The 115,343-nt window shown below is 59.4% G+C and carries 106 protein-coding genes (1 of these 106 running past the window's edge); 54 read left to right on the top strand and 52 right to left on the bottom strand.

Annotation, left to right across the window (positions count from 1 at the left end; translation table 11 throughout):
- From WD429_RS14285 to WD429_RS14275, 3 genes are all read right to left on the bottom strand, one after another.
- Positions 1–988, bottom strand: the 5' portion of a protein-coding gene (locus WD429_RS14285; protein ID WP_368422855.1) for an ABC transporter substrate-binding protein. The gene continues 296 nt to the left of window position 1, outside the view; 988 of the gene's 1,284 nt are visible here — the first part of the coding sequence; it begins with the start codon at positions 986–988; the stop codon falls past the left edge of the window.
- A gap of 301 nt (positions 989–1,289) precedes the next feature.
- Positions 1,290–2,645, bottom strand: coding sequence for a sigma-54-dependent transcriptional regulator (locus WD429_RS14280; protein ID WP_368422854.1), 1,356 nt, complete (start codon positions 2,643–2,645; stop codon positions 1,290–1,292).
- Between the two features lie 24 nt (positions 2,646–2,669).
- Positions 2,670–4,373, bottom strand: coding sequence for a PAS domain-containing sensor histidine kinase (locus WD429_RS14275; protein ID WP_368422853.1), 1,704 nt, complete (start codon positions 4,371–4,373; stop codon positions 2,670–2,672).
- 181 nt (positions 4,374–4,554) lie between these two features.
- Between WD429_RS14275 and WD429_RS14270 the strand changes: the two genes are divergently transcribed.
- The 5 genes from WD429_RS14270 to WD429_RS14250 all read left to right on the top strand — a co-directional run bounded on the left by WD429_RS14270 (position 4,555) and on the right by WD429_RS14250 (position 9,567).
- Positions 4,555–4,686 (top strand): hypothetical protein, encoded by a 132-nt coding sequence (locus WD429_RS14270; RefSeq protein ID WP_368422852.1) that lies wholly within the window; start codon positions 4,555–4,557, stop codon positions 4,684–4,686.
- Positions 4,687–4,789: 103 nt separating this feature from the next.
- The gene (locus WD429_RS14265) at positions 4,790–7,135 is read left to right on the top strand and encodes a TonB-dependent receptor (RefSeq protein WP_368422851.1); all 2,346 of its coding nucleotides are present in this window, start codon (positions 4,790–4,792) and stop codon (positions 7,133–7,135) included.
- A gap of 11 nt (positions 7,136–7,146) precedes the next feature.
- Positions 7,147–7,827, top strand: a complete 681-nt coding sequence (locus tag WD429_RS14260; protein ID WP_368422850.1) for a Fe2+-dependent dioxygenase — start codon at positions 7,147–7,149, stop codon at positions 7,825–7,827.
- 113 nt (positions 7,828–7,940) lie between these two features.
- Positions 7,941–8,894: an alpha/beta fold hydrolase gene (locus WD429_RS14255; RefSeq protein WP_368422849.1), complete on the top strand. Its 954-nt coding sequence runs from the start codon at positions 7,941–7,943 to the stop codon at positions 8,892–8,894.
- Positions 8,895–8,925: 31 nt separating this feature from the next.
- Positions 8,926–9,567: a methyltransferase domain-containing protein gene (locus tag WD429_RS14250; protein ID WP_368422848.1), complete on the top strand. Its 642-nt coding sequence runs from the start codon at positions 8,926–8,928 to the stop codon at positions 9,565–9,567.
- Positions 9,568–9,576: 9 nt separating this feature from the next.
- Here WD429_RS14250 and WD429_RS14245 read toward each other — a convergent pair whose 3' ends face one another.
- The gene (locus WD429_RS14245) at positions 9,577–10,320 is read right to left on the bottom strand and encodes a putative 4-mercaptohistidine N1-methyltransferase (protein ID WP_368422847.1); all 744 of its coding nucleotides are present in this window, start codon (positions 10,318–10,320) and stop codon (positions 9,577–9,579) included.
- Positions 10,317–11,675 carry a selenoneine synthase SenA gene (gene senA / locus WD429_RS14240; protein WP_368422846.1) on the bottom strand — a complete coding sequence of 453 codons (1,359 nt, stop codon included), beginning with the start codon at positions 11,673–11,675 and terminating at the stop codon, positions 10,317–10,319. The genes WD429_RS14245 and senA overlap by 4 nt, the downstream gene beginning before the upstream one ends.
- Before the next feature lie 169 nt (positions 11,676–11,844).
- Here senA and WD429_RS14235 point away from each other — a divergent pair, with 169 nt between their 5' ends.
- A complete protein-coding gene (locus WD429_RS14235) occupies positions 11,845–13,818 on the top strand; it encodes a hypothetical protein (RefSeq protein ID WP_368422845.1) in 1,974 nt (657 codons plus the stop codon).
- Positions 13,819–14,078: 260 nt separating this feature from the next.
- On the opposite strand, the gene WD429_RS14230 is transcribed toward WD429_RS14235, so the two are convergent.
- A complete protein-coding gene (locus WD429_RS14230) occupies positions 14,079–15,878 on the bottom strand; it encodes an SLC13 family permease (RefSeq protein WP_368422844.1) in 1,800 nt (599 codons plus the stop codon).
- A gap of 217 nt (positions 15,879–16,095) precedes the next feature.
- Here WD429_RS14230 and WD429_RS14225 point away from each other — a divergent pair, with 217 nt between their 5' ends.
- Together WD429_RS14225 and WD429_RS14220 are read left to right on the top strand one after the other, a co-directional pair.
- Entirely contained in the window at positions 16,096–17,478 is a 1,383-nt protein-coding gene (locus tag WD429_RS14225; protein WP_368422843.1) for a sigma 54-interacting transcriptional regulator, read from the top strand.
- A 15-nt stretch (positions 17,479–17,493) separates the two neighbouring features.
- Positions 17,494–18,555: a transporter gene (locus tag WD429_RS14220; protein WP_368422842.1), complete on the top strand. Its 1,062-nt coding sequence runs from the start codon at positions 17,494–17,496 to the stop codon at positions 18,553–18,555.
- A 12-nt stretch (positions 18,556–18,567) separates the two neighbouring features.
- Here the strand turns inward: WD429_RS14220 and WD429_RS14215 are convergent, their stop codons facing one another.
- The 5 genes from WD429_RS14215 to WD429_RS14195 all read right to left on the bottom strand — a co-directional run bounded on the left by WD429_RS14215 (position 18,568) and on the right by WD429_RS14195 (position 22,717).
- Positions 18,568–19,056, bottom strand: a complete 489-nt coding sequence (locus WD429_RS14215) for a hypothetical protein (protein WP_368422841.1) — start codon at positions 19,054–19,056, stop codon at positions 18,568–18,570.
- Between the two features lie 4 nt (positions 19,057–19,060).
- On the bottom strand, positions 19,061–19,765 hold the full coding sequence (locus tag WD429_RS14210; protein WP_368422840.1) for a C39 family peptidase: 705 nt from the start codon (positions 19,763–19,765) through the stop codon (positions 19,061–19,063).
- Between the two features lie 12 nt (positions 19,766–19,777).
- Entirely contained in the window at positions 19,778–20,128 is a 351-nt protein-coding gene (locus WD429_RS14205) for a hypothetical protein (protein WP_368422839.1), read from the bottom strand.
- A 55-nt stretch (positions 20,129–20,183) separates the two neighbouring features.
- Positions 20,184–20,750: a hypothetical protein gene (locus WD429_RS14200; RefSeq protein ID WP_368422838.1), complete on the bottom strand. Its 567-nt coding sequence runs from the start codon at positions 20,748–20,750 to the stop codon at positions 20,184–20,186.
- A gap of 374 nt (positions 20,751–21,124) precedes the next feature.
- Positions 21,125–22,717, bottom strand: a complete 1,593-nt coding sequence (locus WD429_RS14195) for an isocitrate lyase (protein ID WP_368422837.1) — start codon at positions 22,715–22,717, stop codon at positions 21,125–21,127.
- A 234-nt stretch (positions 22,718–22,951) separates the two neighbouring features.
- On the opposite strand from WD429_RS14195, the gene WD429_RS14190 reads away from it, so the two are divergent.
- The 3 genes from WD429_RS14190 to WD429_RS14180 are packed head-to-tail and all read left to right on the top strand — an operon-like array spanning position 22,952 to position 25,186.
- Positions 22,952–24,436, top strand: coding sequence for a DUF1538 domain-containing protein (locus tag WD429_RS14190; RefSeq protein WP_368422836.1), 1,485 nt, complete (start codon positions 22,952–22,954; stop codon positions 24,434–24,436).
- Complete coding sequence (locus WD429_RS14185; protein WP_368422835.1) at positions 24,433–24,783, top strand: transcriptional regulator; 351 nt, start codon at positions 24,433–24,435, stop codon at positions 24,781–24,783. Before WD429_RS14190 ends, WD429_RS14185 begins: the two co-directional genes overlap by 4 nt.
- Positions 24,784–24,796: 13 nt before the next feature.
- A complete protein-coding gene (locus tag WD429_RS14180; protein ID WP_368422834.1) occupies positions 24,797–25,186 on the top strand; it encodes a CBS domain-containing protein in 390 nt (129 codons plus the stop codon).
- Between the two features lie 15 nt (positions 25,187–25,201).
- Here WD429_RS14180 and WD429_RS14175 read toward each other — a convergent pair whose 3' ends face one another.
- Complete coding sequence (locus tag WD429_RS14175; RefSeq protein WP_368422833.1) at positions 25,202–27,148, bottom strand: ion channel DMI1; 1,947 nt, start codon at positions 27,146–27,148, stop codon at positions 25,202–25,204.
- A gap of 72 nt (positions 27,149–27,220) precedes the next feature.
- Here WD429_RS14175 and WD429_RS14170 point away from each other — a divergent pair, with 72 nt between their 5' ends.
- The gene (locus WD429_RS14170) at positions 27,221–28,465 is read left to right on the top strand and encodes a hypothetical protein (protein ID WP_368422832.1); all 1,245 of its coding nucleotides are present in this window, start codon (positions 27,221–27,223) and stop codon (positions 28,463–28,465) included.
- 35 nt (positions 28,466–28,500) lie between these two features.
- Here the strand turns inward: WD429_RS14170 and WD429_RS14165 are convergent, their stop codons facing one another.
- Entirely contained in the window at positions 28,501–29,568 is a 1,068-nt protein-coding gene (locus WD429_RS14165) for a beta-N-acetylglucosaminidase domain-containing protein (RefSeq protein ID WP_368422831.1), read from the bottom strand.
- A 125-nt stretch (positions 29,569–29,693) separates the two neighbouring features.
- Here WD429_RS14165 and WD429_RS14160 point away from each other — a divergent pair, with 125 nt between their 5' ends.
- The 6 genes from WD429_RS14160 (at position 29,694) to WD429_RS14135 (ending at position 36,478) form a co-directional block, all read left to right on the top strand.
- Positions 29,694–30,740 (top strand): acyltransferase family protein, encoded by a 1,047-nt coding sequence (locus tag WD429_RS14160; RefSeq protein ID WP_368422830.1) that lies wholly within the window; start codon positions 29,694–29,696, stop codon positions 30,738–30,740.
- A gap of 147 nt (positions 30,741–30,887) precedes the next feature.
- Entirely contained in the window at positions 30,888–31,964 is a 1,077-nt protein-coding gene (locus WD429_RS14155; protein ID WP_368422829.1) for a TRAP transporter substrate-binding protein, read from the top strand.
- A gap of 101 nt (positions 31,965–32,065) precedes the next feature.
- A complete protein-coding gene (locus tag WD429_RS14150; protein WP_368422828.1) occupies positions 32,066–32,611 on the top strand; it encodes a TRAP transporter small permease subunit in 546 nt (181 codons plus the stop codon).
- On the top strand, positions 32,608–33,903 hold the full coding sequence (locus tag WD429_RS14145) for a TRAP transporter large permease subunit (RefSeq protein ID WP_368422827.1): 1,296 nt from the start codon (positions 32,608–32,610) through the stop codon (positions 33,901–33,903). The genes WD429_RS14150 and WD429_RS14145 overlap by 4 nt, the downstream gene beginning before the upstream one ends.
- A 119-nt stretch (positions 33,904–34,022) precedes the next feature.
- Complete coding sequence (locus tag WD429_RS14140; protein WP_368422826.1) at positions 34,023–35,354, top strand: class I SAM-dependent methyltransferase; 1,332 nt, start codon at positions 34,023–34,025, stop codon at positions 35,352–35,354.
- The gene (locus WD429_RS14135) at positions 35,354–36,478 is read left to right on the top strand and encodes an NAD(P)/FAD-dependent oxidoreductase (protein ID WP_368422825.1); all 1,125 of its coding nucleotides are present in this window, start codon (positions 35,354–35,356) and stop codon (positions 36,476–36,478) included. The genes WD429_RS14140 and WD429_RS14135 overlap by 1 nt, the downstream gene beginning before the upstream one ends.
- Before the next feature lie 67 nt (positions 36,479–36,545).
- Here WD429_RS14135 and WD429_RS14130 read toward each other — a convergent pair whose 3' ends face one another.
- Entirely contained in the window at positions 36,546–37,019 is a 474-nt protein-coding gene (locus WD429_RS14130) for a Dps family protein (protein ID WP_368422824.1), read from the bottom strand.
- A 191-nt stretch (positions 37,020–37,210) separates the two neighbouring features.
- On the opposite strand from WD429_RS14130, the gene WD429_RS14125 reads away from it, so the two are divergent.
- Positions 37,211–37,492: a DUF2061 domain-containing protein gene (locus tag WD429_RS14125; RefSeq protein ID WP_368422823.1), complete on the top strand. Its 282-nt coding sequence runs from the start codon at positions 37,211–37,213 to the stop codon at positions 37,490–37,492.
- Here the strand turns inward: WD429_RS14125 and WD429_RS14120 are convergent.
- Positions 37,458–38,900, bottom strand: a complete 1,443-nt coding sequence (locus WD429_RS14120) for a dihydrolipoyl dehydrogenase (protein WP_368422822.1) — start codon at positions 38,898–38,900, stop codon at positions 37,458–37,460. The genes WD429_RS14125 and WD429_RS14120 overlap by 35 nt on opposite strands.
- A gap of 174 nt (positions 38,901–39,074) precedes the next feature.
- Between WD429_RS14120 and WD429_RS14115 the strand changes: the two genes are divergently transcribed.
- A complete protein-coding gene (locus tag WD429_RS14115; RefSeq protein WP_368422821.1) occupies positions 39,075–39,746 on the top strand; it encodes a LysE family translocator in 672 nt (223 codons plus the stop codon).
- Here WD429_RS14115 and WD429_RS14110 read toward each other — a convergent pair.
- The gene (locus WD429_RS14110) at positions 39,691–40,752 is read right to left on the bottom strand and encodes a 3-deoxy-7-phosphoheptulonate synthase (protein ID WP_368422820.1); all 1,062 of its coding nucleotides are present in this window, start codon (positions 40,750–40,752) and stop codon (positions 39,691–39,693) included. The two genes, WD429_RS14115 and WD429_RS14110, sit on opposite strands and share 56 nt — an antisense overlap.
- A 339-nt stretch (positions 40,753–41,091) precedes the next feature.
- Here WD429_RS14110 and WD429_RS14105 point away from each other — a divergent pair, with 339 nt between their 5' ends.
- Positions 41,092–41,946 carry a secretin N-terminal domain-containing protein gene (locus tag WD429_RS14105; RefSeq protein WP_368422819.1) on the top strand — a complete coding sequence of 285 codons (855 nt, stop codon included), beginning with the start codon at positions 41,092–41,094 and terminating at the stop codon, positions 41,944–41,946.
- A gap of 5 nt (positions 41,947–41,951) precedes the next feature.
- Here the strand turns inward: WD429_RS14105 and WD429_RS14100 are convergent, their stop codons facing one another.
- Positions 41,952–42,473, bottom strand: coding sequence for a molecular chaperone DnaJ (locus WD429_RS14100; protein ID WP_368422818.1), 522 nt, complete (start codon positions 42,471–42,473; stop codon positions 41,952–41,954).
- Positions 42,474–42,611: 138 nt separating this feature from the next.
- Between WD429_RS14100 and WD429_RS14095 the strand changes: the two genes are divergently transcribed.
- From WD429_RS14095 to WD429_RS14070, 6 genes are all read left to right on the top strand, one after another.
- Positions 42,612–43,715 carry an efflux RND transporter periplasmic adaptor subunit gene (locus WD429_RS14095; protein WP_368422817.1) on the top strand — a complete coding sequence of 368 codons (1,104 nt, stop codon included), beginning with the start codon at positions 42,612–42,614 and terminating at the stop codon, positions 43,713–43,715.
- The gene (locus WD429_RS14090) at positions 43,715–46,759 is read left to right on the top strand and encodes an efflux RND transporter permease subunit (protein WP_368422816.1); all 3,045 of its coding nucleotides are present in this window, start codon (positions 43,715–43,717) and stop codon (positions 46,757–46,759) included. Before WD429_RS14095 ends, WD429_RS14090 begins: the two co-directional genes overlap by 1 nt.
- On the top strand, positions 46,756–47,079 hold the full coding sequence (locus tag WD429_RS14085) for a DUF3301 domain-containing protein (RefSeq protein ID WP_368422815.1): 324 nt from the start codon (positions 46,756–46,758) through the stop codon (positions 47,077–47,079). Before WD429_RS14090 ends, WD429_RS14085 begins: the two co-directional genes overlap by 4 nt.
- 140 nt (positions 47,080–47,219) lie before the next feature.
- Positions 47,220–47,960, top strand: coding sequence for a substrate-binding periplasmic protein (locus WD429_RS14080; protein WP_368422814.1), 741 nt, complete (start codon positions 47,220–47,222; stop codon positions 47,958–47,960).
- A 102-nt stretch (positions 47,961–48,062) separates the two neighbouring features.
- Positions 48,063–49,358: a pyridoxal phosphate-dependent aminotransferase gene (locus WD429_RS14075; protein WP_368422813.1), complete on the top strand. Its 1,296-nt coding sequence runs from the start codon at positions 48,063–48,065 to the stop codon at positions 49,356–49,358.
- A gap of 57 nt (positions 49,359–49,415) precedes the next feature.
- The gene (locus tag WD429_RS14070) at positions 49,416–50,240 is read left to right on the top strand and encodes an inositol monophosphatase (RefSeq protein WP_368422812.1); all 825 of its coding nucleotides are present in this window, start codon (positions 49,416–49,418) and stop codon (positions 50,238–50,240) included.
- 453 nt (positions 50,241–50,693) lie between these two features.
- Here WD429_RS14070 and slmA read toward each other — a convergent pair whose 3' ends face one another.
- The 9 genes from slmA to WD429_RS14025 all read right to left on the bottom strand — a co-directional run bounded on the left by slmA (position 50,694) and on the right by WD429_RS14025 (position 59,235).
- On the bottom strand, positions 50,694–51,281 hold the full coding sequence (gene slmA / locus WD429_RS14065) for a nucleoid occlusion factor SlmA (RefSeq protein WP_368422811.1): 588 nt from the start codon (positions 51,279–51,281) through the stop codon (positions 50,694–50,696).
- Between the two features lie 98 nt (positions 51,282–51,379).
- Positions 51,380–52,189, bottom strand: coding sequence for a thiazole synthase (locus WD429_RS14060; RefSeq protein WP_368422810.1), 810 nt, complete (start codon positions 52,187–52,189; stop codon positions 51,380–51,382).
- Positions 52,190–52,240: 51 nt separating this feature from the next.
- Positions 52,241–52,441, bottom strand: a complete 201-nt coding sequence (gene thiS / locus WD429_RS14055; protein ID WP_368422809.1) for a sulfur carrier protein ThiS — start codon at positions 52,439–52,441, stop codon at positions 52,241–52,243.
- Between the two features lie 19 nt (positions 52,442–52,460).
- On the bottom strand, positions 52,461–52,781 hold the full coding sequence (locus tag WD429_RS14050) for a DUF423 domain-containing protein (RefSeq protein ID WP_368422957.1): 321 nt from the start codon (positions 52,779–52,781) through the stop codon (positions 52,461–52,463).
- A gap of 61 nt (positions 52,782–52,842) precedes the next feature.
- Positions 52,843–53,643: a symmetrical bis(5'-nucleosyl)-tetraphosphatase gene (locus WD429_RS14045; protein ID WP_368422808.1), complete on the bottom strand. Its 801-nt coding sequence runs from the start codon at positions 53,641–53,643 to the stop codon at positions 52,843–52,845.
- Positions 53,636–54,466: a 16S rRNA (adenine(1518)-N(6)/adenine(1519)-N(6))-dimethyltransferase RsmA gene (gene rsmA / locus WD429_RS14040; RefSeq protein ID WP_368422807.1), complete on the bottom strand. Its 831-nt coding sequence runs from the start codon at positions 54,464–54,466 to the stop codon at positions 53,636–53,638. Before rsmA ends, WD429_RS14045 begins: the two co-directional genes overlap by 8 nt.
- A gap of 41 nt (positions 54,467–54,507) precedes the next feature.
- Positions 54,508–55,509, bottom strand: coding sequence for a 4-hydroxythreonine-4-phosphate dehydrogenase PdxA (gene pdxA / locus WD429_RS14035; RefSeq protein ID WP_368422806.1), 1,002 nt, complete (start codon positions 55,507–55,509; stop codon positions 54,508–54,510).
- The gene (locus tag WD429_RS14030) at positions 55,506–56,840 is read right to left on the bottom strand and encodes a peptidylprolyl isomerase (protein ID WP_368422805.1); all 1,335 of its coding nucleotides are present in this window, start codon (positions 56,838–56,840) and stop codon (positions 55,506–55,508) included. Before WD429_RS14030 ends, pdxA begins: the two co-directional genes overlap by 4 nt.
- A 52-nt stretch (positions 56,841–56,892) precedes the next feature.
- Positions 56,893–59,235 carry an LPS-assembly protein LptD gene (locus WD429_RS14025; RefSeq protein WP_368422956.1) on the bottom strand — a complete coding sequence of 781 codons (2,343 nt, stop codon included), beginning with the start codon at positions 59,233–59,235 and terminating at the stop codon, positions 56,893–56,895.
- A 307-nt stretch (positions 59,236–59,542) separates the two neighbouring features.
- Between WD429_RS14025 and WD429_RS14020 the strand changes: the two genes are divergently transcribed.
- The 3 genes from WD429_RS14020 to WD429_RS14010 are packed head-to-tail and all read left to right on the top strand — an operon-like array spanning position 59,543 to position 62,044.
- A complete protein-coding gene (locus tag WD429_RS14020; RefSeq protein ID WP_368422804.1) occupies positions 59,543–60,583 on the top strand; it encodes an aminoglycoside phosphotransferase family protein in 1,041 nt (346 codons plus the stop codon).
- Positions 60,580–61,272, top strand: coding sequence for an N-acetylmuramate alpha-1-phosphate uridylyltransferase MurU (gene murU, locus WD429_RS14015; RefSeq protein ID WP_368422803.1), 693 nt, complete (start codon positions 60,580–60,582; stop codon positions 61,270–61,272). The genes WD429_RS14020 and murU overlap by 4 nt, the downstream gene beginning before the upstream one ends.
- 4 nt (positions 61,273–61,276) lie before the next feature.
- Entirely contained in the window at positions 61,277–62,044 is a 768-nt protein-coding gene (locus WD429_RS14010) for a DnaJ domain-containing protein (protein ID WP_368422802.1), read from the top strand.
- On the opposite strand, the gene WD429_RS14005 is transcribed toward WD429_RS14010, so the two are convergent.
- Positions 62,036–62,971: a DUF3530 family protein gene (locus WD429_RS14005; protein ID WP_368422801.1), complete on the bottom strand. Its 936-nt coding sequence runs from the start codon at positions 62,969–62,971 to the stop codon at positions 62,036–62,038. The two genes, WD429_RS14010 and WD429_RS14005, sit on opposite strands and share 9 nt — an antisense overlap.
- A 117-nt stretch (positions 62,972–63,088) precedes the next feature.
- On the opposite strand from WD429_RS14005, the gene rpe reads away from it, so the two are divergent.
- From rpe to trpC, 6 genes are all read left to right on the top strand, one after another.
- Positions 63,089–63,775, top strand: coding sequence for a ribulose-phosphate 3-epimerase (rpe, locus tag WD429_RS14000; RefSeq protein ID WP_368422800.1), 687 nt, complete (start codon positions 63,089–63,091; stop codon positions 63,773–63,775).
- The gene (locus WD429_RS13995) at positions 63,772–64,461 is read left to right on the top strand and encodes a phosphoglycolate phosphatase (RefSeq protein WP_368422799.1); all 690 of its coding nucleotides are present in this window, start codon (positions 63,772–63,774) and stop codon (positions 64,459–64,461) included. The genes rpe and WD429_RS13995 overlap by 4 nt, the downstream gene beginning before the upstream one ends.
- Positions 64,462–64,641: 180 nt before the next feature.
- Positions 64,642–66,129 (top strand): anthranilate synthase component I, encoded by a 1,488-nt coding sequence (trpE, locus tag WD429_RS13990; RefSeq protein ID WP_368422798.1) that lies wholly within the window; start codon positions 64,642–64,644, stop codon positions 66,127–66,129.
- Positions 66,130–66,145: 16 nt separating this feature from the next.
- The gene (locus WD429_RS13985; protein WP_368422797.1) at positions 66,146–66,724 is read left to right on the top strand and encodes an aminodeoxychorismate/anthranilate synthase component II; all 579 of its coding nucleotides are present in this window, start codon (positions 66,146–66,148) and stop codon (positions 66,722–66,724) included.
- Between the two features lie 14 nt (positions 66,725–66,738).
- The gene (gene trpD, locus WD429_RS13980) at positions 66,739–67,767 is read left to right on the top strand and encodes an anthranilate phosphoribosyltransferase (RefSeq protein ID WP_368422796.1); all 1,029 of its coding nucleotides are present in this window, start codon (positions 66,739–66,741) and stop codon (positions 67,765–67,767) included.
- Positions 67,768–67,937: 170 nt separating this feature from the next.
- Entirely contained in the window at positions 67,938–68,759 is an 822-nt protein-coding gene (trpC, locus tag WD429_RS13975; RefSeq protein WP_368422795.1) for an indole-3-glycerol phosphate synthase TrpC, read from the top strand.
- A 139-nt stretch (positions 68,760–68,898) separates the two neighbouring features.
- On the opposite strand, the gene WD429_RS13970 is transcribed toward trpC, so the two are convergent.
- The 5 genes from WD429_RS13970 to WD429_RS13950 all read right to left on the bottom strand — a co-directional run bounded on the left by WD429_RS13970 (position 68,899) and on the right by WD429_RS13950 (position 73,193).
- Entirely contained in the window at positions 68,899–69,513 is a 615-nt protein-coding gene (locus WD429_RS13970; protein WP_368422794.1) for a DUF4202 domain-containing protein, read from the bottom strand.
- Between the two features lie 14 nt (positions 69,514–69,527).
- On the bottom strand, positions 69,528–70,145 hold the full coding sequence (locus tag WD429_RS13965) for a glutathione S-transferase family protein (protein WP_368422793.1): 618 nt from the start codon (positions 70,143–70,145) through the stop codon (positions 69,528–69,530).
- An 86-nt stretch (positions 70,146–70,231) separates the two neighbouring features.
- Positions 70,232–70,966, bottom strand: coding sequence for an alpha/beta fold hydrolase (locus WD429_RS13960; protein WP_368422792.1), 735 nt, complete (start codon positions 70,964–70,966; stop codon positions 70,232–70,234).
- A 2-nt stretch (positions 70,967–70,968) separates the two neighbouring features.
- Positions 70,969–72,069 (bottom strand): M14 family zinc carboxypeptidase, encoded by a 1,101-nt coding sequence (locus WD429_RS13955; RefSeq protein WP_368422791.1) that lies wholly within the window; start codon positions 72,067–72,069, stop codon positions 70,969–70,971.
- 149 nt (positions 72,070–72,218) lie between these two features.
- Positions 72,219–73,193, bottom strand: a complete 975-nt coding sequence (locus WD429_RS13950; RefSeq protein WP_368422790.1) for an META domain-containing protein — start codon at positions 73,191–73,193, stop codon at positions 72,219–72,221.
- Between the two features lie 147 nt (positions 73,194–73,340).
- Between WD429_RS13950 and WD429_RS13945 the strand changes: the two genes are divergently transcribed.
- Positions 73,341–74,078: a glutathione S-transferase family protein gene (locus WD429_RS13945; protein WP_368422789.1), complete on the top strand. Its 738-nt coding sequence runs from the start codon at positions 73,341–73,343 to the stop codon at positions 74,076–74,078.
- Here the strand turns inward: WD429_RS13945 and WD429_RS13940 are convergent.
- On the bottom strand, positions 74,068–75,066 hold the full coding sequence (locus WD429_RS13940; protein WP_368422788.1) for a helix-turn-helix domain-containing protein: 999 nt from the start codon (positions 75,064–75,066) through the stop codon (positions 74,068–74,070). The genes WD429_RS13945 and WD429_RS13940 overlap by 11 nt on opposite strands.
- A 135-nt stretch (positions 75,067–75,201) precedes the next feature.
- Here WD429_RS13940 and WD429_RS13935 point away from each other — a divergent pair, with 135 nt between their 5' ends.
- The 3 genes from WD429_RS13935 to WD429_RS13925 all read left to right on the top strand — a co-directional run bounded on the left by WD429_RS13935 (position 75,202) and on the right by WD429_RS13925 (position 78,192).
- Positions 75,202–76,167, top strand: coding sequence for a sterol desaturase family protein (locus tag WD429_RS13935; RefSeq protein WP_368422787.1), 966 nt, complete (start codon positions 75,202–75,204; stop codon positions 76,165–76,167).
- A 10-nt stretch (positions 76,168–76,177) separates the two neighbouring features.
- Positions 76,178–77,113: a lysophospholipase gene (locus WD429_RS13930; RefSeq protein ID WP_368422786.1), complete on the top strand. Its 936-nt coding sequence runs from the start codon at positions 76,178–76,180 to the stop codon at positions 77,111–77,113.
- 194 nt (positions 77,114–77,307) lie between these two features.
- A complete protein-coding gene (locus WD429_RS13925; protein ID WP_368422785.1) occupies positions 77,308–78,192 on the top strand; it encodes an alpha/beta fold hydrolase in 885 nt (294 codons plus the stop codon).
- 34 nt (positions 78,193–78,226) lie between these two features.
- Here WD429_RS13925 and crp read toward each other — a convergent pair whose 3' ends face one another.
- Positions 78,227–78,868: a cAMP-activated global transcriptional regulator CRP gene (crp, locus tag WD429_RS13920; RefSeq protein ID WP_007153756.1), complete on the bottom strand. Its 642-nt coding sequence runs from the start codon at positions 78,866–78,868 to the stop codon at positions 78,227–78,229.
- 226 nt (positions 78,869–79,094) lie between these two features.
- On the opposite strand from crp, the gene WD429_RS13915 reads away from it, so the two are divergent.
- The 3 genes from WD429_RS13915 (at position 79,095) to WD429_RS13905 (ending at position 81,470) form a co-directional block, all read left to right on the top strand.
- Positions 79,095–79,517, top strand: a complete 423-nt coding sequence (locus WD429_RS13915) for an OsmC family protein (protein ID WP_368422784.1) — start codon at positions 79,095–79,097, stop codon at positions 79,515–79,517.
- Between the two features lie 169 nt (positions 79,518–79,686).
- Positions 79,687–80,478, top strand: coding sequence for an adenosylmethionine decarboxylase (gene speD, locus WD429_RS13910; RefSeq protein ID WP_368422783.1), 792 nt, complete (start codon positions 79,687–79,689; stop codon positions 80,476–80,478).
- A gap of 134 nt (positions 80,479–80,612) precedes the next feature.
- Positions 80,613–81,470, top strand: a complete 858-nt coding sequence (locus tag WD429_RS13905; RefSeq protein WP_368422782.1) for a pirin family protein — start codon at positions 80,613–80,615, stop codon at positions 81,468–81,470.
- Positions 81,471–81,486: 16 nt separating this feature from the next.
- On the opposite strand, the gene WD429_RS13900 is transcribed toward WD429_RS13905, so the two are convergent.
- Together WD429_RS13900 and WD429_RS13895 are read right to left on the bottom strand one after the other, a co-directional pair.
- Complete coding sequence (locus WD429_RS13900) at positions 81,487–82,353, bottom strand: phosphoribulokinase (RefSeq protein ID WP_368422781.1); 867 nt, start codon at positions 82,351–82,353, stop codon at positions 81,487–81,489.
- A 20-nt stretch (positions 82,354–82,373) separates the two neighbouring features.
- Complete coding sequence (locus WD429_RS13895) at positions 82,374–86,093, bottom strand: DUF1631 family protein (protein ID WP_368422780.1); 3,720 nt, start codon at positions 86,091–86,093, stop codon at positions 82,374–82,376.
- A 26-nt stretch (positions 86,094–86,119) separates the two neighbouring features.
- On the opposite strand from WD429_RS13895, the gene WD429_RS13890 reads away from it, so the two are divergent.
- On the top strand, positions 86,120–87,190 hold the full coding sequence (locus tag WD429_RS13890) for an aminopeptidase (RefSeq protein ID WP_368422779.1): 1,071 nt from the start codon (positions 86,120–86,122) through the stop codon (positions 87,188–87,190).
- Here the strand turns inward: WD429_RS13890 and argA are convergent.
- The 7 genes from argA to coaBC form a co-directional block, all read right to left on the bottom strand.
- Positions 87,164–88,471: an amino-acid N-acetyltransferase gene (argA, locus tag WD429_RS13885; protein WP_368422778.1), complete on the bottom strand. Its 1,308-nt coding sequence runs from the start codon at positions 88,469–88,471 to the stop codon at positions 87,164–87,166. The two genes, WD429_RS13890 and argA, sit on opposite strands and share 27 nt — an antisense overlap.
- 24 nt (positions 88,472–88,495) lie before the next feature.
- A complete protein-coding gene (argE, locus tag WD429_RS13880; protein WP_368422777.1) occupies positions 88,496–89,665 on the bottom strand; it encodes an acetylornithine deacetylase in 1,170 nt (389 codons plus the stop codon).
- Positions 89,666–89,692: 27 nt separating this feature from the next.
- Complete coding sequence (locus WD429_RS13875) at positions 89,693–90,934, bottom strand: acetylornithine deacetylase (RefSeq protein WP_368422776.1); 1,242 nt, start codon at positions 90,932–90,934, stop codon at positions 89,693–89,695.
- Between the two features lie 80 nt (positions 90,935–91,014).
- Complete coding sequence (gene argB / locus WD429_RS13870; RefSeq protein ID WP_368422775.1) at positions 91,015–91,911, bottom strand: acetylglutamate kinase; 897 nt, start codon at positions 91,909–91,911, stop codon at positions 91,015–91,017.
- A 74-nt stretch (positions 91,912–91,985) separates the two neighbouring features.
- Complete coding sequence (locus WD429_RS13865) at positions 91,986–94,616, bottom strand: phosphomannomutase/phosphoglucomutase (protein ID WP_368422774.1); 2,631 nt, start codon at positions 94,614–94,616, stop codon at positions 91,986–91,988.
- Between the two features lie 97 nt (positions 94,617–94,713).
- Positions 94,714–95,175: a dUTP diphosphatase gene (gene dut, locus WD429_RS13860; RefSeq protein WP_368422773.1), complete on the bottom strand. Its 462-nt coding sequence runs from the start codon at positions 95,173–95,175 to the stop codon at positions 94,714–94,716.
- 41 nt (positions 95,176–95,216) lie between these two features.
- Positions 95,217–96,404 carry a bifunctional phosphopantothenoylcysteine decarboxylase/phosphopantothenate--cysteine ligase CoaBC gene (gene coaBC / locus WD429_RS13855; protein WP_368422772.1) on the bottom strand — a complete coding sequence of 396 codons (1,188 nt, stop codon included), beginning with the start codon at positions 96,402–96,404 and terminating at the stop codon, positions 95,217–95,219.
- A 164-nt stretch (positions 96,405–96,568) separates the two neighbouring features.
- Here coaBC and radC point away from each other — a divergent pair, with 164 nt between their 5' ends.
- From radC to rpmG, 3 genes are all read left to right on the top strand, one after another.
- Positions 96,569–97,243: a DNA repair protein RadC gene (gene radC, locus WD429_RS13850; RefSeq protein ID WP_368422771.1), complete on the top strand. Its 675-nt coding sequence runs from the start codon at positions 96,569–96,571 to the stop codon at positions 97,241–97,243.
- A gap of 197 nt (positions 97,244–97,440) precedes the next feature.
- Positions 97,441–97,677 (top strand): 50S ribosomal protein L28, encoded by a 237-nt coding sequence (gene rpmB, locus WD429_RS13845; protein ID WP_368422770.1) that lies wholly within the window; start codon positions 97,441–97,443, stop codon positions 97,675–97,677.
- Between the two features lie 11 nt (positions 97,678–97,688).
- Positions 97,689–97,844, top strand: a complete 156-nt coding sequence (gene rpmG, locus WD429_RS13840; RefSeq protein WP_007153739.1) for a 50S ribosomal protein L33 — start codon at positions 97,689–97,691, stop codon at positions 97,842–97,844.
- A gap of 68 nt (positions 97,845–97,912) precedes the next feature.
- Here rpmG and WD429_RS13835 read toward each other — a convergent pair whose 3' ends face one another.
- From WD429_RS13835 to WD429_RS13825, 3 genes are all read right to left on the bottom strand, one after another.
- Complete coding sequence (locus WD429_RS13835; RefSeq protein WP_368422769.1) at positions 97,913–98,776, bottom strand: endonuclease/exonuclease/phosphatase family protein; 864 nt, start codon at positions 98,774–98,776, stop codon at positions 97,913–97,915.
- A gap of 54 nt (positions 98,777–98,830) precedes the next feature.
- Complete coding sequence (locus WD429_RS13830) at positions 98,831–99,466, bottom strand: thiol:disulfide interchange protein DsbA/DsbL (protein ID WP_368422768.1); 636 nt, start codon at positions 99,464–99,466, stop codon at positions 98,831–98,833.
- 147 nt (positions 99,467–99,613) lie between these two features.
- The gene (locus WD429_RS13825; protein WP_368422767.1) at positions 99,614–100,222 is read right to left on the bottom strand and encodes a cytochrome c; all 609 of its coding nucleotides are present in this window, start codon (positions 100,220–100,222) and stop codon (positions 99,614–99,616) included.
- 174 nt (positions 100,223–100,396) lie between these two features.
- Between WD429_RS13825 and yihA the strand changes: the two genes are divergently transcribed.
- Positions 100,397–101,041: a ribosome biogenesis GTP-binding protein YihA/YsxC gene (gene yihA, locus WD429_RS13820; protein ID WP_368422766.1), complete on the top strand. Its 645-nt coding sequence runs from the start codon at positions 100,397–100,399 to the stop codon at positions 101,039–101,041.
- 158 nt (positions 101,042–101,199) lie between these two features.
- Here yihA and WD429_RS13815 read toward each other — a convergent pair whose 3' ends face one another.
- Positions 101,200–101,901, bottom strand: coding sequence for a TetR/AcrR family transcriptional regulator (locus tag WD429_RS13815; protein ID WP_368422765.1), 702 nt, complete (start codon positions 101,899–101,901; stop codon positions 101,200–101,202).
- 210 nt (positions 101,902–102,111) lie between these two features.
- Here WD429_RS13815 and WD429_RS13810 point away from each other — a divergent pair, with 210 nt between their 5' ends.
- The 4 genes from WD429_RS13810 (at position 102,112) to coaD (ending at position 106,435) form a co-directional block, all read left to right on the top strand.
- Positions 102,112–103,557 (top strand): coniferyl aldehyde dehydrogenase, encoded by a 1,446-nt coding sequence (locus tag WD429_RS13810; protein WP_368422764.1) that lies wholly within the window; start codon positions 102,112–102,114, stop codon positions 103,555–103,557.
- Positions 103,558–103,643: 86 nt separating this feature from the next.
- Positions 103,644–104,276: a hypothetical protein gene (locus WD429_RS13805; RefSeq protein ID WP_368422763.1), complete on the top strand. Its 633-nt coding sequence runs from the start codon at positions 103,644–103,646 to the stop codon at positions 104,274–104,276.
- Positions 104,277–104,306: 30 nt separating this feature from the next.
- Positions 104,307–105,899 (top strand): GMC family oxidoreductase N-terminal domain-containing protein, encoded by a 1,593-nt coding sequence (locus WD429_RS13800; protein WP_368422762.1) that lies wholly within the window; start codon positions 104,307–104,309, stop codon positions 105,897–105,899.
- A gap of 53 nt (positions 105,900–105,952) precedes the next feature.
- Entirely contained in the window at positions 105,953–106,435 is a 483-nt protein-coding gene (gene coaD, locus WD429_RS13795) for a pantetheine-phosphate adenylyltransferase (protein ID WP_368422761.1), read from the top strand.
- Positions 106,436–106,474: 39 nt separating this feature from the next.
- Here coaD and WD429_RS13790 read toward each other — a convergent pair whose 3' ends face one another.
- From WD429_RS13790 to WD429_RS13770, 5 genes are all read right to left on the bottom strand, one after another.
- Entirely contained in the window at positions 106,475–107,761 is a 1,287-nt protein-coding gene (locus WD429_RS13790) for a DUF945 family protein (protein WP_368422760.1), read from the bottom strand.
- A 26-nt stretch (positions 107,762–107,787) separates the two neighbouring features.
- Complete coding sequence (gene ppk1 / locus WD429_RS13785) at positions 107,788–109,926, bottom strand: polyphosphate kinase 1 (RefSeq protein ID WP_368422759.1); 2,139 nt, start codon at positions 109,924–109,926, stop codon at positions 107,788–107,790.
- A 21-nt stretch (positions 109,927–109,947) separates the two neighbouring features.
- Positions 109,948–110,979: a porphobilinogen synthase gene (gene hemB / locus WD429_RS13780; RefSeq protein WP_368422758.1), complete on the bottom strand. Its 1,032-nt coding sequence runs from the start codon at positions 110,977–110,979 to the stop codon at positions 109,948–109,950.
- Between the two features lie 147 nt (positions 110,980–111,126).
- Positions 111,127–112,140: a lipase secretion chaperone gene (locus WD429_RS13775; RefSeq protein ID WP_368422757.1), complete on the bottom strand. Its 1,014-nt coding sequence runs from the start codon at positions 112,138–112,140 to the stop codon at positions 111,127–111,129.
- A gap of 145 nt (positions 112,141–112,285) precedes the next feature.
- Positions 112,286–112,507 (bottom strand): hypothetical protein, encoded by a 222-nt coding sequence (locus WD429_RS13770; protein WP_368422756.1) that lies wholly within the window; start codon positions 112,505–112,507, stop codon positions 112,286–112,288.
- 275 nt (positions 112,508–112,782) lie between these two features.
- Here WD429_RS13770 and WD429_RS13765 point away from each other — a divergent pair, with 275 nt between their 5' ends.
- Both WD429_RS13765 and WD429_RS13760 read left to right on the top strand, forming a co-directional pair.
- Positions 112,783–113,418: a TetR/AcrR family transcriptional regulator gene (locus tag WD429_RS13765; protein WP_368422755.1), complete on the top strand. Its 636-nt coding sequence runs from the start codon at positions 112,783–112,785 to the stop codon at positions 113,416–113,418.
- A gap of 1 nt (position 113,419) precedes the next feature.
- Entirely contained in the window at positions 113,420–115,132 is a 1,713-nt protein-coding gene (locus tag WD429_RS13760) for an acyl-CoA dehydrogenase family protein (protein ID WP_368422754.1), read from the top strand.
- The last annotated feature ends 211 nt before the right edge of the window (positions 115,133–115,343 follow it).

Raw genomic sequence — 115,343 nt, 5'->3', positions numbered from 1 at the left:
TGCCGGCGTAGGCACCTTGGGCGGAATAACTCGGGTAACGACCGGATAACCCGTGAAACCGAGTGACAAACCGGCGATTTCGCTCGGTAGCGGGCCAGTTAACGTGATGGCGAGCCGAAAGAATAAGTCCTTCTGGTGGATCACCCTTGAGACTTACCAGGGTTTCGTAATCACCACCAGCATCAAAGTTGGCCACTCGCATTCGACTGAACAACTGTGTGGTGCGGGCCTGTTCCAGAAAAGCAATGAAATCCCCGCCCCAGAGAGAGACCACCAGTACATCCGGCGGGGATTCCAGTATTGCCTGGATGTAAAGCGAGTAGTCAGGCTCATAAAGTTTGGGCCAGTAGGTGCCGGTTTCCTCGTAACGGGTGTCGTTTTGATCCAGGGCCTGCCTGAGATCACGCCAGGCAACCCGGCCATACTCATAATCCGGCCCAAGGAACGCCAACTTCTTCCAACCGGTTTTTTCCTGCAGCTCTTTCAGATAGCGGGCACCAGCGGCGTGGGAATACCAGGTATCACTCGATACCCGGAAATAGTAGCGATGCCCCTCCTCAAGAGAGGCCCGAGAAGACGCATGATCGGTCCCCACCAGAATGATCTGGCGCCGTTTTGCCAGGCGGCTCACGGCCATACCAACACCGGAACTCACCATGCCGCAGAGAATGTCGGCGTCGTCATGCTCAATAAAGTCTTCAGCCATGCGCACGGCGAAAGATGCTTTGGAGCGAGAGTCATCCACGATCACCCGGAGGCGGGGTGCGTCCGGATCGGAAGACAGTTCTTCGAGGGCAAGCTGAATCGCCACGATGCTGTCCCGACCATAACTGGCGGAACGTCCCGTCATCGGATACATGCAGGCGATGGTCGCATCGGCCTGGCCGTCTTCCACCCCGAGCTCTACCCGGCCCACCGGAAGAGTCGTTGACTGGGCCGGAAAATCAGCCGCAGGACTCTCACCACTGAACAGCAGCACAGTCGCCACGAAACAGAGTTGCCATGGCCGTATAGATGGCCAGAAGCGGGCTGGAATGGGTGATACTGTCTGATACAGACGGGCGGTTGGTCCCGGCAAATCAGCCTCCCGAGCCGGTTATGTCCGGCGTATGGTTTTAGATTATTGTTGTAAACCAGTCATCGGAATAGGTAGCAAAAGCGGGGCCAATGCACCGAAACGGGCCAGAAACTGTCCTGACAGGCCCCCGCCCCGATGGCGCACACCAAAACACGGTAAGCGGAGCGGAATCCGCTCATTTGTGGTGCCAGAAATGAGCGGATTTCGCTCATTAGCCCAGTCCCAATCGCTGTAAACGTCGCTTGAAGGCATGCCGGGACAGCCCCAACTGTTCGGCGGCTTTACCTTTGCGCCCGCCGGTTTTCTCAAGTGCCTCCAGTAACAGTTGGCGCTCGGTCTGCTGCAAATGCTGATCAAACGACGCACTGACGCCTCCCTGACCATTCGATGGCTCCGGGGTGGTGGTGAGAAATTCACCCGGCAATTGATGAGGACGGATCAACTGGCCCGGATAGAGAATAGTGAGCCGCTCCACCAGGTTGCGCAGTTCCCGTACGTTACCTGGCCAGCTATATGCGTTCAGGCGGGCCAGGGTTTCTGGCAACATGGTTATGGGCCGGCAGCCCTCCTCCCGGGCCTGGGAATCGATGAACATATCCAGCAATTCACCAACGTCCTCCCCCCGGTCCTGCAAGGGTGGGATGGTCAGTTCGATGACATTCAACCTGAAATACAGATCCTCACGGAAGTGCCCATTGCGGACCTCCGTTTCCAAAGACCTGTTGGTTGCAGCAATAACCCGGACATCGGCGGTCGCACTGGCACCACCCCCCACGGGACGGTAGTCACCGTTCTCAAGGAAATGCAGGAACTTGGCCTGCAGAGAAAGAGGTAACTCTCCAATTTCGTCCAGAAACAATGTGCCTCCGTGCGCCAGAGCCACCAGACCGGGGCGCTTCTGATGGGCACCGGTATAGGCCCCTTTCTCCGCTCCGAAAAGTTCCGCTTCAATCAGCTGTTCCGGCAGCGCCGCGCAGTTAATTTCGACAAAAGCTTCCTGGGACCGGTTGCTGTGCTCGTGGATAGCCCGGGCAACCAGAGCCTTACCGGTTCCCGACTCACCCAGCAGCAGAATCCGGCCAGCGCTGCTCGCCGATATCCGCTGCACCTTCTGCCAGAGGCGCTGCATGGCGTCGCTGTCGCCCATCAGTCCGGAGGACGAAGCCGCCCTGCTGCGATGATAGGCCAGCTCATCCCGCATCCGGGTTCGTTCAGTCACCGAATCAATCAGATGGAGCAGTTCATCCAGAGCAAAGGGCTTGGTCAGATAATCAGTGGCCCCGGCCTTCACCGACTGCACAGCCGCCCGCGTATCACCGTGGGCCGAAATCATCACCACCGGCAGCTCCGGATACAGACGGGCCACCTCATACAGGATATCCATACCACTCATGCCCGGCAGTCGCAGATCCAGCAACATCAGATCCGGTAACTCCTGCTCAAGGAGCGCCAGGGCATCCTCACCCGTGTGGGCACAGCTGGTGCTGTAATCGGCCTCCTGAAGCGCAAAGGTCAAAGACCGTACAAAACTTTTTTCATCATCAACAATCAGGACGTTCAGAGGCATAATAGGTTTCGGGAACTCTCTTTATTATTGGGTTGTTGTCAGGTTACCACTCTTACCGGCGGGCAAGGTGACAAACACGGTTGTCCCCTGTCCGGACAAGCTGCGAAGCTCCATTTTTCCCCCATTGAGCTCAACAAGCTGACGAGTAATACTCAGACCAAGTCCTGTGCCGTCAGAGCGAGTGGTAAAGAATGGTTCAGTCACTCGGCTGAGGGTTTCATCAGACATGCCACAACCATTATCAGTCACTTCCACCGTCAGGCTGTTACCGTTCCGGTAAGCCCGAAGATGCACCATTCCCCTTGGTGCGCAGGCCTGAACAGCGTTAGCCACAAGGTTGACGAGGCATTGGATAATCTGGTCCGGGCTGGCATGAATCGTCAAACCGGACTCACCAGTGGCACTGACTGTCACCTGGCGACTGTCAGCCAGCCCGGAGGTCAGCACTGAGGCATGGCGGAAAATTCTGCGGATTTCTACCTGCTGGGGCTCACCAGGTACCGGGCGGCCATAATCCAGAAGGTCACTAACCACCCGATTAAGGCGATCGATTTCATCCTCCACTGATATCAGCAGTTCTCTTCGCTGTTTGTCCGGCTCGCGCTTCTCCAGCGCCTGAACCGTCAATTTGATCGTAGCCAGCGGGTTACGCACCTCATGGGCCACGCCAGTCGCAAATTCGCCGAGCACGGCCATTTTTTCCGCCTGAACGGTACGCCCGATCATTTCCTGAAGACGGTCCGCCATCGCGTTGAAAGCATGCGCCAATACGTCAATCTCGTCCTTGTCGTTTCTGGGAGTCTGCAAGCGAAAATGCAGGTCCCCGGAAGCAAAGGCTTCCGCTCCCTCTGTCAGCCGGGCCACTCGCCGCCGTAAACTCCTGGCAAGAGCCCAAAACAATATGACCGTACCGAGGGCCAACACGCCGGCGAGGGCATAGAGTCCCAGTTGGGCATTACGCAGCGGGCTCAGGATCTCACCGGCGGAGACCACGTAATCGATACGCCACCCGGGCAAAACTTCAGGGCCCGTACGGAGGCCTTTCGGCGCAGCGGTCTGAAGGTTTCCCGTGGCATCCACAAGTTCGCCGGCAGGCGTGCGCAGGAATGGTCGCAACACCCCCGCCAGGTTTTCCGTTCGCATAAGTTCCGTCACCGATGCCAGCCGCACGTGCAAAGCAATTGCACCCTGTACAGCCTGTTCTGCCCCGGACCGCAGCGGCTGACGTATGAGCAGCCAGGCCGGACCACCATGATCCGGCAGCCACGGGCCAATAATTTCACTGGTGCCATAGTGAATGACCGGTAAACCGGCCATCGACCACCCTTCACGATCCCAGTAGGGGGCTCCAGAGGCTGCCTGACCAGGGATCACTTCCGTCAGGTTATTGTCGCTGTCAAAAAACAGGATGCCATAAAGATCCGGCGAGTCGGCCTCCACCCGCACGAGCTCCCTGACGCCCTCTGGCACTCCGTCATTGTATGCCAGATATAAAGGCATGGACGGGTGGGTAGACAGCGTCTCCAACTGATAGATCCGGTTTTCGATGAAATTGGTCAGTCGGTTGGCGTTACCGGCAACCTGGGCCTCAAGGCGCTCTCCGGCAAGCCGCTCATTCACTGAATCTGACACCGCAGTATAAAGCGCACTGAGCACCGCGACAGAGCCAATCATCAGGGCCAGGGAGATAAATGAATAACGGCCAACCAGACTGAATCTGGGCTTCATCACAACCTCATGATTATTGTTGTTGGCAAACCAATAACAGAGTAAATGTTTTGATATATTTCACAATCACTCACATCGCTTTCACCCTGGTGTTACGGCATCCACGGCGGGAAATCAGCCCGAATCAGGAACCCCATGAGTCCGATCCTTGACTGGGCTTTCTTTGAGGTGACTGTACCCCATGCCCGATATGGACCTGGACGGCCTGGCCGGCATTGTCGACCTGTGCGAAGAACGCGGCCTGCGGTTTTTTGGTCCCAGCGCCGCCTATAGTCACCCAAAACCTTTATTTTTAATGCCTTTTCTTCCATAGATTAGAATGTAAATATTTATCATTTGCATTGATAAATTAGTTGCAGATGTTTAATATTCGCATTCTCAAAAATATTCAATATGCAGCGCGAGGAATACCACAAGTGACAAACTCCATCCTTACAAATTCCCGTTACGACGCAAGCAAGCCAGGACTCCGACGCAACGCCCTGTTTGCCGCCATCGCCAGCGTAACGGCATCCATGCCAGTAGCGGCACAAGAAACCAACAACGAGCCGTACATGCTTGACCCACTGCTGGTCGAGTTCAAAGCGGAACAGATGAACAGTCCCAAATACACCAGGGATCTTCTGGACACACCTCGAATCATTACTGTCCTGCCCCAGGACCTGCTGGAAGAGCAGAATGTCACCTCTGTTCGTGATGCCATGAAAAACGTCAGCGGCATCAGCCTCCAGGCCGGCGAAGGCAACCCACCGAGCGGCGATCAGCTCAAAATTCGTGGTTTTAACGCCCGCGACGACATCAACATCAACGGCACCCGGGATCTGGGCAACTATTTCCGCGACCCGTTTTATGTTGACCAGATTGAAGTGGTAAAAGGCCCCAACTCATCCTTTGGCGGCCGCGGGTCAGCCGGTGGCTCGATCAACTTCGTCACCAAAAAACCGACTCAGGAAGACGCCAACCGGGTTGAAGTCAGCGTCGGCACCTCCAATCTCAAGCGCACCACCGCCGACCTCAACAAAACCGTGGACGCCAACAGCGCCTTTCGTCTCAACCTGATGAACCATTCATCGGATATTCCCGGTCGGGATATTGCAGAAGAAGACCGTCACGGCGCTTACATGGCCTACACCTGGGGCTTCCAGAAGGACACCCGGATTACCGCGGACTACCTCCACACCCGTCAGAATGACATTCCGGATGCCGGCCTGCCGTTTGACCGGGAAACCCGCAATGACCGCGGTGCCGCAACAGGCAAGCTGCCGTCCGGCATTGATTTCAGCAACTTCTACGGCTACCGCGACGACTACCGTAAAATAGACGTGGACCAGGGTGGCCTGACCATTGAACACAGCTTCAGCAATCAACTCGCTGTGCGAAACCAGACACGCTATAGCGTGGTCAAAAACAACTCCACTACCACGTCGCCGCGCATTCGCACCCAGCAGGACCGCGATTCCGCCAACCCCGGACAGGGCAGCCTGGAGGGTGCCTTCGGAATTGGCGATATCAAACCCCGCGATCAGGAAGATATTGGCTTCAACAACCAGACCGACGTACTGATGAACTTTGACACCGGCGGTGTCAGCCACGACATGGTCGCCGGCTTTGAAGTTGCCACACTGAGCCAGGAAAACGAGCGCCGTCCGGACGTTTCCGGTAACGATCTGAGAATAGATCTCTTTAACCCGAGCTACGCCAACCGCACCCAACCACGGGTCGAGTACGATGGCTCCGTGCACAAATTTGAATCTGAGGAATACGGCGTCTACCTGTTGGATACCCTGGCTTTCAATCCGCAATGGGAACTGAACGCTGGTGTTCGTTATGACAAAGTGCGCACCAAAGCCAGCGAACGAGGCCATGAGCTGGGTCTGGATGGCTCCCCAACCCGAGAGAACATCGACCCGCTGCGCAAAACCGACGAAGAGCTGAGCTACAACCTCGGACTGGTGTACAAGCCCATCCCATCCACCTCCGTTTATGCCGCGTTCGGCACGGCTTACGAGGTATCCGGCACTTTTGACCGCAACCAGGTACAGCTGGCCGGTGGCGGCAAGCGTGAAGGCGATGTGCCCGGGCAAGCACGGCCCAATGACCGCGCAGTCGCCTCACCGGACACCTTCAACATCGACCCGGAAGAAACCACTGCCTACGAACTGGGCGTGAAATGGGACGTCACACCTGCGATGAACCTCAGCGCGGCTGTCTTCCGTACCGACAAGACCAATGCCCGAACCCCGGCCATTGGTGGCGGTGACGCCACCACCGTTCTGGATGGTGAGCAGCGGGTAGATGGTTTTGAAATCCTCGCCGCCGGGCGCCTCACCGACGAGTGGCGGTTGTACTCCAGCTACACATTCCTGGACTCCGAAGTTCGCGAATCCAACAACCCATTTGAAGTTGGCCAGCGGCTTGGCGGCACACCGCGCCATACCTTTAACCTCTTCAGCACTTACGACGTCACCCGGAAGCTGACCCTGGGTGCCGGCATGCAAGCAGTCGCAGAGCAAACCAGCAACGTGCAGCCACAGTCCGACGCGGACGTCATTGCCGATGAAGGCCGCCTCGTGGTCTCCATTCCCGGCTATACTGTGTTTGACGCTTACGCAACTTACCGGCTGACGGACCAGGCTCAGATTCGTCTGAACGCCTTCAACGTCGGGGACAAGGAGTACATCTCCCAGATGGCTGAAGGTGGTGCTCAGGGTATTCCCGGACCGGGCCGTCAGGTAGTTGCAACACTTCGATACGACTTCTGATTGGCCTGTTCATGATAGTAACGATCGACAATGTACTCACTTCCGAGGAGCTGGTTGCGATACGCAGCCAGCTCCAGCAGGCACAGTGGGCGCAGAAGATCAGCGCCGGGCCACAGGCCCGGCTCGCCAAGAATAACCGACAGATTCCGGAAGATGATCCGCATCTCAACGATCTCCGGGTCATGGTCATGCGGGCTCTGAACCGCAGCCAGACCCTGATGACGGCGGCGCTTCCGCTCAAGGTTATGCCCCCGAACTTCAACTGTTACACCGGTGACACCAACGCGTACGGGCCACATACCGACAGTACGCTGAGACCGTTGCCGGATGGCAGCTATCTGCGCACCGACGTATCAGCAACGCTGTTTCTGTCGGAGCCCGGGGACTACGGCGGCGGCGAACTGAGCATCGAGGACACTTACGGCCATCAAACCGTCAAGTTACCGGCCGGCAGCCTGGTGCTGTATCCGTCAGGCTCGATTCATCAGGTCACCCCCGTCACCCATGGCGAGCGCTTTGCGTGCTACATGTTCATGCAAAGCCTGGTCAAGGATACGGAATGTCGGCGGCATCTGTACGAAATGGACCTTTCTCTGATCGCACTGCGACAGCAGCATGGCGAGGCTGACGCAGACCTCGTGCGGCTGACAGGGTTGTACAACAACTTGTTGCGGCGCTGGTCAGAATGCTAGCACCAATGAGTAACTCAGGAACCTTAACGCCCGGTCCTTGACCGGGCTTTTTTTTAAGTTACTGTAGCGGCTGCCCATTCACGGAAAGACCCCGCACACCGAGCCGCCTCCTAATGATTCTGATCCGCCAGTTACCTACCCTCGGCCTGCTTACGCTGGTTTTACTGCTGTCAGCCTGCACCAAACAGGGCATTTACGACACCGCCATCGGCTGGGAACGCTCGTCGGCCGGGCTGGAGGCCGACCGGGTCGACGTGGGTGAACTGGACATCGCCTACCTGCGCAACAAAGAGCCCGCCGACGGCGAAACCGTGGTGCTGATCCACGGCTTTGGTGCCAATAAGGATAACTGGACGCGGCTCGCCGGCGAGCTGACCGGCGAGTTCAATGTCTATGCTATCGATCTGCCCGGCCACGGCGACAGCAGCAAGGGCCTGGATCTTGGTTACCGCTTTGAAGATCAGGTACGCCATGTGCACCGCATACTGGAGGCGCTCGATATCGGCAAAACCCACATGATGGGCAATTCCATGGGCGGCGCAATCACCGCACTGTATGCCGCCACCTACCCCGACCAGATCCGTTCCGCGGTGCTGTTCGACCCGGCCGGTATTTTCAAATACGACAGCGAGCTGGTCGACCTGGTACTTGAGGGCGACAACCCATTGATTCCGAAGAAGGAAGGCGACCTCAAACGGCTGATCGATTTCGCGCTGGAGGAAAAGCCTTTCGTGCCCTGGCCCATTTACGATGTGATGGAGGAAAAAGCCATTGCCAACCAGGGCGTCAATGAGGTGATCTTCAGAGCCATTCAGGATACCGGTTACGACTCCGCGTTCCGCAACGACATTACCCGTATCCAGGCACCGGTGTTGGTCGTCTGGGGCAAGAAAGACCGGGTCATCAATTACCGCAACGCCGAGGTGTTTGTCGAACAGATTCCGAATGCCCGCAAGGTGCTTCTGGAGGGTGTGGGCCATGCCCCCATGATCGAAGTGCCGGTGCAGTCCGCGGAGCTGTTCAGGGAATTTCGTGTTGCACTACACGGCCGGAACGAAACACGGTAGCCTTGCCCTCATAAACTGCGGGGACAGCCTGATGTACAACACCAAACATTCTGATGACGGCATGATGACCCAGATGACCTCGTTGCACGAGGAACGTCTGGACTTTGTGTGCCGCACACTCAAATCGACCGGTGCGCAGCGGGTGCTGGATCTGGGTTGCGGCTCAGGTTCCCTGCTGTACCGATTGCTCGCAAACGAGCAGTTTGAGGAGGTTGTTGGCCTGGAGGACTCCGGCCTGTCGCTGCAACAGGCTCGCTCCATCCTGGCTCCGTACCTTGATGAAACCCCTCCCCGCGTGCGGCTTATCCGTGGTTCCTACGCCGAGAGCAATCCGGCGCTGGCCGGCTACCAGGCCGCCGCCATGGTGGAAACCATTGAACACGTCCGGCCGGAGCAACTGTCTCAGGTTGAACGTGCGGTGTTCGGGGAGTATCGACCCGGCTGCCTGTTCATGACCACGCCCAACCGGGAATACAACCCGCTGTTCGACCTGGCACCAGGGGAGTTCCGCGAGGAGGATCACAAGTTCGAGTGGGACCGTCTCAAGTTCCAGCGCTGGGCCCGGGGTGTGGCGGAACGCAATGGCTACGAAGTGCGGTTCGGCGGCATCGGTGAGTTTGTGCCCGATGTCGGGCACCCGACACAGACCGCCTTTTTTACCCGTACCGACTGACCTGCACCTTTAGCGAACTCTGCGCCAGGCACTGAGCTCGGCAATGGTGTGCTGGTATTTGCGGCGGGTTTCCCGGATCACGAACGGCACATCCTGTGGCGGCTGAATCTCCTCAAAGTGCTGTGACAGTCTCTCCTTCATGCCCTGATAAACGGTGCATGGGCTGCCGTTGCGCTGGTAGCCGCCAATCCAGTTGCCAATCGGGGTGAACTCATCCATTAATGTGTAGGGTGAGCTGATGACCAGAGTTCCGTGCGGAGCCAGATGCCGGTGAATGCCCTCAAGAAAGGCACCGGGGTCCCGCAGCCGGTCAATCAGATTGCCCGCGAAAATAAGATCGTAATTCACGTGCTCGGAGCCCAACTGGCTGGCATCACCGGTGGCAAACGAGATTTTTTCCGCCGCCCGGGCAAGGTCCAGTGCCTCGAGGCTGACCGTCACCCGCTCTCCCAGTTCTCCCTCATCGCGGCGGAAGTAATCAATTTCACCGGTCTTCTGAAGCGTGGTCGCCGCGTCGATGAAACGTCGGGACAGATCAACACCCACCACCTCACCGAAGACCCGCGCCAGTTCAAAACCGGTGCGACCCACCGCGCAACCAAGATCGAGGGCGCGTTTTTTATCCCGACCGGCCATCAATTCCTGACAAATGCCGGCGCACCGGGCGGGGTAGTTGCCCACGCCAAAGTGGCTGTCGCCGAAGTGGAAACCCAGGTACTGACCCAGCAATTCATCAGTTTCATATACGTTCATGGTGTGGTCCTTAGCGCGCAAGTGCGAAATCCGGTGTAGACGTCATTTCTCTGAGCCAGGTATGCCTGGCGATAGGTGCCACGGATCAGGTTCGGTGAGGTGGCACAACTGCCACCCCGGGTGACTTTGTGATCCCCGAACTGCAGCGTCGACATGAACGGGTACATATCGATCCGGAAACCGTCATAGGGGAAGAACTGGCTGCTGGTCCACTCCCACACGCTACCGATCATCTGGCGACAACCAAATCGGCTGTCACCGGCGGGGAAATCCCAGACTGGATTGCGGGCCATAGCCCGGCCGCCCATATCGGCATGCTCCGGTGCCACCGGCTCATTGCCCCACGGGAACCGCCGAAACGGCTCACCGGGCCGGTTACCCAGAGCCGCCACTTCCCATTCATACTCGGTAGGCAATCGTCGGCCCGCCCAGTGACACCAGGCTTCGGCTTCCCAGTAAGTCGCATGACAGACCGGGGCATCGGGCGTCAGTGGCTGCCAACTGTCGTAAACACGTTCCTGCCACTGACCATCGTGCCAGCGCCAGTACAGCGGGTGCTGCGGCTTATGCAGGACCGGCTCCGGGCTGCCGTGAACGAGAGCAACGTCACTCTCTACGTCACTCTCTGCCTGTAGCCATTTGCGCCCGCCAAACGACCAGAGTTCCGGGCGCTGATAGCCGCCATCTTCCACGAATGCCAGAAACTCCCGGTTGGAGACCGGCACGCGGGAGATGGCAAAGGACGCCAATTCCACTTCAAATCGCGGCTTTTCGTTGTCGAACGCGAAATCGCTGGTGGCATAGTGCTCGGACTCTCCGGGCATGCCGATCAGCCAACGCCCTGCTGGAATCTCCGCATCGCCGTCAACCCGATCACCGGGTGCCGCGCGCTCGTCGGTGACGTCAGGCGTTGGTGGGTAGCCTACGGTCTGACGACACCAGATCAGTGACTCAATGTGCATGTTCTGGTGAAAAATGGCGTAGCGGTAGAGATACAGGTCGTCGTCGGTAAGCGGTTGGCGGCGAATTCGGTCAGCCACCCGGTCGTAAATCGCATCAAAATAGGCCAGCGTTTCCTCACGACCGGGAAACAGCTCCCGGCACCAGCGATCCCGATGCGCCACGTGGAAAGAGTCCCACAGATCATCCATGGCCGGATTGTAACTGGGCGAGCGATCCAGCCAGTTCAGCACGAACACTTCGTAAAAGAACGTGGCGTGGCCCATCTCCCACAGCGGCGGGTTAACACCCGGGTGGTAGGGCACGTTGAGGGTCGCTTGCGGCAGCGACGTTATCAGCGCCCGGGTGCGCTGGCGGGCGGTTTCCAGATCGGCCAACAGGGTAGCCTTATCCACACATTTTCTCCCAACTTGATGATTCTTCAAATACGATATCAAACTACCCGCCGGATGAATGCATACGCGTTGTTTTTTGGTTATATACCCAACTTAGGGGATTCCGGCATTGCCTTCACTTGCCATAGTTTCCATGCGGAACAATATAAAAAGTGGAGGAGTTTTCCCAATGGTGTCTCTAAAAAAACTATCACTAGCCTCGGCAATTGCAGCCAGCGTAGCGCTGACAGGCTGCAGCAACTCATCTTCCAGCGGCTCAGGCGACGGCACGGAAGTCGGCGGTACCGTAAGCGCACCGGGCGGCCAGGTCGCAAGCTTCCGCGAACCCGGTTTGTTTGAAATCGCCTCGAATTTTCTGATATCGCCGGCAGCCGCCGCCATCAGTGGCCTGCAACCGGTTGAGGGTGCAGACGTAGAGCTGATTCGAGTGGACGACGATGGCAACCAGGTGGGTGACGTGCTGGCCACCGGCCGCACATCCGTTGATGGCACCTACACTCTGGCTCTGCCGGAAGGCGTCAACCTGGCGGGCAACCTGGTGGCGCGCATCACCGGTCCGAACGACGCCCAAATGCGCTCGCAAGTGGTGGAACAGGCAGTCGATATCGACCCTGCCTCGGAATTCATCTTGCAGAAATTTGTCGACAGCGATGCGTCACTGGAATCCCTCGAAGTCAACGATGTGGTGAAGATCAGAAACCGCGTGGACGAATTCGACCTGACTGCCTCACCAGACTTCCGGCTTGCCGAAATGCTGGCCGAGCTCGACAAAGTCGTCGGCGAAGACCTTGAGGCGCAGATTGCCCTGGCCACCGCCGAAGAAGGTGACGCCAGCACCATTGCCGGCAATTACCGTATCTCGTCCATGCTGTTTGGCCTACACGATTCCGACAATAACAGCAGCGGCACCTGGGACGTCGGCGTGTTTGGCGGAGACTTCGAGTTCACCGCCGGTGATGGCGGCAACGTGACCTTCAACCGCTCTTCAGAAGAAAGCTTCGACTCTCTGCTAACCGGCCCTGACCTGGCGAATAGCAGCCTGTGGGTAGAAAGAGAGATTGATAACGAGCAAGACCAGTTCCCGGGCACCTTCTCCAGCAACAATATACTCACGGTTGAAGGTGAATTCAGTGAAAGCCTGAACGACACCGAAGGCTTCCGTTCACCCGGAATCACCTACCGCCTCCAGAAAGCGCTGAACCACAAACTCTTCGTGTTGGCACCCAGCGAAACCGTGATTCGGTATGGTCTGACCGCCGAGGGTGACCTGGACCCGCAGAACAAGCTCGGTGACGAACTCCTCCAGTCGCTGGAAATATTTGCCGCTATGCCGGATCAGGATAGCGACATTCTTCTCGATGGAGACTTTGGCCGGGTGTACCTGGGCAGCCAGCAGACCCAGGGAGGCGATATTCGGTTGGAAGCCGAACAGAATGTGGTGACGTTCAGCGACGATGGAAGTACCGGAACCGCAGACGCCAGCGCGGGTGCGAAACAGGAACTGGTGCTTGATCCCGGCGGAGAAGCGACCTACAGCGAGTCCACAAGTACCGGCGATACCGACTTGGCCTACACCATCAGTGGCGATGGCGACATTGTCGAGATTGGCGACCCAGCCGACGGCTTTATCAACGATTCGCTGGACTTTATATCTATCATCTCAGGTGAGGAAGTCGATACCGATCCATTGACCTCGAGACTGGACAAAACCCTGATGGTGAGGCTGCCCAACAGCCAGCTCTCCATCGCGGACAAATCCTATCGCGTGTTGAGCGTTTATGCGCGCCTGGACGCGGGTGGCGATAATTCTGAAGCCATTCGCCTCGGCAGCCTGCGGTTCAACTCGTTCATCAACATGACTTCCGAAACCGAAGCCAACTTCGAGGGCAGTGTAATTCGGGTGGACCGTACCAGCTTCACCGGCCAGGTCAGCCGCGACTCCTTTGCCGACCCGTATGACGATATCACCGTCAGTGTGGGGCCCAATGGCGCAACCACCATCAGCTTCAACTACGATGAAGGTGTCTACCAACTGGACGGTTTCTTCAACGAAGACGCCAGCATCGGGGTTTTCAATAACCGGTACCTCGCCGGCGGAGATTCCGACCGCCTGGGCATGGCCATTCTGGTGGAAGTCGAGTAGTCATTAGTATCTGATAGCACCAACCGGCCCGACAACCCCGACCGGGTTTGTCGGGCCATCCACGTTAACCCGACCTGAAGCCCCCGCCCGGTTCAACTATACCCCTTAAACCTGACTTTTTGCCGCAAGGAGCGACATCTCCAACCAATGGACACCCTCGAAGGTGCTGTCAACAGGAATCACCGTCGGACTGGGGTTCAAGACCGCCGAAGCCGTGCAGGAAGCCATTCACCTGGGTCTGTACGACCCGCACAACTGACTTACCCCCAAACCAGCATAATCATCGGCACAGCCACCGCGGTCACCAGCATCGACATCGGCAAACCCAGCCGCCAATAGTCTCCGAACCGGTAACCCCCTGGCTCCATCACCAATGCGTTGGATTGATGGCCAATGGGCGTCAGAAAGGCACAGGACGCGCCCACCGCCACCGCCATCAACACCGCATCCGACGCCATACCCAGCTCCGAGGCCAGGCTCAGTGCAATCGGGGCGACCAGTATCGCGGCCGCAGCGTTGTTGACCACATTCGACAACAGCATGGTGCCAACCAAGACAATCGTCAGCACCAGGAACGGGGCCAGGCCATCGCTGATCGCCAGCATCTGCGCTGCGATCAGCTCCGCACCGCCTGTGGTTTCCAGGGCCTGCCCCACCGGTATCATTGCGGCCAGCAATACAATGACCGACCAGTCGATGGCCTTATAGGCCTCGGCAGTGTTGAGCAACCCGGTAAGCACCATGGCGACGGCACAGCCCACCAACGCCACCGGCGGTGCCAGCCAGCCGCCGATAATGGCGACAATAGCGCCGATGAACAGGCCGCCGGCCAGTACGGTTTTGCGCTCCCGACCCAGCCGCAAACCGCGCTCTGCCAGCGGCAGGCAGCCGAGATTCTGAAGCGCGCCACTCAACACCTCATCCTGCCCCTGGACCAGGAGAATATCCCCGGCCTGAAACCTCACATCGCCAATTCGTCGGTTCAGCCGATGGCCCTGCCGCGCAAGCGCCACAACGTTCAGACCTTGAGCCTCGCGCAGGTTCAGGCGATTGGCAGTTTGCCCGACCAGACTCGATTCCGGCGTAATGACAACCTCCGTCAGGCGGATATCGCCTTCATCGGAAGCGTCATCCGCCAACGCCTCTTCGCCGGCCACTTCCGCGTTGTCGTCAGGCGTGCTGTCCAGTTCGAGCCCAGTGTTATCGAGAAAGCTCTGAAGGCTGTCGGTATCGGCCTCCACCATCAGCACGTCGGCCTCCTTCAGAACCATGTAGGTGGAAGGCGCAAGCGATTTTTTATCGCCGCGAATCAATGCGAGCACCACTACGTCTTCTGTGCTGTCGGAACGGGTCAGCAGATTGTGAAGCGTGCCACCCGCGAAACCGGATTCCTGAGGTACCCGGAGTTCGGTAACATAGTCCCCGACGCTGAACAGCTTGCCGCCGTCATCGCTGTCCTGTCGTTGGGGCGTCAAGCGCCAACCCACCAAGGTAATGAACGCGATGCCAACCAGTGTGATCGCCCCGCCAACCGGGGCAAAGTCAAACAGGCCGAAACTGCCGCTTTCCCGATAACTGGCAATGATGATATTGGGCGGCGTGCCGATCAGCGTCATGGTGCCGCCCAGCAGCGATCCGAACGCCAGGGGCATCAACAGAAGCGATGGCGAACGGCCCGATTCCCGTGACATCCAAATCGCCACGGGCATCAACAGCGCCAGCGCACCCACGTTGTTGATAAAGCCCGAACACAACGCAACAACGGCGGTCAGCATCAACACCTGCAATGTCGGGCGGTGCCCTACCCGGCCCAGCAGCCGCGCAATATTGTCCACCACCCCGCCGTTGACCAGCCCCTGACTGATAACAAGCACTGCGGCCACGGTGACCACCGCCGGGTGGCCGAAGCCGGCAAACAGTTCATCCGACGGCACCAGGCCGGCGACGGCAATGGCCAGCAGCGCCAACATGGACACCACATCAAAGCGCAGTCGATTCCAGACAAAAAGCGCCAGTGTCGCGCCCAAAACCGCAAATACGATTCCCTGTTCCAGTGTCAACGCTACTCTCCCCGGCTCTGAGACTGGTCAGATTGCCTTCGATGCGAGACTTAGTAAAGATGCCAAGAGAAGCCTGGCCCAGTTGTCGGCAAAATTTACAGATTCGGCTCTCGTAGCTTCAACGCTCTTTTACAACTTGTTGAAAATGGCCACACCGCGCAAAATGGCACGCTACATGTATGGAAAAAACCGGACCGTTATCTCCGGGAGATCCGCCATGAAGGAACATCGACCGCTCGTTTGGCTGTCGGCGGCTAGCGTTAGCGAACAAAAGGACCCTCTGCTGTCTGACCAGTGGACTATCCATACGTTTGACATGACCGAAGCGCCGCCCTTTGCCCTCACGGGCGCAGGGAAAGCGAAGGTCGGCGTGTTGGATCTCAGCGTTTACCCCGACCAGGGCACGCCTTATCTCGATCAGTGGGTAGAGGCACTGCGGCTGTCACACTGGGTTGGCATACTGCCAGCCACGCCCCATGAAGACAGCCGGCTTGGCACGCTGATCTCCCGGCATTGCACGGACTACCACCACCTGCCTTTGGACCCCGAACGGCTGAACACCGTTCTTGGACATCTTTGGGGCATGGCGCAGCTGCATACACAAGCGGACTTTGAACCCCACGACAGTTATAAGGACGCAGCTCTGGAAGGCGGCTCCCAGGTCATTCGAGAGGCCCGGGCGATGTTGAGGCGGTTCGCCAGAACCAATGAGCCGGTTTTGATTTCCGGTGAGAGCGGCACCGGAAAAGACGCCGCCGCGATTTTCATTCACCGTCACTCCTCGCGCCGGACGCAGCCGTTCGTCACAGTCAACTGTGCCGCACTTCCACTGTCGCTGACCCAGAGTGAGCTGTTTGGTCACGAAAAAGGGGCCTTCACCCACGCGCTGAACAGCCGGCGCGGGCGACTGGAATCGGCAGACGGCGGCACACTCCTGCTCTCAGGCATTGATGAGCTGTATCCGGAACAACAATCCGCCATTCTTCGGTTTCTTCAGGAAGGACAGGTCGAACGGGTCGGTGGGAACCACCCACTTCAGGTCGATGTACGGGTGATTGCAACCAGCGCCAATCCTTTGAAAAATCTGGTCGAAAACGGCGAGTTCCGCAGTGATGTGTACTACCGCCTGGGCAGCCTGGAAGTGCACCTGCCCTCCTTGCGGGACCGGCCGGAAGACATTCCTGTTGTCGCCAACCATATTCTGGCGAGCACCCACACCGCTTTCGGGGCCCGCAAGCTGAGCACCCCGGCACTGCAGAGCCTGGCGCAATACAACTGGCCCGGTAACCTGCGGGAGCTACAGAACCGCCTGCGCCAGGCCATGCTGTTGAGTGAATCGGCGATGATTGAACCGGCAGACCTGGGGCTGGCCGAACTGGGTGCCACCATCCCGGGACAATCCGGCCTCAGCCTGGAGGCGTTTCGCGCCAGAGCCGATAAGCAGGCGCTCTCCTGCAGCCTGGCGCTCTCCCATCAGAATGTTTCCGCAGCCGCTCGAATCCTGAAGATTTCCCGGGTCTCCTTTTACCGGTTGATGGACAAATACGGCCCTCACCACCAACGATCATCAGGACACAGGTCACACAGGAACCACCCATAACAAGGAGCAGTATCCATGTATTATCGGCTAAAGCCCTTAATTCTCGCAGCCGTATTGCTGCCAACAACCACCAATGCTCAGGAACACTACGACGACTACGGAAAACCGGATAACGATACGTCGTCGGAGCAGGCAGACAAGGCCTCCGACATCGCGTCGATCACCTCAGACCGGGGCATCGTGACACGGCCCGGACGCTTCACCATCGAGCCCTCATTTTCTCACGCCCACAGTAATTCCACGGCGGTAGCCATCGAAGGCTATACCGTGATACCGGCGTTGCTGGTGGGGCTCATCAATATCTCGGAAATCCAGCGTGATGTCTTTGTTACCGCGCTGTCCCTGAAATACGGTTTTTCCAGCAAGCTGGAAGCGGCCATACGGATACCCTACCTCAACATCAATGAAGATCTTCGTGAGCGACAGGCCTTTCAGGGCACGCCCGTCGATACACAACGGGAATCCAGTGGCAGTGGCGTGGGCGACGTCGAACTCTCCGCACGATACCAGTTAAATGATGGCGTTGACGGTATGCCGTACGTCATCGGTGTCTTTCGGGTGAAGCCACCTACCGGCGATGGCCCCTACGATGTGGACCAACGGATAGTCGAGGATAACCAGGGCAATCCAATCGGTGTGGAGCTGAGAGACCGACCGACAGGCTCCGGCTTCTGGTCTTTCGAGCCGGGAGTCTCATTCATCTACCCCACGGATCCGGCTGTACTTTTCGGGAACCTGAGTTACGTCTACACCCTGAAAGAGGAACAAGGATTCGAAAACGGCGGCACAGTGAACCCCGGCGATGTGGTGCGGTTCGGTTTCGGGATGGGGTTCGCATTCAACGACAGAACATCATTCAGCCTGGGGTACGATCACTCGGTCATTCGCAAGACCAATTTTGAGCGGGACAATGATCTCTTCGGTGCCAATTTTGACCGCATCCAAGTCGGCTCCCTCTCCTTTGGTCTGTCCCAGCGTTTGGGGCCGAGCACCAGCCTGAGCCTGACCGTCAGTGTTGGGGTAACCGAAAATGCGCCGAGCAGTGAAATAACCATGAAGCTGCCCATCAGCCTCTGATGGGCAGGGAACCTAGCGACCCGGAAACTGTGTCAGGTGCTCGTTCAGACGGGCCGGAACCTGGTAGCCGCCGCCGATATTATTCAGTTCAATATTGAGCTTCTGGACATTCTGGATCACGGTGCCATCAAGGTTGTTCTGAACCAGCGTCATCCAGCCAGAGGTGTTCCCCAGATTTCCGGATACCAGTGTCCCCGCTCTCTGATCTGGCCTGGACACCTGCAGCACTGTCTCAAGGTGATGGTCAATACCCCGACCATTCACCACCTGATTAAGGTTGGGAATGTTCAAGCGGTTAACCACCATGGTGTCGCCATTCACTGACACAATCTGCTCAAGCCCGATGGCAATTTCCAGGTTATCAAATACAAACCCGCCCCGCAGTTCCGCCAGTTCCGGGTCTTCCAGGGGCACGGCTTGCACGTTAAATTCGGCCGCAACAGGCCGGCATAACACCGATCCCGCCAGGACCCACATCACCAGACCAGTTCGATAGACCATGATGTCACCACTCCCTTGATGAGGGCCAGTACGGCAATGTGTGCCCCAGTGAAGGTCCGCCCTGCCCTTTGTGCAAGGGAGCCCTGGCAACCTGGGGCCAGTTACCATCGCCGAGGAACGATTGTCGCCCCTGCTGCAGATGGTTTCGAATCACAAAAGCGGTTCCGTCCCAATAACGTTCGAACTGCCGGTAGGTATAGACTTTCAACCCGCGAGCAGGGTCACCGACCAGAACTTCATCGTCACTGATACCCTTGATCACCACAAAATGTCGAAAGCCGTCCAGGTTCAACAATACAATCATCGGCAGCTGCACCTGCTCTTTAAGCCCTGCCAGCGGCAGTCGGAAACCGTCGGCCTGATAGCCTTTCGAGGCGAGGAACCGTTTCATATCCAGCATCGAAAACCCTTCCCTGCGCACTTTCTCCTCGTCGGCAAGCGCCAACATATCACCGAAAACTTCCTGCTCTGTCAGGTCGTGTTGGTAATGATAGGAAAGCAAAGAAGCCAGTGCTGCAGAACCGCAACTGAAGTCATACTGCTGACGCATCACACTGTCGAACCGCTTTTCCTGATAGCTGGTTACGCCAAGCTGAAGGTCACCGCCAATGCCAGGTATCGTCACCGAACCGGCTAAAGCGGTGGACCACAGCAGCCCTGCACCCGTGCATATTGCAGCAAGTTGGGCAGCAAGATTGCGCACGGCCATGGTCCACCTCCTTCAGTGGTTGATTTGAATGTTAATCTGGGTGGTGTCCTGAATCACCACCTGGTTACCGGTATTCTGGATCACCGTGGCAATACCGCTCATGTTGTCAAACGCATGGCCAGAGAGAATGTTATCGCCCGTCACCACATTGCCTGACAGCACGTTGTCGGACACATTGGCATTCTGCTCGCTGTCATTGATCTGCCACTGCAAGGGCACACCTTGCCGGCCGCTGGCATCCGCCAACTGATCCGCCGAAAGCGGTTCAACCATCAGCCACTCATCGGCCAACGCCTGAAATCCCACACCCAAACCCAATATCAACACGCCAGCGCTCAGCGTCCTTCTGATGATATTACCCATGCCTGTTCTCCCGGGTAATCAGGCCGCACCCTCTCCGGGGTGCGGCCAGCTACCATCAGTTACCGCCGGTGCTCAGGTTCGACATAACATTCACATTCGCCTGGGTCACGCTGCCTACACCCGCGTTCTGCGCGAACGCCCCGACACCAGTGAAGTTGGCGGAGCCACCATCAATCTTGTTGGACGAAGATGCCATGGCTTCACCACCTTTTTCAGCACTGCCATAAGTGACATTCACGTCACTGACGGTGCCACTCAGGTCGGCGTCATTGAGGAAGGTTTCAACCGTCAGGTTCAACGTCGCTGTGCTGTTGTCAGCGTTATAGGAATCCTTGGCAGAACTGTCCGAGTTGTCGGAGCTGTTGTTACCGCTGTCAGCGATATCAAGGTTGGTGCTGCGGTTTGAATTATCCGTGGAGTTGTCGTTGCCGCTGTCAGCAACATCCACATGGGTGGAATTGTCCGAATTGTTATTGAGGTTATCGGTCACATTGGCAGCAAGACCGCCATCGTCAGCGTTGGTGTTCGGGCTGCCATCTCCTCCCTGGTCGGCCCATGCCATTCCAGACAGGCCAAGTCCCATAGCGACAGCGATTGCTAGCATGCTTTTTTTGGTTTCCATGATCAAGCTTCCTTATCAATTGTTTTGGCTTCAAAGCGGCCCGCCCCCACTGCCTGACATCAGTCAATCCATGGTTCAGACCCGCTCGGTAACAGGAGCGATTTCCGTGCCAGCTTTCTTGAGAAAACCACAAGCCACTGTATTTAAATATTTTTTATCTTAATTGGAAAGGAAAAGCGAAGATGGTTAGGCTGGCTCACTGTTACATTTTTGAAACAGATTTTCCGGGGGTTTTGTGCGGTGCTGGCTTTTATGTCTCTATATCAGACACATACTGAAAACCATAAGTGTTAAAAAACAAAACCCCGCACAAGGCGGGGTTTTGCGATTCAGGCAGGGCGTTGGCCTTGCCTGATGAACAACCAACCGTTCGATTAACCGAACTGGTTCATCGTGTTGTCCTTACCACCGGCCTTCAGCGCGGCATCACCAGCGAAGAATTCCTTGTGGTCGTCACCGATGTTGGAACCGGCCATGTCCTGGTGCCGCACGGTCGCGATACCCTGACGGATCTCTTTACGCTGTACACCGGCCACATACGCCAGCATGCCTTCGTCACCGAAGTAACCTTTAGCCAGGTTGTCGGTAGACAGAGCCGCCGTGTGGTAAGTCGGCAGAGTGATCAGGTGGTGGAAGATACCGGCTTCACGAGCGCCATCGCGCTGGAAGTTGGCAGTCCACTCATCAGCCAGCTTGCCAAGGTCAGTGTCGTCGTACTTGGCGGCCATCAGGTCCGCACGCTCGTATGCAGACACGTCCTTGCCTTCGTCCTTCCAGGCGTCGAATACCTGCTGACGGAAGTTCAGGGTCCAGTTGAACGACGGGCTGTTGTTGTAGACCAGCTTAGCGTCGGGCACCACTTCCTTGATGCGGTTAACCATGGCTGCGATCTGGCCAACGTGGGGCTTCTCGGTTTCGATCCACAGCAGGTCAGCGCCGTTCTGCAAGCTGGTGATGCAGTCCAGAATCACACGGTCTTCGCCGGTGTCGGGCTTGAACTGGAACAGACCGGAAGCCAGACGCTTCGGGCGAACCAGCTGACCTTTCTGCTTGATCACAACGTCGCCGTTGTTGATGTCTTCGGCTTTCTCGATCACTTCACCGTCGATGAAGCTGTTGTACTGGTCGCCCAGATCGCCCGGCTCTTCCGTTACGGCGATCTTCTGGGTCAGGCCCGCGCCCAGTGAGTCAGTACGGGCAACAATAACACCGTCATCAACGCCCAGCTCAAGGAACGCCAGACGAACAGCGTTGATCTTGGACAGGAAGTCGGCGTGAGGAACGGTCACTTTACCGTCCTGGTGACCACACTGCTTCTCGTCAGACACCTGGTTTTCGATCTGGATGCAGCAGGCACCGGCTTCGATCATCTGCTTGGCCAGCAGGTAGGTCGCTTCGGCGTTGCCGAAACCGGCGTCGATGTCGGCAATGATCGGCACAACGTGCGTTTCGTGGGCATCGACCTGCTTGATCAGTTCTTCCGCCCTGGCGTTGTCACCGGCATTTTCGGCTTCTTCCAGGGCGCGGAACAGGTGGTTCAGTTCCCATGAGTCGGCCTGACGCAGGAAGGTGTACAGCTCTTCGATCAGACCGGATACGGCGGTCTTCTCGTGCATGGACTGGTCCGGCAGCGGGCCGAACTCGGAACGCAGGGCAGCTACCATCCAGCCAGACAGGTACAGGTAACGACGCTTGGTGCTACCGAAGTGCTTCTTGATGGACAGCATCTTCTGCTGACCGATGAAGCCGTGCCAGCAACCCAGGGACTGGGTGTACTGGGAGGTGTCGTTGTCGTAGTTCGCCATGTCTTCGCGCATGATTTTCGCGGTGTACTTGGCAATATCCAGACCGGTCTTGAATTTGTTCTGGGCGCGCATGCGAGCTGCGTGCTTCGGATTGATGGCGTTCCAGGTCGGGTTTTGCTTCAGAATGGAAGCAATGGCGTCAACGTCTTTTGCGTATGGCATGATCTCAGTCCTGTACTCTGGGTGTGAGGTTTGAGGTGCTCTTCAACAGAAGCAGCAAGGCTGCTCCGGTGAGCCGGCGATCCGATCAAAATTTGGTCAGACAGCCAGCGATGGACGCTACTTTAGTGCCTTTGATTTTATAATTGAAATTTATATTATCTATTCTCATCATTTTTCTGGTGAATGTTAGGCGTATCGAAAACAGAAACGGACGAATAACAGACGGAGGTTTGGGTGTTCTACTTGCAGACCTTTGGTCGCTCCCTGCTGCACGCATTGAAGAACCTGCTTCCTATCGTGGCGGTGGTGGCTTTCTTCCAGCTCATCGTTCTTCGCCAGGTGCCGGACAATACCCTGAGCATGGTTGTTGGTTTGCTGGTGGTTGCGATAGGCGTCGCACTGTTCCTGCAAGGCCTTGAGCTGAGCATCTTCCCGGTGGGCAAAAGCCTTTCAAATCAGTTTGCCCGGCGCGGCTCGGTGCCCATATTGCTGGCCTTCGGGTTCGCCATGGGATTTTCGGCGGTGATCGCAGAGCCGGCCCTGATTGCCGTCACGCAGCAGGCTCAGGACATCAGTCAGGGACGTATTGATGCGCTGACTTTGCGCCTGCTGGTGGCGTTTTCCGTAGGTACCGTGGTGGCGCTGGGGGTGTTCCGGACCATTTTCGGATACCCCCTGCACTGGTTCATGATTATCGGCTATATCACGGTGGTGATTGTCACCTGGTTTGCGCCGCCGGAAATCGTTGGGCTGGCCTATGACTCCGGCGGGGTCACCACCAACATCGTCACCGTTCCGCTGATTGCCGCTCTGGGCATTGGCCTCGCCGCTTCCATTCGCGGGCGCAATCCGCTGACGGACGGCTTCGGGCTGGTGGCGCTGGCGGTGATGGTGCCGATGGTCACGGTCCAGCTTTACGGCATTCTGGTGTATTCCGGCGGAGCCACCGAGGCAGACCTCCGGCCGACCGTGGAAGGCACCACACAGGCTCCGTCCCTGCTGGCTATGGTGCTGGATCTGGCGGAGATGGTGCGTGATGTGCTCCCCATCATTATCACCATCCTGTTCTTTCAGTATGTGGTGCTGAAGCGCGGGCTGAGCAATCCACGAAAGATTCTGTTCGGCTTTGGTCTGGTCATTCTCGGCTTGTACGCGTTTGTGGTGGGCCTGAAAATGGGGCTGTTTCCGATCGGCACCAGCATGGCAGAACAGCTGATGGCGATGGAGGGGTACGTCTACGTTTATCTGTTCGCCTTCATGATCGGCTTTGCCACTACCATGGCCGAACCGGCGCTGCTGGCCATCGGCCAACAGGCGGAAGAGGCCGCTGGCGGTACGATTAACGGCAACGCCATCCGCTTGCTGGTAGCCGCTGGCGTGGCCGTGGGCATCACCGTTGGCGTTCACCGGATCATTTCCGGTGATTCGATTCATCACTACATCATGGCCGGATACACGCTCGTGATTGTGTTAACCGCCATCGCGCCTCGCTATATCGTGGCCCTGGCCTATGACCTGGGCGGGGTGACCACATCAGAGGTCACCGTCCCGCTGGTAACCGCCCTGGGTATTGGCCTGGCCACCAGCATCGAGGGGCGCAACGTCTTGATCGACGGCTTCGGGCTGATTGCCTTTGCGTCGATTTTCCCTATTGTTACGGTGATGTCCTACGCCATCGTGATAGAGACTCTTTCAGCCCGCAGGAAGGTAAGCCCATGAAATTTTCCGCACTGGTGGCCATTGTGCCCGAAGACCTCGAACAAACATGCATCGACACCGCCCGGGATCGGGGTGCGGGCGGCATCACGGTGCTGTCGGGCCGTGGCATCAGCAATACCTCGAAGAAGACGTTTTTCGGCCTCACCTACGACGGCAGCCAAAGCGTCCTGCTGGTGATCCTGGAAAAAGGGCTCTCCCTGGAGGTTCTGCGGAGCATCCAGAAAATCATCATGCCCGACAACGAAGATTCCCAGGGCCTGGTGTTTACCCTGCCGCTGGAGCATCTGGGAGGCATCGATATGTCACAGGTGGAAAAGTTTGAACAACACCTGAAAGATTCACTCTAAGCGGAGAGCCGCCATGAAACTCGTTAAGGACATAATGGTGCGGGACATCATCAGCGTGTCCCCCTTTGCCAGCATTCGCGAAGCGCTGTCACTGATGAAGCGCCACAACGTCAAATCCCTGGTGGTCGAAAAGCAGAACGAACATGATGCCTACGGGCTGATCACCTACACCAACGTTCTGAAAACGGTGATCGCCGAAGACGGCGACATTGACCTGCTGAATGTCTATGACGCCTGCGCCAAGCCGGTCATCAGCGTTGGTGAGCACCTGGCACTGCGCCACGCCGCCAGCCTGATGAGTGAATACCGGGTCAAGCGGCTGCTGGTACTGGATGACAATGAGCTGACCGGGTTCGTGGTTATGGACGACATCATGGCCGCCCTGTTAGAGACCATTGACTGATTCCGGGCGCTCAGTTCAGGTTATCGCCAACACCACCAGCCGGTCTCCCGGCTGGAGTTCGAGAAACGTTTTCCGTGGTGGGTTCAGCATCAGGTGCCGGCCCCGCTCGTCGGCCTGGCTTCGAAACACGCCCAACGCCAGTTCGCCGTGGGCCGCCAGCACTTTTTCCAGTAACTGGAAGTCAACGCTGGCAGGCAATGGGTAATCCTGGGGGTCCCGGAACTGAAATTCGGCACCGCCACAGGTAAACAGTTCGTCCAACACCACACGCAACTCCCGTCGCAGCGCTACCTGCGCCAGAACATGGCTGAGAATCATCGGACTGATCAGCATTTCGCTCTGGTGGCCAAAGAGCAGAGGCCGGTTGTCGGGATCACTCAGCTCCATGATCAACTGAGGCCGACGGCTGGCATCGGTCAGAATGTCCTCCAGTTGCAGGTAGCCAACCATCGCGCGCGCGTCTGCTTCTTCTCCTGAGGCCAGGCGATCACTGCTCAACAGAAGCACCGCGTCATAATCCGCGGGACGCACTTTGCGCAGCTCGTCCTCGACCATGTAATCCGCCTCGATATGACGACAGGTCACCTCATGGTGCTCATGAATATAGCGGGTAATCTCGCGCTCGCGCTCGGCAGCTGGCACCACCGAGACAATATCCACATGAAACTGCTGGTCACCGTAGCTGCCAAATTCGGCGATCAAACTCGGCACCCTGCGGTTCCAGCCCAACACCAGAATGGTTCGCGAGCGTTCGGCGCGCTTACGCTGACACTTCCTTGGTTCCCCCCGGGGTATGGCGGGCCGCGCCGCCAGTTTCGGATTGGCATCGGTTTCGGCGTAATCCCGGGCCAGCATGATCACCCGATCCGCCAGTTCGATGGGCGTATCAGACGGGGCCAGCAACCGGACATCCCAACCTTTGCCCTGCGCTTTCAGGATGCCCAGCACAAGAACCTGTGGACGCTGTGCGGCGAGCTCTCCCAGGGTCATTCCGGCCACCGTGTCGCCACCCCGGACGTAAATTTCGTTGCCCTCGCCCGCGGTCAGCAATTCGTTGTAGATTTCCGACAAACCCGGGTGCAACACGTTCTGCACCATCAACCGGCTGATGGTGGCGTCTCCGCCCACGACTTCCAATTCACCAGGGTAGGCCCGTTCAATCACCGGATGCTTGCGGATGTCCTGTATTTCCGCCACCACAAAGGGAAGCGGTGCGCGACGATGACGGGCCTGGGCGGCGATCGACAGCAAGGCTTTCACGGTTTCCACGTCCGAGGTCACCAGCGTGCCGGCCTCGTGGGCCGCACTGGGGACAATCACTGCAGCCGCATCCAGGCAGGCTACCCGCTGCAGCGCATCAGGCTGTATCGCGAGGCCGGAACGCAGAATAACCTGGCGTGCCTTGCGGCCAATGCCGGGCTCGGTTCGCAATTCATGGACCTGCGCCGCAGACGCATTTTCGGACAGCACCACCAGATTCAGCCGCTGGGTGTCGTGTTTTTCAAGAAAACGGCGCATCCGGCCCGATGACCCCAGCAGCTCGGACAGCAAGGGCAGCGTCTGGCTGGTCCATCCCAACACCACGATGTGGTGCTTGAGAGTGACCGGCGTCAGTCCCCGCTCAAGGTCTGCCATCTTGGCGATCAGCCATCGGGTCAGAATGGCCACCAGCGTACCCATGAATACGACATAACCGCTGATGGTCAGCAAGGTCGAGACAACTCGCTGCCAGGTGCCCACGTCATCGCCCAGATAACCCGGATCGGTCAACCTCAAAAACGCCCACCAGACCGCTGCGCCGGCACCATCAAATGCGCCTTCCTGAGGCACCACCAACAGGCCGCCGATCAACGAAATCAACCCGATAAAAACGCCAACGACCACCAGTTGAAAGCCGGCACCTTTCACCAACTGGCGCTCTACAACAAATTTGACCCGATCAACGACCCTGAACGGCAGCATTCAGCTTCCCTTTGCTCTTGAGTGGGAAATAGCCGTAGCATAGCTCAAAAAGGTCCATGAAGGCCCTGCAAAATGAACAGATTTCCTCTTACTCAACGCGCCAGATTTTACACGGTGCTGGCGCTTCTGGTGGCCATACCGATTACCAGCCTGGCCAGTACCAGCCACATCCCTCAACCCTGGCGTCAGGAAGCCGTGGTTCAGGGCCGCGATACCGAATACAGCACCGAACGCTTTTTGCATGAACTGACCTTCCGCCACCGCCAGGCGGTGCCAGGACCGACCGACAATGGCATTCGCGGCACCGGAGGCAGTGTCAGCAGCCGGCGGCTGTATCTGGATTTTCGTTTTCGCCAGGATTTTGCGCTCAACACCGAGCGCCAGGGCTTTCTGCTCGACATCCAGCGTAGCGAAGATTTTGACGGCACCTACCAGCGTCAACTGGTGGGGTTCAGGCACAACCTGACCGACGACACTCAACTCTGGCTGCAAGGCGATGTATTTTCGGACAAGGCCCAGTCGGATATTTATTTCAGCGCCCGCCATTACCTCGCCGCCAATCATTGGCTCCATGCCAGCTGGATACTGCCCGATGCCTACTTCAACGATAAGACCGAATCCGGGGACGCATTCACTCGCAAACCCATGAGCTTTTTCGGCCAGTGGCACCTCGGCAACCCTCAGGCGGACCCGCTTTCGGGTACCACCGCGTCTATAACCCTGTCGCCCGCGTCCGAGTTGAACAGTCGCAATGAAAATCTCGTGGTTGAAAACGAAAGCCTGAAGGCGGCCTTCAGCCACCGCCGGCTCACCGGTCACTGGCGGTGGCTGTTTGCAATCAGTGGCGAACGCACCCGCAGGCATTATCAGTTTAATGAGCAGGACACGGTGGAGCGGTCAGACTTCTCCCGTGACCATTTCCTGCTGGATGCCCGCGCTACCCACCCCACCCGGCGCTTTCAGCCCAGCTTCGGCCTGTCCTACCTGCGACTGGAGGAAGACGGATTCTTCGGTCGCGAGCGAAATGAGGCCGGCTTCGTCAGCCGCCGGGAGCCAACGCTCTACGCGGACATGACGCTGCCATTGTCGGCACGGTCCACCTTGAGTCCCGGGGTGTATCTGAGCCACGCGGAAATACGGCAGGATTTCCAGCAAAGTCGTGACCGCAGACACTCGGGCTTTATCGGCAAATTCACACTGCCATTAAACATGGTCATTTCAGAAAATGATGGCGCAGTGCTGACGTTGAACCCAACGTTCTACCTGCACCAGTTGGGGTTCGGCGGGGGAAACCTGCAACTTCACTGGCCCATGTAACGCAGCCACTCGCTTTATACCCTGAACCGCGGCGGCTATTGCGTCTGGACCATTTCGTCGGTCACCTGATAGTCACCGTTCAGCCACCGGCAAATTTCCCCCGCACCGGCGTTGGAAAAACCTCGATAAATACCCAGAAGCGCCTGCTTTTTTTCCTCGCTGATTCGATGCAGCCCCGCGTCCTGCAGCGTCAGCAGGTCCGTCAGGACCTGTTCCGCAAGATCGCCGCCCAGAACCTCGCGGGAGGCATGGCGAAAAGCCTGGCCATACTGGTATTCCGGACCCAACCGGTAACTGTCGGCGAGGGTAATCGCCGGGATCGCACTCAAGATCGGTTGCAAGGCGGGGTTGATGGCATGGCCGGAAAGCCACGCCGCATTGTTTGCCGGACGGCCGGTGAACCCCCGCAAGTGGAGGTGACGTGACATGCGGTCACCGTCATTGACTGGATAATTGTCCCACAGCACCGGCTTGCGGCCGAGCGCCCTGCCGATTCGTTTCAGGTGGCCCGGGGTGACCTCCCGGGAGCAAACTTCCTCGCCCGTCCAGAACACGCGAACAGCAGGGTCCAGGAGCTCGCCGAGCGTTGTCAGGTAATCGCGGGGGCGCTCCCCGAATACCCGATCCAGCACGGGATCGTCGGAGTAGTAACTCGGGCAGACCGACAACTGCTGCACAGTGGTTCTGTCCCGAACCCAATGCACAATATCCGCCTGCCGGGCCGCCAGGTCCGGCGTGTCGCTGCGCATATCGTCAAATAAAATCGCCAGTTCCTGAACCCCGATTTCATCCAGGAACGCCAGTTTTGCGGCCAGGGCCGACCTGGCCTCGTCATCGAAATGGTTAAACACTTCGAACGGGCTCAGCCCGACACCAAAGCGGACACCGTGCTTGCGACAGAAGCGGGCAAAATCTGCCATTTTGGCCCCGGTCTCCTGTGGGTGGGGCTCTGCCCATCGTCGCCGGAGAAACGCATCGGCCTTCGGCGCATAGAGGTAAAACTGATAGCCGTGCGGCTCCAGCGTCGTTACCAGCTGTTTGCGATCTTCCCAACTCCACAGCGGCCCGTAGAACCCTTCAATGATCCCCAATTCAACCGTCATGGCTCCCTCCCGTTCCAGGCACGTTAACCCATCTTAAGCCGGCAGCAAGGCAACGGTATAGCTGGCCGGTTCAGCAAACCCTCAAAGCAGGCTACTATAGTCTGAACTTGCACGGAATCGTGGTTATGGCGGGATCTTCACAACGGCTGTCGGCACTCGACGCGCTTCGGGGCATTGCTGCACTCGGCGTTGTGCTGTTCCACTACCTGCCCTATTACGACAAACTCTACGGCCACTCGTTCACGCCCTGGTCGGGGCTCGATTTCGGCCGTTACGGGGTGCACCTGTTTTTCATCCTCAGTGGTTTTGTCATCTACATGACGCTGGAGCGTACCCGCACCCCAGGCTGGTTCGCCCTCGCCCGGGCCTTCCGGCTGTTACCGGCACTCTGGGCCGGTATCGCCCTGACCTTCCTCGCGGTACATCTGCTCGGGCCGGACGACCGCGCCGTCGGTATCGGCGCTGCCCTGCTGAACACCACCCTGCTCCACGAGTATCTGGAGTTCCCCCACGTTGACGGTGCCTACTGGAGCCTGGTTGTTGAAGCCACGTTCTACTGCTGGATCGCCATACTCTTCTATGGCCTGAGAACCTGGCCGCGGGTTCGCCTGGCGTTGTGGGCATGGGTGTTGGCCAGCTACGCCGGCGTGCTCTGGTGGCATGCCATTCCGCCGGCGATGGAATTTCTGGTCAAGGACCTGCTGTTCGTAAAATACGCGCCGCTGTTTGTCAGTGGCATGCTGATCTACCGCTGGCACCGCCACGGTCGCCCGGAGACCATCGACCTATTGCTGCTCGCCCTGTCCATCAGCCACGAGCTGGTTGCCTACAACGCACCTTTCAGCTGGTTTGTGCTGGGCTGCTACGGCGTGTTCGCGCTGGCCGTCGCGGGCTATCTCAATGCCCTGGCCAACCGGCCACTGCTCTGGCTGGGCAGCCTCTCCTACGCACTGTACCTGGTTCACCAGAATATTGGTTATGGCGTGATCGGCTGGAGCTACGATGCCGGACTTCCAGGCTGGGCCGGCGTCACGCTCGCTCTGATACTGGTTCTCACACTGGCCAATGTTATCCACTACGCCGTCGAGAAACCGGCACTGACCTGGTTTCGGGGTCTCCGCGCAAAGGCCAAACCGGAACCAGCCCCACCTCCCCTGCAGCCCCTGCCCTGACTAAGACCTATGTCGCAGGCACCCCGGAATGTCGTTCCGTTTGCTAACAATTGCTGCTACCTTGAACTAGAGTTACAAAGTGGTAACTGTAAGTGAACACCACCCGTTCCACCCACGACGACAAACAAAAAAGAGGATAGAAGAGCAATGAAGATCCGTTCTGTTCTTTCCGCAACTGTGCTGGCAGTCGCAACTACCCTTGCCTCCGCACAGGCGCTCGCCCAAGACACCTTTACACTCCGCCTCGCTGAAACCTGGGGGCCAAATTTCCCGATCTTCGGCGACACCACCAAACGCTTCGCCGAAAACGTTGAGAAGATGTCCGACGGTCGGCTGAAAGTCCGCATCGACTCCGCCAACAAACACAAAGCCCCACTGGGGGTGTTTGATATGGTGAAAGCCGGCCAGTACGACATGGGCCATTCCGCGTCCTACTACTGGAAGGGCAAGGTGCCCGAAACACTGTTTTTCACCAGCATGCCGTTTGGCATGAACGCCATCGAACAATACGCGTGGTTCTACCACGGCGGCGGCATGGAGCTGATGCAGGAAGTGTATGAGCCCCACAACATGCTGTCATTTCCCGGCGGTAACACCGGTGTTCAGATGGGCGGCTGGTTCCGTGACGAAATCAAATCCCTGGACGATCTGGACGGCCTGAAGATGCGTATTCCGGGCTTCGCCGGCGAGGTGTTTGCGGAAGTCGGCGTCAACCCGACCAACATTGCACCGGGTGAGCTGTACACCGCGCTTGAGCGCAACACCATCGACGCCGTCGAGTGGGTAGGTCCGGCGCTGGACCTGCGCCTGGGTTTCCAGCAGATCGCTGATTACTATTACACCGGCTGGCATGAACCGGCCACCGAACTCCAGTTCCTGGTGAACAAGGGCGTGTGGGAAAAACTGCCGGCGGATCTGCAGGAAATCGTGCGGGTAGCCATGCGTACGGCGTCCTACGACATGCTGGTGCACTCCCAGCATGAAAATGCCAAGGCCTGGGCCAACATCAAAGAAGAGTATCCGAACGTGCAGATCAAGCAGTTCCCGGAAGACATCTTCCAGGCCATGTACGAGGCCAACAAAAAGCTGTTGAAAGAAGCTTCCGAAAGTGGCGAGACTGCGGCTAAAATTGTCAAGTCTCAAGAAGAGTACCTGCGTCAGAGCCGTGCCTACACGGATATCTCTGAGCGGGCCTATCTCAACACCATGACCGAAGTCGAGTAAAATACAGCCTGTAACAGGGCCGGGGTCGCTCCAAGAGTGATCCCGGTTTTGTCGTTTGTAGCAACGGAAAATCGCCAGCCCCAGTTGGCGGAGGATCATCAATGCGGTGGATTATCAAACTGGACGAGGGCCTCGCCCGCCTGTCCAATCTCTGTGGCTGGATTGCCTGTGTGGCCATGATACTAATGGCAGCCAATGTCTTTTACGACGTCGTTGCGCGCTATGCTTTTAACGAGGTTTCCATCGGAATGCAGGAAATGGAATGGCACCTTTACTCGGTGGTTTTCCTGTTCGGCATTCCCTACGCCCTGCGCACGGACGGCCACGTTCGGGTTGATGTGCTCTACACCCGATGGAGCAACAAAGCCAAGGCCTGGGTCAACCTGGTCGGTGCCTTCATTTTTGTCATTCCGTTTGCCTACCTGATCGGCACCTACGGCTACAACTTTGCCCTGGATTCCTACACCATGGGTGAAGGCAGCGGCGATCCAGGCGGCCTCCCACACCGCTGGGTTATCAAGGCCGTCATCCCCCTGACCGCCATTTTTATTGCCATTGCCGGCCTCAACATGGCGACGTTTGCTCTGCGCGTCATGTCCGGTGAGAAGGAATACGAAGGCGAACACAGCGCAGGGGGCCTGGCATGATCGGTATGATAATGTTTGGTGTCGCCCTCATCATGCTGATGGTGGGTTTCCCGGTGGCGTTCACTTTCGGCGGGGTAGCGCTGTTCTTTGGCATCTTCGCCGAGGGCATGGATCTTTTTGCCTTTATGCCCTACCGCATCATGAGCGTTATGCAGAACACCGTATTGATGGCGGTGCCACTGTTTATTTTCATGGGTGTTGTCCTTCAGCGCACCAGACTGGCGGAGCAGTTGCTTACGTCCATGGGGCGTCTGTTCGGCGGCTTGCCTGGTGGTCTGGCCATTTCCACCATTCTCGTGGGTGCCCTCCTAGCGGCCTCAACCGGCGTGGTGGGGGCCAGCGTTGTTGCCATGGGCCTGATTTCACTACCGGTCATGCTGGCGCACAAATACGACAAGCGGCTGGCAACCGGCACTATCTGTGCGTCCGGCACGCTGGGGCAAATCGTGCCGCCCTCGATCATCCTGATCATCCTGGGTGATGTACTCGGGCTGCCCGTGGGCGATCTGTTCAGGGCCGCGGTGTGGCCAGGAGTGGTGCTGATCGGGCTGTACATTGCCTATATTCTGATCATGACCCGTTTCAAACCAGAAACCGCGCCGGCCATGCCTGGTGACAGCGGCGTCTCCCGCAAACGGGAAGTGTTCGACGCGTTGCTCGCCATCATCCCACCGCTGGCGCTGATCGTCATCGTGCTGGGCTCCATCTTTACCGGGATTGCCACCCCAACGGAATCTTCCGCCCTCGGTGGTGTCGGCGCGGTTGTTCTCGCCATCATCTACCGCCAGTTTTCCTTCAAAATGGTATGGGATGCTTCCAAGGATACGGTCAAGGTCACCGCGATGGTGTTCGCCATCCTCATCGGTGCCACTGCGTTCTCCATGGTGTTCAGCTACACCGGCGGCGATTACCTGTTGGAAGAATGGCTGCTGCAACTCCCGGGCGAGAAGTGGGGCTTTATCATTCTGGCCATGCTGGTCATCCTGGTGCTGGGCTTCTTCATCGACTTCGTCGAGATTTCGTTCATCATCGTGCCCATTCTGGCACCGGTGGCGGAAGCGCTGGGCATCAACATGGTGTGGTTCGCGATTCTGATCGCGATGAACCTGCAGACCAGCTTCCTCACACCACCGTTCGGATTTGCACTGTTCTACCTCAAAGGGGTGGCACCGCCCCAGGTACGAACCATCGACATTTACAAAGGGGTGTTACCGTTTATCCTGTTGCAGATGCTGGTGCTGGCACTGATCGTCATCTTCCCTGAGTGGTTCGGCATGAGTGCATCCTACTAGAACCCACCTGAAGGCCGGAGCACGCGCTCCGGCCTTCATCGTTTCAGCCCCTCAAGCATGACAAACTCCGATCATTTTCTATACTGATGGCAAAGGTAGCGAAAGGGAGAGCGGAAGTCATGAACCAGAGCACGGCCCAGAAAACGGAACCTACCGAGCAACAAGCCCGCGCCAAGGCCCACGTGCTAAAATTGCCCATTGAGAGCATGCAGGTTGACCGCGGGCCCCACTCCTACGAAATCTGGCTGATTGCCAAACTGTTGCGCATGGCCGGCTCGCCCCCGGTGCGTTTCCGCCTGTGGGACGATAACGTCATCGAACCAGAGAGTGGGCCAGAGAGCGGCGAAGCCCGTTTCACCATTCAGCTGAACGACCCGAAAGCCCTGATGGCCCTGGTGGCCAACCCCAACCTGGCGTTTGGCGATCTCTACAGTGCCGGCCGGCTGGATGTCGACGGTGACCTGACCGACCTGATGGAAGCACTCTACCGTTCGGTTCATCAGGCCCGCCAGCGCTGGCCCAAATGGCTGGATGCCCTGTGGAGAAATCACGCCCCACGTTCCACTGGCCTGTCCGAAGCCCAGGAAAACATCCACCACCACTACGATCTCGGGAACGACTTTTACCGCCTCTGGCTCGATGACGCGGAGATGCAGTATACCTGCGCCTACTATGAACAGGCCGATCTCACGCTGGAGCAGGCGCAGCTGGCCAAACTGGAGCACGTCTGTCGCAAGCTGCGCCTCAGGCCCGGCATGACCGTGGTGGAAGCGGGCTGCGGCTGGGGCGGACTGGCCCGCTACATGGCGAGGCACTATGGCGTCAAAGTACACGCCTACAACATCTCCAAAGAACAGCTGGCCCATGCCCGTGCCGAGGCGCAACGGCAGAAGTTGGACCACCTCATCGATTACGTGGAGGACGATTACCGCAACATTCAGGGCCAGTATGATGCCTTTGTGTCGATCGGCATGCTGGAGCATGTCGGTAAAGACAACTATCCGGCGCTGGCCGAGCTGATACGGCGAACCCTGAAACCCGAGGGCATCGCTCTGCTGCACAGCATCGGCCGCAACCGACCGATGCTGATGAATGCCTGGATCGAGAAACGGATTTTTCCGGGAGCCTATCCACCGAGCATTGGTGAATTCATGGCGCTCTGTGAACACGGCGATTTCTCCGTGCTGGATGTCGAAAATCTGCGTCTGCATTACGCCCAAACCCTGAGCCACTGGATGGACCGCTTCCAGGCCCACCAGGACCAGGTCACCGCGCTGTACGACGAGCATTTCACCCGCGCCTGGCGCATGTATCTGGCGGGGTCAATTGCTGCGTTCCGTGCAGGGTCCCTGCAACTGTTTCAGGTGGTGTTCACCCACGGTGGCAATAACCGGTTGCCGCAAAGCCGTCAGGATCTGTACGCGTCACCCGCTGCACCGGGAGGAGCCTGATGGACTACTACGACCTGATCATTGTGGGCGCAGGGCCGGCGGGATCCACCCTTGCTCATTCTCTGCAGGGCAGCGGCAAACGTATTCTGCTGATCGACAAGCAGGCGTTCCCCCGTGATAAGACCTGCGCCGGCTGGGTCACCCCCGCGGTGATGCACAGCCTCAACATTGACCTCACGGACTACGCCAACGGCCGCACCCTGCAACCCATTCGTCGCTTTCGTATCGGCATGATGGGGCAACCCGCGGTTGAGAATAACCATCATGAGGTCGTCAGCTATGGCATTCGCCGCTGTGAGTTTGATGACTACCTGCTCAATCGCGTCGACGCACCCAAGGTGCTGGGTACGCCCGTCAAGTCCATTGAACGGCACAACGGCAACTGGGTCATCAACCACACCTGGGAAGCCCCGTTGGTGGTCGGGGCTGGCGGTCATTTCTGCCCGGTCGCGCAGCTGCTGGGGGAAGGCCCCGGAAGCCATGAGACGGTAGTGGCGGCAAAAGAGGTGGAATTTGAAATGACACCGGACCAGTCCCGCGTCTGTGCCGCGCGCGGGGATACACCGGAGCTGTGGTTCTGCCGTGACCTGAAGGGCTACGCCTGGGTCTTCCGCAAAGGCGACTTCCTGAACATTGGCCTTGGCCGGGAGGACAATCACAGGCTGACCCATCACCTGGAGCATTTCGTCGAGGAAATGAAGGCCAGTGGCCGCATACCCCAGGACCTGCCTCACCGCTTCAAGGGCCACGCCTACCTGCTTTACAACCATGCCGAACGACCATTGGTAGACGACGGCATCCTGCTGATCGGGGATGCCGCCGGTCTGGCCTACACCCAAAGCGGCGAGGGCATTCGCCCGGCCATCGAATCGGCACTGATGGCAGCCCGGGTTATCGGCAACGCCCGTGACCACTCGGCGCAAACGCTACAGGCGTACGGGGAGGCTATTGCTGAACGCTTTGGCAACCGCGCAGCGGATGCGGATCAGGGCTGGCAGATTCCGGACTGGGTCAAGGCACCCGTGGCCAGCACCTTGATGCGCTCTCACTGGTTCACCCGCAAAGTGGTGACCGAGCAATGGTTTCTCCACCGCCAGGTGCCGCTGCTGAAACAGGCGGTCTGACTGGCGATTTACGGGCACGAAAAAACGGCCCGGAGGCCGCTTTCTCACTCAACTGACTTGGCGCTATTTACTGGCCAAGATAGCTACGGTACATCCACACGGTCTTTTCCTGCTGCGAAATATAATCACTCATCAGGGCGACGGTGCCTTCGTCGTCTGAGTCACCAGCGAGGTGCAGCAACTCGCGCTGTTTGCCGATCAGTTTGGCAAAGCTTTCCACGATGTTTTCCATCGCCGCCTTACCGTCTGACACGTCCTTGCGCTCAGGCACTTCGGACTTCTCGATATACGTGCTGTACGCGTGGGCGGGGCGGTGGCCCAGCGTCAGTACCCGTTCGGCGATTTCATCAATCTTCAGCAGAAGATCGTCATACAGTTCTTCGAATTTGACGTGGAGTTCGAAGAAATTGTCGCCTTTGATATTCCAGTGGTACCCACGGACGTTCATGTAGAAAATCTGGTAGTTGGACAGCAGATCGTTCAGTGCGCTGGCCAGCTGTTCGGTTTTGACGGTATCCAGACCAATGAAATTCTTACCCATAACGTGCCTCCTTGACAGTTACTCAAATGAATCTGACCCCAATATAAGCCAGAAGACTGAAAGGCGTGAAGTTTAGTTCGCCAATTCTTGCAATAGCTCCACCCTATCAATTTCCTTCATACAATTTATTTAACAATGATTATCAGTCGCTGCTACGGTGAACCCATGACATTCATCGCGTGGAGCCGACCATGAGTGCGCTAAAGCTATTCGTTCACGATCACAGTGCAAAAGGGGATAATTCGTTACTGAAAACGCTGACCTTCGCACTGACTCACTTTACCGTCGCCTTCACCGTCGCTTTTGCGCTGACCGGCGACATTCTGATCGGCAGCCTGATTGCCATGGTCGAACCAGCCATCAACACCGTTGCCTACTTCTTTCATGAGAAGTTCTGGGCGCGGCGTGCGCAGCGCGAAAGGAGCGCCGAGTCCGTCTCTATGTCCCGGGACCACAATCCATGCAGTGCCTGACCACCTCCGGCCCAATGTGAAGATTGCGGTTCAGATCACGCAGCGCGGTCCGAACACCCTCTTCGATGACCGGGTGATAAAACGGCATTTCAAGCATCTCGCTGACGGTCATCCGGCGCTGCACTGACCAAGCCAGGAGGTGCGCAATGTGCTCGGCAGCAGGCCCGAACATCTCCGCCCCCAAAAACTGACCACTGCCCTTTTCACCGTATACCTTTAACATGCCGCGATTCTTGCCGATGACCCGGCTACGCCCCTGCCCTTCGAACGACACTTCACCAACCGCAAATTGGCCGCTGCAACGCTCATCGACCTGCTCCACAGTCAGACCCACTGTCGCAATCTGGGGGTCGGTAAACACCACCGCCAGTGGGGTTCGGCGCAAACCCGCGCGCACGTCCGGGAAACGCCCTGCGTTATCCCCGGCGATCCGGCCTTCATCGGCGGCCTCATGCAACAATGGCGCATCATTATTCGAGTCCCCGGCGATGAACACCGGGCCGCTACCACACTGCAGACTGAAGCGATCGAATAAGGGCGCACCCTGTTCGTCCAGCGCCAGATCGGCATTCTGGATGTCCAGATGGTCGACGTTGGGCCGCCGGCCGGTCGCCGCCAGCAGGTACTCAAAGGTTTCGCTGACCTCACCCCGGTCACCGTCCACAAACGTAATGGCCACACCGTCGTCCCTGCGCTCGACGTTTTTGACCTCGGCACTCGGGTCCAGAGGAAATTCTTCCTGGAAGGTTTTCAGGGCGTACGCCCGGATAGCCTCGTCGCGAATGGCGCCTATCGACCCACTCTTACCGAACATACGCACCCGGACACCCAGGCGACTCAGAGCCTGACCAAGTTCCAGCCCGATCACGCCTGGTCCGAATACGGCCACAGACGCTGGCAGATCCGGCCATTCAAAAATATCGTCGTTAACCACCAGGCGGTCCTTGGCCTCTTTCAGGAAGCCGGGAACGTTTGGCCGCGCTCCGGTGGCAATCACAATGCGGTCCGCCGTGATTTCCACCTTGTCGTCAACAATCAGGCGCTGGGCGTCTGTAAAGCGGGCGTGACCGACAAGCCGATGGGCCTCGGGTATATCATCAACGGCCTCAAGCACAAAACCGACGAAGCGGTCGCGCTCTTGCCGGACCCGTTCCATCACAGCTTTGCCGTCAATGCGGAGGTTGCCCGGACAGACACCGAACTGCGGGCCGTTCGCCATGTCGTGCGCACGTTCCGCCGCCGCGATCAGCAGTTTGCTGGGCATGCAGCCAACACGGGCACAAGTGGTGCCGTAGTGTCCGCCTTCAATCAGTACCAGATTGTCGGTGTGTGCCCGCGCCGCGCGATAAGCCCCCATGCCGGCAGTACCGGCTCCGATAATCGCCACATCAACCGTTCGCTTATCCATCCACGCACCTCTCCCATGTTCCCCGGCATAAGTTCCCCGGGTATCAGTTCCACAGTATAGCCGACCACGTTAGTTGTCTTTGACACAGGATATTTTCGCAGATCGCCTATATCCTTGTGTCCAGAGAGTTATTCCTGCCGTTCTCGCGTTCGGTTCAGTGTGGAGGTAAATCCGATGCAGACTTACTGGGCCGAGTTTCTGACTGTCGCCCTGGTTCACCTGCTGGCGGTCGCCAGCCCCGGGCCGGACTTTGCCGTCATGCTGCGGCAGGCGCTGTGCCAAAACCGCCGTAACGCCTTGCTGACGGCTGCAGGCATCGGTGTCGGCATTCTGGTGCACGTCACCTATTCTTTATTGGGGATTGGCCTGCTGATTCAACAGTCGTTACTGTTGTTTAACGTACTGAAGGTGGTTGGCGCACTCTATCTGACCTGGATCGCCATTCAGTGCCTGCGGTCTCGCGCCGGGGGCATCCACGTGGAGTCGGAAAACAGCCCGCTGCAAACCGGCAGTGCGGCTTTCCGGCTGGGTTTTCTGACCAACGCCCTCAACCCGAAAGCCACCCTGTTTTTCGTATCACTGTTTTCGGTAATCATCAGCCCTGGCACTCCCATTGCCTTGCAAACCCTGTATGGCCTGTATATGGCCCTGGCTACCGGCTTGTGGTTCGCGCTGGTCGCCACGTTTTTCACCCTGCCACGGGTACGGCGCGGTTTTAACCGCTTCGGACACTGGCTGGACCGGATGATGGGCGGCGTCTTGCTGCTGCTGGCTGGGCAGTTACTGTTGTCTACAGTGAGCGGATCAGAGCCGCCGTCTGATCCCAGCCAATACACGGATCGGTAATGGAGCAGCCGTATGTCAGATCGGCACCGTCATCCTGGCGGCCAGGCTCCAGAAAACTTTCCAGCATCAGACCACGCACACAGTGATTGCCAGCCGCCTTCTGGGCCATGACCTCCCGTGCTATCCCCACCTGACGCTCGGCCTGCTTGCAGGCGTTGTCGTGGCTGCAGTCCACCATGATGGCGTTTGAAACACCCGCGGCAGACAGCGCCTCAATCGCCCGCCCGATGCTGTCCGCATCGTAATTGGTGATGCCGCGCCCGCCTCTGAGCACCAGGTGGGTATCCGGGTTGCCAGCCGTGGTAATCATCGCTGGGGCACCGGACCTGGCAATTCCCAGGTGGTGGTGAGAATGGGCAGCGGACTTCATCGCGTTGATGGCCGCAGTAACACCACCATCGGTGCCATTCTTGAAGCCCACCGGCATCGACAAGCCGCTGACCAGTTCGCGGTGAACCTGGGATTCGGTAGTGCGGGCACCGATGGCCGCCCAGCTGATCAGGTCACCCAGATAATCCATGGCGAAGGGACTGAGGGCCTCGGTCGCCAGCGGCAAACCGGTTTCCGCGAGGTTCAGCAACAGCCGGCGTGAGCGCACCAGCCCCTCCGCCAGATTGCCGGAGCCGGTGCGGTCCGGATCGTATAACAGACCTTTCCAGCCGACGGTGGTTCTGGGTTTCTCCAGGTAGGCGCGCATTACTATCAGGAACCGGTCACCGACCGCGTCAGCCAGACCTTTGAGCTTGTCTGCGTATTCCAGTGCGGCGACTTCGTCGTGGATCGAGCAGGGCCCCATGACGATAAGCGTGCGCGGATCGCTGCCGTTCAGCAATTGGCGAATCTCATTGCGATGGCGATGAATCTGGCGCTGGGTGGCCGTGGGTAGCGGCAGTTCGGCGCTCAGTTCAGCGGCGGTCGGTAGGATGTCTTCCTGGCGGCTGGGTGCCATGGTCGTCTCCTCATGGGCCTGGTCACTCAGCGTGTCGATAGTCAGAGGCATGTTCATGTCAGTTTTCCGTTTCCCTGTGTCAGAATCAAAAAAGCCCCGGCTGGGCTACCAGTCGGGGCTTTTTCGAGTCCGGTGGCAGCCTGGGTGTTTGCCGGGCTGCCTTCCTCGTTGTTCGGTCGATGAAGATCTTACGGGCGGCCCGGGCTCTGGCTAAAATAAAAGCCATAACCACACCACCAGAAAAACACAGACGCGACCGCTGCCATCGGTTTCACACCGAAAGCTTGCGGAACATTCAATTGACAGATCGCCTGTGTCGTCTTCATGCTTTTCAATATATACCCCTGCTTTTCGGCTTTGCAACCCGCAAACCCGATTTTTATGGAATTTGTCGCCGTGACCACAAAAACGCTCAAACGCGCAGCCCTCGACGCAGCCCCTCACCCACACCCGCATGTAGCGGCATACGCACGCACTTTTTTGACCGCTGTCACCGTACTCTTGGTTGCAGCTCTGATGTGCCTGCCGTCCCCGGCCAGCGCAGTCCCCGAAGCGCGCACTTACGAGCTCCGGAATCGCTCAGCAGGCGATGTAGCCGACCAGATCCGGGATCTGTACGGCAACAGTCAGGTCAACGTTACCGCCAGGGGCCAGCAAATGGTTATCCGTGGCGAACCGGAGGTGTTGGACGAAATCGGCACACTGGTCGACACCATGGATGTGGCTCCGGCCCAGATGCGTATCACCGTGCGTTCTCGCAGCAATCTGAACGCCAAGAGTGGTGGGGGCGGCGTCTCTGCATCAGGCGGACAGGCGAACGTCCGTGTCGAACGAAGAGTCACCAGCACCCGGCGCAACCAGGAGCGAACCCTGGTGGTGCAGGATGGCCAATCCGCTCATATCACCTCGGGCCAGGTTCGTACCGTGCCGATTGCCATCCGCGGTGGCCGCAACCCGGCGGCGATTCTCGATCAGATGCAGACCCGCAGTGGCTTTCTGGTCAGCCCACAGGTGATTTCCGAGCGCATGGTGGAGTTGAATATTATGTCGTTTGAGGAGGACCCTCAGGATGACGTGCCCGGCTACGACACCGAAGCCCTGATGACCATACGGCGAGTGGATCCGGGCCAATGGGTCGAACTCGGAAGCACCCGGAGCCGCCGCTCCGGTTCTCAGTCAGGCATCACTTACCAGGTTGGCGGGCAGCAGAGCGACAATCAGACCTTCGAGGTTAAAGTGGACCTGCTGTAAGTGCCTCAAGCCGCACCACGACGGGCGGCAAGCAGAGTGGCTTTGGCTTCATTGACCTGAGCGGCCAGATAATCGTTTCCGCCCCGGTCGGGATGAAGTTTTTGCATCAGCCGACGGTGCGCCAGGATGACGTCGTCTTCCGGACAATCCTCGGCGACACCGAGTATGTCGCAGGCTTCGGCCACGGACATCCGCGCCGACCCCGCTGTTCGCTGTCGTTGCCCGGTATGGCTTTCCGCACCGCCTTTTCCTTCACCCTGCCCCCGCTGCTGACGGTACATCCGATTCACCAGCGGCGCGAATTTCAGCAGTGCCGGTAACTTTCGCAGCAGCGGAACCAGAGCTGCCACCGCGGCTGCGAGTACATGGAGCCGGCCCGTCAGCACCATAAACACAAGCATGGCACCGCCCACGATCAGCACCAGCTTCCAGGTGGCGGCTTTTTTCTTCTCTGGTGCCAGCGCTCCCCATTGTTTGAGAACAACGAAAACGGCGGCCGCCAGAGCAATACCCAGTATCCAGTGCATAGTGTAATCCCTTACGGTTCACTGACCGTAATTCTGGCATTCAAACGGTGACAAAACACCCGCTTTTTGTATAGGATGCTACGCTATTAACGCCTGTTAAGAATCCATTTATAATATTTTCTCTCTCAGGACTGAATTATGCGCACTGCTTCCCGTTTCCTCATCGTCATCCTGTTCCTGGGAGTCGTATTAGGCGGTATTTTTGGCTACAAGTTCTATCAGTTCGGCCAGATGAAAGAGCAACTTTCAAAACCACAATCGCCGGCTGAGATCTCGACAACCAAGGCCCGCTCCGGGCAATGGACTCCGGCCATCAAAGCCGTGGGAAGTGTGGAAGCGGTCAACGGCATCGAAGTGGCTAACGAAGTCCCCGGTGTGATCGAGCGTATCAGTTTTGAATCCGGCGATACCGTTAGCAAAGGCGATGTTCTTGTCCGCCTCGACGCCGCCATTGACGAGGCCGCGCTGCGCACTCGCCGGGCCGAATCACAGCTGGCTGAGCAGGAGTTCAAACGCGTCTCGGACCTGCTGCCAAAGCGTGCCGTATCCCAGTCCCAGTTCGATGAATCTCAGGCCAACTTCGATGCCGCCCGCGCCCGGGTCAATGAAGCAGAAGCCAAGCTGAACAAGAAAGTCATTCGCGCGCCCTTCGACGGCAAACTGGGCCTGCGCATGGTTGACCAGGGTGAGTACATCCCGACAGGCACACCGATTGTCGAAATCAACATGCTCGACCCGATCTACGTTGACTACACCCTGTCCGAAAAGAATCTCTCCAGAGTCGCCAGGGACTATGACGTCAACGTAACGGTCGCCGCGCTTCCGGAAAAAACCTTCAGCGGCCAGGTCAGCGCGATCAACACCTCGGTCAACCCGGAGACCCGCACTGTGCGCATCCGCGCCACGATCGCCAACCCGGACAACGAGCTGCGCCCGGGCATGTTTGCCACCATCCACACCCAACAACCGGAAGACCGCGACGTCGTCACCGTTCCGCAAACCGCCATCTCGTACAATACCTATGGTGATTTCGTCTTTGTGTTGGAAAAAAACGAAGAGGGCGAACTGATCGTCAACCGCCGCTCCGTCCAGACTGGTGAAGTGCGGGAAGGCCAAACAGCCATTGAGGACGGCCTGAATGAGGGCGAGGAAGTGGTCTCCAAGGGCTTGCTGAGGCTGCGCGCCGGCCAGCGGGTCAGCGTTCAGGAAGACGACGATGACTCCGCAGAGGTCTCTGAATAATGCGCTTCACTGACCTCTACATACAGCGCCCCGTCCTGGCGACGGTGGTCAGCCTGCTGATCCTGCTGCTCGGTGCCCGAGCGGCGATGGAAATGGAAATCCGCCAGTACCCGGAACTGGAAAGCACCACGGTCACGGTAACCACCGCCTACCCCGGTGCCAGTTCCGACCTGGTCAAAGGCTTTATTACCACACCGCTGCAACAGGCCATCGCCGAGGCCAGTGGCATTGATTACCTGACGTCCACCAGCTCCCAGGGCCGGTCCACCATCGAAGCCAAGATGGTGCTGAATTACGACGCCAACGCCGCTCTGGCGGAAATCCAGGCGAAAGTCGCCAGCCAGCGTAACGTCTTACCGGCCGATGCCCAGGACCCGGTTATCACCTCCACCACCGGTGACTCGACGGCGCTGATGTACATTGCCTTTTACAGCAATGAACTGGAAGTACCGCAGATTACCGACTACCTCACCCGCGTGGTCCAGCCCAAGTTACAGGCGCTGTCCGGCGTCGGCAAAGCTGACCTGCTGGGTCGCAAATTTGCATTGCGGGCCTGGCTCGACCCGGAACGCCTCTCGGCGGTAGACATGACCCCCCGGGAAGTGGTGCAGGTGCTGCTGCAGAACAACTACCAGGCGGCGGTGGGTAACACCGAGGGTAAGTACACCAAAATCAGCATGACCAGTGACACCGATGTTGGCGACCCGGATCAGTTCCGCGAACTGGTCATCAAGGAGTCCGATGGGGCGCTGATCCGGCTCGAGGACATAGCGCGGGTTGAACTGGGTTCTGAAACTTACGATCAGTTGGCGCTGTATAAAGGCCAGCCGGCCACTTACGTGGCCATTGAGCTGTCACCCGGTGCCAACCCGTTGACGGTCGCCGAGCTGGTCAAGAACGAACTGCCCGACATTGAACAGCAGTTGCCGTCCGGTCTGAATGTCCGGCTGGCCTACGACGCTTCCGACTTTATCGACAACTCCATCAACGAAGTGATCAAGACGCTACTGGAAGCGCTGGTGATTGTACTTGTCGTGGTTTTCCTGTGCCTTGGTTCGGTGCGAGCGGCCATTGTGCCTTCCGTCGCGGTGCCGCTGTCACTGATTGGCGGCGCGTTCGTGATGCTGATGATGGGGTTCTCCCTGAACCTGCTGACGCTGTTGTCCATGGTGCTCGCCATCGGGCTGGTGGTGGACGATGCCATCATCATGGTGGAGAACGTGCACCGGCACATTGAACAGGGCGAGTCCCGCTACGACGCCGCCATTAATGGTGCCCGGGAAATGGCGGTGCCGATCATCGCCATGACCACCACGCTGGTGGCAGTGTATGCGCCCATCGGTTTCATGGGCGGCCTGGTCGGGTCGCTATTCACCGAATTTGCCTTCACGTTGGCCGGCACGGTAGTGATCTCGGGCATCGTCGCCCTGACCCTGTCACCCATGTTGTCCGGCAAGGTGCTCAAGCCCCATGGCAATCCCGGCCGTTTTGAGAGCCTGGTGGAACGGACATTCGGCGGCCTGGCCAACGGTTACAAGCGCGCATTGAGTACGCTGATGGACACCAAATCGGTGGTCATTTTCTTCGCTCTGGTAGTGCTGGGCTCCATCTATTTCATGGTGATGATGAGCCAGAATGAACTGGCACCCACCGAAGATCAGGGCATTCTGTTCTATCAGGGCCTGGCACCCCAAACCGCCACGCTGGACTACCTGCAGGAACACGGTGAGGAAGTGCTGGAACGCATGGAGACGGTACCGGGATACAACGAGGATTTCATGATTCTCGGAATCACCGCGCCCAACGCCGTGTTCGGTGGCTTCAAAATGGCTCCATGGGGCGACCGCGACATATCCCAGTTCGAGGTGCAGCCACAGCTTGATAGCGAACTGAAGAAAATCACCGGGCTGCAAACCGCGGTATTCCCGAGGCCGTCCCTGCCTGGCTCCGGCGGCGGGCTGCCGTTCCAGTTCGTCATCACCACGGGCGCTGATTACGACCGCCTCAACGAGGTCGCGGATGACCTGCTGGGCAAGGCCATGCAAAGTGGTAACTTCATGTTCCTGCAAAAATCCATCGACTTTGACCGCCCGGTCACGCGGATCAAGGTCGACCGCGACCGGGTCGCGGATCTGGGACTGTCCATGCAGGACGTTGGGCAGGCCATGTCGAGCATGCTTGGCGGCGGTTATATCAACCGCTTCAGTATGGAGGGGCGCTCCTACCAGGTTATACCCCAGGCCGAGCAGGACTTCCGCATGACCGCTGAAGAACTCAACGAATACTACATCCGCGCCGACAACGGTCAGTTGGTGCCGCTGGGCAGCGTGATCAGCTTCGAACACGATGTGGAGCCCTCACAGCGCACCCAGTTCAACCAGCTTAACTCGCTGACGCTGCAGGGCGTGGTGATGCCCGGAGTGACCGTGGGCGATGCCATGGCGTTCATGGAAAACACCGCCGACGAGGTGTTCCCTCAGGGGTTCACGTCGGACTACACCGGTGAGTCGCGCCAGTTCGCCAATCAGGGCAGCGCACTGATAGTGACCTTCTTCCTGTCACTGCTGGTGATCTATCTGGTCCTGGCGGCGCAGTTCGAGAGCTGGCGCGATCCCTTCATTATTCTGGTGTCGGTGCCCATGTCCGTTGCCGGGGCCATGGCGTTTATCGTGCTGGGCTTCGCGACCATGAACATCTACACCCAGGTGGGGCTGATCACGCTGATTGGCGTGGTGTCCAAGAACGGCATCCTGATCGTGGAGTTCGCCAACTCACTGCAGGTCGATAAGGGCCTTAGCAAGCGCGATGCGGTCATCGAAGCGGCCGCCATTCGTCTGCGACCGATCATCATGACGTCGCTGGCGTTGATCTTCGCCATGGTGCCCCTGCTGATCGCGGTCGGCCCGGGTGCGGAAAGCCGCTTCGCCATTGGCCTGACCATCAGTGCCGGTCTTGGCATTGGCACCCTGTTCACCGTCTTTGTGCTGCCGGCGTTCTACATCCTGCTGGCGCGCGATCACCACGGCTCGGTTGCCCCCCAGTGACCCTTGGCACCCTGTTCTGGCTGTTTGTAGCCGGCTTCGTCATCTGGTATTGGTGGCGAGGTAAGGCCATAAAGGACTTCGTGCTGCAGGCCGCCCGACAATACTGCAAGAAAATGGATGTCATGCTGCTCGACGATGCCGTCTATCTGCGGGGCCTGTGGTTCAAACGTGACGCACAGGGGCAACTCCGCGTCTGGCGACGGTTCCTGTTCGATTTTACCTCCACCGGTGACGAGCGATACGGCGGCAGTATCATCATGCTCGGTCAGCGCATCACCCATATGGAGCTGGAACCCCACCGCTATAGCGAGGGCGAGTAACCCACCGTCTTAGGTTCATCCATTCTGAAATCCAAATCCATAGTGCCCATCCGCTGCGACGCCGTGCAGAACCGCATAGGGGTGGTTATACTTCCAGCAGTGCCTAAGCCACTCAATTAACCAGACATCGGAAATTGTCCATGCTATTCCGAACCCTGTCCTGGGCTCTTCTTGCCTTGCTGACTTCAACCGCACTGGCCGACGCTCCTGTCCTGAAGATCGCCACCTCTGAATACCCCCCCTTCGAATACCTGGAAAACGGTGAATTAAAAGGCAAAGATGCCGACATGGTGCGTCGGACAGTGGAACGCATGGGGTACATACCGGATTTCGTGGTGTTGCCGTGGGCTCGAGCGGAAAGCCTCGCCCGGCGCGGGGAAATCGACATGCTATTTTCCCTGACGCACTCACCTCACCGGGAACGGTTTTACCATTTTACCGACCCCCTCAGCCGCGCTCGCGACACGTTCTTTGCCCGCTCAGACGCCAACATCGAGTGGTCATCCCTGAACGACCTGGAAGGCCTGAGAATTGGCATCGCCGCTTCCTACAGTTACGCCCCGGAATTCATGGCGTGGCTTGATACCGCCGACATCCGCATCGTCGAGCTCAGCCAGGAATCGCCCGAACTGGTCGGATTGAGGCTGCTGGCACTGAACCGCATCGACCTTTATATCTGTGAACATTCGGTGTGCAACTATCTGCTGGACAGGCACCAGGAACGCTACCCGGACCTCGCCAGCCTGCAGCCACTGCCAGGGACCGTCGGCGAGGAGCGGCCTTTCCGCGCCGCCTTTTCCCGGCACACGCCCGACGGTCGGGAACTGCGAGACCGGTTCAACGACGCCCTGGCCGATCTGCGCAACAAAAACAGCGAATAAGCTCTGCCGCTCTTTTCGGCAATCACCTATGATCCAGCGCACCACAGGCATCGCCAGGTTGCCTATACTGCGAAAGCCACCCTCCACCAACAGACCGGGCCCATGGACATTCAAAACGACCACCGTTACGCGATTAACCTCAACGTTCGGGGCATCCAGCCCTCGGCCACCCTCCGCATCAACGAACTGAGCAATCAACTGCGCGCCGAGGGCCGGGACATCGTCAAACTCGGGCTGGGGCAGTCGCCGTTCCCAGTGCCGGCTCGTGTGGTCGAAGCGCTGCAGCAACACGCCCATGAAAAGGACTATCTGCCCGTCAAGGGTCTGAAAGCCCTGCGGGAATCCATTGCCGGTTACATCAACCGCAGCGAGCGGATGCGTTGCACCTGGGAAGACGTGCTGATTGGCCCCGGCTCCAAAGAGCTGCTGTTTATTCTGCAACTGGCGTACTACGGCGACTTGCTGATCCCCCGCCCGAGCTGGGTGTCCTACGCGCCGCAAGCCAGGATCATTGGCCGATCAGTGCATTGGCTGCCCACCCACGCAGAGAACAACTGGCAGCTCACCGCCGAGGAACTGGACATCATCTGCCGCGATGACCCCTCGCGCCCGCGCATCCTGATCCTGAACTACCCGTCCAACCCCACCGGCTGCACCTACACCGATGACCAACTGCTGGCCATCGCCAACGTGGCGCGCAAGTACAAGTTGATCCTGCTGTCGGACGAAATCTACGGCGAGGTACACTTCGAGGGCAAACACAAATCCATCGCCCGCTACTACCCCGAAGGCACCATCATCAGCACCGGTCTGAGCAAATGGGCGGGAGCCGGCGGCTGGCGGCTGGGCACCTTTATCTTTCCGCCGGAACTGCGCCCCCTGCAGGACGCCATGGCGATCATCGCCAGCGAAACCTACACCGCCACCAGCGCGCCGATCCAGTACGCCGCCATGACCGCCTTCGATGGTGGCGACGACATCAACGAATACCTCAAACAGTCACGGCGAGTGCTGAAAGTGGTGGGTGAATACATGCACCGACGCCTCACCGACATGGGCGCGGTGGTGCAGAAACCGGAAGGGGCGTTTTACCTGTTTCCGGATTTCAACGGCTTCCGCGATGCCCTGGCCCGCAAGGACATCAAAACCAGCCAGGCATTCTGTCAGGTATTGCTGGAGAACACCGGGGTGGCGATCCTGCCGGCCAGTGATTTCGGTTTCGTGCCGGATCATCTGGCCGCGCGTTTGGCGTTTGTGGATTTCGACGGGGCCGGGTCATTGAAACTGGCCGGCGGCGATTACGCCGAACAGGCGCTCAGTGACGACTTCGTTCAGCAGGCCTGCCCGCGCCTGGTGCTGGCCATGGATAAGATGGAGGCCTGGCTGACCAGCCTGTGAACCCGTCGTGCTAGACTGACGCCCTCTTTTCGTTCTGGAACCCGCCAAGGGGGCGTCATGTCCGATTCCGTATCGCTGCGAGAGATCACCGATTTTGCCGAGCAACTCGCGCTCGAAGCCGGCGAGCTGATCCGCCATGAGCGCGACAGCAACACCCTGCGCACCGACTACAAGCAGCAGACCGAGCTGGTCACCCATGCTGACGTGATGGCGGACGAGTTCATCACCGGTGCCATCCGTAAACGCTTCCCGGACCACCGCATTCTGTCCGAGGAAACCGCACCGGACGTGAGCCAGGCGGAGGATTTGACGACGCCTCTGTGGATCATTGACCCCATTGATGGCACGGTCAATTACGCCTACGGCCACCCCCAGGTCGCGGTGTCCATTGCCTACGCCGAGAATGGTCGCGTTCAGGCGGGTGTGGTGCATGCCCCGTTCCCAGGCGAAACTTTCCGCGCCACCAAAGGCGACGGTGCCACCCTCAACGGCAACCCCATCACGCACAGCGGTGCCACGGTGCCGCGGGATTCGCTGTTTGCTACCGGTTTCCCCTACCACAAAGACCATCTCGAACCGCTGATCCAGCGCCTTGACGCCATGATCCACCAGTGCCGCGACCTACGCCGCATCGGCTCCGCCGCCCTCGACATCTGCTGGGTCGCCTGCGGCCGCCTGGACATCTACTACGAAAACGTCAGCCCCTGGGACTTCGCCGCCGCCCGCCTCATCGCCCTGGAAGCCGGTGCCACTGCTGGCCACTTCGGCAATGTTCCCGACAGCTACCCCGCCGACCTTTACGGCCGCGATATTCTGATCTCTGCGCCGGCCGTCTGGGAGCCCGTTCGCCAGGTGCTTCGCTCCGCCTCCGGGTATGACTGAGGCTTTGGCTTTGCGTCGGGTTTCGGCTTCCAGCCTGATAGCTTTGAAGTAGGGTTGGCGGTGTGAGGGCCCTTCCCGGAACCGCTACGAGCACATCCATGTGCGCTTCTCTCCGGCCATCCATGGCCTCGGAAATTCCGGGAAGGGCCCTCACACCGCCAACCGTCCGATTGCAGAGATATATCGTAGGAAAAACACGGGGGATTTCTGACCAGAGCGCCTGGCATTCTGTCTTCGGCTTTGGCCTTGCCTTTCCATGCGCTATATCACCAAAGTGAACGGGGCGAAGGCGGGAACGGCCCCCACAGAATCTTGGAGGCCATGGATGGCCGGAGAGAAGCGCACATGGATGTGCTTGTAGCGGTTCTGTGGGGGCCGTTCCCGCCTTCGTCCTGCCCCAAAGCTATCAGGCTACCGGAGAAGGAAGAGGATCATCTCCCAAAGAAAGCAAGATCAACCCCAAACGCCCTCAGAAACCAGCGCCCAACTCTCCTCAAAATCCGTCGAGGGCAACCGGGAAAACGACGACCGCACAAACCGCTGAATCCGACCTTCGACAAACACCAGCACAAAATCCGCGCCGCGATTGGCGCTGGTCCGGGGCCGCAGCCCCTGGCGGATTTCGCCTTCCTTGAGGATCTGGCGTACCTGGGTTTCCAAGCGCTCGAAGAACTGGGAAGCGCGCTTGCGCAAAGCTTCGTTTTCGCCCATCAGGGCATCGCCGGTGAGCACACAGCACAGGCCGGGGTTGCGCTCGGCAAACACCAGCACCAGATTGGCTAACTGCTGCAGCCGCGCGCGGGCGTCTTCCTGATCCTGCAGGATCAGCTGGCAGCGGCTGAACACCGCTTCGTCCGCGAAGTCGATCAACGACTCGAACATTTTCCGCTTGCTGGGAAAGTGGCGGTACAGCGCCGCCTCGGTGACGCCGACGGATTTGGCCAGGCCAGCGGTGGTGATGCGGGCACCGGGATCGGCTTCCAGCAACGCCACCAACGCATGCAGGATCGCCTCCCGACGACTGGGTTTCGAATCGGTCATGACAGGACTTCAGCGCTCTGTAACTGGGTTATTTTCGGGACCGGTCTTAAGCGCCGGCCCTCAGTATTATTCAGTTCTGTACCGGATTGTTCACTAAATCAGAAGAAAGTGCCATCAATCGGCGAGGACGCGCTGGCGTAGAGCTTCTTCGGCATACGACCCGCCAGATAGGCTTCACGGCCGGCCTCGACACCCAGGCGCATGGCGTGAGCCATCCTGATCGGGTCCTGAGCCTGGGCGATGGCGGTGTTCATCAACACACCGTCGCACCCCAGCTCCATGGCAATGGTGGCGTCTGAGGCCGTACCCACGCCGGCATCGACCAGCACCGGGACCTTGGCGTTTTCGACGATCAGCCGGATGTTGTAGCGGTTCTGGATACCCAGGCCGGAGCCAATGGGGGCACCCAGTGGCATGATGGCGATGCAGCCCATGTCTTCCAGGCGCTTGGCCAACAGCGGGTCGTCCGAGCAGTAAACCATCACTTTGAAGCCGTCTTTGATCAGTTCTTCGGCGGCGACCAGGGTTTCGATCATGTTCGGATACAGGGTTTTCTCCTCACCCAGCACTTCCAGTTTCACCAGATCGTGGCCACCTAGCAGTTCGCGGGCCAGCTTGCAGGTCCGCACCGCGTCTTTCGCGGTATAGCAGCCTGCGGTGTTGGGCAGAATGGTGTAGCTATCCGGTGAGATAACGTCAAGCAGGTTGGGCTCGTCCGGGTTCTGCCCGAGGTTGGTCCGGCGCACGGCCACGGTGACGATTTCCGCGCCGCTGGCTTCGATGGCGTGGCCGGATTCCATCAGGTCACGATATTTGCCGGTTCCCACCAGCAGGCGTGACTGATAGACACGGCCGGCGAGTTCAAGGGGTTTGTCTTCCGGAAGCTGGATTGTCGGTTGTTCGCTCATAACGTTCCTGAGGCTGAATGGAATATGGGGTGTGATCGGCTGTGCGGTGGCTCAGCCGCCACCAATGGCATGAACCACTTCGACCCGGTCACCGTTGTTGAGGCGAAATTCCGGGTGCTGGCTGCGGGGGACGATGTCTTCGTTCACTTCCACCGCCAGCCGTTTGCCCGTCAGGGCCATGTGTTCAATCAGATCGGCAATGGTTGCCTGAGCCGGCAGTTCCACGCCATCGCCGTTTACCTGAACCTGCATGTTTACCTCTGCACAATGTCTAGCGCCGCAATCCGGCAGTCAATATCAACGCCCAGCCTACCATCAAGCATACGCCGCCGATGGGCGTGACCGGCCCTACCCAGCGGATGTCGGTCAGCACCAGCACATACAGGCTGCCGCTGAACAACAGAATGCCTGCCAGGAAAAAGCCCGACGCCACCACCAACAGACGGCGGTGCAAGCCCATTCCGGCCAATATAGCCACAAGTATCAACGCTAATGAGTGATATACCTGATAAGTGACGGCGGTCTGGAAAACTTCAAGGCCCCGGGCACTGACCATCGCTCTCAGGCCGTGGGCACCGAAGGCACCGGCCATGACCGCCAGCAGGGCCAGGAACGCCCCGAGAATGAGGGATGGGCGCAGGATATCGGTGGTTCTAGCAGTCACAGTGAATTTTTTCCCCGCTGTCCAGGTTCATCATGGTCAACGCGCCGCCCCAGACACACCCGGTATCCAGCCCGATAAACCGGTTATGGCCGGTGTTGCCTTCCAGCGATGCCCAATGGCCAAAGATCACCCGCACGTCATCGTGGCGCGGATACTCAAACCAGGGTGCGAAGCCTTCCGGTGCGCTGTCGGCGGATTCCTTGGTGGCCAGCTCCAGCGTGCCGTCCGCCGCGATAAAGCGCATGCGGGTGAAGTAATTGGTGATCACCCGCCAGCGGTCCATGCCGGTGAAGCCAGCATCCCAGCGGGCCGGATCATTGCCATACATCTCGGTAAAATAGTCGGGAGCCTGGTTACCGGCGATCACCGCTTCCACTTCCCGCGCGTTCGCCACTGCCTGCTCAACACTCCAGACGTGAGGCAGTCCGGCATGCACCATGACAAACCGACGGCGGGGGTCATGAACGCAGAGTTTCTGCTGCCGCAGCCAGGCCACGAGACGCTCATGATCCGGGGCGTCGAGAATGCCCTCGAGGGTGTCCTTTTTCTTCGGTTGATGACCCCCGAGTGCCACCGCCAGCAGGTGCAGATCGTGATTGCCCAGCACTACCACCGCCGAACTGCCCAGGCTTTCGATGTATCGCAGCGTTTCCAGCGACGATGGCCCGCGGTTGATCAGGTCACCGGCTACCCAGAGATTGTCCCGGGAGGGTGAAAAACTCACCTTGTCCAGCACCTCCCTCAGCCGCTCATAGCAGCCCTGGATATCGCCAATGGCGTAATCAGCCATGGTGCTCTCCGTTCACCCGTTCCGTGTGTTGTTTTTCATCAACCAGCTTATCCGCAATCGCCACGAAGTCGGCCAGCGACAGATTTTCCGGTCGCAGCCCATCATTGATACCAAGCTCCCCGAGTTGCGCCACGGTGACCAGCCCGCCCAGCGCTTTGCGCAGAGTTTTTCGACGGGCATTGAAGGCCGTGCGCACCACCGCCTGCAGGGTTTCCAGGTCTTTGGCCGGGTGCGGCAGGGTGGTGTGGGGCACCAGCCGCACGATGGCGGAGTCCACTTTCGGTGACGGCCGGAACGCCCCGGGGCCGACTTCGAACAGCGGCTGCACCTTGCAAAAATACTGGGTCATGATACCCAGGCGACCGTAATTGTTGTCGCCGGGTACCGCCGCCATACGTTGCACCACTTCCTTTTGCAGCATGAAGTGCATGTCCTGCACCACCCCGGCCTGTCCCAGCAGGTGAAAAATCAGCGGTGTCGAGATGTTGTACGGCAGATTGCCAATGATCCGCAGCGGCCTGTCGGCGACCAGCTGACTGAAGTCAAACGTGAGGGCATCCGCCTGATGGATGCGAAACTCCGGGTAATTGAAGAATTTGGTGCGCAGCACCGGGATCAGATCACGGTCCAGCTCCACCACCTGAAGGCGTGGGTTCACCGCCAGGATTTCTTCGGTAATCGCACCCAGACCGGGGCCGATTTCCACCATGGCGTCGTCGGCTTTCGGGTGGATCGCGCGGATAATGCGCTCGATGACCCCCGGATCGTGAAGGAAATTCTGGCCGAAACGTTTTCTGGCCTGATGGCCGGGTTTGTTGCTCACTCTGGGTCTCTCTGTTTCAGAACCGGACAAGGGGCTGATTCTCAGCCCGCGTTTGCCAACCGACGGTATCGCGCCATCTGCTCACCCACCCTGACGGCCGTGTGCAGGCTCCCCGCATCCGCCTGACCGGTACCCGCCAGGTCCAGAGCGGTGCCGTGGTCGACCGAGGTACGGACAATGGGCAGGCCAAGGGTAATGTTCACCGCCCGCCCGAAACCCTGGAACTTGAGTACCGGCAGCCCCTGGTCATGGTACATCGCCAGCACCGCATCGGCATCTTTCAGCCAATGGGGCGTGAACAGGGTGTCCGCGGGCAGAGGGCCGGTCAGCGTGATGCCTTCGGCGCGCAGCTGGTCCAGCGTCGGCTCGATGACATCCAATTCTTCACGGCCAAGATGGCCCCCCTCACCGGCGTGGGGGTTCAGGCCCGCGACAAGAATTCTCGGGTGTTCAATTCCGAAGAAGGTCTGCAGATCCCGGTTAAGGATGCGCGCCACCTGGGTCAGGCGCTGTGGCGTAATTGCCGCCGCCACGTCTTTCAGGGGCAGATGGGTGGTGACCAGCGCCACCCGCAACTCTTCGGTGGCCAGCATCATGACCACACGCTCTACGCCACACAATTCCTGCAAGAATTCCGTGTGGCCGCTGAATGCAATACCGGCATCGTTGATCACGCCCTTGTGAACTGGCGCGGTAACCATGCCGTCGAAAACGCCGTCCAGGCACCCCTGAGCCGCCACCCGGAGGGTGTCCAGCACGTAACGGCTGTTACCGCTGTCGAGCTGTCCGGCAGCCGTGCTTGCCAGGCCGTCAACGTGGCACACAGACAAGCGCCCGGCTTCGGTCACCGGACGGTCGCCCGGCTGCCAGGGTTCCAGGATCACCTCCAGGCCCAGCTGCTTTGCCCGCTGCGCCAGCAGCGCTTGGCTGGCCACCACCACAATGCCCGGCTGCCGTGTTTCCGCTGCCAGCTGCAGACACAGTTCCGGGCCGATGCCCGCCGGCTCGCCGGCGGTCAGGGCCAGCCTAACCGGTTCGGTCATGATGCTTCGGATGCCTCGTTATCGTCCGCGTACTCCCCTTTGAACTCGACAAAGGCTTCATCGCGAATCTCTCTGAGCCAGTTCTGCAGCTCGGAATCAAACTTGCGACGGTAGATCGCCTGACGGGCTTCCGAGTCACGCACGTCGCCGCTGATGTCTTTCTGCCGGCGCTCCTGCACTTCGAGAATGTGCCAGCCAAACTGGGAGCGGAACGGGCCTGCCAGTTCGCCCACTTCCGCATTCTGCATGGCCTGCTCAAATTCCGGCACCATCTGGCCCGGGCTGACCCAGCCCAGGCTGCCGCCATCGGAGCCGGACACCGGATCATCGGAATATTCCCGTGCCAACGCGGCAAAATCGCCGCCGGCGCGGATCTGGCGCGTAACGTCGCGAATGGTGTTTTCAGCGTCGGCGTCGGTCACAGTTTCCGTGGGCCGCACCAGGATATGACGAACCCGGGATTGCTCAATGACCTGTTCGCCGTCACCGCCGCGACGCTCTTCCACCATCACCAGATGGAAGCCACTGTTGTTGCCCAGAACCTCGGACGGCACGCCGGTTTCCAGATCCGGCACGACCGATTCCAGTAGCGAAGGCAGCTGACTTCTGCCGCGCCAGCCCATGTCGCCACCTTCCAGTGCGTTGGAGGCGTCCGACTCCGCCACCGCGACTTCACGGAAATCGCGGCCATCGGCAATTTCGGCACGCAGCCGTTCGGCTTTGCCACGGGCGGCATCCACCACGGACTCATCGTTGGGGTCGTCTATCTCGATGTAGATATAGGACAAGCGGAACTCTTCATTGCTGGGCTCGCGCGAGGACATCGACTGCAGGTAATTCTCCACTTCCCGATCGGTCACCCGCACCCGGTTACCCACCTGGCGCTGCTGCACGCGGCTGGCGAGCATTTCATTGCGGATCTGCTCGCGGGCTTCACGATAGCTGACCCCTTCGGCGGTCAGCTGTTGTTCAAACTGGTCCATGGTCATGTTGTTGCGCTGGGCAATACCGGCCATGGTTTCGTTCAACTCGTTGTCGCTGATCCGCATGCCGCCACGATCGGCCATCTGCAACTGGATGGACTCGGTGATCAGTTGATCGAGCACGCGCGCTTCCAGCACCTCCCGGGGCGGAAGCCCGGTACCCTGGGCCTGAAGCCGACCCGTTATGGTGCTGATGCGGCTGTCCAGCTCGGTTTTCAGGATGACATCGTCATCAACGATCGCCACCACCCGATCCAGTGGCTGGCGTTCCGCCTGCACGACCGAGGCCATCATCACAGCCATCAGTACCAACAGTGTTTTTGCACAATGGCGAAGGTTCGCCTTCATAGTCACCTCTGATTCATCAACATTCGTTCTGTGCATCGCCCGCTGTGCGATCTCAGTTGTATCCGCTGCCCGGGCCACCGAAGCGTCGGCGTTCCCGCTCTTCAAACCCGTAAATGGCTTCGGAGATCCGATCCGAGGAGCCTCCACTGCCGCCCAGCCCCTTGAGCTGGATCTGGAACAGCACGCGGCTTTCCAGTTCCTCGTCGTCGGTCAGAGCGTTCTGGTGAACCACCTGAACGCTCCAGCAACAGTTGTTGTATTCAATACCTGCCAGCGAGCCGACGGTGCGGTCCAGCTGTGAATCCCACACCCAGCGCCCGATCAGACTAACACGGTCTGTGACAGGAAAAACTGCCCCGATATCCGTCTGTTCCAATTCATTTCGACTGTAGGTGTGCCCGAAGCTGGCCAGATACCGGTAATCCTTCGAGTGAAAAATCAGTTGGCTACGGCCTTCCTCGGTTTGTTGGGTGTCCGGGTCCCACAGGCCAGTGCTGCGTATATCCAGCGTTTCCAGGGGGCGCAACAGCACCTCACCCGCCAGGGGTGAGTCGCTGCGATCATCGCTGCCGGCCCCCATCAGGGTGACATCGCGATCGTCGTAGTAGTGGACCTGGCCGATACTGAAACGGGCGCGCTCGGCACCGGTGACCAGGTCATTGAAACGGCTGGTCAGGGCCACCGTCAGCTGGTTGGCATCCCCGACCCGGTCACCACCGGTAAAGCGGTTGCGCTGGAACAGCTGGTCAAAACTGAAGGACCTCAGGGCCGAGTCAAAATCGGGGATGTCATTCTGGTCTTGCGCCTCGGCATCGGCGTACGCGTAGTAGAGTCTCGGCTCCAGGGTCTGGTTGTAGGGGATATCAAACAGGCTGGACTGACGGTCGAAATACAATCCGGAATCCCATTCGAACACCGGCACCGTGCGGTCAAAACCGGCACGGCCGGGTTCGTAGTCTTCCAGTTCATAACGGGTGTAATCCAGGCTGACGGACGGGCGGGTATAGCCCCAGAGCTCTCGCAGCGGCAGGGCCACCTCCGGGATCGCCCGTAACCGCTGACCATTGGCGCGGTCCAGGCCAGCCAGCTCGGTATTGTCCCGGTAAAAGTAGGTGTATTGGCTTTCCAGGTTGGTTTCCACCGGCCCCAGGTCTGTGGTCATACCGTAGATGACTTCCGGCAGCTGGGCGTAGGGCCTGTTGCGCTCGGCGATCCGGTCGCTAATGGTCTGATAGCCGTTCAGATACGCTTCGAAATACTGTGCCGAATCCTGATACCGGGCACCACCACGACGCTGCAGATGCGTAGTCTGGTTGATTCCCAGCCCCTGATTCAGGTCGCTCAGGTAATCGTCATCGCTGACCACCGAGTAGTCGCCGTAGGCGGACCAGCCGCTGCCGAGGCCCGCCCGGGTGGTGAAATCCAAGGCCCAGCGTTCGCCGTCTTCACCCGGAAATTCGTTCTGGTATTCCAGATCGTTGCTGATGTAACCCACCTGCAGCACCGATTCGCCCAGGGTGCTCAGGTAACGGCCTTCCGCCTCGTTGAACAGCCCCCGGCCATGGATGTATTGCGGGGTCAGCGTGGCATCATAATGAGGAGCCAGGTTGAGGTAGTAAGGTACCGAAAGATACGCACCGCTGCCCGCGTTGGAAGTGCCGAACGAGGGGTACAGGAAACCCGTCTTGCGGCGATCATCAATGGGGAAACTGGCGTAAGGCCAGTAAAACACCGGTACGTCCTTGATTCGAAGTCGCACATTGCGGGCGGTGCCAAAACCCTCGCCCTGATCCAGGTGAATGTCCGACGCCACAATCGACCAATCGTTCTGGTCCGGAGCACAGGTGGTCAGCGAACCGTCATGGATCAACACTTCGTCTTCGGCGATACGGGACAGCTGACCGGCGGACCCACGCAATTCCGCTTCGTGCAACAGGAAGGTCGCGGTGTTGATATCAAGCTGGCCGTTGCCGACGTCATAATCCGCTTCGTCACCGGTCAGCAGAAACGCTTCGCCCCGACTGACCAGTGGCCCGGTTACCGCAACCCGGCCACCGACCTGATCGTACCTCGCTTCGGAGCCGGTCACCGTGAACCGGCCCTGGCGCACCCGCACGTCGCCCTGCAAAAACAGCTCGGAATCCAGCTTATAACGCGCCGAGAGCCCACTGGCCTCCAGCGGCTGATCGCCATCCGGCGTTGATTGGAACAGCGCCTGCGGATCCTCGCCGGCCACCGGCATCGACATTTCCGATGGCAGGTACCCGCCTTCACAGAATGCCGGCAGGGTATCGCGCACGAATTCAGGCAACTCGGCGCGGGGCCGCCAGTCAATTTCCGCGGCCGAGGGGGCCGTTTGCGCGACCACCGCCGACGCCGGCCACACCGACACCACCAAAGTGAAGACGGTACCCGGCCCCCAGCATTGCCACCACGAAGCCTGCCGCCGTATGCGCCACAACCGGCTCGCCGGTGATTGCAGGTTCCTTGCTTGGGCTGGCACGGTGATCGGGTTCCTGTGCAAGTGGGCGTGTGGTTCCGGGGGGTTTTACAGCGGCCTAGTTTACACGGCACCCCACGCCTTGTTAACGGAAACCCTACTTTGCAGCGAAACCGATTTACCCTCTCCGTGCGGATCTGCTAACTTTCAGCTCTAACAGCCCCCATGTCTCATTCACTTTCTCAGGATAGTCGCCCGTTCCATGGATACCCGCCTGCAGATGCTGACCCAGTGGGTCCGACAGTTCCCCGGCCTTGAACAGGCCGCCCCCGTTGCGGTGTCTGGCGACGCCAGCTTTCGCCGTTATTTCCGGGTAGTGGCCAGTACCCCGACTAATCCGCGCCCCCTCATTGTCATGGACGCACCGCCGGCCCATGAGGACTGCCGCCCGTTTGTCGCCATTGCCAGGCACTGGCACGCGCAGGGCGTTGCGGTGCCAGCCGTGGTGCAGGAAGATTTGCAACAGGGCTTCCTGCTACTGGAGGATTTCGGCGATCGCCTGATGCTGGCGGAGCTGAATGCCAACACTGCCGACCGGCTCTACCAGGGCGCACTGACAGAACTGGTGCGTATCCAGCAGGCCAGCGACGCCCCGGACCACCCACTGCCGCCCTATGACACCGCGCTGCTGGACCGGGAAATGGCGTTGTTCCCGGATTGGTTACTGACCCAGAAACTGGGCATTTCCCTCTCCAACGGTGAGCAGGCCATGCTCGACACGGCTTTCGCCTGTCTGCGCGAGAGCGCCCTGGCCCAGCCGGAAGTCACGGTGCATCGCGATTATCATTCCCGCAACCTGTTGATCCGAGACGGCACTGACACCCCGGGCGTCATCGATTTTCAGGACGCCGTTCGCGGGCCGGTCACCTACGACCTGGTATCGCTGTTGAAAGATTGTTACATCCGCTGGCCGGAAGCGGACATTGCCCGCTGGGTGGAGCATTATCGCCAGATCAGCCTGGACGCCGGTCTGCATCGGGCCGACAGCGACACTTTCCGGCAATGGTTCGAGCTGATGGGCATGCAGCGACATCTGAAAGCCGCGGGCATTTTTGCCCGGTTGTCACTGCGCGACGGCAAGGATAACTACCTGGCTGACATTCCCCGTACCGTTCACTACCTGATCGAAGCCAGCGCCAGGCAGGGTGCCCTCCGACACTTCCACGAATGGTTGTCGCAAACCGTTATGCCGGCCATCGAGCAGACCATCGGCCCGGCTCCAGCGGAGGCAATTCCTAAGTGAAAGCCATGATTCTGGCCGCCGGCAAAGGTGAACGCATGCGGCCGCTGACACTGACCACCCCGAAACCGTTGCTGGAAGCCGGCGGCAAGCCGCTGATTGTCCATCACCTTGAACGGCTGAAGTGCGCAGGTGTGGATCAGATCGTGGTTAACCACGCCTGGCTTGGCGACAGGATCGAAGCCGCCCTGGGCGACGGCACCCGCTTCGGGTTGCGTATCGACTATTCCCCGGAAGATACCCCGCTGGAGACCGCCGGGGGCATCGTCAAAGCCTTGCCGATGCTGACCTCGAACAACGAAGACTGGTTTCTCGTTATCAACGGCGACATCTGGTGCGATGTCGATTTTTCCCGCCTGACACCTCCGGACAATGCCGATGCGCTGCTGGTGCTGACGGCCAACCCGACCCATAATCCGGCCGGTGACTTTCACCTGGATCCTGATGCGATGGTTTCCGCCGAGGGTGCGGACAAACTGACCTTCTGCGGCATCAGCCTGCTCCATCGCCGGTTGTTTGACGGACAACCCCAAGGCCACGCGGCGCTCGCGCCGATCCTGCGTTCGGCCATGGCCAATAAGCGCGTCAGGGGGGTTGCCCATCACGGGAAGTGGATGGACATCGGCACTCCGGAGCGGTTGCAACAGCTTGACCACTGGCTGCGCGGTGATCAGAGGACAGGGCAGGAGTAGACCGATGGCAACCGGCAAGCACGACACCGCACTCCCTGCCCGCATTGAAGCGGAATTCTCCGACCTGCTTCAGGAACTGGCCTCGTGCGGGCATCAGGCCAATGAACTGGTTCTGCGCACCAGCTTGCCGCGCTGGTGTCGGCGCAGCCTGTTCTTTTTCCTCGGCTACATTGCCAAGTCGGAAGGGCGGGTAACCGAAACCGATATCGGCTTCGCGGAAGCGATGATGAAAGCCCTCAAGCTGTCCCTGCGACAACGCCGAAAAGCCATTCACTGGTTTCAGAAAGGCAAGCGCGCCGAGGGCATTCCTGCCCTCAAGGCGCTGGGCCTGAAAATGACGAGCTACCTGTGGCCGTCCCCGGCACTGCGGGTGGCGATATGCCTGTGCCATGCCACCCAGTTGCAGGGTCGCCCCGCAAAACCCCGACGCTACCGTTGCGAAGACGCCATCGACCAGATCGGTCTGCCGGTCGCAGTCAGCGACGAAGTACTGGAGAGTTACGCTTCGAAAGTCTGGATCACCCAACCGGAAAGTCGGCCGGCACCCACCAGCTACGAGCAGGCCTGCCAGCTACTGGGGGTAACCCGCCGCGAATCTCTGGATGACATCAAACGGGCGTACCGCAAAAAAGTATCGGAATGTCACCCGGACAAACTGGGCCAACAGGCGCTTAACAACACCGAGCGAGCCCAGGCCAAAGACCGGTTGCTGCGCTACCAACAAGCCTGGGAATTGATCAAGCGCCGTCATAACCCGCGCGATTCAGATTGACCGCAGCCATGACTGGATACGATTAGCCAACATTGCCGCCTCACGAGGTTCGGGACGAACACCGGTGCCGACCAGCTGCAGCTGATAACCCTGCGCGCCGGCTTTTTTCAGCCTGGCCGCCCGTTTTCGGGGCGACAGACTCGCCACCTGCGGGCGAGCGCTGTGCATGTCAAGAACCGGAAGCGCCCCCACGCTGGCAAGCAGTTCGCCTAGCGCCGACTCATCCGCGGGATAGAAACGGGGGGCCACCCAGATCAGTTGATCGCCCGTGCCGGCGGCTGCGGAGCGGGCCACATGCATGGCAGCGGCCCCCACACCAACCAGCACAATCCGTTCGTACCCGCGCTCCTGCAGATTCGTAGCCGCCGCACTCAGCCGGTCCTGGATACGAGTCCGGTACTGATCCTCGGCATCCTCGAGCTCGCCATCCTCCATCACATCGATCATCACCGAGCTCGGGTCCTGGCTTTCGTCTTCCTGCCGTTCCGGTCGCCTGGCGTCAGCCAGCCGCCAGGCGCGCTGAAGCTCATAAGGTGGCGCTTCCAGCCCCAGCGTCATTACGCCCCAGCCATTGGCGGCAAAGGGTTCGCCAAGGGCACCCAGAAGCTCGGAGGCAGCGGACTGGCCTTCATCGGCCAGCATCAGCACTGCGCCTTTGGCGGGAGCCTCCAGTTCCGGCTCAAACAGTGCCAGCTCCGCGCCGTCGCCCTCCAGGTCCAGCCAGATAGCCGTGTCGGGGCGCTGGGCTGCGATGACGTCCGACCCAAGCCCCGAAGACACCACTGCACGCTGTTTCTGCGCCGGTGTTGCGACGGTCTCAGCCTCTTCTTCGCCGACGGCCGCACCCGCCAACCCCAGGGTCAGGGTCAGAATCAGCCATCCCAGGAAGAATACCCGGCGCGTGTATCGATTGTTCAGGTTGCTCACAGGCTCTCACTCTTTCGCTGCGAAAAAACATCGCCAAACTGCTAGACTAACATCCGTTTTGGGTTTGCGGCAGAAACTGCAGACCACGCCATTATCAAACGTTGTGAGAGAGCTGTCATGAACCCTTACCTGATTGCACCATCCATCCTGTCCGCCGATTTTGCCCGCCTGGGCGAGGAAGTTGACCAGGTGCTGGCCGCAGGCGCCGATGTCGTGCACTTCGATGTGATGGACAATCATTACGTGCCCAACCTGACGATTGGCCCCATGGTCTGTGAGGCATTGCGCAAGCACGGTGTCACCGCGCCCATTGATGTCCACCTGATGGTGTCCCCGGTGGACGATCTGATCCGCATGTTCATTGATGCCGGTGCCAGCTACATTACCTTCCACCCGGAAGCCTCCAGCCACATTGACCGCTCGCTGCAACTGATCCGCGAGGGCGGTTGCAAGGCGGGTCTGGTGTTCAACCCGGCCACCCCGCTGCATTACATGGACCATGTGATGGACAAGCTGGACATGGTACTGATGATGTCCGTAAACCCCGGCTTCGGTGGCCAGAAGTTCATTCCCGGCACCCTCGACAAGCTGCGGGAAGCCCGCAAGCGCATCGATGCCAGCAACTACAACATCCGCCTGGAAATCGACGGCGGCGTTAAAACCGACAACATCCGCAACATCGCCGAGGCCGGTGCCGACACGTTTGTTGCCGGCTCTGCCATCTTCAACACGGACGACTACAAAACCACCATCGACGCCATGCGCGAAGAGCTGGAACAGGCCCGCAAGGTGATCAGCCAATGAGCCTCGCCGGGCTGTTCAATGCTCGCTGGCCCGGCGTTGCCCTGTTTGATCTTGATGGCACCCTGGTAGACAGTGCGCCGGATCTGGCAGCGGCCGTGGACCAGATGCTGGCGCACCTGGGTCGCTCACCCGCCGGCATTGACCGTGTCCGGAACTGGGTCGGCAATGGCGCGGCGGCGCTTGTGCGCCGGGCGCTGGCCGGGCAGACCGACTGGGAACCGGCGCTGCCAAAAGACGAGGCGCTGTTCAAGGATGCCCTGGCCATTTTTTACCACGCCTACGGCACCCTCAACGGTCATCACTCCGTGGTTTACGATGGTGTCGAGGCCTGCCTGGCTCACCTGAAAAATCAGGGCTGCCGGCTGGGCGTGGTCACCAACAAACCGGAACAGTTTGTGGCACCGTTGCTGGAGCGGATGGGGCTGGATCACTGGTTCGATCTGAGTGTTGGCGGCGATACCCTGCCGGTGAAAAAACCAGACCCGGCCCCTCTGCTTCACGCCATGGAAAACCTGGGCGGTACCCGGGGCACCACCGTGATGGTGGGAGATTCCGCGGCGGACATAAACGCCGCGCTGGCCGCCGGCATTCCCTGCGTGGCCGTTCGCTACGGCTATAATTACGGGCCTGCGGTGGACACCCTGGGCGCGGATGCAGTGGTTGATTCGCTGGCTGAGCTTTTGTAATCTCATAAGGAACTGACATTGAACCTTTCATTACGGGAGATTCCTGCCATGCAGGGACTGAATCTGACTGCAGCGCGAGGCGTCCTGACAACCCGCGCAACACGATGGTGGCGATGGCGCACTGGCTGAGTAAGCCCGGCTTTCACCCACAATGCAGATCAGATTTCAGGAATCCGTGATATGACACCCGAGCAATTTGCCGAGCTCGCAAGCGCCGGCTTTAACCGCATCCCCGTGTACCGCGAGGTACTGGCCGATCTCGACACGCCCCTTAGCACCTACCTGAAGCTCGCCAGCGGGCCCTACTCCTATCTGTTTGAGTCCGTGCAGGGCGGCGAAAAGTGGGGCCGTTACTCGATTATCGGTTTGCCCAGCCACGAAGTGCTGAAGGTCTTTGACCATCGTGTGGAGATCAGCCGCGGTGGCGAGATTGTGGAAGCGCAGGAGGTGGACGATCCGCTGGCCTTTGTGGAGTCCTACCAGCAACGCTTCCACGCGCCCGACCTGGACGAACTGCCCCGTTTCAACGGGGGCCTGGTGGGTTACTTCGGTTACGACACCGTCCGCTATATCGAAAAGCGTCTGCGCAAGAGCTGCCCGCCGGACCGTATCGGCACGCCGGACATCCTGCTGATGGTGTCCGATGAAATCGTGGTGTTCGACAACCTGCGAGGCAAGCTGCACCTGATTGTGCACGCCGATCCGGCGACTGAAAACGCGTTTGATAAGGCCCAGGCCCGCATTGACGAACTGGAAAATCGCCTGCACCGACAGACCGCCGATGCGCCCCGCACCCCGGAACACCTGCGCGGCAAAACCGTAGATGAGAGCGACTTCATTTCCGGCTTCAGCCAGGACAGATTCGAAGCCGCCGTGGACAAGATCAAGGGCTACGTACTTGACGGCGATATCATGCAGACGGTGATTTCCCAGCGCATGTCGATCCCGTTCGAAGCGCCGCCGCTGAACCTGTACCGTTCGCTGCGGGTGCTGAACCCATCGCCGTATATGTACTTCCTGGATCTGGAAGACTTCCACATTGTCGGCTCCTCCCCGGAGATCCTCGCGCGTGTGGAAGATGAAGAAGTGACCGTGCGTCCCATCGCCGGTACCCGCAAACGCGGTGCCACCGATGCCGAAGACAACGCCCTGGAAACCGAGCTGCTGGCCGACCCCAAGGAAATCGCCGAGCACCTGATGCTGATCGACCTGGGCCGCAACGACGCCGGCCGGGTTTCGGAAACCGGCACGGTGAAGTTGACCGACAAGATGATCGTGGAGCGCTATTCCCACGTCATGCACATTGTCTCCAATGTGATCGGCCGCCTGAAAGCCAACACCAGCTGCCTGGACGTACTGCGCGCTACGCTGCCCGCCGGCACTCTCAGCGGCGCGCCGAAAATCCGTGCCATGGAAATCATCGATGAGCTGGAGCCGGTAAAGCGCGGCGTTTACGGCGGCGCGGTGGGCTATCTGTCGTTCAACGGCAACATGGATACCGCCATTGCCATCCGTACGGCGGTGATCAAGGACAACACCCTGCATATCCAGGCCGGTGCCGGCGTGGTGGCCGATTCGGTGCCCCGCCTCGAGTGGAAAGAAACCATGAACAAAGGCCGTGCGATTTTCCGCGCGGTGGCCATGACCTACAACGATTTCGACCACTGAGGCGGAGGACAAAATTATGTTGCTGATGATCGATAACTACGATTCCTTCACCTACAACGTGGTGCAGTATCTGGCGGAACTGGGCACAGACGTGCAGGTTCACCGCAACGATGAAATCACCGTTGAAGAAATCGAAGCCCTGAACCCGGAACGCCTGGTGATTTCTCCCGGCCCCTGCACACCCAACAAGGCCGGTATCTCCCTGGAAGTGATCCGGCATTTTGCCGGCAAACTGCCAATCCTCGGCATCTGCCTGGGCCATCAGGCCATTGGCCAGGTCTACGGCGGCGACGTTATCCGCGCCGGGCGCGTGATGCACGGCAAGGTGTCCCCGGTTTACCACGAGAACACTGGCGTCTTCCGGGGCCTGAGCAATCCACTGCAGGCCACCCGCTATCACAGCCTGGTGATTGACAAGACAACCCTGCCCGACTGCCTGGAAGTTACTGCCTGGACCCGCAACGACGACGGCTCCGTTGAGGAAATCATGGGGGTTCGCCACAAGACCCTGGCGATTGAAGGGGTACAGTTTCATCCAGAGTCTATTATGACCGAACAGGGTCACGAACTGCTGCGCAACTTCCTGCGAACGTAACAAGAGGCTGACACATGGATATGAAAGAAGCTCTCAACCGCATCGCCTCCAACCTGGACCTGACCCGGGAGGAGATGAATGACGTCATGCGCATCGTGATGAACGGCGATGCCACCGATGCCCAGATCGGCGCGTTTCTCATGGGGCTGCGCCTGAAAAGCGAAACCATCGACGAGATCACCGGTGCCACCGAAGTCATGCGCGAGCTGGCCACCAGGGTGACCGTGAACGCCGAGCCGCTGGTGGACATCGTCGGCACCGGCGGTGACGGTGCCAACCTGTTCAACGTGTCTTCTGCCGCGTCTTTTGTGGTGGCCGCCGCTGGCGGCTTCGTGGCCAAACACGGCAACCGTGGCGTGTCCTCGAAAAGCGGCAGCGCCGATCTGATCGAGAAAGCCGGCATCAATCTCAACATGAAGCCGGAAGAAGTGGCCCGCTGCGTGGAGCAGATTGGTGTCGGCTTCATGTTCGCCCCGGCCCATCACGGCGCGATGAAGCACGCCATCGGGCCGCGAAAAGAGCTAGGCTGCCGCACCATTTTTAACATCCTCGGCCCGATGACTAATCCGGCAGGCGTCAAGCGACAGCTGATCGGCGTGTTCACCCGCGAACTGTGTCGTCCCATGGCAGAAGTGCTGCAACGTCTGGGCGCCGAGCACATCATGGTGGTGCATTCCAAGGACGGGCTGGATGAGATCAGTCTGGCCAGCGCCACCCACGTGGCCGAGCTGAAAGATGGCAAGATCACGGAATACGACATCACCCCTGAGGATCTCGGCCTCAAAAGTCAGACCCTGGTCGGCCTGGCGGTGGATTCCTCCGACGAATCCCTCAAGCTGATCAGAGCCGCCTTCGGCCGCGGCCACGATGAAATGGCCGAGAAAGCGCGTGACCTGATTGCCCTGAATGCCGGTGCCGCTATTTACGTCGCCGGGTTGGCAAAGACTGCCAAAGAAGGCGTCGACATGGCGCTGGATGCCATGGGTTCTGGCCTGGCGGCCGGCAAGATGTCGGAACTGGCTGATTTTTCTCAGTGTTTTTAACTAACTAAGACTGCGAACTTTGGAGCAGGACGATCCGGTGGGGCAGGGCTTTCCAAAACACGCCCGTAAATACGTCCCTGTAGGGCTTGGCTGCAGCCATCCACGGCTGCAGCCAGTTTTGGAAAGCCCTGCCCCCCACCGGCTCTGGCAAACTATTAAGCAGGCCCGTAATGAGTGAGAGACACCTGGATAAAACCCCGACCATTCTTCGGAAAATCGTTGATCGGAAATGGGAAGAAATCGACGAGCGCAAACCAAACGTCAGCATTGCAGACCTGAAAGCCATGGCTGGGGACCAACCGCCCACACGGGGCTTCGCCAATGCCCTGCGCACGCGAATTGAGTCGAATACACCGGCGGTCATCGCCGAAATCAAAAAAGCCTCGCCCAGCAAAGGCATCCTCCGTGATCCGTTTGAACCGGAAGTCATTGCCGAGAGCTACGAAAAAGGCGGTGCGGCCTGCCTGTCGGTGCTCACCGACAAAGACTTTTTCCAGGGTCACGAAGATTATCTGGTTGCCGCCCGCAACGCCTGCAGCCTGCCGGTCATCCGCAAAGACTTCATGGTCGCGCCCTATCAGGTGTACGAAAGCCGCGCCATCGGTGCTGACTGCATCCTGCTGATCGCCGCCTGCCTGACCAAAGACCAGATGCAGGAACTCGAAGGCATCGCCCACGAGATCGGGCTGGACGTGCTGGTGGAAGTGCATAATGGCGAAGAGCTGGACGATGCGCTGACCCTGAAAACGCCGCTGGTGGGCATCAACAACCGCAACCTGCATACCTTCGATGTGTCTTTGGACACCACCTTCGACCTGCACCAGCGGATTTCATCGGACCGGCTGACCATCACCGAAAGCGGGATCATGACCCGTGAGGACGTAGAGGCCATGACCAGTCGTGGGATTTATGGTTTTCTGGTGGGTGAATCGTTTATGCGAGCAACACAGCCGGGCCAGAAACTCGAGGAGCTGTTCTTTACAGAGGACTGACTCGAAGGTCGGAACAGGCCGGCGGGTAGGTCGTGCCGAAATCGTGCGGAGCCATGGATGGCGGAGCCGAGCGTACAGGGACGTATTCACAGCGTATTTCGGCACGACCTACCCGCTGGCCTGTGCAAATTAACGAGAGTTACCCTCCAGTATCAGCTAACGCCTCCTGAAGAAGCTCCAGCAAATGCGCTGGCATACCTCCTGCCAGCTTAAGCGCCGCTTCATGCCCCCGCGGCGACATCTTGCCCCAGGTGCGGCGCACGATGCGTAGCCATTTTTCACGGTCGTAATCGGCCTTTTCCTGGTAGAAATCGGCAAAGTACCGCTCCAGAAAGACCATACAGGCGACATCTTCCAGCAACTGGGTGTCGGCATCGTTCCGCAACTCCCGCTTGGTCAGGATGACCTCAACCCGATCGCATTCGTCCTGGGGATAACCGCAGCCCGCCATGACCTCTGCCGCCCGGCGGCCGTGCATCCGGCCACAGGCCTGACGCCACTGATAATAGGCTTTGCGCCCTTCCGGGTACTCCTTGCGCGGCAACGTCCAGCGTTCGATATGCTGGGCACGACAGGCGATCTGCATGCGTTCGGACGGTGAAGATTCCAGGGCAAACAGCCAGCGGGTCATATGCTGGCTGTAGGCGTATTCACGAGGCAGGTGGTCTTCGCCCACCTGCTCCCGGTTCGGGTCCTCGCGGTTGGCGCGGTCGATGGCCGCAAGAGCGCAGGTGAGTTGATCTGATTGGCTCATCGGTGCCGTCATCGTTATACCTGCGCCGAGGGCCGAGCCTTGATGCGATCGAACCACGCCTGCAGATTGGTCTGTTCCGGTTTGATGCGGATGTTGACGACCTTGGCAAACGCCACCGTGGTGAAGGCATTGATGTCCGCAGCCGTGAACTGATCGCAGCAGATAAACTCTTTGCCCTCCAGTTGCTTGTTGAGGAAGTGCAGGAACTTCTCAACACCAACACCGCACTCCTCGCCCCACTCTTTGATGGGGTTCATGCGGTCCTTGAAATAGCCGCTGGTGTGTTGAAAACACATGCCGGTGGGCATGAAAAAGTACAACTCGATCCAACGCAGCCACTGCTCAACCAGGGTTTTTTCCAACGCGGTTTCACCCAGCAGTTTCGGGGCGTCAGGGTAACTCTCTTCGAAATAGCGACAGATCGCCATGGTTTCCGCCACGCTGGTGCCGTCATCCAGCTCCATCACCGGCACTTTCTTCATCGGGTTTCTGGCCACGAATTCCGGGGTCAGGTTTTCCCCCTTCTGGATATCGATCTCAACAAACTCGGCTTTGTCCAGCAGGCCCTTTTCGGCCATGAACATGCGGACCCGACGCGGGTTGGGGGCGGTTTTGGTTTCGAAGATTTTCATTATTCTGGCTCCGTCGCTGAGGATAAACTCGTCACAAAACACCGCAGAGACTGACGCGAAAGACCAGTTGCGTCAAGCAACTGATATCAGCGTATCAGCCATCGCTGTAACTGCGAGACAATCCACTCCGGGTCATCAAGGGGCAGATCATGCCCGGCCTCGGGGTGCAGTTTCAGTGTCCACTGCCAGCGCTGCTCCAGCACCTCGCTGCATCGCCAGTGAACGATACGGTCGGTTTTACTGGCCAGCAGCAAGGCATCGGGAAGGGGCCGGCGTTGAAGCGGCCGAAACGCGGCGGCCGCCCTGAGTTGTCGCACCGCCGTACGCAGGGACACCGGGCGCTGGCGCTGAATGCTGTACCAGTGTTTGATCGTTTCCAGTGCCGGGGCACGGTTGCAGGTCAGCCGGAGTATGTCCGCTTCGCGGTCAAACAGTTCACGCCGCGCCAACAGTCTTGCTATGCGCGGCCAGGCCCCCGGCCGCATCCGGTGCCAGGGCGGGCTGAACCCGGAGCTGACGTTGATCAGCACCAGCGCCTGAATCTCGCCCTCAACGGCATGCTGGGCCCAGTCCAGTGCGATCATGCCCCCCATGGACAGCGCCAGAATACCGTAGGGACCCGGGATGTGACTGACCTGACTCTGTACTTTCTCGCGAATGCCTTCAATGGTGTCCGGACAGGGGTCGCGGTAATGCACACCGGTACCCGGCAGGTCCACCGGGTGAAAACAGTGCTCGGGGAACGCCCGCCGCAGCCTGTCCGGGAAGGCCCCCCAGTGTGACTGCTCCCGCGTCAGGCCGCGCAGTAGTATCCAGTGCATGGCTATTGCTGATCCCTATACCAGTGCATGATGGCCGCTTCCCTGAGCATGGACTCCTCAGCCCCTTGCGGCAACCAGTTGCGATAGCTGGCGGTAGCGTTCAACAGAAAGTCCATGAACGCCAGATGACTGCGCAACACCCGCTTGTGGCGATGGGGTGCCAACGGGTTGAACAGGCCATCAAGACGGAACAACTGGCGGGGCCGCTTACGCACCCAGCGCCATGAGCCCATTTCCAGGGTCAGGGGAATAAAGGTCCCGGCACTGTCGCGATTGATGCGTTTGTAGAAATAATCCCACAAGTCGCCGTGGGTCAGGTAGTGGCGGGACTGGGGCTCAAACCGGTAGGTGTGATCGGGCCAGGCCTGTTCCCAGATCAGCTTCAGGGCCATCACCGACGCAATCTTACGCATGGGCCGGCGGCGGTAGGCGTAAGGGAACCAGATCTGATCCTGCCAGCCGAAACCGGAATGGCAATCCAGCGCAAGGCTGAATGGGCGGCCCGGCAGCAGATTACTGATAACGGACTCCAGTGCCCGGTTCTCCGCCTCCATACCGGCCTCGGGATCGCCGGTATACCAAGGCAGCCGGGGCGAGACCTTCTGGCCGCCCAGTAAAAATGCGCTGCGGTCCTGGGCGATGATCGGGGCATTGCGCATCAGGTCAACGCCATTGGGGTTGCTGCGCTGATTCTTGTACATGCCACCGGGGTTGAGAATCGGCAAGAAGGTAATGTGTACCCGATCCAGCAGGCTCCTCAGAGATTCATCCCAGGCCATTCTGGCCAGCAGGTTCCGCATCCACGCCATCACCACCTGAGTGCCTATCCGCTCGAGCCCATGCACGCCGCCCACCAGGAGAATGGCTGGTGCGTCGGCGGCCTCGGCCCCCATATCCACCCGGTAGACCGGCAAGGTCAGCGGCCCGGTCTCGATGCGCTCAATCACACTGCAGCGAACCTGCTCCGGCGCTTCCGCCAGCGTGCGTTCCAGCGACACCAACTCCGGCAGAAACGTGCGTAACAGGTGGCGTTGCCGGCGATCACGGGTGGACTGTTCGCTGGTAATGGCGGAATGAGGCGTGAGGTCTCTCAGCTCGGTCATGGTCGGCTCCGGTCAGTGTCGACCTTTCAGTATGCCGGCGAATGGCTGCAACTATATGACAGCCCTTTGCTGAACCCCCTGACGGAACTGTTTGCGGAAGGCATCGTCCGGCTCCGGGAAAACGCGCGGATTCCAACCATACTGGCGAGTTACGGCTTACCGGAGGGCGGATAAGCCCGCAAGGTTTTACCGGATGGCGTGCTCAGAATCAGCTCATCGCCGGGCGCAATGCTGAACCCGTTCACCTCCGCCATGATCTCCAGAAACCGCTGTTCCTGTTCCACCAACGCCTGATCACAAGCCATTAACGTACCGGCCTCCAGATCAAGCAACAGCACTTCTCCGGTCAGAGTCCAGCTACCTGTATAACGGTTACAGGACGCCTGGCCTACCAAACGGTTGTCGTTCAGAAAGGCAATGGTTACTTGGGACTCATCAAAGGCACCGTAACCGCCGATGTCGTCCACCACCCATTCAACGCCCTGCAACAACCGCTCAGGATCACCACCGCAGCCGGTCATTACCTCATCGTTAAGGCGCAACCGCACTTGATTGGGGTACGGCATGCCCGACATGGAATCCACGCACAATTGCGGTGCCACGTCCATTGTCAGTCCCAGTCCGTCTCGCCCGGCGCGAAGGGTCTGGCCTTTGTCGTTACGCTCAGCCACCCTGGAAACCAGCGTTTCCGTGGCTTCCTCAAGGCGGCTCAGAGTCAGCTCGTTGCCTACGAGGGCGATACGCCAGAACGGTTCATTGCCCCTGGCGCTAAAGGGAGATCCGAGAGCGCTTCCCACCCGGCACTCCGGGTAGTCGTACCCCTCAAGCGACAGCGAAGCGGTGTCGCCTTTGCTCCAGAATACCGAACGAGCATCGCCGATCCGCACGAAACGTGCCCCGGAAGCGCTGCTCTGATGTTTCATCTGATACTTTTTGTCGCCATGGGTCAGAACCAGCCGCCCGGTTGATGGCCGGTAATCCAGGTCAATGGTCGCCTGGCCGCAATACATTCGTTCAGCGGGCGGTTCCACGATTTCTCTGCTATCAACGCTCGAGGCACAGCCGGTGGTAAGCATCGCCGCGACCAATACAACGCTGGCGGCGACGATTTTTTTCAGTGTCATATATCTATCCCTGATATTTACGTTTGAAGGGTGCGCATTTTAAAGGGGACCCACCAGAAATGCGAAGGCTGTCTTGCCATTGCCGGGTCTTCTTATCTGCCGCTGTCCGTTCTATGCTTGCAACCCTTGCTGCAGGAGCTGCCCCCTATGACCATCAAACTGTACCAATTTGCCATTTCACCCTACTGCGAAAAGGTCCGCTGGGCGCTGGACTACAAAGGATTGCACGCAGAAATCCAGAGCCTGTTGCCAGGCCAGCACCTGAACACCGTCCGTAAACTTACCCGCGCCGATTCTTCCGTACCGGTGCTGGATCACGATGGTCACATCGTTCAGGGTTCGGCGCAGATTCTGGATTATCTCGACGACACCTTCCCTGACAAGCCGCTCACCCCGACCGATGCCACGGAAAAAGCCGCCGCACTGGCGTGGGAGCAGCGCCTGGACAGCGAGGCCGGCCCGGCGGTGCGGTGCTATGCCTACCACCATTTTTTGCAACGCCCGAAGGTGATGGTGCCCATGCTGGCGGCCCAAACGCCCTTCTACAATCGCATTGTGCTCAAACTGGCGTTTAGCCGGGTCGACGAAATCATGCGCAAGTGGATGAAGATCAATGAAAAAACGGCTGAAACCTCACGCCAGACCATGGAAGCGCTGCTGACAGAGCTGGCTGACGTCTACCAGACCCGGCCCTTCCTGGTGGGCGACGGGTTTTCCCGCGCCGACCTCACCGCGGCCAGCCTGTTTGCGCCGATGTTCCAGCCAGCGCAGTATCCGGTACCCTGGCCCAAACCCGGCCGCATTCCCAAGGAAATCCAGCATTGGCTGGCGCAATGGCAACCGCAGCTGCAGACTCTGGAAAAGGTCTACCAGGCTAACCGCTGATGTGCCGGCGAGCCCGCCCGGGTGAGGTGCCGGTCCAGCGCTGATAGGCCCGGGTAAACGCACTCTGTTCGGAAAACCCGAGCAGCAGGGCAATATCCGTGAGGGTCAGTGACCCGTCGCCCAGGTAATTCCTGGCCAATTGCTCGCGGCTGCGGTCCAGCCACTGCTGCCAACTGAGATGATGGCTGGCGAGCCGGCGTTGGAGTGTTCTGGGTGACATATGCATGGCCCTGGCCGCCCTCGCCAGTGTTGGCTCGCCATCCGCCAACAACCTGAGCAACACGTGCTGCAATTGCCGTTCGGTTTCCGAGCCGCCGGGCAAGGCCCGCAACAAAGCCTGGGCCTGCCGATCCAGCAGGGCTCTCAGCGTCGGGTCCCGCCGCGGCATCGGTATGCCCATATACGCCAACGGGAAGCGCACCCGCACGTGGCTGTCACGCCAACCAACCGGGCACCCGAAAAAGCGCTCATAAGCCTGGGCTGATTCGGCATCCACCGCCCCCAGAAAAGACACCCAGGACGGCGGGGGCGGATCGTCAATCTGACGCCGGAGAAAGGTCACCAGTGCCGCAATGGCGGCCCCATCCGCCTGTTGCCCCAACTCGTCCTCAGACGGCGGCCAGCGCATCTCCGCCTGATCGCCCTCGATGACAATTTCCGCCAGAGTGGCCCCGTAAAACAGCGTTTCGTACCGCTGGTAGGCCAGCATGGCCTCACCCAGAGTATCGGACGCCAGCACCAGGTAACCGAGCACGCCGACATGACCGGGGCGCACACAGCTGCCCACAGCCAGCTCCGGTGCGACCTGACCGGAACACAGCGCCAGGCCACGGGCCAACAAATCACGCCACACTGGCACGGGCACGTTGTCCTGAGCCGACCATCGTGCCAGCTCTGGCCGCAGGGCGGGTGCATCCAGGTCTTGCTGGTCCAGCCAGTCGGCCAGCAATCCGGTCCAGGCACCGGTCACCCGCATCACTTTCGCCATTTAACTCGCTCGCCTCACTTTCATCCAGTGACTGATTGGCGTTGATTATCAATTTAAAGGCGTAAATCGTCAATTCTTGTTCCGCCATTCGAGTAAAAATGACCTCATCACAAGACTGAACAAGTGGACATTGCCATGGCTCTTTACGACATGATGCTGACCGTACTGGAAAACAGCGGCCTGCTGCCGCTGTGGGAGGCCATTGCCCCTTGGCTGGCGCTGGACGAGCGGCAACTGATTTTCATGATTGCCACCCCCGCGTTCATCGCGGTTGCCCTGTGGGAGTACCTCAAAATTCGTCATAACCCGGCGCTGATGGATAGCCGCGAGGCAGTGCGCAACTTTGCCCTCGGTGCCGGTTACCAGGGCACCGAACTGCTCTTTGCCGGGGTTATCGCGTTTCCGGTTTACGCCCTGTGCTACCACTACCGGCTACTGGACCTCGAGCTCAACTGGCTCACGGCCGCCCTGACCTTCTTCGGTGTGGATTTCTGCTTTTACTGCATGCACCGGTGCAGCCATCGCATGCGCTGGTTCTGGGCGGCCCATGTGGTGCATCACTCCTCGGAACGGATGAACTTTTCCACTGCGATGCGCCAGAACGCCACCAACATTTTCAATGGCATGTGGATCTTCTACCTGCCCCTGGCGCTGATTGGCTTCAACCCGCTGTGGATTGGCGTCGCCTATGCCCTGTCCCTGGTGTACCAGTTTTTCATCCACACCACCCTGGTGGGCCGCCTGCCGCACTGGGTTGAGTTTGTGTTCAACACCCCGAGCCACCACCGGGTCCATCACGGCCGCAATCCCGGTTACATCGATCGTAATTATGGCGGTACATTGATCGTCTGGGACCGCCTGTTCGGCAGTTTTGTGGCTGAAGACGCCAACGAGCCGCCGGAGTACGGCATTACCCGGCCGGTACGGTCCAACAATCTGATTGTGCTCTGGACCCACGAGTACGTGGACCTGTTCCGCGCGATGGTTCAACCCGGCACTCTGGGTGCTCGGCTGTCGCACCTGTGGCGGCCACCCGAATGGGAGCGTTCCGAAACCAGCGGGGATTCGCTAGACTGCGAGACTGACAACAAAAAACGATAAGGAGATCACCGTGCCCGAGCAGTCCGTCAGCCTGAGCACCCCCGATGGCCACCAGATCCGGGTCCACACGTTCGAGCCAACAGAGCCCGACGCCACCCTGGTGATTGCCCACGGCATGGCGGAACACAGCGGCCGTTACACCGAACTCGCGCGCTGGCTGGCCAATCGCGACATCGCCGTATTCATCTACGACCACCGTGGTCACGGTAGCGCCTGCCATGGGGAGGACCTGGGGCATTACGCCGATGACCAGGGCTGGCAGAAAGTCACCAGCGATCTGGCACGGGTCATTCAGTGGGCCCGTGAACGGTATCCAGATACACCGCTGGCGCTACTGGGCCACAGCATGGGTTCGTTCATTGCCCAAAGCTACGCCCAGAACCATGCCCACCGCCAGGAGGCCGGCATCGACCGGCTCATCCTCAGTGCCACCAACCGTATTCAGCGCGCGCAACTGCAGGCTTCCAAAGCGTTTATCGGCACCATCGCCGCCTGTTACGGCAAGCGCCATCGCAGCAACGCCGTGGCGAAAATGACCTTCGGCAAGTTCAACAGCCTGTTCCGCCCGAACCGCACCGACTACGACTGGCTAAGCCGGGATGAACAGCAGGTAGATCGCTACGCCACGGACCCGCTGTGCGGTTTTCAGTGCACCACGGGGTTATGGCTGGATTTCATCGGCGGCATGCTGTCGATCGACCCCCGCCAGTGGCGCAAGGATCTGCCGGTGCGTCTGATATCCGGTGACTGCGACCCTGTTGGCGAGATGGGCAAAGGCATTCGCCAACATTATAAAAATCTCCAGCAGGCCGGTATCGCCGATGTCACGCTTTCGCTGTTCCCCGGTGGCCGTCATGAGATGCTCAATGAAACCAACGCCGCCGAGGTCTGGCAGACGCTCTACCAGTCACTCCCCGGTGTCTCCGCTCCCCCTGAAAATACCTGACCACCCGACGACGCCGGGAAATCATCCGCAAAGCCCGCCAGGATAGCCTCAGCACTGACACCTTCTACTCCACACAGGGAGCGCACACGAGCCCCGAATGGCAAACGGTCTGGCCCGCTTGGCACGGGCATTCTTTTCGCTCGACCGCTAACCTGTCGGTTTGCCTTTTTACAGCGACGCAGCGGGAGCGAATCATGGCCGCACAACAACATTGGGTGAACAACAACGGTGTCCATCTGTACGTATGCACCGAGGGTTCACCCGCCGCTCCGCCCCTGGTGCTGGTTCATGGCTACCCGGACAACCACACCGTCTGGGACAAGGTGACCGAGCTGCTCGTCGATCGCTATTTCGTCATTCGCTACGATGTGCGTGGTGCCGGGCGTTCCGACAAACCGGCGCGTACCCGGGACTACCGAATGAGCCACCTGGCCGACGACCTGAGCGCGGTGGTCAATAAGGTGATTCCCGGCCAGCCCTTCCACCTGGCCGCCCACGACTGGGGCTCAATCCAGAGCTGGGAATCCGTCACTCACGGCCCTCTGAAAACCCGCATTCTCTCCTATACCAGTATTTCCGGCCCGTGCCTGGATCACGTGGCGTTCTGGATGAGAAACAACGTTACCCGGGTGCGTGAGGGCGGCACACGAAAAGTGGTTGGCCAGTTGGCAAGCTCCTGGTACGTGGCCATGTTCCAACTGCCATTGCTGCCCGAAACCCTGTGGCGCGCTGGGCTTGACCGGATGTGGCCAGATTATTTGCGCAAACGGGAGCAGGTCAGCGAGGCGAATTTCAGCCGCTTTCAGCGGGACGACGGACGTTATGGCGTGAAACTGTACCGGGCCAATTTCTTGCCCAGATTACTGCGGCCGGAGCCAAGACAGGCGGACTGCCCGGTTCAACTGATTGTCCCGAAAGCAGATAATTACGTGAGGGAACAGCTATTTGAGGGACTGGAGAAGTGGGTGGGCAAGCTCAGCCGCCGGGAAATCGACGCACCCCACTGGGTACTGCTGACCCAGCCCGATGCCATTGCCGGCTGGATCGACGGCTTCGCGAAGCAGGCAGCCCGCGCCTGACGATGCTGACAACCGGTGCGGCGCGAGGCAGTAGTTACCGCGTGCCGTACACCACCATGGTCTTGCCCTTCACTCGCACCAGGCCCTGGTCTTCCAGGGTTTTCAGCACGCGGCCAACCATTTCCCGGGAACAGCCAACAATGCGACCGATTTCCTGACGGGTGATCTTGATCTGCATGCCGTCCGGATGTGTCATGGCGTCTGGCTCTTTGCACAGATCCAACAGGGTACGCGCCACCCGGCCGGTGACATCCAGAAACGCCAGATCGCCGACTTTACGGGTAGTCTGGCGCAGGCGCGATGCCATCTGCTCGCCAATGAAATACAGCACCCGCGGGTCCTGCTGGGCAATTTCGCGGAATTTGGTGTAGCTGATTTCAGCCACTTCACATTCGGTCTTGGCTTTCACCCAGGCGCTGCGGGAATCCATGTTGTCAAACAGGCCCATCTCTCCGAAGAAATCTCCGGCGTTGAGGTACGCCATGATCATTTCGCGCCCGTCATCGTCCTCGATAATGACCGTGACAGAGCCCTTGACGATGTAAAACAGTGAATCACTTTTGTCACCCGCATAAATAATGGTGCTCTTGGCGGGGTAACGCCGGCGGTGACACTGCGAAAGGAAATAGTCCAGATGCTTGGTTTTCTGCTCAACCGGCTTGACGATAGTGGCCATAGTGCGAGTCATGCCTCCTAAAACTGGCGGGGTCCGATGTTTGTTATTTACCCGGCTTTCCATGCGGGGTTTTTCATTTTTTCAGAAAATCAGCGCAACTTATAACAAGAAGGCCCGATTTCAGCAACCAGAAACAGTATACACCACCATCACTGGCACGGCTGCCGCACTCCACCGTATGTGCTAGCATCCGTACCAGAACCTCTCGTATCGCGGAGTCACCACCATGAAAGCAACCATAGACTGGGCTGGCAACGCCAGCTTCAAGGCCACCAGCGGAACCGGGCACACCGTACAGATGGACGGCCCGCCGGACCACGGTGGCGAAAACCTGGGCCCGCGCCCGATGGAGCTGCTACTCATGGGCCTGGGCGGGTGCTCTTCCTTTGATGTCATGAGCATTCTCAAGAAGAGCCGACAGGATGTCACCGCGTGCCACGCCGAGCTGGAAGCCGAACGGGCAGACGCCATTCCGTCGGTGTTCACCCGCATTCATCTGCACTTTGTGGTGACCGGCGACAGCCTGAAAGAAAACCAGGTCAAACGCGCCGTCAGCCTGTCGGCGGAAAAATACTGCTCGGCGTCCATCATGCTAGAGAAGGCCGGCGTTGAGATCACTCACAGCCACGAGATTCGTGAAGCGGAATAAACGGCTGCGAAGACTATTCAACCCCAACTGCGGTGTGCATAATACGCAACTTTCTCCGCCGGTCTGCGCAAAAGGTGAACAACCAGGTCAGTAGTCGGTGGCGGCCTCACCAGAATGTCCGAACAGGCATTCTGGCGTCATTCATCTCCATTCTCCTGAGGGGCTGAGCATGGAATCCAAACTCCAGCTGCACGGTTTCAACAACCTGACCAAATCCCTGAGCTTCAACATCTACGATATCTGTTATGCGCAGACCGAAGAACAGCGTGAAGCCTACATCGATTACATCGACGAGATGTACAACGCCGAGCGGCTGACCCAGATCCTCAGCGATGTGGTCAAGATCATTGGTGCCAACATTCTCAACATCGCCCGCCAGGATTACGAGCCCCACGGCGCCTCGGTCACCATGCTGATCGCCGAGCACGAACTTTCCAACGGCGAACCTGACAACGAAGAATCGCCCGGCCCACTGCCCGACACCATTGTCGCGCACCTGGACAAGAGTCATGTCACGGTTCACACCTACCCGGAAAGCCACCCTCATGATGGTGTGAGCACGTTCCGCGCTGATATTGACGTGTCCACCTGCGGTCTGATCTCACCCCTGAAGGTGCTGAACTACCTGATCCACAGCTTCGATTCCGATGTCGTCACCGTGGATTACCGGGTACGGGGCTTTACCCGCGATGTAGACGGCACCAAGCACTACATTGATCACGACATCAACTCAATTCAGAACTATCTGACGGAAGACACCCAGAACGCCTACCAGATGATCGACGTCAACGTGTACCAGGAAAACCTGTTCCACACCAAGATGATGCTGAAAAACTTCAACCTCGATAACTACGTGTTCGGCGTGAACGCCAGTGATCTGGACCCGGCCGAGGCTCAGTCCATCGAAGATCGTCTGCGCCGCGAGATGCTGGAAATCTTCTACTCCCGCAACGTGGAGTAAAGCGCACGGCCATGACCGGCGGAACCCATTCCGCCGGTCATTCAGTTTTTTTGATGCCTCCCCCCGAAAATCTCCGTTTTATTTTCGACGGCCTCCAGCGTTTAATAGCTTAATACCCACGCGAGGAGGACACCATGACATTACGACCCGTGAAACAGACCATTCCCGCTCTGGAGACATCGGATGGTGCCGGCGTGAGGATCAAGCGGTCCATCGGTCAGCAGCAGACCATCCGCATGGACCCGTTTCTGATGCTGGACGAGTTCGGCTCGGACCAACCCCAGGATTACATCGCCGGCTTCCCCTCCCACCCGCACCGGGGCTTTGAAACCGTGACCTACATGATTGAAGGCCACATGCTCCATGAGGATCACCTGGGCAACCGGGGCAACCTGAAGAACGGCGGCGTACAGTGGATGACAGCCGGACGCGGCATTGTGCACTCGGAAATGCCCCAGCAGGAGTCCGGCCGTATGCGCGGCTTCCAGCTCTGGCTCAACCTGCCGGCAGCGGAAAAAATGAAGCCGGCTGGCTACCGCGACCTCCAGCCGGAGGACATTCCGGGCTTTGAGGTAGACGGTGCGCGGCTGAAACTGATTGCCGGAGAAGTCACCCTCGGCGGCGTGAAGATGGCCGGCGCGGTGACAGGAGGCAGTACCCAGCCGCTCTACATTGATCTTCATCTGGAGCCGGAGGGCGCTTTGTCATTACCCGTTGAGGCAGCGCTGAACGCCATGCTGTACCTCTATGAAGGCAATGCCACCCTCCGGCACGATGAGCAAGCGCAGCCGCTCGCCGTCGCCACCGCCAGCATTCTTGGGGACGGTGATGAAATCCGTGTGGAAGCCGGCCCTGAGGGCGCACGATTGCTGCTGATTGCCGGCAGGCCCATCAACGAGCCGATCGTGCAATACGGACCTTTCGTGATGAACACCCGGGGGGAAATCGAGCAGACCCTGAAAGACTTCCGGGATGGCCGCCTCACCGCCTGACCGCTCGGCGGAAATGTCAGGCGAACGGCTTCTGCGCCATTAGCCGTAACACCATGGGCCTCAGGATGAGGTCCATGGCCAGTCCAAGCTTGGTACCCGGTATCACCAGAGTGTCGTGACGGGACACGCTGCTGCCACCGATCATCTGCAGCAAGTTGGGAAAGTCCACCTCCGAGGCGTCGCGGAAGCGAATCACCACCATGCTTTCGTCTTCGGTGGGCACATCCCGGACCACAAACGGATTCGAGGTGTCGACCAGCGGCACCCGCTGGAAGTTAATGTGGGTTTGGGCAAACTGGGGCACGATGTCGTGCACGTAGTCATCCATCCGATTGATGATGGTTTCCACCACCGCTTCCTGTGAATAACCGCGCTTGTTGGTATCCCGGTGAATTTTCTGAATCCACTCCAGGTTGACGATGGGCACCACCCCAATCAGCAAGTCCACATACTGGGCAATATTGTAAGTGTCGCTGACAACCCCACCGTGCAGGCCTTCGTAGAACAGCAGGTCGGTTTCCGCCGCCAGCGGCCCCCAGGGGGTGAACGTACCGGGCTTGTGCCCCGCCGCCATCAGCGCCTGGTCTTCATCGTGAACATACTGCCGGTGCTGGCCATTGCCGGTGTGACCGTAGTCGTAAAACAACGCTTCCAGCTTGTCGACGTGGTTGGCGGCCAGGGCAAAGTGGTTGCGCTCCCCGAACTGACCCTTCGCCGCCAGCCGGGCCATCTGCTCTCGGGTGTAGCGGTGAAAACTGTCACCGCTGACCATCGCCGCCCGCAGCTCCTCGCTGGTGAACATGCGGCGGAAAATCTGCCCGGTGGTTGTCGTCCCCGCGCCCGAGGACCCGGTCACTGCAATAACGGGATGACGTTTTGACATGGCGATACAGAGCTCGGAGGTTAGTTTAGGCTGTCCAGCAGGCGCGGTTTTTCGATCACAAAACCCTGGGCATAATCGACCCCCAGCAGCCTCAGTCTGTCGAGCACATCACGGGATTCGACCTGTGAAGCAATCACTTCCCGCTTCATGTAATGGGCCATATCCACCATGGACTTTACCATGGCGCAGTCGGTGTCGTTGACATCGACCTGATTGGTGAAGGCACTGTCCAGCCTGATGAGATCCACCGGCAGGGTGCGCATCAGCTGGAACGACACCGGCCCACTGCCGAAATTGCCCAGGCAGAACCGGCACCCCAGCTCCTTCAGTTCCGCCATGAACTCCGCCAGCCGGTCGAGGTCAGTAATCGCGGCCGTTTCCGTTAACTCGAACCAGAGCCGCTCGATGGGCGCGTCTTTCTGGCTCAGTTTGTCATAGATAAACTCCAGCAACGACGGGTCATTCAGAGAATAGCCTGACAGGTTCACACAGACGCCGCCCAGATGTTTGGGGTCCGGCCCCTTGTCACGCAGCCAATCCAGCATGTGCCCCACCACCCAGCGATCCACCGCCTGCACCCGGTCATAGCGCTCAGCCATGCGCACAAAGTCACGGCCGGTAATCAGGGTGCCGGCATCGTCGTACATGCTGATCAGCACTTCATACTGGGAAGACATCTCGGTGCTGGCGTGCAACGGGATCATTTTCTGGCAGCGCAGCAGCATCCGCTCTTCATCAAGATCACCCAGGCTCGCCACCTTGGCAGCGATCTGTTCCTGACGGGACTGGTCCCTCACATCCAGCGCGTATTCCAGCACTTTGCCGCGACCGTGATGCTTGGACGTCTTCATCGCCTGCTCAGCGGCCATCAACCAGCGTTCAGCCGTCGCCAGTGCAGGCAGTTCGGTCGCCAGACCGGCACTCGCGGATAGCCGATAGTGACGCCCGGCAAAAGTGAATTCGCAGGCTTCAATGTCGCCGATGATGGCCTCAGTGGTGTCCACGGCGGTTTCCGCCGGCAACAGCCACGCAAATTCGTTGCCAGCGAGCCGCGCCAGGGGCATGCCATCCCCCACTCGGGCTCGCAGCATATCGGCCACCTGGCGGAGCGTTTCATCGCCGGCCTGGTAGCCAGCCGTATCATTAAGGAGGCGGAACTGTCGCAGGTCCAGCAACACCAGGGCCCGCTCATCTTCCCGGCGAGCGAGCTGCTGATCCAGCATGCGCTCAAACTCACGACGCCCCAGCAACCCAGTCAGTTCATCGTGGGTCGAGGCCCAGGACAGCTGGTCGTAGACCTTGCGAACCATGCGATCGAGGCTTTCGTCCACCAGGGGGCGGTCGTACTGGTTATCCGGCACCACAATGCCTTTGCGCATCTGGCGCGCCAATGCTTCAAGATCCACCTCGACCACCCGCATACCCTGGTGGTTGACGAACACAAAGCGGCTGAACCCCCGGGCAATCCAGACCAGACGAATGTACTGAACCTCTTTCGGGTTCTCCTGATCCCGCAACCAGTCCCCGGTGCGCAACTGCTGCGCCCGCTGCACCCAGCGTTGCAAACTCTTCTGCTCACGCTCAGAGAGGGTTTCGGCGTTGCCCGTTTGCGGGGCCGCTGACGGCATCTCCACCATTTCCGGCGGGTTATCAGCACTGCGCACCAGGAACTGTTTCAACTCATCGCGGATCTGCGACGAGGGCATATGGTTGCTGGATATGGACGACAGACCATCCTGAATCACCCGCAACAACTCTGGCAGGTTGACCCCGGATTTCGGGTCATCGGCGAACGCCATCAGCGAATCAATCACCGACAGGTAGTCCTGCCATAACGCGCCGTCCTGCCCCTGACGAATCCAGGTCAGCGACAACAGGTCCCGCCAGCCACCGTCAAGCAGACTGATCAGGGCTCTGGGCACTTTGCGACCCGCCAGCTTCTGATCCAGCACCTCGGCGACGGCCGCCTTGGACTCCGCCACCTTTTGTGCCCCCTCGGCGGCGGCGGTCACTCGCTCCACGTTGCGGCGATAGACAAGATTTTGCCGGTCAATCAGGGTGTCCAACTCCTGCAGCGTCCTGTCGAACACCCCGGTATCCTGCTCGAAATCAGCGGTAATGCGATGTATAAGCTCATCAATCCGGCGCTGGACCACCGGGTTGAGCCGTCCGCCCTTGATGCCCAGTTGGGCCAGCCGATTCATCACCCCGCGGACCGTGCTGTTCTGATCGTCAAAAAAGGCTGGATCACGCATCACCACTTTCAGAACCGGCACTTCCAGCTGGCGCATCCGGCTCTGGGCGTATTCACTCAGCTTGGGGCTTTCCACCACGCTGCGGAAAAAGCGGTCCACCACGTCGAGGGTGCCCTGCTGTTCCTCGTTGAGGGAATGATCACCGCTGTGCCTCACCCGCCCGACCACGCGTTGCCGCAGGCTGGGCTGATCAGCCGCCAGCTCTGCGGACTCTGCCTGCAGCTGCTGCAATTCCCGGTGAAGCGCGCCCGCTGAGAGCGGGCGGGCGTTGGGCGCGAACACCACCGGCTCGACATCGTTACGGGCCACCCGGCTGGACGTCAGAGTGCCGATCAGGTTGCGTACGGTGGCGAAGGCGGTCTGAGCGGCCTGGGCGTAGCCCCGGAATTCCTGCGGGGCGCGGCTGGATTTTGCCGTTTCGGCCTTGGCCACAGACCGATGTGCCTCAGGGGCGGCTTTTGCTGTGGGCGTTTCCCGCTCACCCAATGCTGTGGTGCGTTCGCTGAGGTACTTGCTGAGATCCAGATCCGGCAATACCCCGTGACGAATCAGAATATTATTGAGTTCCTGATACAGAGCCCCGAGCTGCTGCAACACCGCTTGCTCGAACACTCTCAGGCAGAATTTTTCGACGTCACGGCTGGCCTTCAATTGACCCAACCCCGCGTGGAAGGCTTCACAAATCAGAGACGGCCCCAGTGGGTTGTGATGGCCAGTGGCGTTGGCGATATCCAGATCGTCAAGCCTGAGCTTGAGCTGGAGCAGCTCGCCCCGGTACTGGGTGTCGGCCTTGGTGACCATCACGCGGATGGTCAGCCAGTCCTCGAATTCGCCTTTGTCCACCACCGATAGCTCCGACCCGGGAAAGCCCTTCGGTGCCGGTTTGAGGGGGGATTCAAGGATCTGTGCCATCTGGTGCCAGATGACCCGCTGCCGGGCCTGAAGCTGGCCGGCCGAGTCCAAGTAATCGTTGGCCTGCTGGTCATTGCCGGCTTTCTGGGCCGATTGTTTCAGTGCTGCGACCATTTGCACGAAACACGCGTCCATCAGCGGCTCAATGAACTGGACCAACGCCCGCGCCGACTGGTGCAGTACAAACTGCACACGATCATTGGGTGGGCGCAGCGCTGATCGCTCCTGGTGACGGCTGCCGCCACACTGTTTGAGCATGGCATTCACCGCTTCCGGGTTGGAGCGTGTAAAATGCACACCCATGGCACCTTCGATACGACGAACACTGCTCACATGCAGTTCGTGACGACGGTTACCATCGGCGGAACGAAAACGCACAATGAACTCGTCGGGGCTGCCCTTGGCCAGCACCCGTTCAAGTTTTCGAGAGGTGTCCCCGGAATAGCGGATAAACAGGCCTTCGGCACAAAAATCCGCGATCTGACAGGGCCAGCTCTCACCCGAGCCAAGGTCCAGCTGGGCAGCCAGCTTGATCGGTTTCCGGGAGCTTGTACGACGTTCTCTGGGGTCCATGAACAACCTGATATCCTATATAAACCATGACACAGCTTAGTCAGATCTATACGCTTTTGCTACTGGCGGTCGTGCTTCCCGGCTGCACGACCATCGGCTACTACAGCCAGGCCGTCAGCGGGCACGTCTCGCTCATGTGGTCGTCAGAACCGGTTGAAGAGTTGCTCGCAAATCCCGCAACCGATCCCGACCTGGCCCATAAACTGGCCCTCGCCGACAACGCCCGTGCCTACGCGCAAACCCGCCTGGCGCTGCCGGTAGGCGATGCCTTTACCGAATACACCGAGCTGGGCCGCTCCTGGGTGGTGGTTAACCTCGTCGCGGTTCCGGAATTTTCCCTCACACCCCGTCAATGGTGCTATCCGGTAGCCGGCTGCCAGGCGTACCGGGGCTACTTCAATCTCAACGACGCACGGGCCGAACAACACACCCTCAATGCACGTGGCTACGACACCTTCATCGGTGGCGTAACCGCCTACTCTACCCTGGGCTGGTTTGATGACCCGCTGCACTCGGGGTTCACCAGCCTGCCCGACGACCGCATGGTTGCTTTGATGTTTCACGAGCTCGCGCACCGGGTGGTCTACGTCAATGAAGACACGGCGTTCAACGAAAGTTTCGCCACCGCGGTCGAGCTGGAAGGCCTGCGCTTATGGCTGGAGGACCGGGGACACAGCGACAGGTTTGCCGCTACGCTGAAACGCCTTGACCAGCGGGACACAACACTGGCGTTGGTTGAGAGCACCGTAACGGATCTGGACCGCCTGTATCAACGCAGAAGCGCCATTCCCGACACCGAGCTGCGGCAACAGAAGCAAAAGCTGATTGCCGGGCTGGTCGATCGTTACAACACACTGGCCGCGGGTTGGGACGAACCCGGGCCATTCGGCGCGTCCGTCGACACCCTGAACAACGCCAATCTGGCCCTGTTTCGCCAGTACAATCAGTACGTGCCCGGCTTCCGCCAGTTGCTTAGCGACACCCACTATGACTTTGCCGACTTTTACGACCGGGTTCGGACCTTATCGGAGCAGGAGCCGGAACAGCGCACACGCGCTCTGTCAGAGCTCTCACAGCGGTTTCACAAACACCTTTGAGTTGCGCTGGGCGTTGTAGGACGCCAACTTCGGCCCCGGCAAATCCTGCACAGTGGAGGGTTTGAAACCCCGTTCGCGGAACCAGTGTTCCGTCTGGGTGGTCAACACAAACAGACGCTCAATGCCCTGGCTGCGGGCCAGCTTTTCAACCATCGCCAGAATGTCGTCGCCTCGCCCGGCGCGACGGTAATTGGGGTCAACGGCAAAGCACGACAGTTCACCCGCGCCTTCATCCGCGTAATAGTACAGAGCGGCACAGCCCACGATGGTACCGTCGCGCTCGGCGACCACGAACCGGTCGATTTCCGTTTCCAGCATTTCCCGCGAGCGACGCACCAGAACGCCCTGCTCTTCCAATGGCTGGATCAGCTCCAGCACACCGCCGATGTCTTCCACCCGGGCCTGACGGATCTGCTCGTAGTGGTCACCGCTGACCAGAGTGCCGGAGCCGTCCCGGGTGAACAGTTCCTCAAGCAACGCGCCATCGTCTACATAGCTGATGATGTGGGAACGGCGCACCCCCTTGACGCAGGCATCGCACGCCGCTTTCAGCAACGCGGCGTCGTGCCCGGTAACGGCTCCCTCTGCCAGGCGTTCCGACGCCTGCCGCGCAGACAACTCACGGATCAGCGAACCATCGGCCTCCAGCAGGCCCTGATCGTCGATGAACATGATCAGTTTTTCCGCCTGCAGGGCAGCAGCAACCTGGCTTCCGACGTCCTCGTAAGACAGGTTGAACGCATCGCCGGTGGGGGAATACCCCTGCGGTGGCAGCAGCACGATGTGCCCGAGCTCCAGCAGCTTCTCGATACCGGCCACATCAACCCGCCGCACCCGGCCGGTATAGCCGAAATCGATTCCATCGAGAACGCCGACCGGCCGCGCGGTGACAAAATTACCGCCACTGACCCGAATCCGCGCATTGTGCATGGGGGAATTCACCAGCCCCATGGACAACTGGCTTTCCAGATACGCGCGCTGACCACCGATGGCTTGCAGGACCAGATGCAACTGATCCTCCGGCGTTATCCGCAAGCCATGGTGGAACGACGACGCCACACTGGCGTCATCCAGCCGCTGCTGAATCTGGGGTCTTGCCCCAAAGACCACCACCAGACGCACACCCAGACTGCTCAACAGTGCGATGTCGTGGATGATGTTAATGAAGTTGTCGTGGGCAATGGCATCGCCGCCAATTGTCAGCACCACCGTACGCCCCCGGTGGGCGTTGATGTACGGGGATGAGTGGCGGAATCCGTGCAGCCAGTCGTTGGGTTTCAATCGTCTCTCCTGGTGACCTGAACGTTACAGGCAGAACTGTTGAATCAATCCCTTGAGGATCTTGACGGTTGGCTCCAGCTGCGACAGTTCCAGAAACTCGTCGGGCTGGTGAGCCTGATCAATCGAGCCGGGCCCCATTACCAGAGTTTCCAGCCCCAACTGCTGCAGCCAGGGGGCCTCCGTGGCAAAGCCCACCGCATGCGCGGTGTGCCCGGTCAGTTTTTCGCAGACGCTGACCAGGGCCGCGTCCGCCGGTGTCTCGAACGGCGGCACGCCGTCGAACAGGGGTTCAAAGAGCATATTCAGGTCGCGGCGTTCAGCAAGCGGCTGCAATTTGCCGAGGATGGCCTGGCGCAATGCCCCCATCTCCATACCCGGCAGCGGGCGCAGGTCAAAGTGCAGCTCGCAGCGAGCACAGATACGGTTGGGGTTATCACCACCATGAATACAGCCCAGATTCAGGGTGGGCACCTGCACCCGGAAATTGGGGTTCTGGTATTGCTCCTGCCAGGTTTGTCGCAGGTCCAGTAATTCCCCCAACGCCTCGTGCATGCCCTCCATTGCGTTACGGCCGAGGGCGGGGTCGGACGAATGACCCGACTGCCCCTCAAACACCAGCCGCTCCATCATAATGCCTTTGTGCATGCGCACCGGTTTCAGTCCGGTGGGTTCACCAATGACCGCATAACGCGCTTTCGGTCGCCCGGCTTCCGCCAGCGCCCGCGCGCCGTTCATAGAGCTTTCTTCATCCGCGGTGGCGAGAATGATCAGCGGCTGTTTGAGTGGCTGGCCGGCAAACGCCCGAGCCGCCTCAATGGCCAGGGGGAAAAAGCCCTTCATGTCACAGGTGCCCAGCCCATACCAGCGGTTATCGCGCTCGGTCAGGGTAAAAGGATCGCTCTGCCAGCGTTTGTCATCAAACGGCACCGTATCTGTGTGCCCCGACAACACCAGCCCGCCAGGGCCGCTGCCAAGGGTGGCAATCAGATTGTACTTGCCCGGCATACCGGGCACCGCCATCAGTTCGATGGCAAACCCTAGCGGCTCCAGCCACTCAGCGAGCGTTCTCACCACGGCTTCGTTGCTGTGGTCCCACTCCGGGGTCGAGCTGCTGATGGAGGGCAACGCAATCAGCTTTTCCAGCATATCGCGGATGCCGGGGACACCGGCGGATTTGGTCGTTGCATCAGACATGGAACGCCTCCCTGGTCCGGTAACGGATCAACGGGTCTGGCCGCGTCGCCAGACCTCAAATGTATCCATGGCGCGTATAACAATAGGATAAGCCACTTCACCACCGCCGACGAGGCGGGCAATTTCCAGCGTTCGTTCATCCACGCTGGCCAGCCGGCCTTCCACCACGTTGCCGTTCGACAAGGTCACTTTTACCGGTCGCCCAAGCCAACGCCCGGCGTCCGTGGCGTCCGCGGGGTGCCACCCCGCCACCAGGCTGTTTTCACCTTCAGGCACCACCGGCTGCACGGCCAGATCAGACACGTCCGTTTCGGCAGATCGAACCGCTTCCAGGAAGACATCGGGCACGGTCTGGCCATTGTAACGGACGTTGAGGTTGCCAGACGGTGCTTCATCAGGCTCATGTACCGGCACCCCCAGCAGCGGTTCCGTCGGAGCGAGTGTGAGCGTGAGTTCACCGCCTTCGGTCAGCCACTGCCGATAAAGCGCCAAGAGTTGGTCACTGGCTTCATAGCCTCGCGCATTGAGTGCCAGGCGGAAAGCGTCCATCACGATAGCGCTCCACTGTTCCGTCGTCACCGCCGATTCCCGCGCGCAGTAGGCTGCCACCCGGCGCATCAGCCCACCATCACGAAGGGTGACCTCCACCGGACTTTCAGCCCCCACCATCAACGCTCCCGGGTCGAGCGGGTCAAAGCGGGCATCCGGCCAGCGCATTTCGACGCTGCCGACGCTGTCCGTGGTCACTTCCAGATACAGCTCATCGGGCTGCTGACGAATCAGGGCTTCGCCGGTTACACCTCGCATGCCCATTCGCACCAGATCGCCACTGCTCAGTTGCTGACGGTGGTCCGGGCCACACACCGGGGCAAACAAGGCCTGGCTGTTCGTGCCCGAGGCCGTGACCCAGTTGCGGAACATGGTTGCCTCAAGCATCACCACGAGGCCTTCTGCTTGCAGGCTCCAGGACGGCGGCAGGTTGCCTGGCTCCAGCAGGGCCATCAGTAACGCCAGCGGCGAGCCGGCATCAAACATCACCCGGTCCGCATCCACCGGCCCCGCCAGCCGGAAATCCTGGTAACTGGCTTCAGTCAACAACAGGCGGCCGTCAATCCCCGAGCTGATCGAGCCCCGGTGAATAACGCCCACATGCTCCAGGGCTCCGCGCGCCTCGGCCAGGCGCTGGTCCGCCAGCCACCAGGCAGCAGCCTTGAACAGCAGCCAGCCAAGCAGTACTACAACCACTAAAAAAGTCAGCAGGCGTTTCATCAGTTTTTCCTTTTGCCTGACGGAGACGTGCGTTCTGTCAGGCTATATCAACACCACGACGGCTGTCTGCCAGGAGGCGATCAGCTGCGAGAAATCAGTGTGCCCACACCTTCATCGGTGAATATCTCAAGCAGGGTGGCATGGGCAACGCGACCGTCGATAATGTGTGACGTGCGCACACCATTTTCCACCGCGCTCAGGGCACAGCGAATTTTTGGCAACATGCCGCCGTGAATGGTGCCGTCTTCAATCAGATCGTTAACCTGACTGGCAGTCAGCCCGGTCAGCACCTTGTCGTCCTTGCCCTTGAGGCCGGAAACGTTGGTCAGCAGAATCAGTTTTTCCGCTTTCATCGCTTCCGCCACCTTGCCCGCAACCAGATCCGCGTTGATGTTGTAGGACGTGCCATCGGGACCGACGCCAATCGGTGCAATCACCGGAATGACGTTGCTGCGGGTCAGCATGTCGATGACGTCGACATTCACGCTCGCCACTTCGCCCACATGGCCGATGTCGATGATTTCGGGACGCTCCAGTTCCGGGGAGCGGTTAACCACTTCCAGCTTGCGGGCACGAATCAGGTTGGCGTCCTTCCCGGTCAGGCCAAGCGCAGTGCCGCCTTGGGCATTGATCAGCGACACAATCTCCTTGTTGACCTGGCCACCCAGCACCATTTCAACCACATCCATGGTTTCGCTGTCGGTCACTCGCATGCCGTTCACGAAGCGGGACTGGATATTCAGGCGCGCCAGCAGATCGCCGATCTGTGGACCGCCGCCGTGGACCACAATCGGGTTGATGCCCACCAGTTTCATCAGCACCACATCGCGGGCGAAACTGCTTTTCAGGTCCTCGTTTTCCATGGCGTTACCGCCGTACTTGATGACCACGGTCTTCCCGGTAAACCGCTGGATGTAGGGCAAGCCCCTACTCAGTACGGATGCCACTTGCATAGCTGTTTCACGATCCAGTGCCATGTTGCTGCCTTAGCCTTGATAAACGTTCGATAGTCGAAAAACACACATCATTATTTCAGAGCCCCGGGCCGCCTTCAAAAGCCGGCGACCAGATCCGGGGCAACTTTCTGCAACTGGTCACGGAACACCTGCTTGATACGCTCGAGCGCGTCCTCGGTTTCCGCTTCGAACCGCAGCACCAGCATCGGCGTGGTATTGGACGCCCGGCACAGCCCCCAGCCATCGGCATAATCCACGCGGATGCCATCAATGGTGCTGATGTTGCCATCGCCGAATTCGCCTTGTCGGCCCAGTTGCTCCATCAGTTCAAACTTGGTTTCTTCCGTGACCTCAACGTTCAGTTCGGGTGTGCTGATGTCCTCGGGGAAGTCTTCAAATACCTCATCACTGTGACGATCCTCAATGCCCAGAATCTCCAACAGGCGGGCGGCCGAATACAGGCCATCGTCGAAACCGTACCAGCGCTCGCCAAAGAAAACATGGCCGCTCATCTCCCCGGCCAGCAGGGCACCGGTCTGCTTCATTTTGGCCTTCATCAGCGAGTGGCCGGTTTTCCACATGATCGGCCGGCCGCCGGCTTCGGAAATCACCCCCGCCAGACGGCGGCTGCATTTCACGTCGTACAACACATCCGCGCCGGGGTTACGCGACACCACGTCACGGGCGAACAGCATCAGCAAGCGGTCCGGCCAGATAATCTTGCCGCTGTTGGTGACCACGCCCAGGCGATCACCATCGCCGTCGAAGGCCAGACCAATATCAGCCTTTTCATCCTGGACCCGGGCAATCAGGTCCACCAGGTTTTCCGGCTTGCCGGGGTCGGGGTGATGGTTAGGAAAATCGCCGTCGACGTCGCAATACAGAGGGATCACCTCACACCCCAGCTCTTCCACCAGGATGGGGGCAAGCTCACCGGCAATGCCGTTACCGGCATCCAGCACCACTTTGAGTGGCGCAGCCACCGCAATGTCTCCGACAATACGGTCGAGATAGGCGCGGCGGACGTCTTCGGAGGACTGCGTGCCTTGCCCGCTGGCAAAGTCGCCAGTCTGGATGCGCTGAAGCAGTTTCTGAATGGCTTCACCGGACAGGGTTTCCCCGCCCAGCATGATTTTCAGACCGTTATAATTGGCCGGATTGTGACTGCCGGTCACCATCACCCCGGAACCGGTCTGCAGCTCGTGGGTGGCAAAATACAGCACCGGAGTGGGCACGGCACCCACCTGGATGACGTTGCAGCCGGCGGCCATGATGCCCTGTGCCAGCGCGTCCGCCAGCGCCGGGCTGGAATGGCGGCCATCATAACCAATGCAGATACTCTCAAGCTGACGCTCCACCGCTTCGCTGCCAATGGCGCGCCCGATGACCGCAACAATCTCTTCCGACAGGGTCTCGCCGACAATGCCGCGAATGTCATAGGCGCGGAATATACCGTCCGGCACCTCTACATCTGGAAGCACCGTTTCTTCAACCTCCGGCGTGCTGCCGATATCGCCGTCGCTCCCGCCACCAAAGCCGAGTACGTCATCGTCGCCGTCCAGCATATCGATATCGAGCATGTCCTTTTCCTGAAACAGCGGTTCCTCCGCCGACGCCGTGGCTGCTTTTTCCGGTGCCATTGGCCGCGCCGTTTCCGACGCTTTGGATACCCGTTTCTCCACCACCTGGGTCAAACGCTGAAGCACCTCGCCGGTGGCGGCGACAACATCCCATTTCACCGGCGGCAACTTGACCCGTTCACCACCGAACACCTTATGCGCCCATTGGGTCAGCGCGGCCACATCCTGACGGATACTGCGCTGCGCTGCGCCAAGCAGGGCCCAGATGGCTATCGCTGCCAGCAAGACCGGCGCAATGATCAAAATCAGCGCCAGTGTCGTGTTCACGACCGGGGCCGGCCCCGACGCCGGTGTGTAACTGATGGACCAGTCCGGCGCATTCAGGCCCCGCTCCACCACCGTGCCGCTGCCAGCGCCACGACTGACCACCGTGCGGGCAGCGCCGTTAACGGTCTGAACCAACGCCAGCTCACCGCCAAGCTCCCCATTAACCACCGTCAACAGGGAGGCCAGTTCAGCCGCATCAAATACCACCAACATACTGCCGGCCATGGCGCGGTTATCAGGATTACGGATGGGAGCCGCCAACTGGAAATACCACTGTCCATCCCTGGGGAACGCATCAGGTTGCAGTGACCGGCCCGCCTCGGCACGCCGCGCGAGATCCAGCCCTGCGAAACCGAGGGTTTCGGAACCGCTGGCGCTGCGGGGAATATCGCGGTAAGGGAACAGATGGACCGCCTGAACGCCCGGCAACGCGTCAGCAAGCTCTGCGCTCACCGATTCGGTCTGCGGGCGGCTACCCAGCGCGTCGCGAACGTGGCGCTGGGCCGCCAGCCCTTCCACCGCCGACTGCAGCAGCGTCATCTGCTGATTGATGCGAAGGGCGGCAGCATCCACCTCTACCGAGGCCTGCAGTTCGGCCCGGCGGAATTCTGCGGGGGTGACAGCCAGCCAGTAAATCAGCGCGGCCGCCAATAGTCCGGACAGCAATACAGTGATGGCCTGAACGCTCGCCACGGTCTTCAAGTGCTTGGGGCGGGAACCCTTAGTCGATGAACCGTTGGTGTTCTCCTCTGCGGCCGGTTTTTCCTCCGGCTTGTCTGCAACGGCCTCTTCCGACTTCTTCTTTTTACCCAGCTTCATGAGTCCATCCTGCACTTATCATTTTTTCTGCGGCAATGAGTTACCAGCCAAGTATAGACGCCCGATGGTTCTTCCGCGTTTACAGTCTGTTACCGGCTCAATGACGGCCGGTGGAACCAAAACCGCCGGCACCGCGATCGCTGGCGTCAAACGCTTCCACCACTTCAAAGTCGGCCTGCACCACCGGCACCAGCACCAGCTGCGCCAGGCGCTCGCCAATATTAACGGTGAATTCGCTCTGGCCACGGTTCCAGCAGGAAACCATCAGCTCGCCCTGGTAATCCGAGTCAATCAGGCCGACCAGATTGCCCAAAACGATGCCGTGCTTGTGGCCCAGCCCACTGCGGGGCAGGATCATGGCCGCCAACGACGGATCGGCAATGTGAATCGACAGCCCGGTATTTATCAGCTGGGTGTCACCCGGCTTCAGCGTGAGTGGCTGATCCAGGCAAGCGCGCAGGTCCAGTCCCGCCGAGCCGTCAGTGGCGTATTCCGGAAACGCAATGGACTGGCCGATTCTGGCGTCCAGAATGCGAACCTGAAGTTTTTTACGTGTCATGCAAAGTCCTGTCATGCGTGGATTTTAGGGATTAAGAGCCTTCAGGGGAGCTGTTCCGCGAGCAGGTCCATCAACTGGCTGGCAATGCCGGTTTTACTTTCCGGCCCGATGGACTGCTGCCCGCCGGGCCAGAACACGGTGACCGCGTTGCGATCGCTGTTGAAGCCCAGCCCGGGCACGGAAACGTCATTGGCGACAATCATGTTCAGCTGCTTGCGCTGCATCTTGTCCCGCGCATAGTGCTCGACATCCGTGGTTTCCGCGGCAAAGCCCACGGTAAACGGGGCATTGGGCCGGGCAGCGATGGTGGCCAGGGTGTCAGGATTGCGCACCAGCGCCAGGGTCATGTCCTCTTGGGTCTTCTTGATCTTGTCGTCAGCGCAACAGTCAGGGCGGTAGTCCGCCACCGCAGCGGTGGCAATAAACAGGTCGCAGCCTTCGTCCACGGCGCGGCTGGCTTCCGCCAGCATGTCTTCGGCGGTGATCACGGGGCGCACTACCACACCGGCCGGTGCCGGAATCGTCACCGGGCCACTGACCAGTATGACCTTCGCACCCGCGGCACGGGCAGCGGCCGCCATGGCATACCCCATCTTCCCGGAACTGTGATTGCTGATGTAACGCACCGGGTCAATCGGCTCGCGGGTCGGACCGGCGGTAATCACCACTCGCTTGCCCGCCAAACGGCCGTCGGGCTCGGCAACAATGCGTTCAAACAGGGCCTGGGCCTCCAGCATGCGTCCCGGGCCGGTATCACCACAGGCCTGGGAGCCCTGGTCCGGCCCCCAGAGCTGGATTTGCGGATCGCCCGCCAGTAATTCAATGTTGCGTTGCGTACGGCGGTTGTTCCACATTGCCTGGTTCATGGCCGGTGCCAGCGCTATCGGGGCCTCTGTCGCACAGCACAGAGTCGACAACAGATCGTCGGCCAGGCCGTTGGCCAGGCGCGCGAGGAAATCGGCAGAGGCCGGAGCAACGATGACATGATCGGCCCACTTGGCCAGCTCAATGTGGCCCATGCCCTGTTCCGCTTCGGGGTCCAGCAGCGATGTACGCACCGGCTCTCCGCTCAGGGCCTGAAAGGTCAGCGGCGTCACAAAGGCTTCCGCGCCCCGGGTCATCACTACCCGCACCTCGTGCCCGGCCTTTTTCAGCAGCCGCACCAGCTCCGCGCTTTTATAGGCGGCGATACCACCGGTGATTCCCAGCAGAATTCGTTTTGGGGCCATACCCACTCCGTACCCGAATAATAGAAAGGGGTTATAAGATACCACGGCAAACGCCTGCCGGCAGCCCGCAAGCCGTGGTAGACTTTATGACGATTTTCAGTGGCCTGCGCAGGACGCGCCCGGCACCTCACCACCACACAATAACAGACCGCAAGGATGCAACCATGACCTCTTCTCTCTGGCCCACGGACGAACGCCCGCGGGAACGACTCCTGGCCCACGGTGCCAGCAGCCTGTCCGACGCCGAATTACTGGCCATCTTCCTGCGCACCGGCACCGCCGGCATGCCCGTGATGGCGCTGGCACGTCATCTGGTCGACAACTTCGGCGGTCTGCGCGGCCTGATGACCGCCTCGCAACGGCGGTTCTGTGACGTCAAAGGCCTGGGCACCGCCAAATACGCCCAGGTTCAGGCCGCCATGGAAATGGCGCAGCGAGTGATGGACGAACCCCTGAAACAGGGCGACCCGCTGCGCTCGCCCGCCGACACCCGGCGTTTTCTGTGCAGCCGCCTGGGCACTTACCCGCACGAAGTGTTTGCCGGCCTGTTTCTGGACAACCGCCACCGGGTGATCCAGTACCGGGAACTGTTCCGTGGCACCATCGACGGTGCGGCAGTCTATCCAAGGGAGGTAGTGCGCCAGGCTTTAGAGTATAATGCGGCCGCGGTCATCTTTGCCCACAACCATCCGTCCGGCGTGGCGGAACCGAGCCAGGCGGACATCGCCCTCACCCGCCGCCTGAAAGAAGCACTCGGATTGGTGGATATCAGGGTTCTTGACCATATGGTTATTGGCCACGGTGAGGTAACATCCCTCGCCGAACAGGGGTTGATGTAAACCGCACTGGGCCAGAACCAGAAAACTGGCCAATTTCCCAACAATTTTTTGCGTTGGGGGGCCAGTTCTGGTATAAAAGCGTCCCTTTCTGGCGGCGTCTGGCGAGCAGCTTGCTATTCGTGGCGCAAGCAGCGACAACCAGAAGCGCAATTAAACGAATTCGTATATTAAGACCATTGCTCAGGTCGGAGGCAAGTATGTCCAGAGTTTGTCAGGTTACCGGTAAGCGTCCGGTCACCGGTAACAACGTATCCCACGCGATGAACCACAACCGTCGTCGCTTTCTGCCGAATCTGCAGAACCACCGCTTCTGGGTTGAATCAGAGAAGCGTTTCGTGAAGCTGCGTGTATCCACCAAGGGTATGCGCATCATCGACAAAAAAGGCATCGACGCTGTGCTGGCCGATCTTCGTGCCCGCGGCGAGAAATTTTAAGGAGCCGTATCATGCGCGAGAAAATCAAGCTGGTTTCATCAGCAGGCACTGGTCACTTCTACACGACCAACAAGAACAAGCGTAACACCCCGGAAAAAATCGAGATCAAAAAGTACGATCCGGTTGTCCGTAAGCACGTTGCGTACAAGGAAGCCAAGATCAAGTAATTGATCTGGTGACCTGATAAAAAACCCGGCCTGGTGCCGGGTTTTTTATTGCCTGAACCATTCAGACGTCAGAACGTTTCCAGATACCCCTTGGGCAAAGCCACATCCAGGGCTATCGGCAGATGATCCGACATCGGATAGCTCACCACCTCGGAACGGCGGATTTCCAGGCTGGGGCTGACCAGGATGTGGTCCAATGCTTTTTCCGGACGCCAGCTGGGGAAGCTGTGGGCGGTGTCCGGCAGCGGGACCAGGTTGGTTTCTTTCAGGGGGGTCTGGGTGAGCAACTCTTCGGCGTGGTTATTCATGTCGCCCATCAGCACCACGTGTTGATAATCACCGATCAGCTCGCGGATATACCCGAGCTGGCGTTGCTGGGCGGCACGGCTCAGCGACAGGTGCATCATCACCAGCACCAGCGGGTCGTCTTCCGAACCATAACGGGCAATAATTGCGCCGCGACCGGGGATCAGCCCCGGGAGCTTGTGTTCGGTGACATCCAGCGGGCGGTAACGGCTCAGCAGGCCGTTGCTGTGCTGTGCGATCTGTCCAAGATTGCGATTCAGCTGCTGATACCAGTAAGGAATACCGGCGGCTTCCGCCAGGTACTGGACCTGGTTGATGTAGGCACTGCGCAAGCTGCCGCCATCGCACTCCTGCAGCGCCACCACGTCGTAATTGCGCAGCAGGGAGGCAATACGGTCAAGGTTGTCGATGCGGTTGCGGTGGGGCAGGAAGTGCTGCCAGCTGCGGGTCAGGTAGTGGCGATAGGACGAGGTGTTGATACCGACCTGGATATTGAACGTCAGCAATCGGATGTGCCGGTGCGCCTCGAACTCGGGCACATGCTCGCTACCGGAGCTGCAACTGCTCCTGGGCTCTCTGGCTGGGCGGAACATTCCGTCCAGCTGTTTGCGAAAGCGTCTGTACATGCTTACCAGCCCACCCGACTGTGTGACACCGAGCACCTGTTGTTGCAGGTGACCTTATTCGGCCTCGCCCCGCTCCCGTTCGATCAGGTAATCCACCACGTCCAGCACGGCTTCGTGGCCACCGGCCATGGATGCGCTTACCGTGTACTTGCCATTCACCAGCATAGTCGGTGTGCCGGTAATCCGCGCGCCGCGAATCTTGGACTGGGCTTTCTGCATTTTCGCGCTGACGCCGAAGCTGTTGTAGCTCTTCAGGAAGGCGTCACCGTCAACGTCATGGCCGCTGACGAATTCTGCCAGCGCCTCACCAGAATTCAGCGGCTGACGATCCCGCGCCAGGGCATCGAACAGAGCGTCGTGCACTTTATCAAGCTCACCCATGGCTTCGAGCGCGTAAAACGCTTTGGCGTGGGGCTCCCAGGACTGACCAAGCGCCGCAGGAATCTGAACGTAATCGACGCCTTTGGGAAGATCTTCCGCCCAGGGCTCCACCAGCGGCTTGAAGTTGTAACAATGGGGGCAGCCATACCAGAACACTTCCGCCACTTCGATCGTATCGCCATTGTCGGTACGAACCGGCGAGCTCAATTCTTTGTAGTGGGTCCCTTCCTGCCATTCGGCACCGCTTGCCGGACCGGCGATGGCGAACGCCGCGAGCAACGTGACTGCTGTACTCAGACTTCTCAACATCGACTATCTCCGTTAATGACCTTGGTTACTGGAATTGATTATGACCCAGCGTGCGCGAAAAGTTCCACCGGTGCCAGATTAAAGCGGGGAAAGACATAACAAAAACCCCGCACTGGGCGGGGTTTTCAGATTCTCAGATGCCGGATCTCAGTTCAGGCCGGAAATGTAGCTGGCCACAGCCTCGATTTCGGAATCAGACAGCTTGGCCGCAACGTCCATCATGATGAAGGCGTTCTGACCGCCGTCGCGCTCACCGTCGCGATAGGCTTTCAACTGCTTCTCCAGATACTCCGCATTCTGGCCACCAAGACGCGGGTAACCGGCCGGCGCATTGCCGTCGCCCTGCGGGCTATGGCAACCGGAACAGGCCGGCACGCCCGAGGCCAGATTGCCGCCACGGAAGATTGCCTGGCCTTCGTCGACCAGGTCCGGGTCTGCCTGCTGAACCGTCATATCCTGATCATCAAAATACGCGGCCAGGTCCTGCAGATCATCATTGGACATATCATCCAGCAAGCCGGTCATCTCAGCGATCTGACGATCACCCTCCTTGATGGCCACCAGTTGCTGGTACAGGTATTTTTCACCCAGCCCCGACAGCTTTGGGTAGGCCCCCATCATCGGTTTGGCTCCGCCCGCACCGTGGCAGGCCACACATCCGGCTGCACTTTTCTCGCCTGCTTCAGGATCTCCCGCCCCGTGCGCCATCGCTGTGAGGCCAACGCCGAGAACAACTCCTGCGATCAGTTTTTTCATGCTCGCTCCGCTTCTCTCATCCAAAGGTATTCTTCGTTATCCAGCCGGCAGGCATTGGCCCAAAAGGCGCGAACCGGGGCTGTTCGGCAGCTACGCACAGCGTAGTGTCCAGAATTGGTGTAGCATTATACATTAATCCCTGATAACTGAAATCCAATAGGAAAACCAGCTACCGTGTCATCCGATCTGACCCCGAAACCGATTTCCTTCAACAGCGCGCGTTTTCTCATCAGCGCATCCAAACTGGAAGAGTGCCCAGCGGACTCGGGTGCCGAGGTGGCCTTCGCCGGGCGCTCCAACGCGGGCAAATCCAGCGCCATCAATTCCATTACCGCCAATGGCAAGCTGGCGCGCACCAGTAAAACCCCGGGGCGCACCCGATTGATCAACTTCTTTACCCTCAATCGCGACCAGCGCCGCCTGGTGGATCTGCCTGGCTATGGCTACGCCAAAGTTTCCCGGGACATGAAAGACGACTGGCAGAAACATCTCGGCCATTATCTGAATGACCGCCGTTGCCTGCGCGGGCTGGTTCTGGTCATGGACATTCGCCACCCGTTAACCGATTTTGACCAGATGATGGTGGAATGGTGCGAGCATAACAAGCTGCCATTGATGATTCTGGCCACCAAGGCAGACAAACTGAAATTTGGGCAGGCCAAAACCGCCATGATAGGCATCGCCAGCAAACTCGAAAATTTCAGCTGCGTGCACCATCTGGTGATGTTTTCGGCAACGTCCAAGCGGGGTGTCGATGAGTGCCGCGAGGCACTGAATGACTGGCTCGAGGGGGTGGAGTCAATCATTGAGTCAACCTAGACCCTAAAAAACCGGCTTGCCATCAGACAAGCCGGCGAAACGTCAGGGTTTGCGACGTGCTAAAACCTGAGAACTCACTCAGGGTGACGCCCAGGATGTCCGGATCCCCGGCGTCACTTATAGGACACACCCAGATATAAAAAGTTCCAAACTTTCGATTATTTTTTAATCAGGCCCACTCTGGCATCGAAAGCGCCATCACTGGCGGCGGCATCCGGCAGGTGCGGGCGGTATTTTTCCCTCAGCGCCATCACCCGGTCGCGGTAGGCCGGACTCAGGTAGGGAATTTCCAGCGTCAGCACCTGATAGATGCCCTGTTTGAGCTCGGTCAGTGTCAGCGTTACTGCCGCCTCACCCGCATGGGCGGTTTTCAGGAATGCCATCCAGTTGGTGATCACCAGCCAGACATTCAAGGACATGGCCGAACGCAACTCCTCGGGCTGGGGCTCGATAATCCCCGCCTCCGCCAGCTTCTCGAAAATTCGGCTGATGGCGTCCAGGCACCGATTGGTGAAATCCCGATAATCCTGGCGCAGGCGGCTGTCGCCATCAAGCAGGTATTCCAGATCCCGGTGAAAGAACCGGTAACTCCACAAGCCATCAAACACGGACTCCAGGTAGAAGGTCATGTCTTCCAGTGTCAGCGGTCGGTCCTCCGGAATATCCAGGTAGTAGTCCACCAGTTTTTCGTATTCCAGGAAGATTTCGTAAATGATGTCCGACTTGTTGCGAAAATGGTAATAGAGGTTGCCCGGAGAAATGGCCAGGTGCGCGGCGATGTGATTGGTGGTGATGTTCCGCTCACCCCGCTCGTTGAACAGCTCCAGGCTGGACAGCAGAATCTTGTCTCTGGTTTTCATAGGTTCAGCTTGGCTTTGTTGTTGTGGAATGTCGTGGTGTGACCCACGGATGGCCTGATCCGCCATCCGGCTTTTCTTGACTCCCTAGAGTATATACTCTAATAATACCCTCAAGCGCAAACTGGGTATTTTTTCACCGCCCTGAAGCGAAATCACCTTACAACAACAGCGCACCCGGCACGCGATCCGGGTCCGCAAGGAGAGAATCCCATGGGAGCGACTGTCGTCCAGTTGACCGAAAGCAAAAAGCAGATCCAGCATACACATCGTGTCTTCGAAGACCAGAAAAAGGCCTTTCGCAACAACCCGATGCCGTCGCTGACCGAGCGCCAGGAAAATCTGAAGCGATTGAAGCGGGCGCTGCTGAGCAACCAGGACAAACTGACCGACGCCATCGACCGGGACTTCAGCTGCCGCTCCCGGGACGAGTCCCTGATTGCCGAAATCATGCCCTCCATTCAGGGCATCAACTACACCCTGAAGAATCTGAGCAGCTGGATGAAGCCGTCCAAGCGCCATGTGTCGGTACTGTTCCAGCCCGCCAGCAACAAGGTGCATTACCAGCCCAAAGGCGTGGCGGGCGTGATCGTACCGTGGAACTACCCGCTTTTTCTGGCCGTCGGCCCGCTGGTGGCGTCTCTGGCAGCGGGCAACCGCACCATGGTTAAAATGTCAGAGTTCACACCCCACACCTCGGCGCTGTTTAAGGACATCATCGAGTCCACCTTCCCGGAGGATCTGGTCTCAGTGATCAACGGCGAGGCGGATGTGGCCGCTGACTTCTCTGCCCGGCCGTTCGACCACTTGCTGTTTACCGGCTCTACGTCGGTCGGCAAGCTGGTGATGAAGTCCGCCGCAGAGAATCTGACCCCGGTGACGCTGGAGCTTGGCGGCAAGTCACCGGCCATTGTGTCGTCCGACGTACCGATGGAAGACGCCGCCCAGCGTATTGCCTTTGGCAAGGCCTTCAACGCCGGCCAGACCTGCGTGGCACCGGATTACGTGCTGTGCCCCGCCGACCGGGTTCAAACATTTGTTGACGAATTCCGGGCGCGTTTCAGTGACATGTACCCCAGCCTGCGGGATAACGACGATTTCACCGCCATCATCAACGAGCGGCAGTACGATCGCCTGCAAGGCTACTTGAAAGACGCCCGAGAGAAAGGGGCGGAGATTATTGAGATCAACCCCGCACGGGAAAATCTCAGCGACGGCACCCGCAAAATGCCGCTGACCCTGGTGCTGAACACCACACCAGACATGAAGGTCATGCAGGACGAGATCTTCGGGCCAATCCTGCCGGTGATCGGCTACGGCAACCTGGACGAAGCGATCCACTACATCAATGACCGTCCACGGCCGCTGGCCCTGTATTTCTTCGGCTACGACAAGACCCTGCAGCAACACGTGGTGGATAGCACCCATTCCGGTGGCATTTGCATCAACGACGCCCTCATGCACGTAGCGCAGGACGACCTGCCCTTCGGCGGTATCGGCGATTCCGGCATGGGCCATTACCACGGCAAGGAAGGCTTCCTGACCTTCTCCCACCAGCGGGCCATTTTCACCAAACAGAAATTCAACAGCGGCAAATACGTGTACGCACCCCATGGTACCGCCGCCCACAAAATGGTCTATAAACTGTTTATTCGCTGATACCTCTGAATCGGTGATGCAGGCCGGCCCAGATTCAATACGGGCCGGCGGTGATTCCGCCAACGATAATAAAAAGGCGACCTGTCATGCCCCAAGCTCCAACATCTGATGCGCACGATCTGGCCTCGATGGACCGTCGCAGCTTCCTGCGCACCGGGCTCGGTGGCGCTCTGTTTCTCGGCACCGCCAGTCTCGGCGCTGGCCTCAGCGGCTGTGCCACCGCCCCCGCCGGACGGCTGAGCGCTGTCGACACCCGAATGGACGCCAGTTACCGCTTCCAGTTCCTGACCCGGGAGGACATTACCCTGTTCGAGGCGCTGCTGCCGGCGATCATCGGTCCCGGTCTGAGCGAACAACCCGAACAGCGAAGCCAGGCCATCGCTGCCACCATTGAACGCATCGATCAGGGCATGGTGCAGTTCGGGGCGGCCAACCAGAAGGAGCTGCGTCAATTGTTCGACCTGCTCAACTTCGGCCTGACGCGAGTCACCATCGCCCGGGTCTGGTCCAGTTGGGCCAATACCTCCACCGCCGACGCGAACGCCTTCCTGGAACGCTGGCGTACCAGCGGGATTGGCCTGTTCAACAACGGCTACATAGCCCTGACCAAGATCAGCAACGTGGCGTTTTATGGGCACCCAGCCCACTGGCACCTCTCGGGCTACCCGGGGCCACCGGCCTGGGCCATGAATGCCCTGCCCCAGTTCAAAACCGCCTGATACCGCCATTGCTGATTACCGGAGCCAACCATGTCGTTAACCGATCGTATTGCCCAGGGCCTTGAAGCCGGCTGGCGTGTCACCGATGCCAGCACTCTCACCAGCCACCAGACCCACGAAGCGGATGTGGTGGTCATTGGCACCGGCGCGGGGGGCGGCACAACCGCAGAAATTCTCGCCCGCGCCGGGCTGTCGGTGATCCTGGTGGAAGAAGGCCGGCTGTACTACCAGAAAGATTTCAAAATGGATGAGCTCAGCGCCTACGCCTCGCTCTATCAGGAAGGCATGAGCCGCGTCACCAAAGACGGTGCCATTGCCATCCTGCAGGGGCGCTGCGTAGGCGGCTCGACCACCGTCAACTGGACCTCAAGCTTCCGCACCCCGGAACCCACCCTGAATTATTGGGCCGACCAATTCGGGCTGGACGACTTGCGGCCAGCGGCAATGAAGCCCTGGTTTGACGGCCGCGAGCAGCACCACACCATCAGCCCGTGGCTGACCGACCCCAACGTCAACAACGACATTCTGCGCCAGGGATGCGACCAGCTTGGCTATTCCTGGAAAGTCATCCCCCGCAACGTCAAGGGTTGCTGGAACCTCGGTTACTGCGGTGTCGGCTGCCCCACCAACGCCAAGCAGGGCGCGCTGACCACCACCATTCCCGGTGCTCTGGACAATAACGCCCAGCTGTTCCACGGCCTGCGAGCGGACAAACTGGTGATGAAACAGGACCGGATCGACCACCTGGTCGCCACCGCCATGTCCGCCGACAGCGTGACGCCTTCCGGCGTAACGGTCACGCTCAAGGCGCGGCACTTTGTGGTCGCCGCCAGTGCCATCGGCTCCCCCGGATTGCTGTTGCGCTCCCGCTTGCCGGACCCCCACAACCGGGTCGGCAAGCGCTCGTTCATTCACCCGGTTAACGCCTCAGTGGCACAGATGCCGGAGAAGGTTGACCCTTTCTATGGCGCGCCCCAATCGATCTACTCAGACGAGTTCAATTTCCGTGACGGCGTGGACGGGCCAGCCGGCTTTAAACTGGAGGTGCCGCCCCTGCACCCGGCAATGTCAGCCGGCGTAGTACCCGGCCATGGTGAGGAGCAACTCGCCAACCTGAAACAGCTGCCGTGGATGAATTCGGTGATCGCCCTCATGCGGGACGGTTTTCATGAAGACAGCCAGGGCGGCACAGTCAGCCTCCGCGATGACGGCAGCCCAGTGCTGGATTACCCGGTGACGGACTACCTCTGGAAAGGCCTGCGTGAGGCGTTCCACACCATGGCGGAAATTCAGTTTGCGGCCGGTGCCAGACAGGTGCGGCTGATGCACCTGGACTCACCCTGGTTCGACCGCTGGGCCGACGCCAAAGCCGCCATCGACACCCTGCCCATGGAGCTGCATCGGGTACGGTTGTTTACCGCGCACCAGATGGGCGGCTGCGGCATGGGCGAAGACCCGAAGAATTCGGTGGTGAACGGGTTTGGCGAGCATCATCAGGTGGCGAATCTGAGCATCCACGATGCCTCCATTTTCCCCACCAGTATCGGTGCCAACCCCCAGTTGTCGGTCTACGCGATGGCGGCCAGAAACAGCACGCGGCTGGCCAGCCGGCTCAAAAGCTGACAAAGCCGCCGATGCCCGGGTATCCTGTAGGCCTGTAACTCAAGGAGCAGTGCATGCCTAAAGTCATATACCCGGGCACCTTTGACCCCATTACCAATGGCCACACCGATCTGATCGAGCGTGCCGGTCGCATGTTCGACGAAATTGTGGTCGCCGTGGCCTACAACTCGAAGAAGCAGCCGCTACTGAATCTGGAAGAACGCTGTGAGCTGGTCAGACAGGCCACCGCTCACATCCCCAACGTCAGCGTGACCGGATTCAGCAACCTGCTGGCGGATTTTGTGCGGGAACAGAACGCCACCGTGATTCTCCGGGGCCTGCGGGCGGTGTCGGATTTTGAATACGAATTCCAGCTGGCGGATATGAACCGCCGTCTGGCACCGGAAGTGGAAAGCGTGTTCCTGACACCGGCCAACCACCTGTCCTACATTTCCTCTACCCTGATTCGGGAAATCGCGTCCCTGGGTGGCAATGTTTCGGAATTTGTCGACCCCGCCGTCGAGGCGGCCCTGAAGCTGAAGTTTCAGCAATCCTGAGCTAACGCCCGGCGCTACCTCCTGGAAAGAGCGCCGCGGTCAAAGCAGCGGCGGTAACGGGAGAATGACACCATTGACGTCCAGTGCCAGATCTTTCAACTCGGCACTGAGGCGGAAACGATCCCCCTCCTCGGTCATCATCCCCTGCTTGATCAGGGGGGCGATCTGCATCATCAGCGCCGGATGGTCCTCCGCCAGCGCAACCGGCAGGCTGACATCCATCTCCCCGGTCAGGCGCTGCATGACCATCAGCATCTTCGCCCGCTCTTCATCCGACAGTGCTGGATGGCCGATCATCACCTGGCCCCTCACTTCGCCATCGGGAGTCATCAAACTGATCTCCGGAAAGCCGATGCCGAAGCCTTCTGCCGCCAGGTCCATCATCGCACCGTTCATTTGCTGCATGCTGGCCATCTGGGCGTTGAACGCGCCCGGCGATCCGCCCTGATCCATGGCCGCCACCTGAAGCTCGGATAACGCCGCCGTCAGCGTGTTCCAGCTGTCGACATCCAGGTCCTCCATGACGAATTGCAGACGGTGGGGGCCAAACGTCTCGGCCCCGGCGGTCAGGCTGTCCAGGGTCGCCGTGGTTTCCGCATGCAAGGTGTTATCACCATCGGTGGTCCAGGTTTTACTGGCGAGGTTGAAGCCGTCCAGGTTCAGTGATTCCTGGCCCGGGAACGCAAGCTCCAGTGCCTTTAGCTCCACTTCGCCTTCACCCGTCCAGACATCCCCTCGCAGGTGGTGAAAGCCCTGCTCCAGCCGGACATCCTGTAATGACAGGTTCATCTCGGGCGTGGTCATCACCATGCCCGGCCACACCACGGTAAGGTCCACATCGGCACCGCCATCACTGATGTCGGCCCGGGCGTACCCACCGGACGACTGCAGTGTTCCGCCTGATTCTTCGTCAACAACGGAAACCGTGGGCATGGTCAGCTCGGCGACGGCCGTTCCCCAAAAGCGGGTTTCCAGCGTCAACCGAGGCTTGTCGTTGGTGAACAAGCCGCTCACCTCCTCCGGCACGTCATCGGCCAGGGAAAACTCCAGCAGGCTGCCGGTAATGCCGTGGGAGACTCTGGCCTGGTAGTCAAACTCCATGGGCTGATCGCTTGCGGGGTCATCGATGACCACCGTGCCGTCAAACTGACCGCCCAGGTAGCCCCGCTCGTACTCGCCGGTTTCCAGGCGGACAAAGCGCTGCGCCCCATTGACGTCAGACATTGCCTGGTGCCATTGCTGTTCGGTCACGGTACCCATAACCCAGGGCGCTGAAACTGCGGCCGCGAGGACCACAACACCCACTACTACGACGGTCTTTTTCAAACGATTTCTCCACCACACCCTGTGATTTATTGTGCCGTCAGGCGCTCCAGCAAGACCAGTTGCGATGCCAGGCGATCATCGCCGTCCGCCGGCTGGTTCTGCAGGTAACTGCCATCGGGTTGCAGCACCCAGGCCTGGCAGTTGTCCGCCAGGTAGGTGTCAAGATCTTCGCGCACCCGCGCCACCAGATGAGAATCTTCCAGCGGAAACGCGGTTTCAATACGGCTTAGCAGGTTGCGTTCCATGCCGTCGGCGCTGGAGCAGTATACCTCCGGACGGCCATTGTGACCGAAGTAATAAACCCGCGTGTGCTCCAGAAAACGCCCGATGATGGACCGGACCCGGATGTTATCCGACAACCCGGGGACCTCCGGCCGCAGGCAACAGATGCCGCGAATGATCAGGTCAATTCTGACCCCTGCCTGGGAGGCCCGGTACAGTGCCTTGATCAGTTGCGGCTCGGTCAGGGCATTGAACTTGAAGATGATGCGGCCTTTCGGCCCAAGCCCGGCTTCCCGGTCGATCAGGCTCAACAACCGGGTGTGCAGGGTGAACGGCGCGTGGAAGAGCTTCTTGATCTTCAGCGCCTTACCCATACCCGTCAACTGCTGGAACAGCTTGTTGACATCGTCACCGATGGACTCGTCACAGGTCATGAAGCTGTAGTCGGTGTACAGGCGGGCATTGCCGGCGTGGTAATTGCCGGTACCCAGATGCACATAACGGCGCAGACGGCCTTCTTCCCGGCGGACGATCAGAATCATCTTGGCGTGGGTCTTGTAACCCACCACGCCGTAAACCACGATCACCCCGGCTTCCTGCAGGCGGCTCGCCAGCTCGAGGTTTTCGGCTTCGCTGAAGCGGGCTCGCAGTTCAATAACCGCGGTCACCTCCTTGCCGCGCCGGGCCGCATCCGCCAGCGCCTCGACGATTTCGGAATTCGCACCGGTGCGATAGAGCGTCTGGCGAATAGCCAGTACCTGAGGGTCTTTGGCCGCCTGGCGCAGCAGGTCCACCACCGGGCTGAAGTTTTCAAAGGGATGCAGCAGCAGGATCGGCCGTTTGCGAATGGAATCAAACATGGAATCCTTGCTGCGGATCTGCCGGGGGATGGACGGCGAAAAGCCTGAATAGGTCAGGTCCGGCCGGTCGACCAGACCGCCCACCGCCAACAGCCGGGTCAGGTTGACCGGACCGTGGACCTGGTAGAGGTCCCGGTCCGTGAGGCCGAACTCCGTCAACAGAAACTGCACCAGTTCCTGCGGGCAGTTATCCGCCACCTCCAGGCGCACACCATCGCCGAACCGACGGCTGAGCAATTCCCCTCGCAGGGCGGACGCCAGATCTTCCAGATCGTCCTCCAGCTCCAGGTCGGCGTTGCGGGTGAGCCGGAACTGATAGCAACCCTTGACCTCCATGCCGGGAAACAGTTCGTCGGCATGGGCGTGAATCATCGAGGACAGGAACACCAGGTTGGTGCCACCGTCACAGACGTCATCGGGCAGGCGCACCAGGCGCGGCAGCGAACGCGGTGCCGGCACTATGGCCATGCCGGTTTCGCGACCGAACGCATCCTTGCCGTCGAGTTCAACAATGAAATTGAGGCTCTTGTTCACCAGCCGTGGAAACGGATGAGACGGGTCCAGCCCGATGGGGCTGACCACCGGCAGAATTTCTTCGTCAAAGTAACGGCGCACCCAATCGGCCTGGGCCGGGGTCCACTCCCGGCGGCGCACAAAGTGGATGTTCTCCCGCTCCATTTCCGGGATCAGCACGTTGTTGAGGATGTCATACTGCTCGCGAATGTATTCGTGCGCCACGCGGCTGATTTCCGCCAGCACTTGCTCCGGCATCATACCGTCGGAGCCGATGGTTTCACGGCCGTACTTCACCTGCTGACGCAACCCGGCCACGCGAATCTCGAAAAACTCGTCCATGTTGCTGCTGAAAATACAGCAATAGATCAGGCGATTGATCAGTGGGTGAGTGGTATCCAGCGCCTGCTTGAGCACCCGGTAGTTGAACTGGAGCTGACTGAGTTCCCGGTTAAAGAAATTCTCGCTGGCACCCAGGTCAACGCCTTCGCCTGCCGCCGGCACCTCCACCGGGGCGGGAACACTCTGATCGTCCAATACGTGCAGCTCAGTGGCAGATTCGGTACTCATGACTGACGGTTTCCAGATTGGTTACTGTTGTTTCGCACTGCTGGCTGATTCGCGCATCAGCCGGGCCGCCCTGACCGCAAAATAGGTCAGAATCGCGTCGGCACCGGCACGGCGCATGGCCATCAGGCTTTCCATCATCACCGCATCGCCGTCCAGCCAGCCGTTCTCGGCCGCCGCCATGTGCATGGCGTATTCCCCGCTGACCTGGTAAACGAACGTCGGCACCTGCAGCTCGTGTTTCACACGGTGCACAATATCCAGGTACGGCATACCAGGCTTGATCATCACCATATCTGCGCCCTCGGCCAGATCCATGGCGACCTCGTGAAGGGCCTCATCGCTGTTGGCGGGGTCCATCTGATAAGTGGCCTTATTGCCCTTGCCAAGATTACCCGCCGACCCGACCGCATCCCGGAACGGGCCATAATAACTGGACGCATACTTCGCAGAATAGGCCAGAATGCGGGTATTCACATAGCCGGCGGACTCCAGGCCATCGCGGATCGCGGCCACCCGGCCATCCATCATATCCGACGGGGCAACGATATCGGCCCCTGCATCGGCGTGAGACAGCGCCTGATTGACCAGCGCTTCCACCGTAACGTCGTTCAGCACATAGCCGTCGTTATCGATGATGCCGTCCTGCCCGTGGGTGGTGAACGGGTCCAGCGCGACATCGGTGATCACGCCCAGTTCGGGCTGTGCCTTTTTCAGCGCCCGCACTGCACGCTGGGCAAGGCCGTCAGCATTCCAGGCAGCGGTCCCTGAAAGGTTTTTGTCTCCGTCCGGCACCACCGGAAACAGCGCCACCGCCGGAATACCCAGGTCCACCAGTTCGCTGGCCAATTCGACCAGCAAATCAATGCTCAGCCGCTCAACCCCCGGCATCGATGGCACGGCTTCGCGCTGCCCCTGCCCCTCCAACACAAACACCGGATAGATCAGGTTCTGCGCAGACAACTGGTGTTCTCTGACCAGACGGCGGGAAAAATCATCGGCACGATTACGGCGCAAGCGGGCTGCGGGAAAAGCACGATTTATAGGTGAACGCACGAATGACCTCCTGAGGGCATGTAGAAGACAGGCACATTGCCGACCGGCTAAAACCGACCGTGATTGCCCTCATCATACACGCCCGATCAAACCGGGGGCAGGTCGCCGGGGCCAGAGAGACCCTAGCGGAACCGTGTGACAACCAGATTACCGGAGGGAATCCAGTGCTTCTGCCCTCAAGCGCTCTGGTCCGTCGAAGTGACGCTCTCTCAGATCCTTGACCGCCGCCTCCCGTTCCGGTGCCGCCAGGCCGGCTTTATTCAGTGCGTTGCGCTCCTCACGGTAGGCTTGCCAGCGACTATCCCAGTGACGCTGGCGAGCCTCCACCACTTCCAGTTTCTCCACCGTTTCCGCATCAAACGCCTCCTCCCGCCAGGCTTTCAGGGCATCCGGATCGCTGGCCAGGTTTTGTCTCGCCTGCTCGTATTCGGCAAAGCGACGGGTTTCCTGCCGCGCACGGCGTACCGGTTCCGGCAACGCCTGCTCGGCACGGGCCAGAGCCTCGGCGCGCTCGTCGGCGCTCAGGGTCTGGTCATTGGCAATCTGGCGTTGCCGGAGCTGGAACTGATCAATGGCTTCCTCACCCGCGAAAAAGGCATCGGCAGTATCGGCATCCAGCCAGGTGCGACGCAGCGCCCGAATCTCCGCCATACGGCGCTCTACCTCGCCGGGATCAAGCTCTGCGGCATCGCCGTAGGTCCCTTCGAGCTCACCGAGCGCCAGCTTATAGTCAAGATAATGCCCCAGAATCTCCAGCGCCTCCGACCGCGCCGGCTCCTGCAGCTGCGCCAGCTGCTGCTCGATACGGGCCACCAGCACCGGCAACGGCTCTTCACCCAGGGCTGACAGGTAGTACTCAAACAACTGTCGCAGTTGCGGCGTCGGTATCAGGTTGCCGTTACTGTCTACCTTTGCCCAGCCCGGGGGCACCGCGGTACCGGCCAGGGACGCCGGCAAGGTTTCCGGCACGCCATCGTCCGCTGGCTGTCCCACCAAACGGGAAGGTCGTTCATCGCCGCTCGTCGTGGCCGGCTCCGGCGGTTGTTGATCGGCAACGATCTCAGGCGCAGTGCGCTCAGGTGCACCGGCTGTCAACCAAAGGCCGGCAATGACTGCTATGATCACTAGCAAACCGGTTGCCAGCCAAAGAGAGACTTTCATAATGTGCATGTTCTTGTTGAATTGGGAAAACGCCGTGCGCCAGCGGGCACCGGCGATCAAGGACTCAGAATAGACCAATGCGCCAGCTCACGCTGAGACAGCGTTCAAAAACAGCACCGCCCCCCAAACTGCAGGAACGGGTGGATCAGAGTGATCGGTTGTTGAAACCAATCTCTACCTTGCGGGACGGGTCCGAACGAAACGCCGTATCCACCTCCTGGATCTGCCCGCCCTGGCCCAGAAATGCCTCGATATCCGCTTGCAACTGCGCACGAACCCGGGCTCGCCCAGCAACGGAGTGGGTGTCTTCATTGTCACTGCTCCAGCTCCCGGCATGCGCCAGGTTGCTTTCGTCGAATTCACTCACGGCCTCACTCTCCATCAACGAAAACAGATCTGCGAACGCCCCGCACCCGTCTTGGGCGGGCCGCCCTGTCTCGGCGATGTCCCACATTTTGGCTCGCCTTGGCGTCTTTATAATCCGCTTTTCTGGACAGCGCCATTTCAGGGCAATGATTTTTATGTAACGTTTTGTAATCAAAAATAACATATTGAATTTAATGCATAAAATTACCCATCAGCCAGGGTTTCTTGGGTTGACACAAAGAATGAATAATGATTCACTATTTCAAAGGAGCCAGCATGGCCTACCGCGAAACTGAAAAGATGCGCCAACGCAAGGCAGAGGCTCGCCAGCGTATCGTCACCTGCGCTTACCAGTGCGTGGCCGAGAGCGGATTTCGCAGCGCCAGAATTACCACCATAGCGGTCAGCGCCGGGGTAGCGACAGGAACCATCTACCGCCATTTTGAGTCCAAAGAGGACCTGTTTGCGGAGATTTTCCGGCTTGCGACCCAGCGTGAGGTGGACAAGGTCGCCCAGGCGCTGACCACCACCGGGGGAAACGCGGCCAACCGGCTGGAGGCAGCCCTCCGGCAGTTCGCCGAACGGGCGCTGCGGGGGCCGGTCATGGCCTGGTCACTGATCGCAGAGCCAGTAGACCCGAAAGTGGAAGAAGAGCGGCTGGCCTACCGCAAGGCTTATGCCCGACTGTTTGAGCAAGCCATCGATGAAGGCATGAACGAAGGCTGCATCCCGGAGCAGGACGCACGTCAAACCAGCACCTGCCTGGTTGGAGCCATCGCCGAAAGCCTGGTCGGCCCCCTGTCGCCGACCCAGGCCGGTGATCAACCAGATTTAAAAGACGACAACAACGACCCGCTGGTCAACGCCATCCTACGTTTTTGCATGCAGGGGCTGACCGGCACCAGGAGGTAACATGAACGCCGGCCAGCCCGTTTCACCCGCCGCCACCGCGCTCGACGATGCCCGGCCACAGGACCGCTACCTCGCCGTCACTCACGACGTGGTCAACCAGCCGCCCGCGCTGGAAGACTACAACCTGTTTGACCAGGACCCGGCACTCAAAGAAGCCGTAGCGCGTGAAGGCGGCGATGCCACCGCCGCCGGGCTGAGCGAATTCGGAGCGCTGGCAGGTGCTCGCGAAACCATCGAACTGGGCTTCCGGGCCAACGAGAACAAACCGGCGTTCCACACCCATGACCGCTTTGGCAATCGCATTGATCAGGTCGAGTTCCACCCCGCCTACCATCAGTTAATGGCCATCGCCATGGAACACGGCCTGCACAGCAGCCCCTGGACCAACCCGGGACAGGGCGCGCATGTGAACCGCGCAGCCAAATACTACCTGCATTCCCAGGTCGAAGCCGCCCACTGCTGCCCGATCACCATGACCTTCGCGGCCATTCCGTCCATTCGCAAACAGCCCGAACTGGCGGCCCTGTGGGAAGATCGCATCCTCGCCAACCACTACGATTCCCGCAATGTGCCCGACGGCCAGAAACAATCCGTGACCATCGGCATGGCGATGACCGAGAAACAGGGCGGCAGCGATGTCCGCGCCAACAGCACCCGCGCTTACCCCGTCGGTGCCGAAGGCCCGGGACAAGCTTATGAACTTGTGGGGCATAAATGGTTTGTATCTGCCCCCATGTGCGACGCCTTCCTGGTGCTGGCCCAGACCACCAATGGCCTGTCCTGCTTCCTGATGCCACGCTGGCGGCCCGACGGCAGCAAAAACCCCTGGCAGATCCAGCGCCTGAAAAACAAAATGGGCAACGTCGCCAACGCCTCCAGCGAAGCCGAACTGCGCGGTGCCCTGTCGTGGATGGTCGGCGACGAAGGCCGCGGTGTGCCCACCATCATCGAAATGGTCGCCATGACCCGCTTCGACTGCATGATCGGCAGCTCCGCCGGCATGCGCCAGGCCGTCGCCCAGGCCACTCACCACTGCCGCCACCGCAGCGCCTTCGGCAACCGGCTCATTGAACAACCACTGATGCAGAACGTGCTGGCCGACCTGGCGCTGGAAAGCGAAGCCGCCATGGCCTACACCCTGCGCATCGCCCGCGCTCTGGACAATCAGCACCTGGAACACGAACGCCTGCTGGCGCGCCTGGCCACCCCCGTCGGTAAATACTGGATCTGCAAGCGCACCCCGAACCACGCCTACGAGGCCATGGAATGCATCGGCGGCAACGGCGTGATGGAAGACTGCATCATGCCCAGGCTGCTGCGCGAATCCCCGGTCAACGCCGTCTGGGAAGGCAGCGGCAACGTCCAGTGCCTGGACACCCTGCGTGCCATCCAGAAAGAGCCTGAAACCCTCGATGCCTTCTTCCGCGAAGCCGCCGAAGCCAAAGGCAGCGATGTCCGCTTCGACCGCTTCCTGGCACAGCTGCAAAACGACTTTGCCGACTTCAGCGACATCCAGTACCGCGCCCGCAACCTCGTCGACCGCCTGGCACTGGCCATGCAGGCCAGCCTGCTGCTGCGCGGCTCCGACCCGGCCGTCGCCGATGCCTTCTGCGCGGCCCGTCTGCAATCCAACGGCGGCCTGAACTACGGTAATTTACCCTCCGGCACCGACGCGGCGGCCATTATCAAACGGGCCACGCCTGTAGTAGGCTGATTGCTGTGGTTGGTTATTTTGTCACTGAGCGGTCGGAGCGTTCAGGGCTGTCGGATTACGCCTTTGGCTAATCCGACCTACCGTAACTTCCTAACAACCTCGGCTCAGCGGAATCCAGCCGAGTTGTTCGAGAACCGTTGAGGCGGCACTGTCCAGAACTGTGCGGAGCCATGGATGGCGGAGCCCAAGCGCCCCATGGATGGGCCGAAGG

The sequence above is a fragment of the Marinobacter sp. genome (genome assembly GCF_040904845.1).
GTDB lineage: Bacteria > Pseudomonadota > Gammaproteobacteria > Pseudomonadales > Oleiphilaceae > Marinobacter.
Note: the sequence above shows the minus strand (reverse complement) of the source record. Positions and strands in the feature narration are given on the sequence as shown.

Coding starts and splice junctions, on each gene's coding strand:
- WD429_RS14160 (WP_368422830.1), top strand. CDS start 29,694: ATGGCGGGATCTTCACAACGGCTGTCGGCACTCGACGCGCTTCGGGGC.
- WD429_RS13915 (WP_368422784.1), top strand. CDS start 79,095: ATGAAAGCAACCATAGACTGGGCTGGCAACGCCAGCTTCAAGGCCACC.
- WD429_RS14115 (WP_368422821.1), top strand. CDS start 39,075: ATGCAGACTTACTGGGCCGAGTTTCTGACTGTCGCCCTGGTTCACCTG.
- WD429_RS14090 (WP_368422816.1), top strand. CDS start 43,715: ATGCGCTTCACTGACCTCTACATACAGCGCCCCGTCCTGGCGACGGTG.
- WD429_RS14270 (WP_368422852.1), top strand. CDS start 4,555: ATGCCCGATATGGACCTGGACGGCCTGGCCGGCATTGTCGACCTGTGC.
- WD429_RS14205 (WP_368422839.1), bottom strand. CDS start 20,128: ATGGGTAATATCATCAGAAGGACGCTGAGCGCTGGCGTGTTGATATTG.
- WD429_RS14195 (WP_368422837.1), bottom strand. CDS start 22,717: ATGCCATACGCAAAAGACGTTGACGCCATTGCTTCCATTCTGAAGCAA.
- trpC (WP_368422795.1), top strand. CDS start 67,938: ATGAGTGAGAGACACCTGGATAAAACCCCGACCATTCTTCGGAAAATC.
- WD429_RS13805 (WP_368422763.1), top strand. CDS start 103,644: ATGCCCCAAGCTCCAACATCTGATGCGCACGATCTGGCCTCGATGGAC.
- argE (WP_368422777.1), bottom strand. CDS start 89,665: ATGTCTGATGCAACGACCAAATCCGCCGGTGTCCCCGGCATCCGCGAT.
- ppk1 (WP_368422759.1), bottom strand. CDS start 109,926: ATGAGTACCGAATCTGCCACTGAGCTGCACGTATTGGACGATCAGAGT.
- WD429_RS13810 (WP_368422764.1), top strand. CDS start 102,112: ATGGGAGCGACTGTCGTCCAGTTGACCGAAAGCAAAAAGCAGATCCAG.
- WD429_RS14145 (WP_368422827.1), top strand. CDS start 32,608: ATGATCGGTATGATAATGTTTGGTGTCGCCCTCATCATGCTGATGGTG.
- coaBC (WP_368422772.1), bottom strand. CDS start 96,404: ATGGCCCCAAAACGAATTCTGCTGGGAATCACCGGTGGTATCGCCGCC.
- WD429_RS14050 (WP_368422957.1), bottom strand. CDS start 52,781: ATGGCCGGTGCCTTCGGTGCCCACGGCCTGAGAGCGATGGTCAGTGCC.
- WD429_RS13960 (WP_368422792.1), bottom strand. CDS start 70,966: ATGCACTGGATACTACTGCGCGGCCTGACGCGGGAGCAGTCACACTGG.
- WD429_RS14175 (WP_368422833.1), bottom strand. CDS start 27,148: ATGCTGCCGTTCAGGGTCGTTGATCGGGTCAAATTTGTTGTAGAGCGC.
- WD429_RS13950 (WP_368422790.1), bottom strand. CDS start 73,193: ATGACACTGAAAAAAATCGTCGCCGCCAGCGTTGTATTGGTCGCGGCG.
- WD429_RS13895 (WP_368422780.1), bottom strand. CDS start 86,093: ATGGACCCCAGAGAACGTCGTACAAGCTCCCGGAAACCGATCAAGCTG.
- WD429_RS13935 (WP_368422787.1), top strand. CDS start 75,202: ATGGCTCTTTACGACATGATGCTGACCGTACTGGAAAACAGCGGCCTG.
- WD429_RS14120 (WP_368422822.1), bottom strand. CDS start 38,900: ATGGATAAGCGAACGGTTGATGTGGCGATTATCGGAGCCGGTACTGCC.
- WD429_RS14170 (WP_368422832.1), top strand. CDS start 27,221: ATGAACAGATTTCCTCTTACTCAACGCGCCAGATTTTACACGGTGCTG.
- WD429_RS13940 (WP_368422788.1), bottom strand. CDS start 75,066: ATGGCGAAAGTGATGCGGGTGACCGGTGCCTGGACCGGATTGCTGGCC.
- rpmG (WP_007153739.1), top strand. CDS start 97,689: ATGCGCGAGAAAATCAAGCTGGTTTCATCAGCAGGCACTGGTCACTTC.
- WD429_RS14180 (WP_368422834.1), top strand. CDS start 24,797: ATGAAACTCGTTAAGGACATAATGGTGCGGGACATCATCAGCGTGTCC.
- WD429_RS14155 (WP_368422829.1), top strand. CDS start 30,888: ATGAAGATCCGTTCTGTTCTTTCCGCAACTGTGCTGGCAGTCGCAACT.
- WD429_RS13965 (WP_368422793.1), bottom strand. CDS start 70,145: ATGAAAATCTTCGAAACCAAAACCGCCCCCAACCCGCGTCGGGTCCGC.
- WD429_RS14100 (WP_368422818.1), bottom strand. CDS start 42,473: ATGCACTGGATACTGGGTATTGCTCTGGCGGCCGCCGTTTTCGTTGTT.
- rpe (WP_368422800.1), top strand. CDS start 63,089: ATGAACCCTTACCTGATTGCACCATCCATCCTGTCCGCCGATTTTGCC.
- WD429_RS14140 (WP_368422826.1), top strand. CDS start 34,023: ATGAACCAGAGCACGGCCCAGAAAACGGAACCTACCGAGCAACAAGCC.
- WD429_RS14235 (WP_368422845.1), top strand. CDS start 11,845: ATGGTGTCTCTAAAAAAACTATCACTAGCCTCGGCAATTGCAGCCAGC.
- WD429_RS14095 (WP_368422817.1), top strand. CDS start 42,612: ATGCGCACTGCTTCCCGTTTCCTCATCGTCATCCTGTTCCTGGGAGTC.
- trpE (WP_368422798.1), top strand. CDS start 64,642: ATGACACCCGAGCAATTTGCCGAGCTCGCAAGCGCCGGCTTTAACCGC.
- WD429_RS13830 (WP_368422768.1), bottom strand. CDS start 99,466: ATGTTGAGAAGTCTGAGTACAGCAGTCACGTTGCTCGCGGCGTTCGCC.
- WD429_RS13985 (WP_368422797.1), top strand. CDS start 66,146: ATGTTGCTGATGATCGATAACTACGATTCCTTCACCTACAACGTGGTG.
- WD429_RS13815 (WP_368422765.1), bottom strand. CDS start 101,901: ATGAAAACCAGAGACAAGATTCTGCTGTCCAGCCTGGAGCTGTTCAAC.
- WD429_RS14210 (WP_368422840.1), bottom strand. CDS start 19,765: ATGGCCGTGCGCAATCTTGCTGCCCAACTTGCTGCAATATGCACGGGT.
- dut (WP_368422773.1), bottom strand. CDS start 95,175: ATGACACGTAAAAAACTTCAGGTTCGCATTCTGGACGCCAGAATCGGC.
- trpD (WP_368422796.1), top strand. CDS start 66,739: ATGGATATGAAAGAAGCTCTCAACCGCATCGCCTCCAACCTGGACCTG.
- WD429_RS14275 (WP_368422853.1), bottom strand. CDS start 4,373: ATGAAGCCCAGATTCAGTCTGGTTGGCCGTTATTCATTTATCTCCCTG.
- WD429_RS13995 (WP_368422799.1), top strand. CDS start 63,772: ATGAGCCTCGCCGGGCTGTTCAATGCTCGCTGGCCCGGCGTTGCCCTG.
- crp (WP_007153756.1), bottom strand. CDS start 78,868: ATGGCCACTATCGTCAAGCCGGTTGAGCAGAAAACCAAGCATCTGGAC.
- WD429_RS13970 (WP_368422794.1), bottom strand. CDS start 69,513: ATGAGCCAATCAGATCAACTCACCTGCGCTCTTGCGGCCATCGACCGC.
- WD429_RS14185 (WP_368422835.1), top strand. CDS start 24,433: ATGAAATTTTCCGCACTGGTGGCCATTGTGCCCGAAGACCTCGAACAA.
- pdxA (WP_368422806.1), bottom strand. CDS start 55,509: ATGACCGAACCGGTTAGGCTGGCCCTGACCGCCGGCGAGCCGGCGGGC.
- WD429_RS13800 (WP_368422762.1), top strand. CDS start 104,307: ATGTCGTTAACCGATCGTATTGCCCAGGGCCTTGAAGCCGGCTGGCGT.
- WD429_RS13900 (WP_368422781.1), bottom strand. CDS start 82,353: ATGTCAAAACGTCATCCCGTTATTGCAGTGACCGGGTCCTCGGGCGCG.
- WD429_RS14075 (WP_368422813.1), top strand. CDS start 48,063: ATGGACATTCAAAACGACCACCGTTACGCGATTAACCTCAACGTTCGG.
- radC (WP_368422771.1), top strand. CDS start 96,569: ATGACCTCTTCTCTCTGGCCCACGGACGAACGCCCGCGGGAACGACTC.
- WD429_RS14255 (WP_368422849.1), top strand. CDS start 7,941: ATGATTCTGATCCGCCAGTTACCTACCCTCGGCCTGCTTACGCTGGTT.
- WD429_RS13865 (WP_368422774.1), bottom strand. CDS start 94,616: ATGAAGCTGGGTAAAAAGAAGAAGTCGGAAGAGGCCGTTGCAGACAAG.
- WD429_RS13945 (WP_368422789.1), top strand. CDS start 73,341: ATGACCATCAAACTGTACCAATTTGCCATTTCACCCTACTGCGAAAAG.
- WD429_RS14020 (WP_368422804.1), top strand. CDS start 59,543: ATGGATACCCGCCTGCAGATGCTGACCCAGTGGGTCCGACAGTTCCCC.
- WD429_RS14150 (WP_368422828.1), top strand. CDS start 32,066: ATGCGGTGGATTATCAAACTGGACGAGGGCCTCGCCCGCCTGTCCAAT.
- argB (WP_368422775.1), bottom strand. CDS start 91,911: ATGGCACTGGATCGTGAAACAGCTATGCAAGTGGCATCCGTACTGAGT.
- WD429_RS14060 (WP_368422810.1), bottom strand. CDS start 52,189: ATGAGCGAACAACCGACAATCCAGCTTCCGGAAGACAAACCCCTTGAA.
- WD429_RS14030 (WP_368422805.1), bottom strand. CDS start 56,840: ATGAAGGCGAACCTTCGCCATTGTGCAAAAACACTGTTGGTACTGATG.
- thiS (WP_368422809.1), bottom strand. CDS start 52,441: ATGCAGGTTCAGGTAAACGGCGATGGCGTGGAACTGCCGGCTCAGGCA.
- WD429_RS14165 (WP_368422831.1), bottom strand. CDS start 29,568: ATGACGGTTGAATTGGGGATCATTGAAGGGTTCTACGGGCCGCTGTGG.
- WD429_RS13955 (WP_368422791.1), bottom strand. CDS start 72,069: ATGACCGAGCTGAGAGACCTCACGCCTCATTCCGCCATTACCAGCGAA.
- speD (WP_368422783.1), top strand. CDS start 79,687: ATGGAATCCAAACTCCAGCTGCACGGTTTCAACAACCTGACCAAATCC.
- WD429_RS14245 (WP_368422847.1), bottom strand. CDS start 10,320: ATGAACGTATATGAAACTGATGAATTGCTGGGTCAGTACCTGGGTTTC.
- WD429_RS13775 (WP_368422757.1), bottom strand. CDS start 112,140: ATGAAAGTCTCTCTTTGGCTGGCAACCGGTTTGCTAGTGATCATAGCA.
- coaD (WP_368422761.1), top strand. CDS start 105,953: ATGCCTAAAGTCATATACCCGGGCACCTTTGACCCCATTACCAATGGC.
- rpmB (WP_368422770.1), top strand. CDS start 97,441: ATGTCCAGAGTTTGTCAGGTTACCGGTAAGCGTCCGGTCACCGGTAAC.
- WD429_RS13835 (WP_368422769.1), bottom strand. CDS start 98,776: ATGTACAGACGCTTTCGCAAACAGCTGGACGGAATGTTCCGCCCAGCC.
- WD429_RS14260 (WP_368422850.1), top strand. CDS start 7,147: ATGATAGTAACGATCGACAATGTACTCACTTCCGAGGAGCTGGTTGCG.
- WD429_RS13760 (WP_368422754.1), top strand. CDS start 113,420: ATGAACGCCGGCCAGCCCGTTTCACCCGCCGCCACCGCGCTCGACGAT.
- WD429_RS14010 (WP_368422802.1), top strand. CDS start 61,277: ATGGCAACCGGCAAGCACGACACCGCACTCCCTGCCCGCATTGAAGCG.
- WD429_RS14080 (WP_368422814.1), top strand. CDS start 47,220: ATGCTATTCCGAACCCTGTCCTGGGCTCTTCTTGCCTTGCTGACTTCA.
- WD429_RS14130 (WP_368422824.1), bottom strand. CDS start 37,019: ATGGGTAAGAATTTCATTGGTCTGGATACCGTCAAAACCGAACAGCTG.
- WD429_RS14250 (WP_368422848.1), top strand. CDS start 8,926: ATGTACAACACCAAACATTCTGATGACGGCATGATGACCCAGATGACC.
- WD429_RS13905 (WP_368422782.1), top strand. CDS start 80,613: ATGACATTACGACCCGTGAAACAGACCATTCCCGCTCTGGAGACATCG.
- WD429_RS14070 (WP_368422812.1), top strand. CDS start 49,416: ATGTCCGATTCCGTATCGCTGCGAGAGATCACCGATTTTGCCGAGCAA.
- WD429_RS13925 (WP_368422785.1), top strand. CDS start 77,308: ATGGCCGCACAACAACATTGGGTGAACAACAACGGTGTCCATCTGTAC.
- WD429_RS13825 (WP_368422767.1), bottom strand. CDS start 100,222: ATGAAAAAACTGATCGCAGGAGTTGTTCTCGGCGTTGGCCTCACAGCG.
- WD429_RS14225 (WP_368422843.1), top strand. CDS start 16,096: ATGAAGGAACATCGACCGCTCGTTTGGCTGTCGGCGGCTAGCGTTAGC.
- WD429_RS13765 (WP_368422755.1), top strand. CDS start 112,783: ATGGCCTACCGCGAAACTGAAAAGATGCGCCAACGCAAGGCAGAGGCT.
- WD429_RS13875 (WP_368422776.1), bottom strand. CDS start 90,934: ATGAAACGCCTGCTGACTTTTTTAGTGGTTGTAGTACTGCTTGGCTGG.
- WD429_RS14125 (WP_368422823.1), top strand. CDS start 37,211: ATGAGTGCGCTAAAGCTATTCGTTCACGATCACAGTGCAAAAGGGGAT.
- WD429_RS14045 (WP_368422808.1), bottom strand. CDS start 53,643: ATGGCTGATTACGCCATTGGCGATATCCAGGGCTGCTATGAGCGGCTG.
- slmA (WP_368422811.1), bottom strand. CDS start 51,281: ATGACCGATTCGAAACCCAGTCGTCGGGAGGCGATCCTGCATGCGTTG.
- WD429_RS14110 (WP_368422820.1), bottom strand. CDS start 40,752: ATGAACATGCCTCTGACTATCGACACGCTGAGTGACCAGGCCCATGAG.
- WD429_RS14200 (WP_368422838.1), bottom strand. CDS start 20,750: ATGGAAACCAAAAAAAGCATGCTAGCAATCGCTGTCGCTATGGGACTT.
- WD429_RS14220 (WP_368422842.1), top strand. CDS start 17,494: ATGTATTATCGGCTAAAGCCCTTAATTCTCGCAGCCGTATTGCTGCCA.
- WD429_RS14215 (WP_368422841.1), bottom strand. CDS start 19,056: ATGGTCTATCGAACTGGTCTGGTGATGTGGGTCCTGGCGGGATCGGTG.
- WD429_RS14135 (WP_368422825.1), top strand. CDS start 35,354: ATGGACTACTACGACCTGATCATTGTGGGCGCAGGGCCGGCGGGATCC.
- WD429_RS14280 (WP_368422854.1), bottom strand. CDS start 2,645: ATGCCTCTGAACGTCCTGATTGTTGATGATGAAAAAAGTTTTGTACGG.
- WD429_RS13890 (WP_368422779.1), top strand. CDS start 86,120: ATGACACAGCTTAGTCAGATCTATACGCTTTTGCTACTGGCGGTCGTG.